Below are 115,343 nucleotides of genomic sequence, written 5' to 3' on the forward strand. Positions count from 1 at the left end.
TCCCATTAGGAAAGCCACCTGTGAAGGAATTGCCAAAAACGGGTGAATCAAGTCCTGCACCTTACTACGTAGCAGGTTTAGGTTTTGCACTTATCGGATTATTAATGAGAACCAAGTTCTCCAAAAAGAATAAATAATAAAGGTTAGATCAACATAGAGTCGCTTTCGGGAGTGTTCCGATGGCGGCTCTATTTGTATGTCATGATTGCGATAGTTTGGTGCATTCTAAGTAGATGGTATACTCTTGTTGGAAAAGAAATGAAGAGGGGATGGCGAAGGCGAATTGATATGGTTTATTATTAGCGCTGTAATCATCATAGGGATTCTAATCTATGTGGGATTTTTCTTCTATGGTATTGCTATTAAACGAGCGCCAAAGGTATTTCTAAGTAATAATCCTAATCTGAAGGCTGATCCTCCGGTTGCCGGAGCTTCTTGGGGGGAGGGGAAGGATTGGGTCTCTCGCCAGAGCTTCGAGAATATTGAGATCGTATCTGCAGATGGACTTAAACTAAGAGGTTACTTACTCCAATCTATTCGTGCTGCGGGACGCACAGCCATTCTAGCCCACGGTTATTCAGGTAAAGCAAAGGATATGGGGGCGTACGCCAAAATCTACTACGAGAACTTAGGCTTTAACATCCTAATTCCCGATGCAAGAGGGCATGGAGATAGCGCAGGGGATTACATTGGTTTTGGTTGGCCGGAACGAAAAGATTATTTGCAATGGATTGAATACATGATTAAAAAGACTGGGCCCAGTGCTCAAATTGTGCTTCACGGTGTCTCTATGGGTGGTGCTACAGTGCTAATGACCTCAGGGGAAGATCTTCCGCCGCAGGTAAAAGCTATTGTTGCGGACTGCGCTTATACCTCAGTAAAAGCACAATTATCTTACCAACTACGACGAATGTATCGCTTGCCAAGTTTCCCTTTCGTTCAAAGTGCAAGTCTAATCACCCGCTTGAAGGCGGGGTATGGCTTTGGTGAAGCCTCTGCATTAAAACAAGTGCGGAAAGCGAAGGCTCCGATTCTTTTTATTCATGGGGATGCGGATAACTTTGTACCTTTTGCTATGATGAATGAATTGTATGAGGCATGCCAGAGTCCAAAAGAGAGGCTCATAGTACCGCTAGCGGGGCATGGATTGTCTTATGATACGGATAAGGCGGGGTATATAGATGTAGTAACAGCTTTTGTAAGTCAATATGTAAAATAAGTCCTGAACGTAGACAGCGCCCGATATCCGCTAGGTAGCGGTTATCGGGCGCCTATATTTTTCCACACATGACGTAGTCCTTGAATAAGGATCGTACCGTCATGCTTTCTCGTTATATTCATCCCCCGCCGTTCGTGAGTAACGGGTGTCTTAATTCCTTGTTATTTCCAGCAGCCGTGTGGCGAGAATAATCCTTCCAATACGACAAAAGCCCTACCTCTCTTTTGCCCTTGCGGCTCCATTGACCGCGCCAGTGTGAATCGGAATGCTATATTTCGAATTTAATCTCATAAAAAGGAAGAGTACTGCAAGAAAACATAAAGCCTCTTTGTCCAAAATGCCGATGTGTATAATAGTCGGCCTGACATCTTCTTGGTGGGGATATTCAATATATCGAAAAACAAATACCATATAAATATAACACACTATTGTTTAAAAGGCAAATATAATAATGAATTCCAAGATAAGGTTTATTTGATTCTAGAGAGGAACAAACCTCGATAAGGGGCGCTTAGATTTTGAAAGTAACTTAAATTGGGTTAATTGTGAATTATTCCGGAAAAGCTAGTAAACCAGAGGAGATGGGCGATCTCGGTGCAAATGGGCTAAAATGTAAGTTGGATATTTTTGCAAACGCTACAAACTTCAACTGAAAATGCCAGAGACGAATGGGTTGTGTCTGCTGGGGTTATTTTGCGTGCCTATTTTGTGAACAGCTCTCTAAAACTGACAATAAACTCCAACATTGATTGAAGGATTGAGGGTAGACCGTTATAATTAATAAGTCTGGATTTTAATTAAAAAATAAGGGAGATTTTTATGAAACGCGCAGATGTGTGGCTGATTTCCATCGTATTGATTGCTGCGCTCGCTTTTCTCGTACCGAGATGGTTTTCGGACAATGATGACAAAGGTGGGGCCGGTAAAAATCTCATAGCCAATGTAACGGTGGACGGTGAGTTATTTAAAACGGTAAAGCTTACAAAAGAAGAACAAACCATTGAGGTCCGCACGGAACGCGGCTATAACATTTTGAAGGTGCATGATTACGGGATTGAAATGTACGATGCCGATTGCGCTGATAAAGTTTGCCTAGGTTTTGGTTTTATTACCCTGCCCAAACAGACGATTGTCTGTCTACCGCATAGAGTATTAGTCGAAATCACCAGTGCGTCGGGGGAGGATGATATAGATGCCTATGTCCAGTAGTGAATCTGCAACAGCTTTAAAAAGAACAGTGATTATTGCGATTTTCGCCGCAGTGGCAGTAGTGTTAAGTTTAATAGAGGCACAGATTCCGTTATCCGGAATGGGACTGGTGCCGGGTGCTAAGCTCGGACTGGCCAACATTATGATTTTGACTTGTATTTACTTTTTACGTGGACGGGATGCTTTGCTGCTTGTCATCCTCAAAACACTGCTTACTGCATTTCTGCTAGGTACCTTCTCAAGCTTGCTGTTTAGTTTATTTGGTTCACTTTTTAGCTTTGTTGTTATGTTTGTGCTGATGCTGATTAGTGGCAAAGGTAAGAGTATAAGCTTGATCGGAATTAGTATAGCCGGTGGGATTGCGCATAATATCGGTCAGCTGCTGGCAGCTTCTATGGTATTTGCATCACTTAGTATTTTTTATTATCTTCCCATGCTGCTGATCACTGGGGTAGTAACAGGAATTGCCGTGGGCTATGCAGTCCGTTATTTGGTGGCGTCATTGTCAAAAATATCGCTGTTTGAAGAATTTTTGGACTGATTAGTCACATCAGCGGAAGGATGACTAACATGAATGAATCATACGAAGGTCAAGACTTAGAGGGAGAGGGACAAGCAGTCATCTCTCTGGATGGGGTATCGTTTGGCTATGATCCCGAGCATCCGATTCTTCAAAATATAACGTTATCTATCTCTCAAGGACAATGGGTCAGCTTGGTTGGTCCTAATGGCTGCGGGAAGTCTACGTTGGTCAAGCTGCTCAATGCTCTGCTGCCTAAGGGGGCTGGTGAGATTGTGGTTAGTGGCATGCTGCTTAGTGAGGAAACGATCGGAAGCATTCGGCAATGTATCGGAATGGTGTTCCAAAATCCGGATAATCAGTTTATTGGAGCCACTGTAGAGGAAGATATCCTATTCGGCCTGGAAGGGCTTTGTTTGCCGTACGAAGAGATGGCTGAACGTTTGCACTCCTATACGACGAGACTAGGAATAAATCATCTGTTGTCCAAGCATCCGGGTGAGCTGTCGGGAGGTCAAAAGCAGCGTGTTGCTATCGCTTCCATTCTTGCTATGGAACCAGGCATCGTCATTTTTGACGAGGCCTCTTCTATGTTGGATGAAGGAAGCAGAAATGACCTTCTCGGTATTCTGCAGGATATGCGGGCAGAAGGGAAGTACACGATCCTCATGATTACGCATGATGCAGATGAGATTTTGGCATCGGATCGGGTGCTTGCGCTGCATGGAGGTGGTTTGGCTGCAGATGTTACACCGGCGGAGTTGTTCCGGAACGAGGAGCTTCTGGAAAAATGTCATTTGCGTGAACCTTATTCTTGGCGCCTTGCACGCGAGCTGCAGAACCAGGGCATTCATGTGGATGTTCCGACCAGTGAAAAGGAGCTTATAGATACGTTATGGCCATAGAATTACAGCAAGTAAGTTACACCTACGCTGACCGAAGCCTCTGGAAGCTGACGGCGCTCCGGGACATTAACCTCAGTGTACCCATTGGCTCGATGGTTGGTATTGCGGGGGCGACGGGCTCAGGTAAATCGACGCTGCTGCAATTGTTTAACGGGATACTGAAACCAACCGAGGGTACGGTAAAAGTGCTTGATGTAACTATTCAGGCTGGTGAGAAGTCACCTAAGCTAATGCCACTGCGCCGCCGAGTCGGATTGGTATTTCAATTTCCGGAGCAGCAGATGTTCGAAGATACGGTCGAGAAGGATCTCATTTTCGGTCCCCTTAATTTCGGCATGAGTCTCGAAGAGGCAAAGTCACGTGCACGTCAGGCCATGTCAGATATGGGGCTGGATCTCGCACTGCTAGAGCGGAATCCTTTCCAATTGAGCGGTGGACAAATGCGTAAGGCGGCTATCGCTTCCGTGCTAGCTATGGACCCTGAGGTCATCGTTCTGGATGAGCCCACGGCAACGCTTGATCCCATTAGCCGTGCAGAGCTAATCAGCTTGCTGGAGAGATTATGTCGTGAGCAGGGCAGAACGATCATTATCGTCACGCATCGGATGGATGAGTTATTGCCCTATGCGGACAGCTGGGTTGTACTTAAAGAGGGCAGCACGGCGTTTCAGGGCAGTGTAAAGGCACTTGCAGATGATCCTTCAATTCTGGAACAGTGTGGTTTGACGGTTCCGCAGTCCCTTCGTTACTGGCGTGCAGTTGCTGATCATTTAGGTCTTGTGGATGAAGCCCCCCGCTTGACGGCTGAGAGTCTGGCAGAGCTTATAGCTTCGCTGCCAGCGGAATCAATAAGCACTGGTAAGCCCGATGGAAAGAGGGATGACCATGAATGAGAAACTGATCTTAGGTCGGAGTATTGAGACCGGTTCGTGGGTGCACAAGCTGGATGCTCGTGCCAAAATCACTGGCATGCTATTATACGTAGCTGTTATCCTGCTCTCACGTTCGTGGATGGCCATGGCTGTGCTGGCTATTTTTTCGATAGCCGTTATGGCTTCAACGAAGATTCCGCTTAAATACTTCCTGAAAGCAGCTAAGCCTTTACGTTATTTAATGTTGTTTATCTTTATTGTGCAGGTGGTGTCTGTAAAGACAGGGGAGGTAGTGCTGACTCTTGGTTCCTGGTCTATCTATGAGGGAGGGCTAAGATTAGGGGCATTTTCGGTCATCCGCATGTTCTTTCTTATCACCTTTACAGCGCTTCTGACCTTCACAACAACGCCGGGGAAGCTGAATCAAGGGCTGGAGGGGATCTTGACACCCTTCAAAAAGCTTGGCTTATCCCCTGACCGTATCACGCTGATGATCAGCATTTCACTTCGTTTCATTCCTACGATTCTAGATGAATCGCAGATCATAATGAAAGCGCAGGCCTCAAGGGGAGCCGATCTAAAAGAGCTGCCTTTGAAGGAAAAGGGACGGATGTTAGTCTCCCTGCTGGTCCCGATTATCGCCAGTGCTTTTAGGCGTGCTCAGGATCTGGTGTATTCCATGGAGGCCCGCGGTTTTCGCATGGATGCTCCCCGCAGTCGGTATCACCGCCTAAGGTGGGGCAAATTCGATACTGTTTTTATTGGGATGTTTGTGGTCATGGGAATTGCAGTAGCTTTGTTATAATACTCATTCCCTATTAGTAGTATCAACTTGGGAGGGAACTTGAATGGCACGTTATTTTAACGGTAGAGAAGTCGAATTACTCGCACCCGCAGGAACGTTTGAGATTTTCAAGGAAGTGATCCAATCACGGTGTGATGCAGTTTATTTTGGTGGACCTGTATTGAATATGAGAATGATGCGTAAAGGTTATAATCTTACTCATGAAGAGATCGTAGAGGCACTTGATATCGCACACCGTCTAGACAAAAAAGTGTATATCACTGTGAATAATCTTTTTAGTGAGGAAGATGTGGAGGAAGCTAGAGAATACTTGCGTTTCCTTGATGGTGCTCGGCCAGATGCCTTGATTGTTCAGGATATGGCAGTGTTGGAGCTTATTCGGGAGATGGAGCTTAACCTTCCTATTCACTCTTCCGTAATGATGAATGTTCACAACCTGGAGATGATCTATGCGCTGCGTGATCTGGGTGTAACTCGTGTAGTTACCTCGCGGGAAATGGACCTGCAGACAGCTAAGCTGCTTGGTCAGCGGAGTGGTATGGAGCTGGAATATTTTATTCACGGGGATATGTGCTCTGTGCATGGTGCAAATTGTTACTTCAGTTCCCATGTTTTTGGCATGAGCAGCAACCGGGGAAAATGTATGAAGCCTTGCCGCTGGGATTATCGGGTTAAAAAAGACGGATATGTATATCCTGCTGAATATCCACTGGCTGTCAAAGATATGTTTATGTATGAGCATCTTCCGGAATTGATTGAATCAGGCATTACTTCCTTCAAAATAGAAGGCCGTATGCGTGATAAGGATTTTATGGTGATGCTGGCGAATAGCTACGGCGAAGCCATTGACCGATATATCGATGATCCGATTGGCTTTGATCGTACGGTTGATACTAAAGAGCTGTACAACAACCGCAAGCGTGACTTTTCGACAGCTTATGCTTTTGGTAAACCAGGGTTAGCTAATATTAACCGTCGTTATGAAGGTACGGGCAAATTCTATAGCACTGGAAAAGTATTTAGCACCCCAACCGCAGAACGTGAGCTATCAGAAAAACGTGTAGAGGAATTGCGGGAACGTTTGGCGCAAGAAAAAAAACCAAAGACAACAAAAGCTAAGTTGGCTGTACGTGTGAATAATATGGAACAGGCGCGCGTAGTATTGGAGCTGGGTGTGGATAGTTTATACTTGCCGGGGGATGTATTTGAACCGGACAGACCTTTTACAAAACGTGATATTAAGGAACTTGGTGAGCTAAAAGGCGATAGCAAAATCTATTTAGGGTTGCCACGCATGATGACCGAGCTGCATTTTGATCAATATGATCAATTGCTTGGTGGAGAACGCTTGCCGATCGACGGTCTAATCGTTACTAATTTGGGAGCGATTCGCAGATACAGTTCTACAGGTTATCCGTTAATTGGAGATGGTAGTTTAAATGTCTACAATCATCTTTCAGCCCAATTATATGCAAAATTAGGTTTAACTCAGCTTTCGGTTTCACCGGAAATGACGCTGGAGCACTTTGCTACCTTTGCCTCGCGTTGTGACACGCCTTTGGAAGTTGTTGTACATGGTACACCTGCACTAATGTATATGGAACATGATCTTTATGAGAATACTGAAGTAATGGAGCCTATTGCTGAAGAGGATAATCAATATGTGCACAATAATGTATTGGTTCTAAAAACAGACAAAGGTGAAAATCCGGTATATCGTGATCAGCACGGCCGTTGCCATCTTTTGTTCGCGAAGGAGCTCTGCTATTTGCCGTTGCTTGGTGAGATGATTGATCTAGGCATATCTAGTTTCCGTATTGAAGGAGCGACATATAGCGCTAAGCAGTTGCGTGAAATTATAATTTCTTATCAACAAGCTATGAATCGTACTGAAGTGAAAGATGATATGCTAGGTGGTCTTGAGCCCATTTATGCGGGTTATACTCTAGGTTCGCTGCAATTTAACTAATTCTATTTTTTGGGGCAAAATACCGTCTGCTAGTAAGAAGAATGCACAGTACTCTATGAATAAGTTACTATTTTCACAAGAAGAGAGGGAATCAATCATGGAACAACAAGAATTCATCGGAAGAGAAGCCGTAGCGGCAAAGCGTAAGCAATATTTCTATCCGTGTACACAGCATTTTTACCGCGATGCGCCTCAGCTTGTGCGAGGTTCGATGCAGTTTGTGTATGATGAAAATGGCAAACAATATACAGATTTCTTCGCAGGTGTATCTGTAGTTGCCTGTGGGCACTGCAATCCAGCCATAACTGAACGTACGATTGAGCAACTGCAGCAGCTGCAGCATACGTCTACGATCTATTTAACTCAGCCAAATGTGGATTTGGCTGAACGTCTGGAAGAGGTTATGCCAGGCGGTCTACGCCGAACCTTTTTCGTGAACAGCGGCTCAGAGGCTAATGAAGGCGCACTGCTGCTTGCCCGGATGTATACAGGACGCAAAGGGTTCATTGCACTGGAAAGTGGTTTACACGGCCGTACCAATCTAACTATGAGTGTGACAGGTCTGCCGATGTGGCGTACCGATAAATACTTGGATCATGACGTTGAGTTTATTCCTCGCCCATATCATCCAGAACTATCTCTGGAGGAAGCCGCTGCACTATCCCTGGAATCTCTGGAGCGAGTGCTTGAGGAGAAGGGGAATACTATCGCCGCAATGATCGTAGAGCCAATCCAAGGCAATGGTGGTATGATTATGCCAACGCCAACCTATTTCAGTGAGGTCAAAATGTTGCTGGAGAGATACGGCGTACTTCTGATCGCTGATGAAATTCAAACTGGATTTGGTCGTACAGGCAAAATATTTGCTATGGAGCATTTTGACGTAGTGCCCGATATTATTAGTATGGCCAAGGCACTGGGGAATGGAATTCCGGTGGCAGCCTTTGCGACAACAGATGAGATTGCACTTGCGCTGAACCGTCCGTCGGCTTCAACCTTTGGAGGCAATCCGGTATCTGCTGCAACGGCGCTGGCTGTGCTTGATTATATTCGCGATGAACGGCTTCCTGAACGCTCAGTGCTGCTCGGAGAACGATTGAAAGCAGGGCTAAAGACCCTTCAAGACCGTTATCCTTCGCTTATTGTGGATGTACGGGGAATTGGGCTTATGTTGGGAGCGGAGCTTGCTGGTGAGGATGCAGAAGGCTCTGCGGCGCTTACAGATCAAGTACTGGAAGCGATGAAAGACAGAGGATACCTGATCGGCAAAAATGGCATAGGACGCAACGTACTAGCCTTTCAACCGCCGATGATTATTACGGAAGAGGATATCGACGGGCTGCTTAACAACCTGAATGAAGTCTTTGCGGAGCTTAATGACTAATATAATGAATTTCAAGTAGCGAAGAAAGAGGAAAACGAATGGCTATTCTAAACATTTTTAAAACTGCAGGCCTAAAGCTTAAAATGTTCAGTGAACTGGTGATGTTCTCTCATACGCTTTTTTCGCTGCCGTTTGCCATTATCTCGATGGTGTGGGCTGCTGGGGGCTGGCCATCAGGGCATGTGATGATCTGGGGTCTGATTGCATTGATCGGTGCCCGTAATGGCGCTAATGCATTCAATCGGCTGGCAGACCGTACGTTTGATGAACAGAATCCTCGTACGGCACATCGGCATTTGCCACAACGGTTATTGGCAGAAAAAGAAGTGGTTGTCTTTGTTATTGTCAATTATGCCATCTTTATTGTGGCTTCAGGCATGCTGAACTTGCTCTGCCTGCTCTTATCGCCGGTAGCAATCGTGTTAATATCGACTTATTCTTATACAAAACGTTTTACCTTTCTAAGCCATTTATATTTAGGCTTTGTTATTGCTTCCGCACCGATTGGTGCATGGTTTGCCGTAACCGGAAATATCGCATTTACCCCGTTTGTGATCGGGACGGTAGTTATGCTCTGGATTGCCGGATTTGATATTATCTACGGCACTCAGGACATTGAATTTGACCGGCGGCATGGATTATGGTCTATTCCAAGCTTCTTTGGATTAGAGAATGCGCTGCGTATCGCCAAAGGTCTACATTTCATTATGATTATGCTGCTATTATTTCTATACGTATGGCAGGATCTCGGCTGGGTGTATCTGGTTGGGATTGGCATCGCTACATTGCTCCTGATGACCGAGCATAAGATTATAAAACCTTCGAATCGTAAGCTGATGAAGGTGGCTTCTTATAATCTAAATCAGGTAATCAGCATAGTGATATTATTGTGTACGCTGATTGATTTTTTCTATGTTAGTTAGGGAACGGGCTTTGGTGAGCCGGCTGGCTGAGCATTGGCACATTGCCCTCAAACTAACAACAAAAGACAATAGCCTACCCAAAAGGGGTAGGCAAGTGGATCGGAAAGCTGGCTACGCTAGCTTTCTTTTTTTGTGTTGACTCGGGTCCCCGCTCTGCAAGGGGGAAGCTACGAGTTGAATGCAAAGATTAGGGAAAACCTCCCTAATCTTATTGAGTTTTTTATCCTTTGACTCTGTTTTAGGGAATTTCTCCCTGAAATATAGCTGGTTACTCTTAAAAGCATGCTAAAGTGGACTTTATTAGGGAGCAATTCCCTAATATCGTGCTTTTCGAACGATTATTAGCTAATTTTAGGGAGGTTTTCCCTAATTATATCCGATGGAGTAGAATGACTGAATTAGCTCATGTGCGCTACGCTGCGTTTGCGTGTTTAGCTTGTCCTGTTGAAGCGGAAAAATAGCAGTTGAATTGCGACAAGATCAATAAAATGATGTGTCTAAATCAAAAAAAACGGATACCCCCAAGTGAATGGGAGGTATCCGTTTTTATTTGTACTAGATCGTACGCTTTAGCGATCACGGTCCGCAAAATATTGCAGCAACGTTTCCAGATCAGCATGCGCAGGGTAGGAGGAGAGCTGCTGCACAATAGCTGCAGCTTTATCCAGATAGTTCTGGCTGACCCGTTCAGCGCGAGCGAGGGCATCGCTATTGTTAATTAGGGTGAGCACATGTGCTACTTCAGCGTCGGAAGAATCCGGGCCGATTGCACGGATCACAGGCGAGAGCTTAGGGTCCTGCAAGGCGTACAGCACTGGCAGGGTGACCTGACCATGTCGCAGGTCGCTACCGGCAGGTTTGCCTAGGACATCGGCGGACTGTGTGAAATCTAGCAGGTCATCTTGTATCTGAAAGGACATCCCTAAGGCTTCTCCAAAATTATAAAGGAGATTGGCAACTTCTTCGGTGCTTTCAGTGGACAGTGCACCAACCCGTAAGCAGGTTGCCATAAGAAGAGCGGTTTTGTTTAAGGATTTCTCCAAATACTGATCCATTGTAATTTCATAATCAAAAGCATGTTCCATTTGCTGATATTCACCCAGACACAGCTGAGCGGTGGCTACAGAGGATAAGTCATGAACGTATCTGTTTTTATCTCCTGTATATTTGCTCAGCAGCTCGATGACCCGAGCGGACATGTAATTACCAACATGTACTGCTGACAATGTCCCCGTCTTAATATGTAAGGCGGGTACGCCCCGCCGTAACTCAGAACGGTCAATGATATCATCATGAATTAATGAGGCGGCATGAATAAATTCAGCAGCAGCAGCTAATTGAAGCGCTCTGCGACCGGTATCCTTACGGCCAAACCGACTGCCAACAATGACCATGAGGGGACGAAGGCGTTTACCACCGGAATTTATAAGCTCTAGAACACTTTGCGCGAGCTGAGATTTCTTAGGTACATCTTTATCACGCGTCACAAGGTTTACGATTTCGCGGTTGATTTCATTTATGTCTATATTTAAGGCCTCATGCAGCTTCATTTATGGATCCCACCTGTCAAATGGCTTTGCTTGTGCGACTACGCTGTCTGCACTCTTGAATCAAGAACTCTTCGATTCCAGTAGCTGGATCATGTTCCGCGAAGTCTCCATTTGACCGTCTAATCTGCATTTTTTTGATCGAAGGAGCTAGATAAGCAACTAAGTCGAGCTCACGGCATTTCACCGCAAACTGCAGGTAAAAGCTATACAAATAATCTCCATCCAAAATGTTGCGTGTAAGGTCGGGATGATGTGGGATACATTCCATATGGCGCTCTGCTGCCAAAGTGAGAATAGTGTAAATACCCAGCAAATTGACTTTGCGGCTGTATTCCAGATCATGGCGTTCCAGTACCGAGATTAGCTGTTCACATGCAGCCGGAGAGGGCTGAAGCTCAATTCCGGCAATAGGTGACATTTCAGTATGCAACAACCGGAGGGTATCTTCTATGAGTTGTTTGTTCACAAGATTCTCTCCTTCTTGTCGGTTTTGCCGGAAGAAACCATACCCCGATCATCCCTACAAAACCATTCATTCAAGAAAAAACCACCATTTCCTAGGATTAGGAAGGTTATTTTCTTCTTGTAAATAAGGAGAGTAATGTGTCCTAGGGACACATTACTCTGAAGTATATCCATATTTAACCCTAATAAAATACAATTTGTACATATGTTCTATATGATAAATTACACAAATTCAGGGTTTTATTATCAGTCGGTGTATAGATACCATCGTCTGACGAGCGGAATTCTCTTCCACTGTTTCTTAAGCCAAGGAAGTACATAGTAGTCTAGACCAAGTGTGCTTCCCGATCCGCCGATGCAGGCAATACCAGCAGCAACGTACCATAACATTTCTGTCGAGGCCATTTTGGTTGACCAAATCATGACCGACATGCCTACGGTCGCTATAGAAGCAAGTGCTGTGAAGAGACCAACGATGAGCATAATACCGAAGACGATTTCTGCACATACCATACCGATTTGGAACCATTTCGCGAGGAAAGTATAACTTCCGTCGTTGTTGTAGAACATCAAATCCATGAACCAGTTTGTAATGTTGTATACGAAGTTAGGTACAGGCAACGCTTCAACTGCTTCTTTTGCAGTGGATACTGCTGAAGCTGCAGATTGTGCATCTACGGTGTCTTTAACTGCATCTACTGCAACACTGGCTGCTGATGAAGCATCCGTTGCAAAAGGAGCAGCTGGAATCAAGAAAATCTTATCTGGATCTTTCCAAATCTTTTGGATCTTCTCAATACCTTCGTATAACCACATACCCCCAAGTAGAACACGAAGTGGAACGAGCCAGAAATTAGGTGAACGTTTGGAGAAGTGACCACCCAAGAAGCTCTTGCGGTTCTCAACATGGAAGAATTCATGCATCATATATGTCCATACTTTATTGAATCCGACAACCTGAGACAGGTAGAACATATTAATAAAGTGTTTGGATAGCATTGCCATGAATCCAGTAAGCATAAAGAACTTACCTGGCAGACCAACGTTAGCTACGCCGTAGCGGCTACCAATGGAGACCATTGTACCGTGGAAACCTGGTTTGTAAGCTTTTTTAGCAGTGTTCTGAATGTCGGCGGCAATGTTGCCAGCAACAATCGGAGCGGCTTGTTCAGCGTTCTCAACCATTTGTGGTACAGGACGAGTTTCACCTTCAGGAATGTAGAAAATGTTGTCCCCTACTACGTAGACGTTCTTATGATCTACACTTTCCAGGTTCTCATTCGTAACAATCCGTTTGCGGCCTTGTTGTTGAACTTCAAGTCCACCAACGATTTCGGAGCCTTCAACACCAGCAGTCCAAACAATTGTTTGGGAATCGACGACGTTTTTCTCACCAAGGGCAACACTACCATTGCCTACTTCGGTGATTTTAGCGCCAGTAACGATTTCCACGTTCAGCTTACGAAGGCGAGCTTCAGCTTTTTGAATCAGCTTATCTGGAAGGATAGGCAGAATCTTCGGAGCCATATCAGCCACAATCAGTCTTACTTCGGATGGGTCGATAAAGAACTCCTTGCATAATTCCTCGCGTTGTTCAGCCATTTCACCAACCAGCTCGACACCAGTAAAGCCGGCACCGATAATAACGAAGGTCAGCATAGCACGGCGTACAGCTGGATTTTTCTCCATAGCCGCTTTGGTATACATATCGCGGATTTGGCGTTTCAATGCTACCGCATCATCGTAAGACCAGAAGGAGAAGGTGTTTTCTTCTGCTCCTGGAATGCCGAAGAAGGTTGGTTTGCTACCTGTGCCGATTACAAGGTAATCGTAAGCGTAGGTAGCTTTATCGGACTTAAGTTTTCTGCTTTTGAAATCGATATTGCTGATCTCATCAAGAACAACATCTACTTTAAGGCCCGCAAAAATTTTCTTAAGATCGATCTTGATTGAATCCTCTGGAGCACGGTTCGCGGCAACCTCATGCAGCTCAGTCAATAGAGTGTGATATGGATTCCGGTCGATCAGTGTAATTTCAACATCTTTGTTTTTCTTAAATTTCTTTGCCAGTTTCTTAGCCGTGAGTACGCCGCCGTAGCCGCCGCCCAAAATGACTATTTTCTTCAAGAGAAATTCACCTCATTCGTCTGATTAGCTGCAGAAGGTCCTGCGAAATTATTTCGCGCCTTCGAGTGCTTTTTCTGCAAGTGTAAAATATTCACCAACATGAATACTCACGCCGGAAATTGCATCAGTTTTGCCTTCAGCATCAAGCGTTGGAGCAGTACCTTTGTTTTCAAGGAAGTATTTTTCAGCCAAAGCGATTTCTTCATGCCATTCAGCAGAAGCGCCGCCAGCTTTCATACCATATTTACCATCAACGGAGAATTGCTTCTTGTCATCGCCAGCAGCATTCAAACCACTGAATTTAACAGCTACAACATTACCGTTAGCAACAGTCAGGTCAACAGTGGATTTCCAACCGGATTCAGCGTCCATTTCGCCTTCAGCATGGTATCCTCCGTCTTTATATTGACCAGCTTCTACTGGACCAGCAGCAAGAGCAGCTTGAGCAGCTTTTACAAAGTCAGATACGTGTACGGATACACCAGAGATGGCATCAGTTTTCCCCTCAGCATCAAAAGTTATAGCTGCTGGATCTTGTTTTTCGATCAGGAATTCTTCAGCTTTAGCTGCTTGCTCGTGCCATTCAGAAGAAGCACCGCCAGCTTTCATGCCATATTTACCATCTTCGGAAACTTTTTTCTTCAGGTCGCCTGCAGTGTTAACGTTAAAGGCATCCCAGTCAGCTTTAGTGATCTTTCCACCTTCTACAGTTAAGAGTGCGAAATATTGCCAGCCAGTTTTAGCATCAACGTCAGCAGTACCGTAGTAAACTCCGTCTTTGTACTGTCCAGCTTCAGTTCCAGCGTTACCGGAATTTGTTGCAGGAGCAGTTGTTTCAGCTGGTGCGTTAGTAGGGGCTGCGGCGTTGTCTGTGTTGTTACCACAACCTGCGAGCAATCCAAGGATAAGTGCGCTCGACAAGATAACAGAAGCTTTTTTCATTTCAAATGACCTCCAAAAATATAGTTTAAAATATATATATTAAAATGTAAAACATTTTAATAGTCGAGCGAAGTGATAAAAATCACTTTATAAATGATATTTGTCACTTTAATCTCATACCTTATTACCCGTTTGTAACAGTATCATGACTTATATCGGCATACATTAGGAAAAAATTTAATGATGTTGTTTTATCTCCGATGGCATTCTAGCACATGGACTAGGAAAACATTTGTGAAATAAATCACTTAAAAAATTAAATATTTAATTTATATCTGGATTATATCAAATTTTAAAAGATTTGAATACATAAATTAAAAAATATATGTGACAGAATACGACTTAATTTGCTAATGCCATGAATGGCGGAAAGATTCATAGCGAATGGGGAAGGGTAAGTAAAGGTAACACGGGATAACGATCCTACCCTAATTAATTCAGCTAAGGAGATGAGCTTATAATGGACAACAATGTATTTAAAGGGAAATGGAAACAGCTCAAAGGCGAGGCCAAGAAGCAATGGGGCAAGCTTACAGATGATGATCTTGACGTAATTGATGGTGAAAAGGATAAATTAGTAGGTAAACTACAAGAACGTTATGGACACACGAAAGAAGACGCGGAAAAAGAGTACCAAACTTGGGGACGATCCTACCGCGATTAATTCGTTACTAATGACGTCTATAATAAAATTCCAGAAGAAGAGCGCAAATCGCATCTGATTTGCGCTCTTCTTCTGCGTCCGTGGGCGGTTAGTTATCGAATAGGGCTTTAGTATGGTAGTATTATGAGATGAAAGTTGTAATTTATTTGGCCAAGGTGGGAGTGAATCTATGGGTTATCTTAAAATATTTTTTGGAAACACCGCGATGCTAATAGCTGTAGCCTATTTGGCTAATCTTATATATAAAAGTACCATTTCAAATGCAAGTGTAAGAATAAAGAAAGTAAGCTGGGTATTACTAGCCATCTTTGCCGGGTGGATTAGTACTCTTTTTGGATATAGGCTGGATGAGCATGTGATTTTTGATTTACGTTTTGTGCCACTTATTATTTCAACGCTGGCTTATCCGCATCCTTTCATTCTTGTTTTGATTGGTATAGGAACAGGTCTTACACGGTTAACTTTTGGAGTAAATGAGGCAGCAATGGCTGGTACAATTAATTTGTCCATTCTAGGATTTGTTTGTGCTGCGCTTAGCTACTGGGTCAGACGATCTAGCTTATGCATAGTGAACAAAGGTTTGATCGTGATTCTAGTCGTAAATGTAATGAATGCAATCAACATTATGGTGTTTGGTGTGATTCCCGCCCCAGAGTACATAAGAGAGATTATGCCGATTACTTTCCCTGCAGGGTTGATTCTAAGTGTTCTATTCTCCTTAATTATTCGTGACTTTCAATTAGGACTCTTACGGAATGTGCAGATTCAGCGTGCTAATGAACAACTGTCCGCCCAGACGGAGGAGCTGCATAAGAATAAGATAGCGCTTGAAGAACGTGCCGATCAGTTAATGATGGCTTCGCAATTTAAATCCGAATTTCTGGCCAATATGTCTCATGAGCTTCGAACACCACTGAATAGCATCATTAATTTATCGCAATTAATTGAAGACAATGATAATTCTCTTACGGAAGCAGAAATGAGTGAGTATGCAGCCATTATCCGCCGTTCTGGTGAAGAATTATTGATGATAATTGGCGATATATTAGATCTCTCCAAAGTGGAAGCAGGTCGATTAGATATTATAAATGAAGATTTAAGTGTTATTGAGATCCCAGAGATCCTGGCTATGCAATTCGCTGTCACGGCTAAACAAAAGGAATTGGAATTTACTATTGCTATGGAAGAAAATATCCCGCAAATGATTCATTCCGATCCACAGCGGATTCAGCAGATCCTGCGTAATTTGCTCTCTAATGCTTTTAAATTTACAAAGTCTGGCCATGTCGCACTCCGTATTCGTCAAGAGGAACGTGGGGAAAGAGCTATTGTGAAGCATTGGATTGTATTTGAGGTAGAAGATAGTGGGATAGGTATTGCACCAGAGAAGCATGCCATGATCTTTGAAGCCTTCCAACAGGCGGATAGAACAATTAGTCGAAAATATGGCGGAACAGGATTAGGACTTTCTATTAGTAATGATTTGGCCAGACTGCTCGGAGGGTTCATTACTTTAGAAAGTGAGGAGGGTAAAGGGAGTCGTTTTTCGCTTTATTTACCCCTCGAATTCATAGAAGAGTAAGCTCCAATATTATTTGTTAATTTGGCGTATTGACAGTAGATTGATGCGGAGTAGAATGAAGCAAATGCCGCATCAAAGGAGTGTTACCCCTTTCTATGAACAACATGGAAACTAAGCACACAGTTACTAGTTCAAAGCGTGTCCGTAAAACCTCAGTACATCGCAGGAATTTGCGCATTGCTACCTGGGAAGGTGTGCCATCGACCATTTTCCAGGTCCTGCTGCAAGGGCAGTTTCTAACAGGATTCCTGCTATATTTAGGAGCCACTTCAAGTCAAATTGGATTTGTGCTAGCGCTTACCACTTTGGTTAACGTGATGCAGATCGGGGTAGCTTTTTTGATTCAGAAGCTGCCAAGCCGCAAATGGGCTATGGTTACTTTTATCGGCCTGCATAGGATACTTTGGAGTTCTACGGGGCTAATTCCGTTTATTTTTCCTAAAGAGTATTGGGTCATGGCTTTTATAGCCTTATATACTACTGCTTTTATTGCCAATACGGCGGGTGGTGTGCTGTGGAGCTCTGTGATCAGCGATCTTGTTCCGGCACGTGTGCGTGGACGCTATTTTGGGATTCGTAATACGTTCCTGAATGCACTCGGTAGTCTGGTAATGTATGGTGGGGGTATCGTTTTGGATCGTTATCCCGGGAGCCATGGCTTTTTGATTCTTTATATTGTTGTGTGGATCTTCGCGATCTCTAACGTCGTTGTATTCTTTTTTTATCCCGACGTGCCTTTCGAGAAATCGGAAGAACATAAATTTTTACCGATGTTTAAGAAACCGCTTAAAGATACTTTATTTATGAAGTCTACTTTGTTTCTGGCCGCCTGGTTGCTGCTGCAGAATTTAACTGTTCCGCTATACTCGTATGTCATGTTGCAGTTACTTCATATAAATTATGAAACGTTATCACTGCTTAATGTGTCCCAGACTCTTTTTATGATGGCTAGTTTCTACGTTTGGGGTAATCTAAATGCAAAATATAGCAATAAACGTCTGTTGTTCTTTACGTTGCCGATTATTGCCTTGTCCTCGTTGATGTGGGGACTCTTGTCTGTGTTGCCGATGCTGTTGGTGTTGTTTGCCGCTCATATTGTTTTTGGTGTAGGTGTAGGCGGTTTCAACCAGCTGGCCTTTAATTTTATTATTGGAGACACGCCGAAAAAAGAACGGCCTATGTATATGGCGACCTATGCGGCGCTTACGGGTTTATCATCCTTTTTTGGTCCGCTTATTGGGGGACAGCTGTATGAAAAAATTGCCCACTGGCCGCAATGGACCCAAGTATACGGTATGCAGTTGGTAGTGGGAACGCTTATGATCGCTCTTGCCTTCCTGCTGGGCCGTCGTATTCTAAAGGACGAATAGAAGTAAAGGGGACTATTCCATGTTAAGGATTGCGTTGGTATTAGGGGCTACTGGATTAGTAGGGAAAGCGGTTACGGAGGAATTGCTGAATCGTGAAGGATGGGGTGAGGTGAGAGTGCTTGTACGGACTCCATTAGCTTTAGAACATCCTAAGCTTAAGCAAATCGTTGTGGATTGGGAGAGCCTGGCGGAGTATAGCGATTCGTTCGAAGGCGTTCATTCCATCTTCTGTTGCCTCGGGACTACGATCAAGAAGGCAGGTTCACAAGAGCAGTTCGAACGTGTCGATCTGGATTATCCGCTTGCAGCTGCTGCTATTGCGAGAGATCACGGTGTTAAACAGTTCTTGGTTGTTTCATCCATGGGGGCAGATGCCAAATCGCGCAATTTCTACAGTCGGACTAAGGGGAGAGCAGAGGAAGCGTTAAGCAAAATCGGTTTTCAAGGGCTGCATTTGTTTCGGCCATCCTTGCTGCTGGGTCATCGTGAGGAATTCAGACTGGGAGAACGCGTCGCGGCTAGATTGATGAAAGCACTGGAGTTTGTGATGGTTGGCAAAGCGGCTAAATATCGTGCCATACCTGGTGTAACTGTGGCGAGAGCTATGGTTAACATTGCCTCTGCTGACACGCATGGTTTGCATATCTACACGAATGAAGTAATACATGTGATTGGAAAACGTTAAGTTTTTCGGGCTGCTAATAAATTTGCATTACGGTGAGAACAGGACTTACAATGGACAATAAATGATCAGCGTTTAATGGAGAGGGGTAACAAGATGAGTAAAAAACAAGTAGCTACTACAAAAGCACCAGGAGCCATTGGTCCTTATAGTCAAGCCATTACCACCGGTAGTTGGGTATACACTTCAGGACAACTGGGCCTTAATCCCGAGACAGGGAATTTGGCTGAGGGCGTTCAGGAACAAGCTCGTCAAGCACTTAGCAATGTACAAGCTATTCTTGAGGAAGCTGGTGCATCACTGGATCATGTAGTGAAGACCACCGTATTCCTAAAAGATATGAATGATTTTGCAGCAGTTAACGAGGTTTACAGCACTTTCTTTAAAGAACCTTATCCTGCCCGCAGTGCCATTGAGGTTGCTCGACTTCCCAAAGACGGACTTGTTGAGATCGAAGCGGTAGCACGTAAGAAATAAATATGATTTCGCACTTCTAGATTATTCTACAAAAAAAAGGCGGGTTAAGGAGGATCACCTTCTTAGCCTGCCTTTTTATATTATCAAGAGGACAATCAGTATCTGCTGTATCTTCTGCGGCGTGGTGTGAGCAATAGCCAAATGCTGTAGAGCAGCAGAAGACCTGCCGTTACTGTGCCCGTTACCAAGACTGCATTAGCTTCTCTATGTTCCAAGGCGATCGCGATGAAAGCCCATACGAAGACCAGAGGATAGATGCTGTCTCGGTTAGGATAGCTGACTAACACCGCAAGCAGTGTCCCCACGCAGAGCATGATCACGGCCCAGGTTATCCCGCTAAGTCCAAACCCATCCCAATGATTTTTCTCCAGAACAACGCTAACATTCACGATAGTCGCCACAGAGATCCAGCCAAGGTATATACTAAAGGGTAGCTTGATCAGCCATTTCTCACCTGAAGTAGGATTTGCGATCTGGCGCGTTCGGCGATAGATAACAATGATGGAAATTAACATTAACACCATGGCAATCAAAGAAAGCTCGATATATAAATACTGCCAGAGGAAAAGCCAGCTCATATTAAAAACACAGCTCAGGATAAACCAGAACGAAATAGCTCGTACAGAATCCCTAGAACTTGTATAGGAGCGGAATTGATAAATAACGAAACCGGCTAACAAGAGGTAGATCAGCGACCAAATGGAGAATGCGTAGCCAGCAGGAGTCATGTAAGTCTTATATTTGTCAGAGATTTCTCCTGTACTGTTTCCGCCCAAAGGCAAGGTTACCGCCAGCACATTTACGATAATTACACCCACAAAGAATACGAGGTTCCACCATTTATAAGGATTATAACGTCTCAAATAATTCACTCCCTAGCTTTTTTAATAGGGTGTTGCTTATTTAGAATATACCCCTTTTTGGCCTAATTAAGACTATAAAAAGAAAAGAAGTGACTAGTGAGTCATAACATTCTTGGATAGCAGGGCAGTAGTGCGGGGTATTTTAAATGAATCAAATTACTGGGTGTTTCTATATCCTTCAACTTTATTTCATAAAAATCTACAGAAAATATGCAGAAATGTTTTTAAATCAGCGCTTTTTCGTATAAGATGAAGAGATGAAGATTCAAGAAAATATAAGTTTTGTCCTAGTTCTTTATCCTTATATTTACCGCAGGACCGCATTCCCTCTCTAAAAGAGGAAGAAGCGACTTCTACTTGTATAGCTTCAAAATTTATTTCTCGCGGAAAAGGTTGCAGTTACCCTTCCTGATGGTATGGGGCTGGTTCTTTTTTTGCTTGCTTAAAAGACAGGAGATCACCGATGACTAAGCATCTGTATGCAATATGGTTAGGGGACGTTTTATTTTGCTTCTCTGGCGAAACTTCGGAGCCGAAGGTTGACGCTTGGACTCGCGTAGTGAAGCGGATGGAGCTACAGGGAGGAGTGCGTCCTTTTGCAACTGCTGCTCTGCGTCTGGCAGAAGTGAAATATCCGGCTCCCCCTGTAGAGGGGAAGCCAGCCCGGCGCGGATTGCCCGGACGAACGTTCGAAGGGCTCGCCTTGGTTCCTAGCGATGCATTTCAACTGCTTCTGGCATGGGATGAGACGTTATGCCGAGAACAGGGAGTGGAGCCAGGCGGCGAACTGCGTTACTGGGCAGCAGCGGCACGTTTTGCGCTGGAGCTGATGGGTACTGGCGGGATTACGCCGGGTGCCTTGCCACCACGCCCTGTGGGCTCACGTCGCCGTGGCGGCGAACAGGCGGCGACGGTCTGCTGGTCGCCAGCTTTCCGAAAGCAGGAGGACAAAGAGATCTTTCTGCAGCTGGCAGCATCCATGCCTGTTCTTGCACTAGGAACGCATATCGCAGAGGCAGGGGATTTATCCTCTCGTGATGAGGCTGGAGCATATGTGCTTTACTCCTTTATGCAGGCTGTAATGACTGCTGAGATAAAAAAAGTAATTGCGGGCATTGAAAGTGAGTTAACCCCTTATAAAGCGAATTATCGCCGGGGTTATTCCCCTTTAACTGAACTGTGGTGGAATAGCCTTCTCACGGGAAGCCGAGATATACCCGTGCAAGGAACTCCGGCAGAGGTGACAGACCTTTTGGTCACTGTGAACGAGACCGCTGGCAGCGATGTGCCACATTCAGAACCAGAGGAAGCACGGAGCGGGCAGCTGGGTCTTGGGTTACGGCTGGAGCCGCCAGAAGACAATAATGAAGTGTGGCGGTTAACCTTCTGGGCGGAGAACAAGGAAGAAGGGGAATTCTGGTTTCCCGCCAAATCGATCTGGAGCAGTAAGGAACGAGAGTTTACGTTATGGGGTAAACGCTATCGCAATATCCAGCAGCAGCTGCTTATAGCGCTGGGCCGGGCTGCGAAGATATCGCCGGATATTCAGCGCGCTCTTGCTAAGCCTGCGCCTACGGGGGCGGATTTGGAACCGGAGCGTCTTTATTTCTTTTTGAAGGAGACGGTGCAGCAGCTGCGCGATCGGGGAATAACGGTGCAGATGCCTTCGCGCTGGAGCCGTGAGGGACGCCGCCGCATTGGCATGAAGATGAAAATGCAGCCGGGCGTGAACGGGGGCGATAGTCCGGCGCCCGCAGCTCTGGGTATGGAAGAGTTGATCTCGTTCCGTATTGAGGCCTCGCTTGGAGATAGTACGATTAGTGAGGAAGAATTAAATGCATTAGTAGAGGCCGGTGTACCTTTTGTACGTTTCCGCGGGGAATGGATCGAGATAGATCCTAAAGAAATCCGCCAGGTTCTTAGATATATGAAACGCCATGAAAACGGAGAAATGACTGCCGCGGATTGGATGCGCCTAGAAGCCGAGGATGGTGAGGATCGGCTCTGGAAAGGAATGTCCGTCACTGGGATGGAGACATCCGGGCTGTTGGCATCACTTATGCGCGGAGATGTATTACGTAATCTTCCGGTGCGTCCCGTACCTGAAGGTCTGCATGGAACTTTAAGACCTTATCAGGAGCGGGGTTATCAATGGCTGGCCGAGCTCAGTGGTCTGGGTTTTGGGGTATGTCTCGCCGATGATATGGGTCTAGGTAAAACGGTGCAGGTTATCACCTGCCTGCTGGACCGGGCGTTAAGTGCTCCCCCTGAAGAGAAGCAGGAGCCGGTGCTGATTCTCTGCCCAACTTCGCTTCTTGGCAACTGGCAGCGGGAGCTGCAGCGCTTTGCTCCTTCGCTTAATGTACACATACATCATGGTGGACGCCGTGTTCGGGGAGATAGCTTCTTAGAACTGGCAACCAGTCATGATATCGTACTGACGACCTATCACTTGGCAGGGCGTGACAGCGAGGATTTAGCCAATGTCCAGTGGTCAACAGTAGTGCTGGATGAAGCTCAATATATTAAAAATCACCGGACGAAGCAGGCACAGAGTGTGATGAAATTATCGGCACCGCATCGCATAGCTATGACAGGTACTCCGGTAGAGAACAGACTTGGCGAGTTATGGTCTATTTTCCACTTTTTAAACCCGGGCTATTTAGGAACCTATCATTCCTTCCGGCAGCGTTATGTGTCTGGTGAAGGTGGGGAACGCCTGCGGGAGCTACATCGCTTGGTATCCCCCTTCCTGTTGCGGCGTCTGAAGAGTGACCCGGATATTTCTAAGGATTTACCGGAGAAGCTGGAGCTGAAGTCTTATTGCCCGCTGACCGAGACCCAAGCTGCCCTGTATCAGGGTGTCGTGGATGAAATGCTCGGTGTGATCGGGGAGAGCAGTGGTATGGCTCGCCGTGGACTGGTGTTATCCTCTCTGACGAAGCTGAAGCAGATTTGCGATCATCCTCAGCTATTCCGGAAAGAAGAAGGACGGAGTCCACGCAATGAACATTCCGGTAAAATGGAGGTTATGTTCGAGGTGCTGGACAGTGTCGCTGAAGTTGGCGAATCTGTGTTGATCTTTACGCAATACGTAGCGATGGGTGAGCTGCTGGTGAGCAAGCTTACTAAGCGTTATGGTACATCGCCGCTGTTCCTTCATGGGGGGATTCCAAAACGGGAGCGGGACGAGATGGTGCATGATTTTCAAGAGGGCAAGGGGCCAGCCTTCTTCGTGTTATCTCTTAAAGCGGGCGGAGTAGGTTTGAACCTAACCCGGGCCAATCATGTTATTCATTACGATCGCTGGTGGAATCCGGCAGTGGAGAATCAGGCGACAGACCGGGCTTTCCGAATTGGGCAGGATAAGAACGTACAAGTTCATAAGCTGATTTGCCAAGGAACGCTGGAGGAACGTATTGACGAATTAATTGAGCGGAAGAAAAGCCTTTCGGAGCAGGTTGTTGGTTCTGGTGAAACATGGTTGACCGAGATGTCTAATCATGAACTGAAGGAGCTTATTGAACTGCAGGATCAGGATTGGATGTAAAGAAAGACATGAGCAATACGGAGGGATCGAACAATGAGTGAACTGTTAGAGATGCGGCTGGAAGTTGTGCCTGGATTAGTAAAAGCAGCATGGACGGCTTCGCCCGGGAAAGTGACGGGAGGGTCGCGGGCAAAAGGTGAATGGAATGTCGGTACTTCTGCTGTTCCTCAGGGACAAAGAACGGAGCAACCTCTCTCTCTGAAGGTTCCAGTATGGCATGCTGCCCGTAGAAAAGAAATATTGCGGCGTCTGGCGCTAAGTCCGGATGAGGTATTTGCTTTGCTGCAAGGGAGATTGACGGGTGGGCTGGCGGAACTGGAGCTTCTGCCTACAGATACAGAGCTGGAGCAAGCCCTCTTTGAGGGGGAAGGGTTAGAGAACCAGGCGGAGACTCTGCAGCTTATAAAAGAACGACTTGCTGAAGAGCCGCTGCTGGCGCTTTCTCTGAGAGGATTTACTAAGGGAGAACTCCTGGATGGAATATTTGCCCTTTGGGCTGAAAGTGATATAGCTGCCGATGATTCTGAGACAGAGGCAGCCCCAGCTAGTGAGCTTGCAACAGAATTAGCACGGCTAGAGCGCAAGGGCCCCGCAATTTCTTCTGGGGAATGGCTTGCAGAAGCGGCTGCTGAAGGTTCGCTTCACCAGCCGGGACCGCAGTTCCATGAGATTACGGCTAGGCCATTTCCCTCATCGCCGGTAGTAGCAGCGGTAACGGAAGACTGGGGAGCTTTGCTGCCTCAGACACCTAAGGCTCTAGAAGGCCTAACTTTGATTATGAATCGAGTAGCAGAAGCTGCTGCCCGTCGTGCAAGTAAGGCGTAGTCAAACAGCAGTGGAGTTTAGAGAAGCCGCTTCCTATCTGAGGAGGCGGCTTCTTCTTTGTGTAAAGCTTCTGTAACCTTTTACTATTAAACTCTGTCTATGATTATAGAATAGAAGGAAATGGAAAAAGGAGGGTTTCATTTGAGACTATATGCCGTTTTTGCCCCGATAATCATTGCTGGGTTATTTCTGCAATCCTACATGGTAAATGATAATCTTGGTTTAGATTCGAGTATGGGGATAAATACCGCTGAGCTGAAGACGGATATGAATTCTTTGCAGGGGTATCCTGCTAAATTTAGCATGAATGACATAAAGCATGGGTGGGGAATAGATAAGACTGGATTATGGACTACGAACGATGGAGGAAGTAGTTGGTACCATCCGGACAGCAATATTGTTCCTATTCCACAAGAAACAGGCATCTTTGCCGCAGCAAGCTTTTTCCTGAATGCCACAAATGGCTGGATTATAAGTAGTCATGGTATAGGGCAACCTGTCCTGATCTATCATACCTCTGATCAGGGCCAGACCTGGAAGGAGACAAAACTTCCCGTCACGGAGGATTGGGAGCAAGGATACAGTGGCGGTTTTATTCATTTTATCGATGTGAATAACGGGTATGTGCTGCTGGATTCAGAACCTGGTCTCGGGATGATGGAGAAATCCTTGTATCGCACGGCTGATGGCGGGAACAGCTGGAAGCGAATCGGAAATCTAACGGAGAGTATTAAAGCCTATCCAACAGGGATAACCTTTCAGGATTCCCAGAATGGCTGGATCACCTCCAGCAACCATGGGCAAGAATACATTTTAACATTCAGAACTACGGATGGCGGGAAGAGCTGGAAGCCGGAGCAATTAAAGAAGCCAGCTGCTCTGGCAGCCTTTACTTACAGTAATAGTTATCCGCCTAAATTCTCAGGCAAAGACAATATGAAAGGCATCCTGCCGCTGGAGATCGTTGACGATGGGATTCGAAGTATGGTGTTTTACACAAGTGATAACGGAGGCAGGACATGGAAGCTTGGCCCTCAATTGCTCGGTACTGAGGCAGCGAGAACAACATGGCTGAACGCTCGTGAAGGTTGGGCTTTGCAGGAGGGCGGCAAACTGGTGGCGACTGTCAACGGGGGTGTAAGCTGGAGGTTGATTGCGACATCACAGCTATTCGCGAAGGCAGAAAACATTCAGTTCGTTACGCCGAAAAACGGTTGGTTGGCGGGTCCAGGATTTCTAAAGACCACTACAGATGGCGGCGTTACATGGAAGCCTTTGGTTAAAAGCCTTGAGGCTGAATACAGCGGAACGCCGGGTCATGATTAGCCGTTGGTTGAGGTTTAGGGACTCAGGAGGCGTTATTCACACATTTATCGCCTATCCAGTATGTTTTCGGACTCCAGTGCAGCTATCCTATATAGGAGGGCGCAGATCCGGAGTTTTTTATGCCGTTAGCGACTTTGGGGTCCGTTAGTATGCAAAATGGAGGATTATTTTGCGAATAAGATAGGCTGTGTCCGATAGCACCTTGCTTCGGCGGCAAATGGTAACGATCAAACGGCCTAATCGATTAAAAAGAAGGGGGTGTCCCAGCAGCCATTGTCATGGCTTATGAGACATCCCCTTAATTTTTGAGAAATGTAGAAATATGAAAGCTTAAACCTGCCCGCCGGCAGGGGATTCCCCTTCTGCAAGTTCCAGAATCTCGCGGCGTAGGCGCAGCATTTTTTGATCCAGTTCATCGGCGGCGCGTGCGGCATCCTTCAATTCTTCCGCAACATGCGAAGGAAGCTGCTTATCGAATTTATAATACAGAATATGTTCCATACTTGCCCAGAAGTCCATGGCTAGGGTTCGCAGCTGTATTTCGGCTTTGACCCAGCGTGTTCCTTCCAGCAGGACGAGCGGAATTGCGACGATAAGATGCAGGCTTTGATACCCATTCGGCTTGGGATGGGCTATATAATCTTTGATCTCCAATACGCGAATGTCTTCGCGTGTGCTGAGGTGATCAACCAGACGGTAAATATCTTTAACAAAAGCACATACAATCCGCATACCTGCAATATCGTGAATGTGCTGCTCCATATTTTCCAAGTTGAACTCGAAACCTTTGCGCTCCATCTTTTGAAGGATGCTCTTGGGTTCTTTAATTCGGCATTTAACATGCTCGATGGGACTGAAGCCGTCACGGACCTGCCATTCCGTTTTGATCACATCGATTTTATTCTCAAGATCGTTTAGTGCATGGCGATAGAGTGCTGGCAGAGACTTGAACTCATTGATAAGATTTGTGAAATCCTCGTTATCTTGCCAATGTTGCAGATCCTTAACGTGTACCTGCATCTGTTTTAGCGTAAGCTGTGTGCTGTCATGTTCTTCCACTGAAACTCTCCCAATTTCGTTATTTGTGATTAATTCTATTTTAACCGATGTAGAACCCCTGACGCAAAATAACGTCTGAAATCAGGGAAAATAAGAATTTATAGGAACATTCTCCGCTAAATCGCGTATTAAAGCACATTAATGAATCTGTTCGATACATTTGGTATGATAGAAACACGTATCGCTGGAGAGGGAGGAACTGTAATGAGTTTTATGAAACGAATCAAAGATAGTGCGAGCCGGGTTACCGAAAAAGCACAAAGCTCTGTTGAGATCGGCAAGCTGAACGGGCTTATTTCCGATATTGAACGTGAGATGGAAGTGGAATTCACGAAAATGGGCAGGCTTTTTTATGAAGGGTATCGCTCTAAGGATATGTCTGTAGCTGAAGGCAAAATGGTAGAACTGGCACGGACCTGTTCCAAGCTTCAGGAAAAAATTGAAGTCCAACGCGCAAGAATTGCTGAACTGAAAAATGAACGGTTATGTTCTTGTGGCAATGTTGTGGCGCTCGATGCAAATTTTTGTCCAAAGTGTGGAAGTAAGCTGGAGGAGCTAACCACATCAAGAAAGATTCCGTCACCGCCGGTATTCGTCAAAACTGTGGATGAGGACGAAGAGGATGAGGATCAATACTATGGTGCGGATGAGCTAACGGATGAAGAGAAGGAGATTGCAATGAAGCTCCATCCGCAAAGTGTGGTGTATTCTGAGATCCTGCCTTCAGAGGATGATGAGCTGCCATTGGAGGAATATGCGGCGAACGAACATGACATTGAACGGGATCGCAGACATGCTGATCAGCTGGAACGGGAAAGACAAAGACAGCTTGAGCTGGATCGTCGCATCCGCGATTGGAACGCGAATGAACATCAGGAGGAGACCGCAGTCACCCAGGACAGTGGTGTTCGTGATATGATTAAGTGTCAAATCTGTCGGAATGAATTGCCAAAGGGCTCCTTATGGTGTCCACGTTGTGGATCGGAGCAAATATAGTACAGATATCAGTCAGCTTAGGGCTTAGGGGGACAACAAGATGGAACAGCTGCTGCTGCATCTGCGCAATCTGGGCTTCACGGAGATGGAGTCCAAAATCATGGTCGAGCTTGCGACTAAAGGTCAGGCTTCTGGCTATGAGGTTGCCAAACAGCTCGGAGTTTCAAGATCAAATGTGTATGCGGCGCTTCAGCGCCTAACACAGCAGGGATATGTACGATGTGGTGAAGGAGAGCCTGCGCGGTATAGTGTTCTTAATCCGGAGGAGCTGGCGACGATGATCTCGGGAAGAGTTCAAGCTTCGCTGGCTTATATGGAAAGTGAGATGCCTCGCGGGGGACCTGTTAGTCCTTCTTTTTATAATGTAGAGGGCGACCGCAATGTAATGGGGGCGCTGATTCGCCAGCTTAACATGGCAGAGCAGGAGATTGTAGTGGATATGTGGCGCGAGGAAGCGTCGCTTCTGCGGAGCGAACTTGAACAGGCCGAACTGCGTGGCGTTAGGCTTTTATGGGCTTTTGACGGTGGCAATGCTGCTGCTGCCTCTTACCCAGTATGGCCGTCATTCGGAAAAAATTCGCAGCGGGCGGATGGACGGAAGTTCTCATTTGTGATTGACCGGAGCTGGTGTATGCTGGGGATGCGTTATGATGATGGATCCGCGCAAGCAGTGGTAACAGAGCACCCGGTGTTAGTGGAGCTGCTGTTGAATCATTTTACACAGGAAATGGTCTTGTTCGAGCTGGAGCAGGATATGGGCGCAGAATTAGTAGAGCGTTATGGAGAACGTTACAGCAAAATTCATAGCAAATATGTTATGTATGATCAAGGCGATGATGGGGAAGAACAGGCGCAGTAGTTATTATCATAGGGAGGTGAGAAGCATGGAATGTATCGTTCATTTTGAAGTGGTGCACAATGATGGTCCTAAAAAATTGCGTGGACTGTTGTTTCTGGATAAGGGAGCATCTCCTGGAGAAGCAGAATTAGTCGAAATGTTTAAGGATATGAATTTTAACGTGAGACTGGAAGACCGCGAAAAATTGATTTTTAAACCGGTAAATCCGGGGGATTTCTTGGAGATTCGAATTACGGGTTATGATAACGGTCAGGAAAAGAGCAAGGATGATCATAATTTAAAATCGATCGTTGGAAATTTATTGCCTCAGAAGCCGACAGGTCTGTAATGTGGGGAGAATGGATTCAATGATGGGAGAAGGAGGAGCACTATGGAGCTGTTGAGACAAAAAGTGTTGAAAGAAGGTATTGTACTCGGGCAAGGAGTGCTCAAGGTGGATTCTTTTCTGAATCATCAGATGGACCCCTTCCTGATGCGTGAGGTTGGCCGTGAGTTTATCCGCCGGTTCGCTGGCGAAGAAATTACGAAGGTGCTGACTATAGAATCCTCGGGGATTGCTCCGGGGATTATGACAGCATTAGAGCTGGAGGTTCCGCTGATTTTTGCCCGTAAGCAGAAATCGCTGACGCTGACAGAAGACATTTACGTGGAGAAGGTCTACTCCTTCACGAAGAAAGAAACGAATGAAATTACCGTTTCGAAGAAATTCATTGCTCCCGGAGAACGGGTGCTGATTGTTGATGATTTCTTGGCGAATGGTGAAGCCGCCTTCGGACTTGCCCGTATTGTTGAGCAGGCGGGAGGAAGTGTGGTTGGAATTGGCATTGTTATCGAAAAAGCGTTCCAGCCAGGGAATCGGCTGCTGCAGGAAGCGGGATATCGCGTAGAGTCACTTGTGCGTATTGCTTCACTGGAGGACGGAAGAGTCACTTTCGTGGAAGACGAGGAAGAGCCTCTTGTTTGAGGCTTTTGGAATGCATTCTCAGTCAAAAGCTATAGGATATACAAAACAGCAAGCGAACTGGTAGTGAACCAGTCGCTTGCTGTTTTTTGTGTGTATGGTATGCACGGGTCAGGTTACCCGTTGCTGCCGCATGCCGCTGCAGTGTCGGCGGACAGCTGTGCGCTGTCCGCCGCCAGCGGCGATAGCACCCGCAGCGCCCCCGGCTCGCAGCGAACGGCCAGCGGCCCTTTGCCGAGGCTCTCGCCGTCGCCGATCGCAGGCCGGGCCTCGGCAAAGCCTACAGCTACGCTACGTCCGCGCAGCATAGACACGAAGGGCAACGCCACATGCTTGCCCTTCAGTACCGTGGGGAACAATCGCAGCAGCTGCCCGCGGCTGCACCCATGCACGACGCAGACGTCAAGCTGGCCGTCATCGGCCTTTGCCTGCGGGCAGATCAAAAGCCCGCCGCCGTAGCTGGGCAGGTTGCAGATCGAGACCAGCCATGCCTTCTCGAAGGCGTGCTCCGTACCGTCGCAGACTACGCTTACCCGGCAGGGCTTGAATGTCATCAGCGTATGCAATATGCCGATGATATACGCGAGCTGGCCTGCTCCAATGGCATTGCACAGCCTTTTGTATCGGCTGGCATTCACATTCTCGGCCACTTGAGCATCAAAGCCATTGGCAACGGCTGTTACGGTCAGTCCGTTTGCTCCTGAAAGCAGGTCTGCTTCGATATACCGCTCGCTAAGGGCGGCCTCCAGCGCGGCTTCTATGGAAAGTGGAATGCCAAACCCCCGGGCGGTGTCGTTGCCAGAGCCGGCAGGAATCACGCCCATGGGGATATCTTTGCCGCAAAGTGCACCCAAAATGCTATGGAGCGTGCCGTCACCACCGATTACAATCACGGCTTTCCAATCCTCGCGATGCTTTAGTGTATTTAAAACAAGGGCTTCTGCACCCTCTACGCTGTGCGTAAACAAGGACATGAAGGGCAGCGAACGCTCCTTCATGAGCGCCTCTACAGTATGCCAGGTCCGGCCGCCTGCTCCCCCGCCGGAACGCGGGTTTATGATAAATAGATACATATGATTTCCTCCAGCCTGTAGAATTCCATTGATGCCCTTTCTACATTGTAAGGAGTGGATGGGCAAAAGGGAATACTTTTCAGCGATCAGAGGGGCCGCTTTTTGGGGGATTACAGATGGCGAATCTGACTTTCTGCGATATCACCTGCCCAAGGGAGTTTATACCACCTGCCACTTAAGGCATGGTAGATCATTAACAGCCACACCCCAAAGCTGCAAAGAGAGACGAGGGCACTCATCAAGGGACCGAGGAATGGGACCAATCCGGTTAGAACGTGGAGGATCATCAGCACCCCGAAGGTAATCAGTGATTGCAGCGAATGGAACAGCACAAAGCGGCTGCGTTTCTCCAATGCGAGAAAGACGACGCCGCCGAGAAAAGGGAAAAAGTAACACAACGCACCCGCTATATTATCTGGCAATCCGGTGGATGATTTAAAAGGGGACAATGGGCTCACTCTCCTTCTGCTTGGAGAAGAAGGGGCTTGATTGTTCGAATCCTTCTTCCTTACAAGCCTATGACTTGTCAGGAAAAAGTATGTTTATCTCATTGAAGGGAGAACATACTTTTCAAGCAGCCTGCGAGGGTTCTTCCAGTTGTTTGTCTTGCTCTCTGCTGTAAAGACCACTACAGCATCCAGATTGGGAAAGAGCAGAATCTGCTGCCCGCCATGCCCGTGGGCGAGCTTGTAGGGCTGCCCGCTTATCGTACCGATCCAAAACTGATATCCGTAATCACCAAACGCTGGATATCCCTTAGCTTGAGCGGTAAGTGCATCCTGCAACCAATGTTCTGGGATGATTTGCTGCTCTGCAAACACTCCATTATTCAGCAGGCAGATTCCGAATTTAGCCATATCCCGAGACGTTAGGTGCAAACCGATATGACCCATGCTATGTCCCTCGGGGCTAGGTAACCAAGCGGTATTAGCCATTCGGAGTGGAGTGAATAAATGCTGTACTGCATAGGAAAAGGCATCAAGACCTGTAGATTCACTAATCATTATCGAGATTAGATGTGAGTCGATGCTTCGATATTGGAACTGGCCGATTTGTTCTGGAATAATGTTCAAGCTAAGGCCAAAGGAACCCCAGCGGCGGCTGCGATGGAGGTTCCGAACAAGCGGTTCACCAAGCTTCTTCCCTGTGATCCAGCTAAAACCGGAAGTCATGGTAAGAAGATGACGGAGTGTGATTTTTGAGAGATGTGGGGAGTGAAGGTATGGAATATGCTTGCGAAGGACCTCGGACACAGAAATATGGAGATCAGGCATCTCTCCACGGCCGATAGCGATTCCCGTAAGGACACTGACAAAACTTTTGGTGGCAGAACGGAGATCATTTAATGCTCCAGCATGATGGTCGTTATAATAACGTTCGAAGATAAGTTTTCCATGACGCACAATAAGCATGCTATGCATCTTGGGGTATTCTTTTAGGATAGCTTGATGGGCTTGTTCAAGACCCTCCCGGCGTGTATCGGTGTCTTCTGGCGTTGCGGTAGTCATTAGGGGAATTACAGGCTGGGCCATAAAGATCTCCTTCTCATTTGTTGATAAATACAATTTCGCTTGCTGTATAGGTTATTGTATTTTAACCAGTTTGGAGACATCTGACTTACGAAGACAGCTGTGAAAAATAATATTTTCCAAATAGTACATTTTACAAGGAAAGGTGGAAGTTAATCCGGAATATGATACAATATAACGATAAGGCCCGAAAGGAGTGATTCAGTAAGTGGCTCTTCGGGTAATAAAAGTGTCAAGGAGCTATCGTTCATCAGGCGTCCTTACTCTCAGCCCAAATCACGACGAACCTGCTTCACCGGCAAGGCGGTGTTTCAAAGGCTAGATTTAGCTTTAGATTCCACGTGTTGACGGATAGTGCAAGCCACGTATGTGTAATGGATACTTCACTTGCATTCGAGGTTACGGCGTACTTTTCATCATGCATTCTCTACAACGGAGCATTCATTTTCAATGTTTTGGGAGGGAACTGATCATGGCAAGTAAAGGTCATAACGAAGTCAAGGAAAGTCTACGGGAAATGACACGCATTTTCCGGCCCAAAGATCCCAAGAAATTCGTAAAGGAGTACGTCCGAAAGTATCGGATTACAGGAGGCTATGAAGAAGAACTGACCATGGTCGTGGAACACGAGTTGGTACGGATGAATTCATCCGTCTCCTAGCTAACAGATACGTTTGTCACTTGCTTAACTTTAGACATCATTTTGAGTAATAACATCCACGAGGATTCTTATAAACCGTGCCCGAGCGACTTTTGTTGCTGGAATCGGTTTTTTTTGTATGTCCATTTACGAATAAGGAAAAGTCTTCCTCATAGAATAGTCAAATGAATTAATAGACACATTTTAAATTGAATGCGCTTTCTTTATTATTTTTTATTTGTTTGCGTTTTCATAAAATGCTATAAAATCCAGATGGGACAAGGGTTTATTGTGTCGAAAATTACAATGTGAACTAGTTGTGAACGATTGACAAAACTTTCCCTTAAACTTATATTAATAGTGATTGTTATAATTGACAGAAAAAAACAGGAATCTACGAAATCGGGAAAAGCGGGGTAGATCAATGATGAAAACGTGGCAGGCTGTAAAGCGACTCCTTCCCATGACCGCTATGTTTGGACTCTTTCTTGCCGGGTGCGGTCGTGAGGACTTGTCAGTACTCAGACCACAGGGACCTGCAGCAGACAGATCTTACGGATTAATGGAGCTGTCGATCAGCATTATGATCGTGGTGTTGCTGATTGTCTTTACGATTGCAGCTTATGTACTGATCCGCTTCCGCAGAAGACCGGGTCAGAATGAAATCCCTGAGCAGGTTGAGGGCAGTATGAAACTTGAGATTCTCTGGACAGTCATTCCGCTCATCCTTGTTGTAGTACTGGCCGTGCCAACGGTTAAAGCTGTGTTTGCCGCTGGAGATGATCATTCCAATGACAAGAATGCGATCAAGGTTAAAGTAACCGGCCACCAATACTGGTGGGAGTTTGAGTATACCGACTATAAGGTAACTACAGCGCAGGACCTGATTATTCCGGTGGGCAAAGATATCGCCTTTGAACTGGAAACTAAAGATGTGCTGCACTCCTTCTGGGTCCCTTCTCTTTCCGGTAAAATCGATACCAACCCAGCTGGAACGATTAACCGCTTTAGCTTTAGTGCGCCTAATGAAGGCGTTTACCGTGGGAAATGTGCGGAGCTATGTGGACCTTCTCATGGATTGATGGAATTTAAGGTGAAATCAGTTAGTGAACAAGAGTTTCAAAAGTGGATTGATTCGATGAAAGCACCTGTAGCTGTGCTGCCAGAGGATCCTGCTTTAGCTGAGAAGTTCAAAGCGGCATGTCTGACTTGCCACGCTGTAGGCGATCAAGGGATTAATAATGCGCCGAACTTGACCGGAATTGGTTCTCGGGAATCGATTGCTGGAATTCTGCTCAACGACGACACGAGGGAAGATGGTGCGCCGATTGAAGAGAATCTCAAAACCTGGCTGCACGACCCGCAATCCGTAAAACCAGGCAATCTGATGCCTAACCCCAAAGATCTGGGCCTGAGTGATGCTGAGATTGATGGCATTGCAGAGTATCTGGCCAACTATAAGCTGGACTAATGCCTTAGCCTAAAGGCGGGCGGAACTTTCGAAAAGGGGGGACGAACTTTGGCTCAAGCAGCGCATACCTTGAATTCATCCAAGCCTCTGGGGCACGGCCACAGTGTGAAGCGCCATACAGGACTTATGGATTGGCTAACAACCGTCGATCACAAAAAAATCGCGATTTTGTACCTATGGGCCGGAGGATTATTTTTTGGCATCGGGGGAATTGAAGCGCTTCTGATTCGTTGGCAGCTCATCAAGCCGATGAATAACTTTTTGGATGCACAAACGTTTAATGAACTCATAACCATGCATGGTACGACGATGATCTTCCTCGGCGTCATGCCAGTCATCTTCGCACTCATGAATGCCGTCATTCCGCTACAGATCGGTGCACGTGACGTAGCCTTTCCTTTTCTAAATGCACTTGGTTTCTGGACCTTCCTGTTCGGCGGGATTCTACTGAATCTTAGCTGGGTTATGGGTGGTGCTCCTGATGCCGGGTGGACCGCCTACACCCCACTATCTACGAGTACATACAGCACTACACACGGTGTAGACTTCTATACGATCGGCTTGCAAATTGCCGGATTAGGGACCCTCATCGGGGGGATTAACTTTCTAGCCACGATCATTACGATGCGTGCGCCGGGAATGACCTATATGCGGATGCCGATGTTCGCCTGGACTACATTTATTACTTCCGCCATTATTTTGTTTGCTTTTCCAGCAATAACAGTGGGTTTAGTACTACTGACATTCGACCGGATTTTAGGAGCCAATTTCTTCGAAGTCGGAGCCGGAGGAAGTCCAGTGCTATGGCAGCATATCTTCTGGATATTTGGTCACCCGGAAGTGTATATTCTCATTCTGCCTGCCTTCGGGATTATTTCCGAGGTCATCCCAACCTTTTCGCGTAAAAGACTGTTCGGATATAGCTCCATGGTGTTTGCAACCATCTTGATCGCCTTCTTAGGTTTTATGGTTTGGGCTCACCACATGTTCACAACTGGACTTGGACCTGTAGCTAACGCGTTGTTCTCCGTATCAACGATGTTAATTGCGGTTCCGACCGGGATTAAAATTTTTAACTGGTTGTTCACGATGTGGGGCGGGCAAGTACGTTTCACAACCCCTAACCTGTTCGCTGTAGGATTTATTCCTACATTTACTATGGGGGGAGTAACTGGAGTGATGCTGGCGTCCGCACCTGCTGACTTTCAGTTCCATGATACGTATTTTGTTGTAGCGCATTTCCACTATGTTATTGTAGGTGGTTTGGTGCTTGGCCTGTTCGCAGGTCTGCACTACTGGTGGCCAAAAATGTTCGGAAGGATGCTGAGTGAGACGCTGGGCAAGTGGACTTTCTGGACGTTTATCATCGGATTCCATCTGACCTTTTTTGTACAGCATTTCCTTGGGCTTATGGGGATGCAGCGCCGCGTATTTACTTATTTACCAAATCAGCAATTTGATTTGCTAAATCTAGTCAGTACCATTGGTGCAGGACTTATGGGTGTTGGTATGATTATTTTCTTGGTGAACATCTTCCTGACTTCCAGAAAACCAGCGGATGCAGGCAATGATCCGTGGGAGGATGGACGTACATTGGAATGGACCATTCCTTCACCGCCGCCAGAATATAACTTCAAGCAAACACCTCTTATTCGGGGGATTGATGCCTTCTGGAAAGAAAAAGTAGCAGGGAATAAAGGCATGACACCAGCAGAGCCGGTGGGCTCAATTCATATGCCGTCAGCAACGATTTTACCGTTTACGATGTCTATCGGAATTTTTATCGCTGGGCTTGGCTTTATGTTTAGCCGTGATGAATTCGGCAATGCTTTTATGAGCTTCCTGTTTAATAATTATATCGTTACAGCCATCGGTCTTATTATTACATTTGGATCCATGCTGATGCGTTCACTGTATGATGATCACGGATGGCATATTGAACCTGAAGAGCTGGAAGGAAGTGAGCGGACATGACAACGGCACATGCAGAAGCTTCTAAGGATACCTTTCCGCACGAGCCGGAAAAAGCTACGCTCGAAGGACGCAACAAGGTTCTTGCCTTTTGGCTGTTTCTAGGCGGCGAAGCGGTATTGTTCGGCACGTTGTTCGCTACTTTCCTCGCACTGCGTAATCAGACGAATGAGGGGCCTTCGGCGAATGAACTGTTTCACCTGCCGCTTGTAGCCGCTGCAACATTCATCCTGCTGGTAAGCAGTCTGACGAGTGTATTCGCTATTCAAGCAATGCACAGAAATCGGCCGGCACTGCTACGGAATTGGCTTTTAGTTACTGTAGGTTTAGGTTTAGGTTTCCTGGTTTTGGAGATCTATGAGTTTACTCAATATGTAAGACACGAAGAATTCGGAATGACCACAAGTGCATTCAGCTCGGCATTCTACACACTGGTAGGATTTCATGGTGCGCACGTAGCCTTCGGGATCGCTTGGATCTCCATCTTGATCGGGCAGCTCGCCCGCAAGGGATTAACGGTAGTTACTGCACCAAAAGTGTATGTGTCAGCCATGTACTGGCATTTTATCGATGTAGTATGGGTCTTCATCTTTACGGTTGTATACCTACTCGGAAAGGTGGGCTAGGCACTATGACGACGGATCAGCATATGCCAGATAGCGGCGGGTATAAGCAACGTCATCGGCATGAAGGACCACAGAAACATATTGTTGTCTTTATTTTCTCCATTGTCTTAACATTGATTGCTTTCGCTGCTGTTGCGGCTGGGGGCGTAAATGCAACCTTTGCGATTATTTTGCTGCTGGTAATGGCTGTTCTTCAGGTCATTGTGCAGATGGGCTTCTGGATGCATCTAAAAGATAAAGGGCATCTTCTGCCGATTCTCTTCATGCTGGGTGGCTTCTTTATCGCTGGGACCTGTATTGTTATGTCGCTGTATTGGGTTTGGTGGAATTAACGGACGATAATGAAAGAGGTGGGCTGCGATGCCCCCTCTTTTTGATGTTTAGATATATGAATTCCTGCGCTAGGAGGTTGGGATTATGCTGGGATTAGAATACTTTAGTTTTGCTGAACTATGGAGTCCGCTTTTTCTAGCGGTAATGCTGCTGCTGACAGCAGGTTATTTTGTGTGGATTGGTCCGATTGCTGGGCGTTATGCCGATTCATTACCGGTGCCATTTTGGCGTAGAGCGTTATTTGTCTGTGGGATGCTTGCCCTTTACCTGGCACAAGGAGGACCCATTAGCCTTTTAGGGCATATGATGTTTTCCTTCCACATGGTCAGTATGGCCTTGTCTTATCTGGTAGCGGTGCCGCTGATTATGCTTGGAATTCCAGATTTTATCTGGCGCAGGATACTAAAGGTGAATCCGCTTCGGCGGTTATCTTTTTTAGCTCATCCGGTAGTAGCTGCTCTATTGTTTAACGGGCTTTTTTCCTTGTACCATATTCCTGTTATTCATGATTATGTGATGCTGCATTTTACTGTTCATCGTATTTATTACATTGTTTTGTTCCTGACTTCTGCTTTAATGTGGTGGACACTGATTAATCCGCTGCCGGAACATCGTATGGCGAGTGGGCTTGGGAAGATTGGATTTATTTTTCTGAACATGGTATTGCTGACGCCGGCTTGCGGGCTGATTATATTTGCCGATCATCCGCTCTACGCCACTTACAGTGATCCAGAGACTTGGGCGCGTGCTATGGGCTATTGTATCTCGGGAGACCCCTCTGTTTTACTTCAGAATTTTGGAGGTCCTGCATTCTTTGAAGTGATGTCGCCGAAGGTGGATCAACAGGTGGGAGGCATTGCGATGAAGTTCATTCAGGAATTTATTTTTGCCTCTATGCTTGCTTATGTGTTCTATCATTGGTATAAAAAAGAGAACGGACAAGACGACGATGAATTGTCGACGCCATCCTCAACACTTCAGGAGAGCAACTTGAACCGTGCATAACTGGTAGACTGCCGAGGGGGAGAATCATGGATATTTTCACAGTGTTTCCGACTATTAGTACGTCATTCATCGTGATCAGCGCGGTGCTGGTGGCTATAGGTTGGTGGCTCATTATCAAGGGCAAACGCGAGGCGCATAAGAAAACGATGATTGCTGCCGCTATCGCTGCGCTGCTGTTTTTTATTGTTTACGTATCGAGAACGTTGTTTGTGGGAAATACCTCATGGGGTGGACCGGATGAACTGAAGACAATTTATCAAGTGTTTTTGATCTTCCATATCGTTCTGGCAACCGTAGCTGCGGTATTCGGACTTACTACGTTAACACTTGGTTTCAAGGCGAAGTATTCCAAGCACCGTAAGTGGGGCAGAGTGACATCCATAATCTGGTTTATCACAGCGATTACAGGCGTTATGGTGTACGTGCTGTTGTATGTTTTGTATCCAGGTGGACATACCAAGCCGGTGTGGGAAGTTATTTTGGGTGCGTAAAATAAGTGCTTGAATAGAGCACAGAGTTTAGTGCGTTGAGCGAATGAACAGCACTAGAGTAGCAGAACCGTAAATAGTTATGAAATAAGCCTATATATCTGCATGTTCCTGAGTAGGGATTGCGGGTGATGGGCTTATTTTGGTTTGTGGAGCTTCGGGATCTGTCCTGAAATTGAACGAAGTTAGCACGAAAAAGATGTAATTGGGGAAAACCTCCCTGAAAATGAACGAAAATAGCTCAAAAAGGCCATAATTAGGGAAATACTCCCTGAAATTGAATGGATTTAGCTCAATAACGGAGTAATAGCTGAATTTTTAGGGAGGATTTCCCTAAAAACTAATAATCTAAGCTCGGTTGGGCAGATTTTAGGGAGTTTTTCCCTAATGTTAATCCGTCCGGCAGTCGCCCATATCCGAACCCCCGCCCGAACTTGAACCAGTATCCGCTCCGGCACTCGCCTCCATAACGAACATCACACCAACACGTTGCATAGAAGCAAGAGTGAGCTCTTACTACTTCATTTCCAGAATGAATTATCTAATAAACTCCATTATCCCAGCTACATTCGCCCCCGTAGCAGCATTCTGCCTCAATTCCCCTTCATTGTATTTAATCTCAATTAATAAGCGTTACCTAACGTTTGAGAGTGTCTTCATAAGCTTGAAGTATGAGGTTGCCCAAACCTCCTATTTCTTTTGAATAATTTCCAGTTACAGGATTGACAATGAAAAACCAAGGTCATATACTGTGTATATAGATATATACAGTAAGCACAGGGATATGAACACCTGCTTCTGCTAGACGCTGAAGACATTGTAAAGCGAGGTTAGCATTAATGAGAACATTAAAAGATTCATGGTTTATGTTGCGCTCTGATTTTCGCGGAGACAAATTAAAAATATTAGGGACCCTCGTAATAACAGTTGTTTTTATGAGTTATCTTGGTGGACTGACTAGCCTGATAGCAAATGATGTACTAGGTGAGCAGGATCGGACGATGCTAGCGGATTTCTTATTTCTCTCCTTTATCCCCTTATTGGGATTAACATTCTCTCGCCGCTCCATGAAATATTGGAGTGAAGACTCTTACACAAAAATGTTGGTTTACTTACGAACTTTACCGATCCCAGCTGCAGTAATATTATCGCGGAGGAAACTTCAGGGTGTGGGCTCCTTTACTCTAAATGGTACGTTATTCTTCGTTATTATTTACTTGTTAGGAGAGAATTTCCGGGCAGAACTGGCGGTTCCTTCGTATATAGCTTTTGCGATTACTTGGCTCGGCTTCGGATTCATGGTCTCAGGTCTATATATTTTTATTGAATATCTTTTTAGCGGCAAAGCTTATCTATGGCTAACATTGCTTATCGTAGTTTTATCGTGGGCAACATCGTTCTTAGTTACACTGGGCGGAGGCAGTTTGTTCTTATACAGTATCTCCTATTCGAAGGAGTGGGGGCTGTTATCTCCGATCATGTGGGGGTCACTTCTGCTGGGAACAATATCTGTACAGTTATTCTCTAAATGGACTATACATCGGCTGAAAAGTCGCAATCTCATATAAAAATCGGAAATGGCAAGGACTGCGCTCTAGCACGCTAGAGTGGAAGGCGAGGTGTAAATAATGTGGATACCGGTACAAATCAACGAAAATAGTGCAGAGCCCCTCTATCATCAAATAGAGACTCAGCTTAGATCATTAATCATTAGCGGAGTCATTACAGAAGGTACGCTGCTGCCCTCGATTCGTGAGTTCGCAGGAGATCTGAAATGCAGTGTAATTACCGTGCGGCGGGTATATCAGGATCTGGAGAACGAAGGTTTGCTGCGAACGCGACAAGGAACAGGTACCTTTGTATCCCATGTAGGTGACGGAGCCATGGAAGAATATAAACGTGAAACGGTTGGCAAAGCACTTGAAAGTGCAGTGGATATCGCCCGATCGGTACATTGCAGCAAGGATGAACTTGAACAGATTTTTATGGAGATTGTAGAACGCAAGTATAGAGAAAAGGATTGAGAGGGGGCGCTTACTCATATGGTACAGATGGCTATAGAATTGCGGAATGTACTTAAACGGCGGCGAAACAAGACGATAGGGCCACTGACCCTGAATCTGCCTAAAGGATATATTACAGCTTTGGTAGGTCAGAATGGATCCGGCAAAAGCACGCTGCTGAATCTGCTGATGCAGCTGACTAATCCAGAGGAAGGCGAGATTTATTGGTTCGAGAACAGGTATGATAGCGGGTTGTCTCTGGAGCTTCGCCAGACCATTGCCTATGTTCCTGAAACGTCAATTACTGAGGAGAACCACTGGAATGCAGCGGAAGCAGCTCGATTTCGGAAGTATTGGTATCCAAATTGGGACGATCAGTATTTTCACGAGCTGATGGATCGCTTTGAGGTTCCGTATCATATGAGACTTTCGAAGATGTCTAAAGGGGAGCGCCGGAAATTCGAAATTGCTGCAGCACTTGCGGCACGGCCAAGTCTGCTGCTATTGGATGAACCTTCATCGGGTCTTGATCCTTTTGCCTGGAAGATTATGATCGAGACACTTCGTAAATATATGGATGAGCACAACGCAACGATTATCATCTCCACACACATTGTGGATGAGGTGCGGCGGCTGGCGGATTATATCGTCCTTATGCATCGGGGAGAACTGCTGGGTATGGCTGAAAAAGACAGTCTGTTCGGTGCTTGGACCGAGGTTTGGGTGAATGCTGCGGGTGAAGAGGAGCTTGCGGAGTTATCGGCTGAGTTGCCAGGAGGCTTGCACTTTACCATGGATACACCGGGTGTAGCTTCTTTTATCATAGAACAATTTTCTGAAAACGAGAAACGCATTCATGACTTGGGCGTAAAGGTTATCAAGAGCCGCAGTTTGGAACTGGACGAAATATTAAGTTTATGGACACAGGGTCATCGTCCTATTCTAATTGACCACAAGAGAGGGGACTAGAGAAATGGAAGCCTTAAAGCTGGAAAGTGTAGTTAAGCAATATGGAGAAAAAACCGCAGTAAACGGAATTAACCTAACCGTAGGTAAAGGGGAAATTTACGGATTACTGGGGGCGAACGGCGCGGGGAAAACAACCACGATGCGTATGGTGCTCGGCCTAATCTACCCTGATGAAGGCAAGATTTTGTATAACGGAAAACCTTTCAACAGTGAACTGCAGCAACTTATGGGTTATCTGCCCGAAGAACGTGGACTATATCCTAAGGTGAAGATCAGCGATCAAATCGTTTACTTGGCCCGCCTGCGTGGGATGTCAGCTAGTGATGCAGATAAGAGCTTGCGCTATTGGCTGGATCGATTCGAGGTTCCGGATTATTACAATAAAAAAATAGAAGAGCTTTCCAAAGGAAATCAGCAAAAAATGGGCTTTATCGCCGCTGTCGTTCATAAGCCGCAGATTCTGATTCTAGATGAAGCTTTCAGCGGGCTGGATCCAGTAAACGTGGAGCTGCTGAAAGATACGGTCAAAGAATTACGTGATTCGGGAACAAGTATCCTCTTCTCTACGCACCGGATGGAGCATGTGGAAGAGCTATGCCGTAACATTACGATTCTCGATCGATCCAATACGGTCGTTCAAGGGGATATCCGCACGATCAAGAATGGCTACCCGCGGGAAGAAGTATTGCTGCGTACAGCTAATGAGGTAAAAGGTTTGGAGTCCATCGCAGGTGTTACAGCAGTTAAACGGCTGGAGCGTGGGTATCTGTTATCGATCAGTGAGATCGGTGCAGCACAGCGTATTTTACAGCAGGCGATAGCACAGGGTGAAGTGGAGCATTTTGAAATCAAGGAACCTACGTTAAACCAAATCTTTATCAGAGCGGTGGGTGAATCTAATGAATAAGATGGGGACAATTATCGGCTTTACCTTTAAAAATAAAGTTAGAACGAAATCATTTATGATTACTACTTTGATTCTAGTATTATTGCTCAGCATAGGGATGAATCTTCCCTATATCATCGATCAGTTTAAGGGTGATTCGGCCAAAAGTGAAGTTACTCAAATTGCTGTGATTGCTGAAGAGGGAAATCAGGTTGCAGAATTGTTGAAGGCTTATACTGCGCCAGAGGGCATGCCACAGGCTAAGATAGTACAATATGCTTCTGCGGAGGATGCCGAGTTAAAGAAAGCATTAGATGAAGAGACCGTAGAAGGTTATGTTACTTTTGCGGAACCTACTGGTGAAGGGCTTCCACCCGTTACTTATCATAGTAATGATGGGGAACTAAACGGAGATGTGCAAGTTTATCTCCAAAATGCACTTCAGCAAGCAAACACACAATTCATCGTTGGCGACAAGCTGACCTCTGAACAGATTGCTGCAATGTCAACGCCTGTGCAGATTACTACACAACAGCTTAACGCAGGCGGTGGCAGTGAAAGCTCTCAGGAGGACACTCCAGCCATTAACTACATTATCGTATATGCCATGCTTATGTTGTTCTTTATGTCCATTATGATGACAGGCAACATGATTGCCGCAGAGATAACTTCTGAGAAAAGCTCGCGGATTATGGAGATTCTGATTACAAGTGCCTCACCTTTAGCGCAAATGTTCGGTAAAGTTATCGGTGTTTTCCTAGTAGGAATATTGCAAATTGGGATCTTTGTCGCAGCGATCGTCGTCAATTTGACGCTCCCGCATAATGCGACTGTATTGGCTGATTTTGATCTCGATTTAGGCCAGCTCAATATTAACTTGCTGCTCTATGGATTTGTCTTGTACGTATTAGGTTACTTCCTCTATGCCTTGATGTATGCGGCTGTAGGTTCGATTGTCAGCCGTACGGAGGATCTCGGTCAGGCGGTAATGCCAATCATGATGTTAGGCTTCGTAGCGTTCTATGTTCCACTGTTCAGTATCTCCAATGCAGATACTCTAGTGGTTAAGATAGCGAGTTATGTGCCTTTCACCTCACCATTGACGATGCTGCTCCGAATTGGTGTCGGCGAGGTGGCGATCTGGCAAGTCATTGTATCGCTGCTGATCCTGCTTGTGACTACCTTCATCTTCGGATGGCTGGCAGCCAAGATCTATCGTACCGGCGTACTGATGTACGGCAAACGCCCAAGTATTAAAGAAATCAGAAAAGCAATGAAAGCTTACAAGATCTAAGAAGACCTCATATAACTTTTAAGGAGTGCTAATGATGTCTACAAGCGAACAATATACCATTATGCTTTTAATGAGTTCGGTATCGCTGGCTACGGTTAGTAGAATGCTTCCGGATGGCTCCACTTTTATGGATTTCGTTCAAGGCGTATTGACTGGTGTTGCTATAGTGGGGATGTTGGCAGGATTGTGGATGTACGGTAAGGCGCGTAAGAGTAAAGTGTAATAGTAGGAACTGAATTTTCGGGGGTATCCTAACAACCATTTATGGTTGTTGGGATATCCCCGTTTTTGAGTTGGCAATCTCTTTGTATACGAGCTGATATAGCTAACGGACCCAGCAGCACTTAAATGCAACAATCATCGAGATTTAGCAAGATATCGGACACTATAGTCGCTATTGGCATGAAAAATGGTGAATTAGTAGCTCTTTTAACCAAATAGTTGCACTGGAGTCCGATACTATGCTCAAAAGGCGATAAACGTGTAAGTAACGTCATCTGGGTCCGTAAGCCTTGGTGGAAGATGATTAGGGCTTGCTTTAAGACGATCCGAGACGCTCATCGCTCGAGATTTTTACTTTCGGACTCAGAAGGCGTTATTTGGCGATTTCAAGGTCTTTTGAAGGGGGTGCGGACTCCAGTGATGCTATTGAGTGGAAGTAGGCGTATATTTGGTGCTCTATAAACAATTAGTGACTCTGGAGTCCGAACGCCGGCCATATTTGTGGAAAAGCTTCAATTAAAGGCTCCTGAGTCCGTTAGATGCTTCATGCGCTTAAAGATTGTCTGAATTCTAGTCAGTGACTAAATTATAGAAAGATTTGCGCTCGTTAGTATATCCGTTTGGGTGGTCATCTGCTCCCGTACAGCTCTAAGCTGTGTTTTCAGTGCGGGAACACTTTTTTGCAGAATAATGCTTATTTGAGAAAGAGGCAGCTTTAGACCGTACCACATGACCTTCACAAGCTGTTCCTCCCAAGGTAATGCCTTAGCCGATAGAAGGGAGCGCCGGGCAAAAGAATCAGCACACTGGTGAATACAAGTGCGGTAAGCGTGGATAGAGAATAACTGAGGATCGAAATCATCCTGACGATATATTTTATGAAGCTCTGTGAAGGTGCGGATAGTAATCTTGTCTGCCTCATTAGATTGTTCTAACAACATGGAACTAAGTACGTAGACTTCATTAGTATACTTTTGGACATACTCTGCAAATTTAGTACTGTAGGTGGACTCGGGAGGTAAGGGGTCAGGCATGGTGAACACGATCCTTTCAGAATGAGAGATTTGCTTGAATCTATAATATAGAAAAGTAAGAGATGGATTTATTGATAAGATCGGCGGTGTCTGGTTCCGGGCAACTGTGTTTCTGCTGGGAGGCAGTGGATAAAGCTTTTGAAGGCTTGTAGTAGAGCCGTTCACTTCTGGAATTGCTCCCCCCTGCTGCAACACTGTACAGACGCCCTTGCTGAATATGCCCTGCCAAGGATTTACCCTGGAGCTTGGCCTTTAAATCCTGCAAAGCACCCTGAACTAGCTCAAGCTTAACCTGCTCCCAATCTGAACCTTCGCGGCGGACCTTATCCAGCGCTTCCTCAAGACGGCAATGACAGATAGCCCGTAAAAAAGAACTCCATTTAATGAGATCGAAATTTTTGGTGTTGGCAGAAATCAGACAAGCCCCCCAACTGCAGCCTCCCTTACAGGTGAGCTTCAGAATACCATAACGGCAGCCTTCAGCCCCTTCCATTCCATAGTGAATAGGCTCGGGTTCATCCAATACAAATACTTCAATGCGGGATAGTCTGCGCTGGTCCATAGTAGGGTTCCTCCTTAGATTTCCAAAAGCTTTAAGTCAACATGATGAGTGACACTAGCCTTTTCTACACAAGCGAGCATCTCCATTTTATTCTCACAGACTGCGGTATGCTCTAGCCATAGTCGGAACTTCTCTTTTCGTATAACAGATAGATGTAAGGGAAAGGTGCTGCGGGATCTCAAGACATACCAACCGGCGCTTACATCTTTCCAAGGCTCCTTGAAGGCTGTAAACCACGGGAGCTTTTGGTGTGATGACCAATCCTGCTGCTGCTGTTGTTCTCGAATTTTTTTATATATCTCATATACAATCTTAGAGTCTAAACAGTCTTTACAAGAAGAAGGTGTGCTGAACTGGCGAAGGGCTTGGATCTGGTTCTGGCCAAATGCATAGCCTACAATGTACCTGTGATTATGTTCTTCGAACCACAAGGCCCCGAAACAAACGTAATTTAGACTTATCGGCTCAAGCAGCCCTTGATGTATCCCTAAATAATAGTGCTTCAAAACATTCACCCCATCCAGCGTGCTATCACCTAATAAGCTCAGGTAACGCAAAAACCGCAGCAAGAGGAGGACCTCTGCTGCGGTTTTGGATTACAGGCAGATATACCTGGGCCAAAGCGTGGCGGATCAAGGGTCTCTCTCTTTACGCTTACGAGGTTAGCTGTCGGATTCGGACGGTGAGAGTCGCCCTACCTATTGAGACTTATGCAGTCTCCTTTGGATTCACCCCAAGTAGGCCAGGTGGCCTGATGGTTCCCCCGTTCCCTGCGAATGCAGGAACTCAGCGTTGATTGTTTTTTATGAATTAGATTCAACCCGAATCATACTCTTTTCAAGATTTTCTGTAAAAAACGGAAAATGTTCTTTTAGAGCAATTTTAACCATATCCTGCCGACTACGACTGAAAAACGAGGTAAATAGGTATTTATGGCGTGTTATCGCGCCTCTTTCTCGCTCAGCCTCAGCTTCTTGCGTTTCTACCTATAATGGGAATTTGCAGTATTTTCGCTCTAAAAAGGTGAATAAAATCACATGGGTTATAGATAGCGATTAAACGCTCCAAACTCGAGTAAACAAGAGATATAGAGAGATTAGATATCAAGTAAGCGCTATCTAATGGGAAAATAGTTTTTAATTTGCATTATTTTGGCATCATTCAGGTTTTACAAGTCTTCGTGCATAAGAGTATGATTACTCCTGTTTCAACGACAATCGAATATTTGATCCGCTTAATTTCCGGTAAGGAAAGCGGGGGAACCAACAATCGGCAGCCGATGTGAGAGTCGGAAGCCGATTATGGGGTGAATCCTGTAGAGGGTGCGAGTGAGCTCGCATCTATACAGGTAGGGCGACTCTCACCGCCCGAATCCGACAGCTAACCTCGTAAGCGTATGGAGAGAGGATGAGTGCAATGTGACCGCTAGCGAGCCACAGAGGAGATCCTTTGTGGCTTTTTGCTGTGCTCTTAGAAGCAAAGCATTTATGGAGGCCTCCCCTAAGAGGTCGCTAAATTCATCATTAGCGGTATTTGTAAGGCAGCGTCTAATGACGTGACACAACCGAGCTTTAGGTTGTGCCCGAAAATGACGATAGGTCAACATCCTTTCGGAGATTTTCGTTGCCTCCTTGTTGTAAATGAGCAGGAGGAGAAAAAAGATGACGGATCAGAATGAATATGTGCTTGTATGTGCGCCTACAAAGGCGGGAGAACATTTCATTAAACTTCTGAAGTTCAGGGGTATTAAGATGGCGGGATTAACCAACAATGTGGCTGAGAAAGCTTTACTTGAGGAGCTCGGGATTGAGCATGTTATTCTAGTGGATACCCGCCATCAGAGCACTTGGTTTCGCCCATCGTTCCCGGTAGGCAGGGTATATCTGTTTGAGAGCAGCTTTCCGCTTTGCTGCCGCTATATTCAGATGTGCCGTACCTGGACGACACAGCCGATTTTTGTGATTACAAGTTCAATAAATCCTAGATTGGTCTATAAAAGACTTGGTGCGAGCTATGTAATCTATTCCCATAGTGGTGATGCTGATTTTCTAATCGATAGATCACCTCATCAAGGATAATGGAAGGAGTGCGGAAGATATGATGGATCTGTATATGGTGGCTTCGTTAGCTGTAATTTACGGGTTATTTTATGGCTTTATGCGCTGGTGCGCAGGTGTAGTTGAGGATACGGGGAGGGATAAGCTGTGATTCTAGTAATCGCTGTTACCCTACTGTTGTTTATATATCTGGTTTACGCGTTGATTCATCCTGAGAAATTTTAAGGAGGGGCATTCATGGGCATTTTGCAAATAGTCGTCGTAATTGTAATTCTCATCTTGCTGGTCAAGCCGATGGGAACGTATTTATATCATGTATTTTCTAACGAACCGAATCGTACGGATCGCTGGTTTGCAGGCACAGAGAAAGGTATTTATAAGCTGATCGGCCTGAAAAAACGGGACGGAATGTCCTGGAAGAAGTATGCACTCAGCTTTGTTCTAACTAATATCGTACTGGTTGCTTTCAGTTATATTTTTCTAAGATTACAGCGGGGATTGCCGCTGAACCCGAATGGAATTGCCGATATGGAACAGACGCTTTCATTCAATACGGTGATCAGCTTTATGACCAATACGAACCTGCAGCATTATAGCGGGGAGACGGGACTATCGTATTTTTCACAAATGGCAGTCATCACGATGATGATGTTCACGTCTGCAGCGAGCGGATTTTCTGTTGCGGTTGCTTTTGTCAGAGGGATTACAGGACAGAAATCAGTCGGGAACTTTTTCGAGGACTTCGTAAAAGCACATATTCGTGTATTCATTCCATTAGCTCTGTTAGTTTCATTGGTGCTGGTAGGATTGCATGTGCCACAAACGCTCAAGCCATCGCTTGAGGTCACTACACTTGAAGGGCAGACGCAACAAATCGCTATCGGTCCAGTCGCTTCTTTGGAATCAATTAAACACTTAGGTACGAATGGTGGCGGCTTCTTCGGAGCCAATTCAGCACATCCTTTTGAGAACCCTAATCCACTTACGAACGTTCTGGAGATTCTCTCTATGTGGATGCTGCCAGCCTCTTTGCCATATATGTACGGATTGTTCGCTAAGAACAAACGTCAGGGCTGGGTGATTTTCACAGCAATGATGACCTTGTTCGTACTACTGCTGGGATTGAATTATTATGCGGAAACCAAAGGCAATCCAGCTATCAATACGCTGGGGATCGAGTCTTCGCAAGGCAGCATGGAAGGTAAAGAGGTACGTTTTGGTATCCCGCAATCTTCGTTGTTCACTTCGGTAACAACGGCAGCTACGACAGGTAGTGTTAACAATATGCATGATACGCTGACACCGCTGGGTGGCATTACCCCTCTGGCCCTAATGATGCTCAACAACGTCTTCGGGGGAAAAGGTGTCGGACTAATCAATATGCTGATGTATGCCATCATGGGTGTCTTCTTATGTGGACTAATGGTTGGCAGAACACCAGAGTTTCTCGGGCGAAAGATAGAAGCCAAGGAGATGAAGCTAATTGCGATTGCTATCCTTGTGCATCCGTTCATTATCCTTGTACCAACAGCAGGTGCGTTCTTAACGGACTTGGGCAACGGTTCCATCACGAATCCCGGATTCCATGGACTTAGCCAAGTGTTATATGAATATGTCTCTTCTGCCGCGAACAATGGTTCAGGATTTGAAGGGCTTGCGGACAACACCACCTTTTGGAATGTTACAACCGGGATCGTAATGCTGCTTGGCCGTTATGTCTCTATAATCGCGATGCTGGCAGTTGCAGGCTCACTGATCCAGAAGAAGCCAGTTCCTGAGACGATTGGCACATTCCGCACAGACAATGGTCTGTTCACCGGAATTCTGATTGGTACCGTAGTAATTATCGGGGCTCTGACGTTTCTGCCAGTCATTGTGCTCGGCCCGATTGCAGAATATTTGACCTTACGGTAGGAAGAGGGAGAACAAGATGAGTACTGTAAAAAGAAAAAAGCTGCTGACGGGACCCATACTCCTAAGCGCTGTAAAGGATAGCTTTATTAAGCTTAACCCGGTGACGTTAATTAAAAATCCGGTCATGTTCGTAGTCGAAATCGGTACGATTATTGTATTGCTTATGGTACTGGCCCCCGGATATTTTAATGCAGAGAAATCGGTAGGCTTCAATATCACAGTGTTGTTCATTCTGCTATTCACAGTGCTGTTTGCCAACTTCGCTGAAGCGCTGGCTGAAGGCCGCGGGAAAGCCCAGGCGGATTCACTCAAGAAAACGAAACAGGATATCACAGCTAACAAACTCGTTGGAGGGTCTGTGAAGACCGTTTCTTCTTCCGAGCTTCGTAAAGGAGATATTGTCATCGTCAGTCAGGGAGAACTTATCCCTGGCGATGGTGAAGTAATTGAAGGGCTGGCCTCCGTAGATGAATCTGCAATTACAGGTGAATCTGCACCTGTTATTAAGGAAGCCGGCGGAGATTTTGGCTCAGTCACAGGCGGCACCCGGGTAGTCAGTGATGAGATTAAAGTCAAAATTACCAGTGATCCCGGTGAGTCATTCCTGGATCGGATGATCTCCCTCGTTGAAGGGGCGAAACGCCAAAAGACACCCAATGAAATTGCACTAAATACACTTTTGATCAGTCTGACGTTGATTTTCCTGATTGTAGTAGTGACCTTGCGGCCTATTGCGACTTATCTGGGCGTTGATCTAGATATTCCTGTTATGATCGCCTTGCTGGTCTGTCTGATCCCGACCACAATCGGGGGACTGCTCTCCGCTATCGGGATAGCAGGGATGGACCGCGTCACACAGTTTAATGTCCTTGCTATGTCAGGGAAGGCCGTTGAAGCTGCCGGCGACATTAATACAATGATTCTAGATAAGACCGGTACGATTACTTTCGGAAACCGGATGGCGAGTGATTTTGTGCCTGTTGGAGATGAAACGGAAGCTGAGCTTACGGCTTGGGCAGCTATTAGTTCGCTAAAGGATGAGACTCCGGAAGGACGTTCGGTTATTGAGCTGGCTAAGAAGCTGGAGCGCAGCTATGACAGCAAACTTGCTGAAGGCGGAGAGTTCGTAGAGTTTAAGGCTGAGACCCGGATGAGTGGTATAGATCTACTTGATGGACGATCTGTTCGTAAAGGGGCAGTCGATTCCGTGAAGAAATGGGTACAGTCGAAAGGCGGAGTCATTCCCGCGAACCTCGACAGTAATTCCGATGCTATCGCTCGGATGGGGGGGACCCCGCTTGCTGTTGCGGTAGACAACCGGATTTATGGACTTATTTACTTAAAGGATACAGTTAAGCCAGGCATGAAAGAGCGGTTTGATGAGCTGCGAAAAATGGGAATCAAGACTATCATGTGTACAGGGGACAATCCGCTGACCGCAGCTACTATTGCCCGTGAAGCAGGGGTAGATGATTTTATTGCAGAGAGTACACCTGAGGATAAAATAGCGGTTATCCGCCGTGAGCAGAACGAAGGCAAGCTGGTGGCAATGACTGGTGATGGTACGAATGACGCACCTGCCCTTGCCCAAGCTGATGTGGGCTTAGCGATGAACAGTGGGACTACAGCCGCTAAGGAAGCAGCAAACATGGTTGATCTGGACTCCGATCCCTCGAAGATCATTGAGGTTGTAGCTATTGGTAAACAGCTACTGATGACGCGGGGCGCGTTGACAACGTTCAGTATTGCGAATGATATCGCTAAATACTTCGCAATTATTCCGGCAATGTTCATGCTCGCTATTCCTGAAATGGAAGCCCTGAATGTCATGGGATTGGGTTCACCTAGCTCGGCAATTATATCTGCATTAATATTTAATGCGATTATTATTCCGCTGCTGATCCCATTGGCTATGAAAGGTGTCTCGTATAAAGCGATGAGTTCTACGAAGCTGCTGGGACGTAATATTTTTATCTATGGTTTAGGTGGAGTAGTCGTTCCTTTTGCGGGCATCAAGCTTATTGATTTGCTCGTAAGTGTATGGATATAACAACGGATTGACTAATCATTGAAAGGGTGAGAGCATCGTGAATAACAGAAAATCGAATGCGGACGCTGAAGAACAGTTGTCATCATCGAAGGGTGCTAATTTCTTTATTATATTACGGCTATGTCTAGTGTTTATTGTTCTTTGCGGAGTGATTTATCCTCTGACTACTACAGCGATTGCTCAAGTTCTGATGCCATCGCAAGCGAACGGCAGTCAGCTGAAGAATGACGCTGGAGTAGTTGTGGGCTCAGAACTCATCGGGCAAAGCTTTACGGACCCGGCATTATTCCATGGCCGTGTATCCAGCATTGATTATAAAGCGGAAGCCTCAGGTTCCAATAACTACGGCCCATCCAACCCGGATATGCTGCAGCGGACGAAGGATTCCATCACACAGTGGCAGCTTGATAATCCGGATGTGCCTGCAAACAAGCTGCCGGTTGATTTAGTAACCAACTCGGGTTCAGGTCTTGATCCGCATATCACTCCTGCGTCGGCAATTGTGCAGATTCCCCGGATCAGTAATTTGACTGGGATTCCAGCCGCGCAGCTGGAAGAGCTAGTGAATAAGCAGACCGAAGGTCGCGATCTAGGGCTGTTTGGTGAAAAGCGGGTAAATGTTCTGAAGCTGAACATGGAGCTGCAGAAATTAACGAACAAATAAATATAGCTAATATCCCTGCCCGATTGTTCAAACTGGGTCAGGGATATCTTGCTTTCTGGCATAGAAGAGTGAATGGGTGAACGGGTTATTAAGGAGTGGTCTTGATGGGAACATATCGGAGGAAGACGCCGGAGGAACTGCTGCTCTCTATTTATGAGCTGCATCGTGGACGTCTGAAGATCTATATAGGTCCGGTCAGTGGATCAGGCAAGACCTATCAGATGCTGCGTGAGGGTCAGGCGCTGAAAGCACAGGGCATCGATGTTGTAATCTGTGCGGTTTCAACCAACCAAAGTCCAGAAACAAGGGATCAGCTGGGTGACTTGGAACGGATTCCAAGTATTCATTGGTTTCAGAAGGAGATCGAGAAGAAGGATCTGGACGTGGAGGCCATTGTGGCGCGTAATCCAGAGGTTGTACTGACCGATGGATTGGCTCATCATAATCGCGAGGGTGCGGAGAGATCGACTAGGCTGGAGGATATCAAATATTTATTGGGCTGTGGAATTAGTGTCATCACAACTGTAAACGTATACGAGCTGGAGGGCGCAGCAGATCTAGCGCGGAAGTGGACGGGGATTGAGGTGGAATATTCCTTGCCTGCGGAAGTGCTCACCCTTGCAGATGATATCGTTCTAATTGATGTGACTCCGGAAAAGATACTTCAACGTTTGTCCGAAGGACATTTGGGCAAGAAGCAGCGGACTTCGCTTTTTAACAAGGGGAATCTAAGCAAGCTGCGGGAGCTGGCTCTGAGAATGGTTGCGGAGGATGTTAATGGTTCGCTGGAGAAGCATCGGGAGGAGCAAGGATTGCTGGGGGCTTCGGGGATTGCCGAAAAAGTGTTGGTGTCCGCACAGTATTATTGGAATGGCTCGATTCATATCCGCCGTGGGCAGCAAATCGCTAAACGGTTAAACGGAGATCTGGCGGTGGTATCCTTCTGGAAGCAGGGCCTGACGCCCTCTAAGGAAGCAGCAACCTTCAAGCGATCCCTATGGAAGCTGACTGAGAAGATTGGGGCCTCGATGGAGGAGATTTCTTTTCGCTCGAAGAGGGAGATTCCGGGACTTCTAGTGAAATACGCCATCCAGCATAATATTACCCGTATCGTTATGGGTCACTCTAAGCAAACGGCGTGGCAGGAGCTGTGGAAGGGTTCGATTGCTAACTCATTGTTAAAGCAAATCCGTGGAGTAGATGTGTTTTTCGTGGCTGATCGTGCTGAGCGTGAGGGAGAACGTGTTCTTCCTACCCGGCAGAGCCGAAATGAGCGGAAAGCTGATGCCTATCACAGATTAAGTACTCAGGAAGTAAAGGATAAAATCGATGCGATTCGTGGGGGCACATTTAAAGTGTACATTGGTGCTGCTCCCGGGGTGGGCAAGACTTATAAGATGCTGCGAGAAGGAAATGATCTCTTAAAGAGAGGGATCGATGTTGTTATTGGACTACTAGAAACGCATGGACGTAAAGAAACCCTTGAACAGATCGGTGATCTGGAGATCCTTCCGCGACTGAGCATTGACTATCGGGGGGCTGTCCTTGAGGAAATGGATACGGCAGCTATTATTAAGCGTAATCCGGAGGTCGTACTGGTAGATGAACTGGCACATACCAATATGCCGGGCAGCAAGCATAAGAAGCGGTATATGGATGTTATGGAGTTATTGGATGCGGGGATCTCTGTAATCTCCACTGTGAATGTTCAGCATTTAGAAAGCTTGAATGATGCAGTAGAACAAATTACCGGAGTTAGAGTTAGAGAGACTTTCCCGGACAGCATTCTGCAACGGGCCGACGAAGTTGAACTTATCGATGTATCCCCCAAAACACTGCAAGAGCGGATGAAGGATGGAAAAATATATGCGATGACCAAAGTGGATCAGGCGCTGGGTGCTTTTTTCAAAATCGGCAATCTAATCGCCCTCCGTGAACTGGCGCTGCGGGAAATTGCTGATGATGTGGATGAACGTCTGGAGGCCTGGGAACGTGTCGGGTCGCTGCGGGGACCTTGGCGGCGGCAGGAAGTGATCTATGTGTGCATCACCTTAGGAGATCATGCGGAACGTCTGATTCGGCGCGGTTTTAGGATTGCCTATCGTCTAAAAGCTTGCTGGTATGTTACGTACGTACAGGAATATAAGCAGAGCGGGCCTTCTTACGATAAACGAATTAATGATTTGAAAGAATTGACGGAACGACTGGGTGGAACGTTTAAGATGATTCCTAACGTGCTCCCGGCACGAGTGTCTTCCTTGCTGCTTGAAAGGTCTCAAGCCTTACAGAGCACACAGATTATTATCGGCCAGTCCCAACGCTCATGGGTGCGCAAATGGCTACGCGGGGATGTCACTAAACAGATTTTGCGTTCGGCCAGAAATGTAGATGTACTGGTCGTGGCAAATCTTATGCGTGAGGAACCCTAAGCTTTAGAACAATGAAAAAAAGGGATTCCTTGCCGAGTGGCTGCTGGAATCCCCTTTTTTGTAAGCATATATCAAGTGCTAAATAATTAAACGAATGAATTACTGAGCAGCTTCGAGAAGTGCTTTCAGCTCGGGAAGATTGAATCCTTTGGTGGCGTGATCCCCTGCTACAGTAACAGGAACACCCATGAAACCAAGCTTTTCGACTTCCTCTTGATAGACGGTGCTAGTCATAACATCTCTTACTTCAAAAGGGATACCTTGCTCCGTAAGATATTGTTTGACCAGATTACAGTCGCTGCAGCCTGCTGTTGAATAAACAATCACTTGCTGGCTCATTGGTTCACAGCCTCTTTGATAGCATCTCTTGTGATCTTCCAGTGGGAAGTGTTCCAGCGGACCTCAGTATCCTCAAGCAGGAAGAGCTGTGGAGATTCATGCTTAATCCCGAAATCCTCGGCAATTTGATTGGAAACTGGACGATCCTCGATGACTAGAACTACTGCTGCTGCAGTATCCGCATCCTTTAGATAAGCCTGGAATTCTTCATTAGCTTTGGCGCTAATCGGGCAGGTAGTGCTGTGTTTGAACAGCAGCTTCTTGCCAGGTTTAGCCACATACTGCTCAAGATCTTCCAATGTATGAAGTTGTTGAATAGACATAGATATCACCCTCCTGGGATCGTTATTTTACTAACCATTGTGTTGTTAACAACCTGTAATCATGATTGTAACATATATTAAATTTAAAACAAAAAGGATTCTGGAGCAGCTAATCCAAGGATGACTAAACCCTCATTTTAGTGCGTTGAAAAAAAGAGGACGGCATGCTAAGGTGAAAGGAAGACAGCTTGCTTCAATAATCCTTACTAGGTAGGAGTGTTGATAAGAATGAACAGAGTTGCATGTGTGACTGGAGCTGATCGGGGTCTCGGATTGTCTCTTGTGCACTCTCTTTTAGAGAAACAGTTCTCAGTATTTGCTGGACAATGAGAGATACAGATGAATTGAAAGCGCTTAAAGAGGAGTATCCGGAACAGCTGGAACTTATTCCACTCGATATTGGTAGTAAGGACAGTGTAAAGCAGGCAGCAAGGGCTATCGCCAGCAGAACTGGGCATGTTGATATTCTTATTAATAATGCCGGAATTATTCATTCCGCAGATGATGCTACGATGCTGGTGGATATGGATGATGAGGGCATGGCGGAGATTTATAATGTGAATACGCTAGGCGCGTTGAGAGTCAGCAATGCACTTATGGGACTTTTATTGCAAAGTAAGGATAAATTGATTGTTAATATTTCTTCGGAAGCGGGCAGCATTGGCAGAAATAAACGTATTAATATGTACGGCTACTGCATGTCTAAGGCGGCTCTCAATATGCAATCCTCCCTGATGCACAATCATCTAAAGACGCTTGGGGGTCAAGTGATGGTGTTTCACCCCGGCTGGATGAAGACTTATATGCATGGCGAAAAAAATGAGCAAGCGGATATTTCATCCGATGTGTCTGCAGACCAGATTATAAGTCAGGTTATGGAGTATAAAAAGCATCTAGGGGATGAGCCGGCCTATCTTGATGTGGATGGAAATACATGGCCTTGGTAGATGGTCTTCCCGTAATCAAAAAAGTACACGAAGAAAGGCGATGATAGGATGTCTACACTAAAAGCACTGGCACTCGGAAGTTATTCGGAGGTTAAATATCACCCATTTGCGGGAGTAGACCGGGAGATTGAGCAGATCCTTGCCAATGACCTGCAGGTATTCTCCTCGGAGGATTATGGGCTGCTTAATAAAGAAACATTATCTGATTACAAGCTGGTAATCTCCTATACCGAATTCTCCGATGATAAAATACCGGCGGAACAAAGCAGCGCATTGCTCTCCTATGTGGCTAACGGTGGTGGATTACTAGTGGTACATAACGGAATCTCCTTACAGCGTAATCAGGAGCTAGGCGCTATGCTGGGAGCGCATTTCACTCATCATCCAGAATTCACTTCGCTCCAGATGTCCATACCGGCACGGGAGCATCCCATTATGCAGGGGATCGAAGAATTTGTGATCGATGATGAGCCTTATTATTTTGAGCAGCATCCCTATTTCGAAACAACTGTGCTTATGGAATATCCTCATGATGGGGCAATGAGGCAGGCGGCTTGGTGCCATGAATTTGGTCTAGGCCGGGTTGTTTATTTAATGCCTGGTCATCATTTGCCGTCATTTTCCGTAGAGCCCTTTCGCCAGATGATTCTTAGAGGTGGACTTTGGGCGGCAGGATTATTGTAGGATATAAGCGGATATACCTGTTGTAACATAAAACACGAGTCCAACTGCGGGTTAGCTGCGGTTGGATTTTTTTTGTTGACTCTAACATTGGTGTCAGGGTTTATACTGGTGTAGAACAATTCTCATGAACCCCGGGGAGAATGCTATGAAAATAGGTGAGCTTGCTAAACTGACGGGCGTAAGCGTCCGTTCACTTCGTTACTATGAGAGTCAAGGATTAATCTCGCCGATCCGTCAGGCCAACGGATATCGGGAGTATTCTTCACTTGCTGTAGAGACGGTAGAAACGATTAAACTATATTTGAACCTGGGTCTGTCGACAGAGCAGATCGCGGGCTTTCTACATTGTGTCTTGAAGAACAAAGAAGCTTTCTGCGCAGAAGTGATGCCACTATACCGCAGTAAATTGGAAGATATTGAACGTCAGCTTGTAGAGCTGAATCAGATCAAGAGGAATTTGGAAGAACGAATGGCATCTATTCTGCAGGAGCAGGATGAGAGCAAGTTGGGAACGTGTCCACTGGAGAACTTGGAATAGTACTGCTGGTGTTGAAAAATATGAGGAGGAATGGCAAATGTCTATTATAAATGCCGATAGTGAGGATTGGGTGCGGTCAGAAATACGTGGTGGAGGAACGGTACTGGTGGATTATGGTGCGCCATGGTGCCCCCCTTGTAAGGTGCTGCTGCCTGTTCTGGAAGATCTTCACCAGGAATATGGAGACGATGTTTCTATTGTTAAGGTGAATTGTGATGAACTGCCGGATTTGGCTGGAGAAGCGGGTGTTATGGGGATGCCTACAGTCATTGTATATAAAGAGGGGCAGCCCGTGGAAAAGCTGGTCGGTCTGCGTCCGAAAGCAGCCTACCAAGGCATACTGAACAAGGTTCTTCAAGCATAAGGCGATAATTTTAAAGATGAAATTAGGGAGACTCCATATTGTGGGGTCTTTTTTGCGTGCATGATTTACCCATCTTCGGTAAAAAATACGAACACAGTTATAAAGGAGGTGATGAGGGTGTGGAATATTATTCTAGAGATAATTCCTAAATGGAGTGTGATTTTCCAAGCTATTATGATCTTTTTCGTTCCGTTTATTCTAATCCGGATGATGAGTTGGGCTAATGTAAAGGAAGATACGATAAGTACTAGAGCAAAAAAAGCTGCCGGCAGCATAGGTGGTGGGGTTCCTTACGGAGAAGCATCTCTAGGTTCTAGCAATACGAAAAAGGTTACTAAGGCGGACGATTCCGTTGGAATCAGTGAAGAATCTCCTACAGGAGCAAGCTATAGCGGTCAATTTCGGGAGGATTTGCAAAGATTTAAAGAGATGAGCACAGATATGCATGATGTGAGTTTTCGGGAGTTGCGTATCGGAGGTATAAAGCTGCAAGCGGCCCTTATATTTGTAGATGGACTGACAGATAAAGATAAAATGGATCGGAATATTCTGAAGCCTTTAATGGATGCCTATAAGGTTTTTAAGGATCCCCATACGATACCGGAAGCAAAGGATCTAAAAGATATTCTCATTCATGAGATCGTGCTTATTTCGGAAGTTGAGTTTACGGATAATGTGAAGCTCTCCCTTCAAAAGGTATTGTTCGGCTCTGTAGTGCTGTTAGTAGAAGGGATACCGGAGGCTATTGTGCTCAGCACCCCGAAGGGGAACACAAGAGGGATAGAGGAGCCTGAATCAGAAGCTGTCTTGCGGGGATCTCGAAGCGGATTTAATGAGACGTTAAGTGATAACACGGCATTACTGCGCCGACATGGGCAGAGCACAGAGCTAGCCATGATTTCTTTTACTGTAGGAAAGAGGATGAAGAAGGATCTGGTTCTAACTTATATCAAAGATATCGCGAATGATGAACTTGTCGAAGAAGTCAAACGAAGAATTAGGACGATTGATATAGATGATGTGCAAGAATCTGGTTATGTGGAGCAATTAATCGAAGATAATAGCTTCACGCCATTCCAGCAGATTCAGAATACGGAAAGACCTGACCGCGTAATGGCAGCGTTATTGGAAGGGAGAGTAGCTATCCTGCTGGATGGCACACCCTTTGCCTTGATCATGCCCGTGTCCTTCGGGATGCTGTTGCAATCCCCAGAGGATTATTACGATCGGTGGATGGTGGGGTCGTTGGTGCGCTTACTGCGTTTTCTCGCCGCATTGATATCAATGTTTGCACCGGCACTATATATTTCCTTCCTCTCCTTTCAGCCGGGATTGATTCCGACAAAGTTGGCCATTTCAATCATCAGCTCCCGCCAAGGTGTACCTTTTTCGGTATTAATCGAAGCTTTGATCATGGAGACCTCAATCGAAATATTACGGGAGGCTGGACTCCGGCTGCCTAAACCTATCGGTCCCGCGATGGGGATTGTTGGCGGTCTAATCATCGGCCAAGCCGCGGTAGAAGCGGGAATTGTGAGTCCAATTCTAGTCATCGTTGTTTCAGTTACAGCAATCTCCTCCTTCACCATCCCTATGTATAGTGCGGGAATGACGCTGCGTATGCTCCGTTTTATAGCGATGTTTTCTGCAGCAGTCTTTGGATTATATGGAGTTGTGTTATTTTTCCTTTTCCTGAGTGCCCATTTAATCAAGCTAAAAAGCTTCGGCATGCCTTATCTTGGCATGTTTATACCGTATAAGATTAAGGATTGGAAAGATTTTATATTCCGTATGCCACTGCAATTTCTAACAGGCCGCCCTACGCTGTTGAAGCCGAAGGACCCCCGACGCAAAGGGTGAGAGATCGAAGTAAAGGAGGAAGCGAATATGAGTACCGAGGTGAAGGACCGAATTACTGCTGTTCAAGCGACGATCATACTAGCCAATTATACTATAGCGGCAGGGATACTTACACTTCCTCGGACGATTGTAGAGGCTAGTGAAACTCCAGACGTGTGGATCTCCGTTTTTTTAGGGGGAGTAATTACCTTTTTAACAGGTTTAATTATAGTGAAACTTAGCCAACGGTTTCCAGGTCAAACTATTTTTCAATTTAGCGGGAAAATCATTGGCAAGCCACTTGGAGTGATGCTCTCTATATTAGTGATTGTTTATTTTCTGTGTATAGCCAGTTTTGAAGCACGTTCCGTACAGGAAGTGACCTCTTTTTTTCTGTTGGAGGGAACCCCTCCTTGGGCTATTGTTGCTGTGTTTATTTGGATAGCCTTCTATTTATGCAGAGGAGGACTTAATGCTATCACTAGCATGTGTAGGTTGATTGTTCCGATTACTTGGACAGTTTTTGTTGGAGTATGCTTGCTTAGTATTGAAGTTTTCGATATCGATAATTTGCGGCCTTTCCTTGGAGATGGTTTAGGACCGGTATGGAAGGGCATCAGGCCAACCATTCTGACTTTTACTGCTGGTGAAGCGATGCTGTTCGTTGTTGCTTTTATGGATAAGCCACAAAAAGCAGTAAAGGTAATTATTGCTGGATCATGTATATCAACGTTCTTTTATCTTTTAGCTGTTGTAATGACTATTGGTGCGTTTTCTATAGATGGAGTGGTCACAAGAACTTGGCCATTTCTTGATCTAGTGAGAAGCTTTGAGGTGAATTATCTTATTTTTGAGAGGTTTGAATCGCTGCTACTGGTAATTTGGATTATGCAAATTTTCTGCACCTTCTGCATCACTATTTATGCTGCTGCTTTGGGAGTTTCTCAAATATTTCATAAACGATTTAATAGCTGCTTATTGGCTATACTTCCAGTAGCCTATGTAGTTTCCAGAATGCCACCAAATGTGAATGCTCTATTTGCATTAGGAACAGTCGTAGGTAATTGGATGATCGTTTTATTTGGATTAATTCCATTGCCGCTGTTGATCATCGCACATTTCCGGAGGGCGGCTTCATGAAAAAATGGAGAGTGTCGATTATATTTCTTATAGTATGTATTCTGTTGACCGGTTGCTGGAGCAGTACACCAGTTGAGGAGTTAAGTATGGAGATTGGCGTTGCCCTAGACAGTGCGGAGGAGACAGGGGATGAGGAGGCAACACAGCAAGGAGGCGGGGGAAATCCCATGCCTGCCCAAATAATGAGTACCTATCAGTTTACGATTCCTCAAGGCTCAGGAGGGTCAGGTATGAAGTCTGGGGCTTCCCCATCCTCAACCAGAAATTACTATAACATGAGTGAAGTAAGTGATTCTATGTTTGAAGCATTACGGGCACTTTCACTGCGTACTAGACGTACTCCAATCGGACATCACCTTAAGGTCATTGTGATCGGTGAGAAGCTTGCACGCTCTACCAAGTTTTCTGAGTTAATTGATTTCTTTAGCAGGGATAACGATATCCGTCCCAGTGTTCTACTATATGTCAGCAAGGGAAAAGCCAGAGATGTATTGGAAAATGCGCTGCCGGGCCAAACCCCGTCATTTGTATTAGAGGGGATTTTTGTGAATAGAAGTCGGAGCACGAGGATATGGGAGCCGGTTTCAATAGCTAAAGTGGCGGGTCCTTTGCATGGTAAAAGAAGTTTCATGTTGCAGAATGTAATTTCTTTAGAAAAAGAGAAGGAGACAAAGCTGGATGGAGCAGGCGTAATTAAAGGGAAAACGGGAAAGCTCGTTGGTTTTTTAGATGCATCGGAGCTGGAAGGTATGGTTTGGCTGACTGGAAAGGGAGAGGGGGGTGCTCTCAAAGCATACGACCCGTCTAACAATAAGCTCATTACCTATGAAATCAAATCTCTGGGTAGTAAGTATAAAGCTAATGTGAAGGATGGGAAGATCTCTTTTCATGTGAAAATAGAATCTACGGGGAGATATGGTGAGGCTTTTGCCAAGAGTGCAAAGAAGTTACATGACGGCATTGTAAAGGAGGATAAAGCAGTGCTAGAGAAGCATGTCTTAGACATGCTTCAGGTCACTGTGAAAAAAATGCAGAAGGAGCTGCATACAGAGGTTGCAGGTTTCGGCAACGCTTTACGTATTCAACATCCAGCCGTATGGCGGAGCGTAGAGGATAACTGGGATGAAACCTTTAGTGAGATTCCGATTACCTATGAAGTGAAACTAAATATTGAAGAGTATGGTGCATCAGATACATCGGCTGAATAGAAAGGACCATTTGCAATTTACTTCGTTTGTGTCTGGATAGGAATGACATCATTATGATGCAGTGCATCGAGCACTTCATCCTTTAATTGCGACGTGAAGGCATTCCATGCTTTTTTACCGATGTCCAGCTCTTCACGTCCAATAGCATTCAGTGTTTCCAGCCATAGACGTTTGTCGTTAATCAGCCCAAGTTGATCTTGAATCTCCTTATAGATCTCCTCATGCGCATGAAATTTCTGATTTAACGCAAAATCGGCCGCACTCGCGGTATAACGAAGTTCCTTAGCAGCGATTCTTAGCTGGTGCAAAGCGTCGAAGGCTTCTTTAGATTCGGCATTGTCTTCATGGAAAATAGCTTTACAGGTTTTTTTCTTCTGCTCATAAGCGATCTCAAGCTCACGCATAACAACGTTAACATTCTTTTTGGCGGCTAGGGCTTCAAGCTGCTCGCTTAGGAAGGTCTTCCACTTTTCCTCGAGGTCTTCATTGATTAGTTCAGGCAGCTCCTTAGCGAGCTTCTTGCGGTAAGTTTTGCGCTTGTCCTTTTGGTAAGCAATCACTGCCTTTAACAGGTCTGCAGTTTTGGAATCTCCGTTCTCCTTCGCTTGCTTGCGCTTGTTCTTGAAAGATTCTATTAGAACATCTGCATCTCTCACTTTACCTAATCTCTTTTGCGCTTTTTTGAAAATAGGGTACAGGCCTGAAGTGTGCCGCGGATCAAGAATGGATAATAGACTTAGCAGCTTACGGCAGTTCACTCTTGCCTGGTGGATATCTTCATCCGCGAATTTATTTAATGCGTCATGGCTGTAATCCCAAAAGTTGATATAAAGGTGGTTAAGGGCTTGTTCCCATTGCTTTGTTTTGGTTAGCTGTCGTTCTTTGGTCAGCTTGTCTCCTGTCATGCAGCATCACTCCTTAACGTTTGGGATAGCATGAATTTAGGTCTTCCCCTATTATGCTCTGGGGCAAGTCCATTTACTATAAGAATAGCGTTATCATAACCTCATTTCAATTCTCTACTCACAGCATGGAGACAGATCGGTTACAATATTACTATCAGTATTTATACGGATAGGCTTGGATCTTTAGCTGGTAGAGAATAGCAGGTCTCGTGGCTCATATTCGGGAAAGAGGGGCTTTGGTGGATACTCGTGAGTATGATTCAATATTTAGTAAACTTCCTTCAGAAATGGGGCTCTTTCAACATCTGAGTGCAAGGGATGAGAGCAAAGGTACAGAAGCAGGGAGCTTAGAGGATATGCTGGTCCCATTCGCTTTTGAGGAAACCTTATGCCGGGATGTTGGAGCGGGACTTATACCTCCTAGCTTACATCTGTGGAGTCATTCTGGTGGTGTGGCACTTGGACTTCGGGACAGTAAGCTACCGTGTGCAGCTCAGGCGATGCTTACGCTTGAGGCGCAAGGGATTAGAACAGCGGTTAGGCATTCCGGCGGGGCTGCGGTGCCTCTGGATGCAGGGATCATTAATGTTTCTCTAGTTCTGCCCAAAGGACGTGGAAAGCTGGACTTTCATGATGACTTTAAGCTCTTGGCTGCTTTGATCACGGAAGCGGTTGCTATAAGTCATCCACAGGCTGCGGCGCAAATTGAGGCTGGTGAGATTGTTGGTTCTTACTGCCCTGGTGATTTCGATCTGGCCATTGGTGGCCGGAAGTTTTGTGGTATTGCTCAGCGTAGGCAGAACAATGCCTATTTTGTACATGCATTTGTTGTAGTTTCTGGCTCGGGACAAGAACGCGGTGAACAAATTCGTAATTTCTATGCGCAAGCCTCCGGAGGAGACTCCTCACTATCATATCCACAGGTTCGTCCAGAGACGATTGCTGGACTGGGTGAACTCGGTGGACCTGAAGTGGCGAAAGTGTTTGGGGAGGGGATTATTCAGGCTTTAATTCGTCGTGGAGTCTCTCTTAGAGCATCCCGCATTTTGCAGCAAGAGACAGGATACAGCTTGGACTATGATGATCCACGTGTGCTCGATGCAACGCGGGTGCTGCGCGAGCGGTATTCCTAAGGGCTGAGCATGGGTTGGAGTCTGTTAAAAAAGGACGTAACGGAAAGCTGGATAATGCCAGCCTACGTAACGTCTTTTTTAATATTCAACAATGACGCTCTTTTAATTATACAACTCAGGACGTCTGTCCGAAAAAATCGGAATTTGTTTCCTAATCTCACGCACCTGATGTAAATCGATCTCTCCGGTTAGAATTTCTTCCTCTTCAGAAGCCTCACACACAATATCTCCCCAAGGATCAATAATCATTGAATGCCCAGCAAAGATATTGGCAGGATCGCTGCCTGCACGGTTGCAGGCTACAACAAAACATTGGTTCTGGATGGCCCGGCTGATCAACAGCGCCCGCCAGTGGGACAATCTGGGCAGTGGCCATTCAGCGCAGACGAACAGGATTTCCGCCCCTTGTGCGGTATGGGCGCGAACCCATTCCGGAAACCGGATATCATAACAGATTAGCCCTGCACATAACGTATCGTCTAATGTAAATAGTCCTTTGGCTTCTCCCGGCTGCAGATACAAATGTTCATCCATCAGCTGGAACAAATGCAGCTTGCTGTATTGTCCGACGAGCTCACCTGATCGATTAAATACATACATACGATTAGTTACACCAGTATCATTTCGGCTAGCGACAGAACCAGCGATGATATTGATGCTGTATTGTTTAGCCAAGCTGGAGATAAATGCCTTGGTAATTTCTCCTTCCGGATCGCCAATATCTTCTAAGCGAGTTAGATCATAACCAGTGGTCCATAGCTCAGGGAGAATCAGACAATCGGGGGCAGCGACAGCGGCTTCTTTTATTTTCTGGACAACAGCAGCATAATTCATAGCGGGATTGCCAAATGCTATATCCAGCTGAATCAGGGATATTCTCATAGGTATCCTCCTCTTTTGTTCAAGCGTATAGCACCGGATGAGGATAAGCAATGTTGATTTTTTAAAAATGATTTGATATATTAGTTGACGGGTCAATGATTATGCGTTAGTATAATTTCATACAAAACAATTGCATACAATTAAATATAGAAAGGAGGTATATTTTGACGGAGTACTGTCCTGAGGAAGAACATATATTTGAACTGCTGCAGGCCTTAAACAAAGGAATCTCTCCAAAATTCGAACGTTGTGCAGGGATCAGTCCCACACGGCTTCGCCTCCTGCATGAACTGTTTCGGGTAGATGAAGTCAGCCAAATCAGTCTGCAAAAGGAAATGGATATTGATGCGGCAGCCGTCACACGTCATCTGAAGGGATTGGAAGAGAGTGGCATGATCGCTCGCCGCAATAACCCAGCCGATAACAGGGTCACATTGGTCTCATTAACCGATCAAGGTCGGGAAAGAATGGTTAAATATAGCGAAGAGAAAAGGCGGTTTATCGCTACTCTGCTAACAGGTTTTAACGATCAGGAGCGAGCAGTGCTCATTGATATGCTCAATCGTCTGCAATCTAATATCATTCTGTTGTAACTTACAAAACACACTCAAAGGAGAATTAATCATATGAACGCTACACAAACAAATGATTTTCAAGAAATTATTACAGGACGCCGCTCTATCCGCAAATATGATCCATCCGTTAAAATCAGCAAAGAAGAAATGACACAGATCCTTGCCGAAGCTACACTTGCTCCATCTTCAGTGAACATGCAGCCTTGGCGTTTTCTGGTCATTGAAAGTGACGAAGCTAAAGCTACTTTAGCGCCTCTCGCTCGTTTTAATAACGTACAAGTAGAGACTTCTGCGGCTATGATTGCCATCTTTGGTGATCTGAACAACTTCGATTACGCTGAAGAAATTTACGGTACGGCTGTTGAACGTGGACTTATGCCTGCTGAAGTAAAAGAAAATCAATTAACCAGATTATCCGCTCATTTCGCTAACCTGCCACGGGAAATTAACAGAGATACCGTGCTTATCGATGGCGCACTTGTTGCTATGCAGCTGATGCTGGTTGCTCGTGCACATGGTTACGATACAAACCCAATTGGTGGATTTGAAAAAGACCAAATCGCTGAAGCGTTTGGTATGGAAAAAGATCGTTATGTTCCTGTAATGCTACTCTCCATTGGTAAAGCTGTTGATGCAGGTTACCCCTCTGTTCGTCTGCCTATCGATAAAGTTGCTGAGTGGAAATAATTATAAAGTTAGTAAGCCAACGCGCTACCATAAACACTAATCTTAGGAGGAATATACAATGATCATTATTCATGCTGTACTTAAAGTTAATCCAGAGCGTCGCGAACAGTTTTTGACGGAGTCTAAAGCATTACTGGCTGCTACTCATGCTGAAGAGGGTAACCTTTCTTATGAGCTATATGAGAATGCTGGAGAAGCCAACTCATTTATTATGATTGAGCAATGGCGTGATGCTGATGCAGTATCCAGCCACAATACGAGCGCTCATTTCACTGCTTTCTCAGCTAAAGCTGGCGAATTCTTGGCTGCTCCTCTAGATGTTAAAGTATTTAGCGCAGAACAGGTAAAATAAGCTGTCTCCATTCTTAGCGAATTTTATTTAATCCTAAACAGGGATGATCCATAGCCATAAAGGCTGTGGGGCATCCCTATTTTGCATTTCACCCCGTTTATAAAAAGGAGATCTAGGGTATCTATCCTTACCTTGATTCAAAGGCATGCAATATAAACGATGGGGGACTTTACATATGAAGACACAGAGAAATATGATTGATTTCTTGAATTATTATCTATCCGGCGGATCGCTTGCCCGTATTATGGGTGTAGCAGGAGAAGAGGTGGAGCGTAAGCTTGAGGGGATAGACCTAGAGGCTGCCAGAGCCTATCGTCAGACGCTTGGCGGAGTCATTACGACAAGTCAGCAGCTATTCCAGCTTCCTGGATTTAGTCCAAGCTTACTGGAACAACTTACTGAAGTATTGGGCAGACTAGACTCAGGCAAGCTAAAGGTTCTGGCTCCGCAGACTACGTGGAATAATCAAGTAACACCTTACGTGAATGGTCCAGAGTGTCTAGGAATGATATTAGAGGAGATCAGAAAAGCGCAGCATTATATCCACCTGTCTGTCATGCTTTTTTTTAATGATCGTTCGGGGAATCTGGTTGCAGATGAACTGTTTTATGCTCTTAAGCGTGGCGTTAAGGTAAGGGTTATGGTCAATTACACATTGACGGCTTTGGGGTACGGAAATAATCTGGAGTACGGCCAGTTCTCCAAGATTGCTGATCAGCTTGAGAATGCAGGCGCCAAGCTGCTGAATACCTTCAATTCGTATTATTCAGCTATGGAATGGCGGGTGAAACGAAAGGCGCTGGAGCAAGAAGGAGTGCCGGAAAGTATCCTGTTTCTGCAGGATAAAGTGCAAGAGGATGTTGAGGTTACAGGAATGAATGTCATCGATCATCGGAAGTTTATGGTCATAGATGGGGTAACCTCGATTATAGGCAGTGTAAATATTGGTGACCAATATACGTATGAGACCCCAGTGCAGGCATCCTCTGCAATGAGTATAGATGGACATCCACAGGGGATTCCTAGTAAAGAGGCTGAGTGGCATGATGGTTGCTTCCGGATTCGCGGCGCTGCAGCGCAGCCTTTGAATGCGATGTTCTATTCTCGCTGGCTGCTTCTAGGCGGAGATCATTTTGATGTGAATGATGTCTTTTATTATCCGGATGTGGATTATCATTTTGGTGAGGAAGAATGTACGCTGTTAGCAAGCTTTCCAGGTAACCCGGTTAACCTGATTCAACAATATTATCTGGATTTAATTACTTACGCGGCTGAAGAGACTATCATCGTGAATCCTTATTTGATTGATCAGGATTTTTGGGATCGGCTCGGGCTGCTTGGCCCGGAATGCTCGTGTAATTTGAACATTTGTAACCCGCTGGAGGTTAATGATCATCCTACAAATCGCGCGGCGGTAAGAGGCAATATGTATATGCCGTTTATTAACGGTGTTTCCTTCTATGACTACAGTGCCACCGGTCGATTTTCCCATTGGAAAATTACCTATGATCATAGATCACAAGCCGTTTTTCATGGTTCATATAATATCAACGAAAGAAGTGCCTGCCACGATTTTGAGCTGGGAATGCTGGTAAAAGGGGAGGCCTTTGCAGAGCAGATAAAGTCTATGATCGATTATGACCTGAGTGTCTCGCGGAAGATTACCAGTAAAAGTGAGTTCTTTAAGCATCCTTGGTTACACCCTAGTACTTATCTGAATAAGGCAACCCAGAATTATACTTGATAAATTGGGCTAATTCTCATGATATAATGATCGTTATAAATCATTAGGATGGAGTATTGGCTATGCAAATCAAAATTACAAAAAGTGGTTTGAAAAAGGACGAGGTATTTTTTCTCACAGAATTTGGGGAGGGCCGGGGAATCTGGTGTGGTGCTCCTGTGAATCCAGGGGCAGAAATGGATGTGGAATTGGAGCTTTCGGAGCTGCTTATGAGGTGGGTGGATATCCATCCTGTGCCTGCAGGTGAGTTCAACATCAGGCTCGAACAGGATAGGGTTATTTTTACGGGCGTGTTGGAGAATATTGAAGAAGATGGCACAGGATTTTTACGAATAGGTGAAGGGTTAGTGATGTTCGAGTGTCTCGGTGAACCTATGGCACTGGGTGTGTTCGTAGAATTGCAGGTCCGTGATGTGCGAATCTATCCCTTCAGTATTTGACGCTTCTTAGGGACTAAGATAACATACAAAGATAACATTAGATTCAGAAAGTTAAGCATGAGGAGTAGAAAGCTATGAACACCGAAATTCAGCAATTTAAGACCGAATTCTTCAAGGCGCTGGCTCATCCGATGCGTATTCGTATTCTGGAGTTGCTTAGCGAAGGTGAGAAGAATGTGAATGAACTGCAGGCTATTCTCGGCTCGGAAGGTTCTGCTGTATCCCAGCAGCTAGCTGTTTTACGCGCCAAAAATGTAGTAACCAGTGTGAAAGAAGGCACCACAGTCATTTATGCCTTGCGTGATCCTCTGATCAAGGACCTTCTGGTCGTGGCCAAACAAATATTTGATAACCATCTCGTGAATACCATTTCATTGCTGGAAGGCATGCGCGGCGAGTGAAAATGGAATAGATTAACGTTATTTTGGCGTTGACAACAGTCGCGTCCTAGAGTAATGTTCTTCTTATATTCAAATAATCAGATATTTAAAGAAAAGAAGGTTTGAACATGACAGGGCGGGGTCGTTATAAAGGCTACAACATGAACGCTTTTCGCAAGGATTTGATATCAGGGACAATCGTCGGGGTTATTGCCATTCCTTTAGGGATGGCATTTGCTATTGCTTCTGGTGTAAAGCCGGAATATGGCATTTATACGACAATCGTTGCCGGCATATGTATTTCATTGTTCGGGGGATCGAAATTTCAGATTGGTGGACCGACAGGTGCATTTATTCCTATCTTGTTTGCCATTGGGATGCAGTATGGTTATGAGAACCTGCTGTTAGCGGGGATGATGGCGGGGGTTATTTTAGTCCTCATGGGATTGTTAAGGCTGGGTGTACTGATTAAATTTATTCCGAAGCCGGTCACGATTGGTTTCACAGCCGGAATAGCGGTTATTATCTTCACCGGACAGATTGCTAACTTCCTTGGGTTAAGGGATATTGAACGGCACGAGAGCTTTGTAGATAACATGAAAGAAATTGGACTTCATCTATCGACGATCAATGGATATAGTATCCTGACCGCCGCGATTTGTCTGGCCGTTGTTATCCTAGCGATTCGCTTCGCTCCGAAGGTGCCGGGTTCATTGGTCGGTCTTCTTTGTGCGACTGTCATAGCAGCGTTATTTTTTAGCGGTAAGGTGACTACGATTGGTTTGGCCTATGGGAATATCCCTAATACACTGCCAAGCTTCCGTTTTCCGACCATTACCTGGGAGCGGATTACACTGCTGATTCGTCCTGCCTTTATCATCGCGATGTTGGGTGCTATTGAATCCTTATTGTCAGCTGTCGTAGCTGATGGGATGACGGGCAGCCGCCATAACAGCAACCGTGAACTGATTGGTCAGGGAATCGCCAATATTGCAGCTCCATTGTTTGGAGGAATTCCAGCCACAGGTGCCATTGCCAGAACCGCCACAAATATCAAAAGCGGCGCAGTTTCTCCGATCTCAGGGATCGTTCATGGGGTAGTGGTATTCCTAATTCTTCTGTTGTTTGCACCCTATGCTTCTAGTATTCCGTTGGCAGCGATGGCTCCTATCTTGATGGTAGTGGCTTGGAATATGAGTGAGCGTAAACAATTTCTTCATTTGCTTAAAATCAAAACAGGTGATTCTTTGGTATTATTCATCACCTTCTTGTTGACGATATTTGCAGATTTAACGCTGGCCGTAGAGGTGGGATTGATTCTTGCGGTGATTTTGTTTGTGAAACGGATGGGAGAGGTTCATCTGGTATCCAAAGTATTGCCTGATCCTAATTCCGTCAAAGTAGGAGCACATATGGTAACGGAGAGTCATGATTGTCCGCAGATTGGGATTTATACCGTGGAAGGGCCGCTGTTTTTTGGCGCTGCGTATAGATTTGATGACACCATGCCGGGTTATGGCTCCGATCAGCCGAAAATTATATTAATGCGGATGGGAAAAGTGCCATTCATGGATACTACGGGTGAATCCAATCTGGCGGAGCTGGTGCGGCATCTCCATGCTGTTGGAGGGAAACTGATGATCTCCGGTGTTCAGCCGCAGCCGCTTGAGCTTCTTAAGAGAACCGGGCTATATGACAAAATAGGAGAGGCACAGTTCTATCATCATACCGGTGAAGCGATCAATGAAGCTCTTAGCAGTATTAATCACAATAAATGTATCGGATGCAGTCATGCGGCGTTTAGGGAGTGTACGGCATTATCCTGTCAGGAGGATGCAGGTGGACTACGAGGTCTGACAGGACGCAAGAAGCCAGCATTGCCTCTGAACTAATCAGCGGTACTTGAGCTTAATAAATAAAGTCGGCCTGGGCGCTATTCTTGCGTCTGGGCTTTTGTATTAAAATTGGACTTCGGAATTCTGAATTTGTACAATTGGGTATAAGTTTAATGTAATCAATATCGATAAGGAGAATATAAGCTCATGAAGGAATTGAATTATCCGAAGGTGTTTATGCTCTTGGCGGGATTGTCTGTCGCAACATTGGCGGTATATCGTGTAGTGTCACTTCAGATGGATTCGTTTTACGGTTTTTTAATTTGGAATTTGTTCTTAGCTTGGATTCCGTTTTTATTCTCCATGGCTGCTTATGAGCTAGACAAAAGGAAGATAGGCGGTTTATTACTTCTTCCTTTGGGGGTCGCGTGGCTGCTGTTCTTTCCCAACGCGCCTTATCTCATGACTGACCTGGTGCATTTAACGGTAAGAAAAAGTAGATATATCGTGGAGGGAGCCATTCAGAATCGCTACTGGTATGACTTGGTCACTCTTTTATTGTTCACCTGGAGTGGATGGTTGACCGGTTTTTTCTCATTATATCAGTTCCAGACGGTCATTTATCGTAAAAGCAACCTGCTGTGGTCATGGGTATTCGTGCTTGCGGCATGTATGCTCGGGGGATATGGTGTACTGCTTGGCCGAGTCTACAGACTCAATAGCTGGGACGTCCTGACGGACAGGCATCAGTTGTATCAACTTGTTCTGGATAGCCTGAATCTCCAGTCCGTATTTTTCAGCTTGTTCATTGCCTTTGTCCTGCTGGTCATTTACGCGACGATGTATTGTCTACTCAATGCTCTTGGCACCGGAGAAAGACGAAGAGTTACCAGAGGGTACTAATCGGCACACTCCGGCTCAAACTGGAATTGTTTCAGATCTACCACACCTTTTTCATTAAAACTAACTCCCTCTCCCTGTAGATAGAGCCTCTGGAGGGAGTTAGACTCATCCTCAGTTAGTGCGATCATTCCCTTAGCATTAATGACCCGATGCCAGGGCAGCTTATATTTTTTGCTCATGGAGTGAAGGATGCGAACGACCTGCCTCGCTCCTCTTGGGCTGCCTGCCGCGCGGGCAACTCCTCCGTAAGTCATCACTTTACCTTCTGGTATAGACTGTATGATATGAATAACTCTCTCAGTAAATGGTGTCATAGCAAGCTCAAGCTCCTATATCTTATTTTTATCCAATGCTCAACAGATAAATCAATTCTAAACGAAACGGGGGACGAACAGGAGGATTTTTTGAGAATAGCAAAAAAGGGGTTGCAAAGCAATAAATACGCGTGGTATATTTTAACTGTAAAAATAATCTAAACGTTTAACAACGTGATTGAAAGAGTTCCATAATAAGATAGGAGAAGGTGTAATGAGGAAAACCAGCATTAAAGACATAGCCGCAAAGGCTAATGTTTCGATTGCTACAGTCTCCTATGTGCTTAATGGTACCCGCAATGTACGTTCCGATACAAGGGAACGAGTTGTTGCAGCCATTGAGGAGTTGAATTATAAGCCGAATGCTATTGCGAAGAGTCTCAAACTCAACCGTACGAATACAATAGGTGTTATTGCAGAAGATGTGACGGTATTTAACACCCCCGATATTATCGATGGAATTAATGATTTTGGAGATCGTAATGATTTGCATATTTTACTGGTGAATCTTCGTTTGGACAAGCGTATCGGCCGTAACTTCTCGAATACGGAAGACTATCGAAAGTATGCCGCTAATGCGGTTGCCGAACTGCTCAGTAATCAAGTGGATGGGATTATTTATATCGGTGTTCATCCCCGTGATTTAACGGGTTTAATCGATACGGAAGGTAAGCCTATTGTGTATACCTACTCTTACACACAGGACGATATCTCTATCCAGTATAATGATGAGCAAGCTGCTTACCAAGCCATGTCCTACTTGGTTAACCAAGGACATAGCAGAATTGCTGTAATCAGTGGTTTGATGGATTCAATCCCTTCCAGATTAAGACTGAACGGTTATTACAAGGCCGTTACTGAATATCAATTACCGTTCGATCCACTGTTAATTAAGATGGGAGACTGGGAGAGGGAATCAGGGTATCGTCTTACCTCCGAGTTGCTCGCTTTGCCGGAGCCTCCAACCGCGATTCTTTCCATGAATGATGTAATGGTTGTAGGTATTTTGCAGGCGGCAGAGGAAAAAGGGTTTAAAATACCGGATGATCTGTCGGTTGTCGGTTTTGATAATCGTGAATTCAGTGATTACTTACGCCCGCGTATAACAACAATGGGACTTCCGCTACATGAGATGGGCTATCAAGCTATTGAGGTGTTGTTCAATTTAATCAAGGGGACGAAGATGGATTCACTGACCATGCCGGAGTGCCGGTTGATCGAACGTGATTCTGTGGCTACGTTAAAAAATGCTGTGAGACAAAAATAAGTTTCACAGCTCCTTTTTCCTCATAAATCTAAACGTTTAACTTAAAATATTGAAGAGGTGCTAGGCAATGACGATTCTAGGCAACGAAAATTTCAGGATGGAGTTAAGCGACCGCGGAGCACTTCAGTCTCTGATATTACAGGGCGACCCTAGTGAAATGAACTGGGTAGTTGATCCGTCTTATTTGGAAGAGGCAGGTTATGCGGATACAGATAAGCTATTCGGAGAATGGACAATAGAGCTAGACGGGAATATCATAAAAAGCACTGATCTGTTGCCCAATATCACGCTAGAAGGAAAACACCGTGTAATTGTGGATTTTGAAGGCGCGCCGATTGCAATCAGACTTACATATTCTTTGGAAGATGAGCGACTAAGATGGACTATTGAAGCTATGAACCGCTCAACACAGTCTGTAAGAATTAATGGACTTCATGTGTGGTTTTCGCTCGCTTATGTCATGTACAGAGATGAAAATGTGCAGCGCAATATGAGTCAGTCCTGTGCAGTATTCCCCCATCTTGGTGGAGATTTCGCTAAAATTGCTGCCATTCGACGGAGCAACGAAGCACCACATCTGGGTGTTTATGGTGTTCAGGGCAGAACAGTAACCGTAGGTACTTATTGTAGTTATAAGAATCGTTTTCTTGAGCAGGTTTCCCCTTCTTTGGATGGTCTGCTGTATCATCGGTTATCGTTGGTGGAGGACGGATCATCTATGACCGAATCTGCAGCTGCCGACTGGATATATGGTGGCGCTTACAGTCCGCTGGATCTTGACGCTGGAGAGACCTCCAGCTGGGAATACATATTCCATCCCTGTCAGAATCGAGATGATTTCTATAGACAGGGTATGGCCTATGGACATCCGCGCTGGAGCTATACGCCTGTATTAACCCGGGGAGGAAGGTTCGAAGCTGTTGTTGATCTGCCGCAGGGCCAGGCTCTACGTGAGCTGCGTTTGTATAGCACTTCAACGGCAACGGAGCTGATCCGCCAGGAGAATATTACGAACGAAGCTGTACGGTTGGAGTCAGGCAGCAGCTACACTATATCTTTACAGCGTTTGGAGCCGGGAGAACATAAGCTGGAGCTGGGGCTAGAAGATGGACGGACCGATATCCTGGTCTGGAATGTACTGGAGTCGATTGACCTGATTCTGGAAAAGAGAGCCGAGTGGTTGGTAAATAACAACTTTGGAGGGACAGGTGAGGCTGAGAGGCCATATGCCTTCCGTCCGCTATCGAATCAGGGAGAATCGCTGGGTAAGGTTGCTTTTCTTCTGATGAAGAATAGCATGGCCAAGGCTGTCCCCGAACAAGTAACTAAGGCCGAGATTGCCGCAGTATTGGATGTGAAGGAGCATTGGTTTGAAGGCGGAGATTTCAATCATCCGCGTCCCTTGTATGGAGAATTCTACCGCATTTATGATCTGGATTATATTGGGCATGTCTTTTATCTATTGTCACGAATGGATGGTTCATTACTTAAAATTCATTCTCCTAGAGAATATCTACAATGGGCTGCCGAAATCATGTGCCTTCGCCTAGACCCTGATCGGCATAGTGGGCAGCGTGAACAGGATGAGAGCCGTCTAAATGGTATATTTGTGCTCTATATTCTTGATTTATTAGAGGCACTGAAGCAGAGCGGTCTTTCAGAAGAGTATAAACGTCTACTTACCTTATGGGAGCAATTTGGCAGAAATCTGGAGACAGGGATACAGCAGTATGAGGGAGCTATAACGGAGCATTTTTACGATAATGCAGGATTTGGTCCTACCTGTGAAACATTGTGTCACCTTGGAAATAAAGAGGAGGCTCAGCGTTATGGGCAACTAATTCTGGCAAATATCGGATTCAGTAATGATTACAGAGTGCAGAATCCGGATCGCTGGTGGGAAGCTTTGTCGTATATGATTCATTCCCTTTGGGGTGGATTGGTAGCAGGTGCATCCCGGGTTGCCTATGAATTCCTTGGAGACCCTGAATATTTGGAAGCCGCTTACCGTTCTACGATGGCAGTATTCAATTGTTACGATTGGAATGTACGCTCTACTCCACGCCGTTTGTTGCCTGGAGAGGCAGCCTCTACATATAGTGTGGCAGCTCCTAACCTGAACATGCCAGAATTGTCGCGAAACCGTTTTGGGCAATCCGTATTTGTGGGGGCAAGTGATTCCTTGTTTGCTTCGCTGTTCTCGGGTGTGACAGGAGATGATTGGGATATGGGGGAGGAGCTAGTGGCCTATCTAATGGGCTTCGGGACAACCACATATTTGTACAGGGATCCACGCGGAAAGATGCGCTGTATTAACGGTTATATTGAAGAAGACTCGGAGGGCTGGATCGTAACAAGTTACGCTGCATATCCGTCAAGATATGTGCTGCTTGAGGATAAGCTCGAATATCGCACAACTGAGGGGATACTAGAGCCTCGCGTAAGACTGGCAGGCGGAGGAATATTCAGCCCTTGTCTGTAATCGCTAAGAATGACAAACCATGATGATTTTAGGCTAAAGCTTTAAATGCTTGGCTTGAAATAAATAGATATGAAAAAAAGGGAGGCAACAAACATGAAGTTTGGAAAACGTACTCTAGTTCTATCTTTAGCATCAATGATGGTTTTTTCCGCACTGGCAGGCTGTTCGGGCAATTCCAACAACGCGGCTCCAAAGGCATCTGAAGGGTCTGGAGCAGCCAACAAGGAAACTACGCCTGATAAAGATGTAACCTTGGAATTATTGTATTGGGGTGATGATGTACAGAAAAAGCTGGTAGAAGCGGCAGCAGAAAAATATACAGCCGACACCGGAGTGAAAATCAATGCACAAGTACTTCCAGCAGATGGCTCCTTTGATACATTTATTCAGACCCGGCTCGAATCCGGTGAACTTCCAGATATCAGTTATATGGGTGAAGGCGATATCCAAAAGTACAATGAAATGGGAATTATCGAAGATATCAGCGATTTATTAGCGGACGGAAGCATTCCTGAAAAACTATCAGCGATTACAATCCATTCACCTGAGCAAAAAGTGATTGGAGTCGGCCTATCCAACCAGTTGGAGCTGCTTTACTATAGCAAGTCCAAATTTGATGCAGCAGGTCTTGAATATCCACCCTCCAAAGTTGAAAATGCGTGGGATTGGGATACATTCGTGACAAACGCGAAAAAGCTAACGACAGATACTAAAGGAAAAACAGCGGCAGATGAAGGCTTTGATGCTGCTCTGACCGAGAACTACGGGCTTGGTATGACAGCGGGACGGGAGTTCCACCACTTCTGGGCAGCTTATGCCAACGGTGGCGGGATTGTTTCCCCGGATGGAAAGGAGTTTCAATGGGATTCTCCCAAAACGGTTGATGCCATCCAGAAGCTAGCTGATCTCGTTAACAAAGACAAGGTTGCATCCGCTTTCAATTACACTTGGAATTCTGGAATTGGTTCTGCGGTAGACGCTTTGAGTGGTGGTTATGCCATGGCAATCAGCGGATCTTGGGATCTAGCTAATATCAAAGGTAATGAAGATATCGGCGTTGGCGTTCTGCCTAAGATGGAAAAGGCAGTAACGATGAACTGTGGTGCTCCGCTTGTTGTGTACAATACATCGAAGCACATTGAGGAAGCCAAGAAATTCTATGCTTACATGGTCAACCCTGAGAACAGTCTGGAGCTGCTGAAGAGTGGTGCGTGGTTGCCGAACCAGGCAGATTGGTATACCGATCCTACCTTGGTTGAAAAGTGGACCTCCGATCTTCCTGAAAGCGCAAAAGAAACTATCCTTAGTTATTCCACAACGAAAGACGCTATCGCACAATGGCCTGCATATTACGTTCCTGCCTACCTCAAGATGAATACTGAATATGAGAAATCTATTGATCAGGCGTTGGCAGGTAAGAAAAGTGTTAAAGAAGTCTATGACGCGATCATGCCAGCGATCAAGCAGTTGTTCGAGAGCGGCAAGGTTTCCTAATTAGAGCTTATATTTGAAAAGAGGGCTATTGCTTATGAACCCAGAGAGCAAAACCGAAACGGCTGCGGTCTATGTTAAAAAGCATGCCAGAGGTGTCACCAAAGAGGCGGTGGCTGGATATTTGTTTGCAGCACCGGCCATTATTGGATTTTTGGTATTGACGCTTTATCCGATGTTGGCCAGTTTGTTTTACAGCTTTCATAAAATAACGATTATGAGCGGAAGCCAAGTTATGGAGTGGATTGGACTGGATAATTTCCGGTACATATTCACCAATACCAGCTCCGAATTCAAGAAATCCATAACGGTAACCTTGATTTATGCCTTCATTAACGTGGCGCTTGTAATCACCTTTTGTCTGATTGTTGCACTCTTATTGAACCGTAAATTTATCGGCAGAAACTTGATGCGGGCTATATTCTTTCTGCCGTCTGTAGTTCCGATGCTGGCGACAACAATTGTGTGGCAGATGCTTCTACAGAACCAAGCCAAGGGTGGATTGCTTAACTGGATTTTATTGCAGATAGGAATAGCCCCTGTTGATTTCCTGACAGATCCCATCCGTATTTTTGAGACATTGTTTATCATGAGCTTGTGGACCTGTGGTGGGACGATTGTTGTGTTCATCGCTACGCTGCAGGATGTTCCGGGAGAATTGCTGGAAGCTATCGAGATGGACGGGGGAAATGCTTGGCACAAGTTCCTCAAAGTAACCTATCCGACGATCAAGCCTGTCCTCTTTTTCCAATTGATTATGTGCATGATGACCTCTATCCAGATTTATACGCAAAGTGTGGTGTTGTCCAGAAATGGTGCACCCGATCGGATGACTTATTTTATCAACGTTATGATCTATGACCATTCATTTGTTCAGGTAGGGATGCGCGGTTTGGCGTCTGCTGAGGCATGGGTCGTCTTCCTAATCACTATGGCCATTACTGGTGTGCTGTTCTACTTCCAGGGCGCATTTAAAAGGGACGATTCGATGGGCAAAAGAAAGAAGGCGAGATAATGGCGGCTACCGCAATTATGAATTATACAAGTATCCAGAAAAAAAAGAAAAGAGCTAAAGCCATCAATACCGGGCTGATTCTGCTCTCCTGTCTGCTCGCAGTGGTGTTTGCTTTTCCGCTTTATTGGCTGCTGCGAGGTGCCTTCGTGAGCCATACAGAAATACTGGCGCGGCCGCCTGTGTTTTTCCCTGAGTCACTAAATGTCGATAATTTTCGGCTTGGGTTGGAACGTATTCAGTTCCTGCGGCAGCTCTGGAATTCAGTTTCGATTGTAGTTCCTTATGTGATCGGGACGGTGCTGACGACAAGCTTTGCTGGGTATGCCTTTGCTAAGCTGAACTTTCCGCTGCGCGGGATGTGGTTCGTGCTGGTCATCAGTACGATGATGCTGCCTAGTGCCGTAACCCTGCTGCCACAATATTCTCTGTACACTTCTTTGGGACTAGCTGGCAAACCTGCTCTTATTATTCCGGCCTTTTTCTGTGCAGGCGGCAACGCGTATTTTGTCTTTTTGCTCCGGCAATTTTTTATGACGATTCCGCTAGAACTCAGTGAAGCTGCCAAGATTGACGGTGCGGGTTACTTCCGTATCTACTCCCGCATCATGCTGCCGCTTATACGTCCCGCAATGATTGTTGTGGCGTTGTTCAGCTTTATCAACTGTTGGAATGAATTTTTCTACACCATGATTTATTTAAAGACTGAAGCAGATTATACGCTGCCTATGGGCTTGTATATTGTGAACGGGATGCGCATTCCGAACTATGAACAGGTCATGGCACTGGCGCTCGTCGTTACAGCTCCTTGTCTAGTATTTTTCTTGATCGGCAACAAATATTTTGTTGAGGGCATTACATTAACAGGAATCAAGGGATAAAAAGGAGGAATTCATCCAAATGACAAGTCATAAATGGCCCAGAAGAGCTTCTGTAGCGGCATTATGCGCGGCTGTGGTATTAAATGCAGGGATTGTTCCCGTATCGGCTAACTACACGACTGATTTCTATCATGAAGGTGTAGGCACCGATTACGGGCAGGCGAAGTGGAAGGATAATTCTATTGTTAAGGAAGGCGTTAATTTCAGCGATGTCACCGTCGGAGAAATGATGCAAGCGATTGAAGCTTTTGATTTTGAGGCTTTTGCAAAAGATAATTCCGATTTGCCTTGGCTTGACGCCTTGCTAGTTAACGAAGGTGTCATTCCGGATGATGTCAACGACGAAGTTAGCGCCAATACTCTGTTCAGCCGGGGAAGCGCTTTGTACATGAAGACTCAGGATAATACCAAGCTGGGTTTTGTGGGAACGGTGCATTATGCGGATACTTTGAACAAGGACACGATGTATAACATCACCCTTTCTACAGGAGACTTGGCAGAACAGAAAAATGTGCGGAAGAACTACCCGAGTCATGAGAATCAGACCTACACAAGCGGAGGCCTGGAGATTAACCAGCGGAAATTTATTTCCAGCTATAACAGTGCTGTAACGCTGCTTCAGTTGAAGAATCCTACGGCCAGCGATATAACGTTGACGATGAAGGTTAAATCACCTTTCGTCTCAGCGGCTGAGGGGGATGAGCTGGTGGGTTACAGAGTGGCTGCTCCGCTAATGATAGGCAAAGCCGGGCAAAAGGTAGTTGAAGCAATGTCCTACGTGGATGTTCACCTGAGCGGAAACGGCATGAGTCCTTCCGGAAATGAACTGGTTAGAGAGATTACAGTGCCCGCCGGTGGCTCCGTTGACCAAAAGGTAGTCATGGGTTGGCTCGCGGATGAAATACCAGGCTCAAAGCTGCATTATGAGAGCTTTAAGGCTGCTGACAGCAATGATACAGCCTTCTCCGCACAGGTGCGGGAGTACAACGAGTGGTGGGCAGAGAACATTCCATATATCGATGTTCCCGATGAGAATGTGAAGAAGGTACTTTATTATCGTTGGTGGTGTAACCGCTTTAATTTGCTGGATGCCAACATTCCGGGCAATGACTGGCAGTTCCCGATGAATATGGAGGGCGTTCTCGGCTACAACAACGGGATTACGGTCAGTGTACCTTGGGCGATGCAGGATCTGAAATGGCTGCGTGATCCTTCCTACTTGTATGGAACCTGGCTGGCTCAAGGGGAATATTCCGAGAATAAGAACTATAAAAATAATCCCGGACGTCCTAACATCTGGACTTGGGATATGATGCAGAACACGTCGCAAGTAGGCTGGGATGCTTACAAGATTTACGGTGGTGGTCAGGAAATACTGAAGAAGTTCGCTGATTTTTCCGCCACTGATGTTACCGGCACACTTGAACATTTTAAAGGCACTAATCCAAATCTTGTTTATTATAACCATGGTCCGATTACAGGTAATGACGGAGATACCGTATCCATGCACTGGAATGGCAGTGGTAACTATGCCCGGCTGGATGGTTCTTCTACTACTTACGCCAATGCAGTGGCAACAGCGAAGATGTACGAGCAGCTTGGGGATACTGCGGGTGCAGCTAAAATGAACACTGTGGCGCAGAATATTAAGAATTCAATTCTGAATGAGATGTGGTACGACAAGGCTGACTTTGATGGTGACGGTGTGGCGGATACGAATGGTACAGGCAGCTTTTTGCACAAAAAAGTTGTGGGTGGTACCGATGTATTCAACCCTTGGCGGGATAATAACATGTTTGTCTTTAACTTTGGTGTAGTACCAACTGAAGGTGAAGAAGGATATGAGGCGAAATATTTATCCCAGTTGTCTGATTACGCAGATCCGAATTATTATCCGATCTTTCCCTTCTTTACAGCGGATCAGAACAGCATTATGAAGCGGGTGGAAGATTTCAAGAACGGCAAGACGGATGCCTTCGGTACAGACCAGTTCGCATGGTGTAACTTCGGCAACTATATTAATACCGTTCGTGCCTCTCTGCGCTATTATCCTATAGATAACATCAATAGTGACGTTTACAAAACACTGTTTGATTGGGGCGCTTGGTTGCATACAGTGGAGCCGGGCAATACGGACCACCTGGACTCTAATGAATTTTTCTGGCTGGAGGATTACTTCTTCGGTACGCCATGGACAAAAGACAATCCTCCTAACCCTAGTGGAGATATGGTACGGGCATGGATTCACCACGATACGCTTGGCATGATGAATTACACTGTGGTTGAAGATATGGCGGGTATTCAGCCACGGACAGATGACAAAATCGAGCTATGGCCGATTAATGTTGATTATGACTATTTTGCTGTAGATAACGTGCGTTATCATGATGCTAACTTATCTATCGTATGGCAGGATCCTGCTAAATACAGTGACAATCCTCATTATCAAGGTATTCCAGCAGGTTATTCGCTCTTCATTAATGATGAACTCGTAATGACAACTAACGAAATGTCCCATCTGATTTATGATACAGCTACTGGTAAGGTGGAAAAACCTTCAGGTGATGTAACCGGGGCTGTTGGCGACAACTCGAAGACACAGGTATTATATGAAAAAGGCAGTGCTACGACGCTTGCTGCGGCAGATCAAACATCCTTAGCCAGCAATGAGAAGACTGTCGATATGTTTAATAAAGCAGGTGTAGATATTGTTAATGACGGTACGAATCTGGCAGTTGCTACAGGTACTACCGTTGAGTCGACTTATATCAAGAGCGGTTCGAATATCCGCAACCTGGCGGACAATTCGACAATCGCATCGATTAATCATACCTCAAACACAGCTTTATTCGGAGGTTCGCCGAATTCCGTCGATACGGTTACGTTCAAATTTGATGGAGTCCAGGCTGTGGACAATGTAAAAGTCTATTTCTATAATGACCGGCTTCTGAACGGTTATGGTACACCACAGACATTCGGTGTCGAATATCAGGATGCTGATGGAAGCTGGAAACCAGTGGAGGGGCAATTCCGCTATCCGGAGTATATTGCTTCCAACTATAACAATGTAGAGTTCCAAAAGGTTAACACTGCAGCGATTCGCATTCATGTGACGCATTCGCTGGAACTTGCGACCGCCATAAAGGAGATTCAGATCTACAACAATAATCTGGAGGTTAAGGCGGCTGCCAATCAGGCACCAAAGGTTTATCTAGAAGCACCATTGAAGGTTGAGCAAAATGTGCCTCTGACGATTATGCCGCAAATCGTTGATGATGGATTGCCAAGTGGCAAGCTGACTTATACCTGGGAGAAGATTTCAGGTGAAGGAGAAGTAGAGGAGACAGGGCTTGATAAGGCCATGCTGCAAGCAACCTTTAAGGCGACTGGTGAATACGAATACCGCCTGACTGTCAGCGATGGGGAACTTGAAACTGTCGTGAAGGTTCCAGTCACCGTATTTGTAGCTACTGCAGAACTGACAGAGATGATCGCTAAGTTTGCGGATCGGGATTCCGGCAGACTTGTCCGGAACAAGGATGATTTTACTGCGGCAACATGGCAAGAGCTGCAAGCTGCGCTGACTGCTGCCAAGGCATTGCTGGCTCAGGGAGAATATACGCTGGAAGAGATCAAAGTGGCAACGGATCAAATGCGGATGGCGGTGGAGAACCTTAGATACAGAAATGCTGCCCTTTTGGCTAACCCTAGTGCCTCTTACACTTCGGCATGGGAGTCTGTATATGGCATTAATGATGGTTATATCCCTTATACTTCAGCAAGTATTTACAATAGCGAAGCAGAAACTCAGTATGGGAACTGGGGCGGTCCCGGTGAAAGCCACTGGCTACAACTGACCTGGAAAGAGCCCGTGACTTTGTCAGGCAGCTCCGTGTACTTCTATGATGATGAAGGCGGTGTACAGGTACCGGGAGATTACAGCTTCGAATATTGGGATAAGGATGCCGGAAAATACTTACCGGTAACGGGCCTGAGCGAGAAAGGCAAAGCAAGAAATGCATTTAACGAGGTAACCTTTGACGAGGTGAAGACGGATAAACTCCGTTTGATTCTTAATAAGCAGTCCACTAGTATTTGGACAGGCGTTAAGGAATGGCGGGCAATTTCGTCTAAGCCAGAAGGAGAAGTTCCTGCTCCCGGCGACCATGGTGCGATTGTAAGCATTGAACAGATTGCGGTGAGTACGACAGTTAACGTCGTACCTAATCTTCCAGCTAAGGTTACGGTAACTTACGCCGATAAAACGACAGGCTTGGCAAGTGTGGTATGGGAGGAAATTCCCCTTAACAAACTCACCATTGCTACAGACTTCACTATATTTGGTAAAGTGGCGGGCACCGATATTGCTGCCAGTTGCCGCATCAGTGTGAGGTACGATAAATCTAAACTTAAAGCAGCCATTGATACAGCGGAAGATCCTTCGGTAAATGAAGAGAATTATACCGGAACGCCTGAGCAATGGGAGGCACTACGCATTGCACTAGAGGCTGCTAAAGCCACTTATGCAAATGACGGTGCTACCGATGGTGATATTAATGTGGCATATTCCAATTTGAAAAATGCCTTTGAAGCCTTACAGCCTGTCGAAGCTCATGATGCAACGATCAGCGGAATCACAATTCCGGGCGGATCTATTGATCAGGTAGCCAAAGAAATTATTTTACCGGATACGACTACACTTGATGAGCTGAAGGAAGGACTTACTGTGCCGGTAGGGGTTACCTTCGCTGTGTATGAACCCGATAGCATTACTATTGCGGGAGAAATTCAAACGGGTTACAAGGTCATTGTGACGGCACTGGATAAAACAACGACCAGAACGTATACCTTAACATTAGTTTCTGTAAATCCACCTCTCATAACGGCAGCCTTGGAGGAGAAGCTTAGAGCAATAGAGGCTCTGGATAAGAGCCTTTATGTAGAGGAGAGCTGGAATACTCTTGAGAAAGAGGTAGCACGTGCAGTGATGTTGCTGGAGAGTGGAACTGCTACTCAGGCAGACATTGATGAGGCATTAAGTCAGCTTACTGCGGCGGTTGCGGGCCTGAAGTTGCTTTCAGAAGCTACGCCAACACCTACGCCAACATCAACACCTGCACCGACAACGACACCAACGCCAACGGCAACGCCGAAACCAACAGATGCACCGGGTACTTATGTGCCGGTAGCCACGGCAAAACCGTCGCCTAGCGCGTCTGCGACAGCTGCCCCTGCTGTAAGCAATGGTAAAATCGTTGTCCAGACGATCATCGGAGCAGATGGAAATGCATTGGCTGAACTGGCTGCCGCAGATGTTGAAAAGGCAGCAAAGGATGCAAAGGATGGTATTCTGTCCATTGTCGTGAATCCTACCGGAAACGCGAAACAAATTGTAGTTGAGCTGCCACTGCAGTCACTGGCAGCAGCGGGGAATGTTAAATCCCTCAAGATTGATACAGGAACAGCAAGCATAATGCTGCCGGAAAATTTCCTGAAGACTTACAGAGATGCTAAGAACAGCAAACTTAAGCTTATTGTGGGCACTGGAGATATATCCGGATTGCCACTTTCGGTAAGCAGTCAGTTGAATGCAGGTACAATTAAAGACATCAGTCTTAGCGTAGATGGTGTGGTTATTCCAGGCGATGTACTGAAGACATCGGGGATCAAGCTGGCACTTCCTTATACGCTGAAGTCTGGTGAGAAAGCACATAAAGTAGTGGTTTATTACTTGAACAGTAATCAGCAACTAGAGATCGTTAAGAACGGAAGATTTAATACAGGGACACAGATGCTTGAGTTAAATTTGCAACAGCTTGGCAGTTATGTAGTGGTTCACTCGAATGTTTCATTCAAAGATACCGCTACAGCTAATTGGGCGGTAAACAGTATTGAAGCACTCGCAGCACGAGGCGCAATCCAAGGGATGGATGCTGAACACTTTAATCCAAGTGGAAATGTGACCCGTGCAGAATTCATCAAAATATTGATGAACGCTTTTGATTTACTAGATGAGACGGCTGTAAGCGCATTTACAGACGTTAAGGATGGGGCATGGTATGCCAGTCCGATTGCGAGCGCTCAAAAGCTCGGTATTGTTAAAGGCAAAGCGGATGGCAACTTTGGTGCAAGCGAGGAGATTACTCGTCAGGAAATGGCGGTCATGATTTATCGTTTGGCTCAGACGATTAATATCCCATTGACTGACGGAACAAATGCTTCTGGTGAAGCATTCTCTGATGTGAACCAGTTGTCTGCGGATGCAGCCAAAGCTGTAGAAGTGATGCGTATTAGTGGAATTATTAACGGTATGACATCCAACCAATTTGGACCAAACGGCAAGGCTACAAGAGCGCAAGCAGCGACCGTGATCTTCCGCCTGTTTGAGCAGCTTCAATAATCGTGCAGCAATACAAGATATAAAAAAGACGCAGGTGTCCCGTAGTCATGATCATGACTGCTGGGCACCTGTGTTTTTTTGCTGCCAACCCCAAACACCTAATCTCATGCTCGTATCCACCACGCTCTTAAAACAAACTTTGCTTCATGGTATGTAATTTGCACGCAAGAGATCGCTAACGGACCCAGGAGCCCCTAAACGTTGCATTTATCGACTTTTGGTGTGCTATCGGACCCCATAGTCGCTATTGGCATGAAAATCGCCCGATTAGAGCCACTTTTGATGAGATAGCTGCACTGGAGTCCGAAAATGTGCCCAAAAGGCGGTAATTGAGCCAATAACGCCTCCTGAGTCCGTAAGCGTCTGAGGATGCACTCGGTGTTATCGTATCTGAGTCCGTAAGCCTCAGGGGATGTGTCCGGTGTTATTGCGCTAGGTCAGTAAGCCCAAAGGATGAGTGTGATTCGGCGGTAACGGACCCAGTAGCCCCTAAACGTTGCATTTATCGACTTTTGGTGTGCTATCGGACCCCATAGTCGCTATTGGTATAAAAAACGGCCGATTTGAGCCACTTTTGATGAGATAGCTGCACTGGAGTCCGAAACTGTGCCCAAAAGGCGGTAATTGAGCCAATAACGCCTCCTGAGTCCGTAAGCGTCTGAGGATGCACTCGGTGTTATCGTATCTGAGTCCGTAAGCGCCTGAGGATGTACTCGGTGTTATCGTGTCTGAGTCCGTAAGCGTCTGAGGATGCGTTGGGTGTTATCGTGGCCGAGTCCGTAAGCGCCTGAGGATGCACTGGGTGTTATCGTGTCTGAGTCTGTAGGCCTCAGGGGATGTGTCCGGTGTTATTGCGCTAGGTCAGTAAGCCCAAAGGATGAGTGTGACTCGGCGGCAACGGACCCAGTAGCCCCTAAACGTTGCATTTATCGACTTTTGGTGTGCTATCGGACCCCATAGTCGCTATTGGCATGAAAACCGCCCGATTAGAGCCACTTTTGATGAGATAGCTGCACTGGAGTCCGAAACTGTGCCCAAAAGGCGATAATTGAGCCAATAACGCCTTCTGAGTCCATAAGTGTCTGAGGATGTATGCGGTGTTGCGTGCCTGAGCCGAAAGCGTCTGAGGATGTATGCGGTGTTGCGTGCCTGAGTCCGTAAGCGTCTGAGGATGTATGCGGTGTTGCGTGCCTGAGCCGAAAGTGTCTGAGGATGTATGCAGTGAGTCGCTATTGGCATGACCCCAAGGGCTGATTTAGTGACTTACCTGCGGAACCCAGCCTATGGAGCAGTCTCATTTTCTTTCTTGTTGATCCCTTTTCAGTATAATTTTGGCGGATAGGATTTGGAGAGACGGGGGATAATTTCTAGGAAACCTAATTCTGACAGGAGTGACTACTGTGGAGGAACGGCCAGCAGGTGGGAACAGCAATACGTCTCAAAAAAACACAAAATCTGAGCAGACTCTGAGTACGTCACTGGATGAAATGATGACTGTGTTTAGAGACATATTCAAGAACGATGGAACGCTTAGAATCAGAGTGTTTAGCAACATGTTTAGTGATAGTCTTCGCTTTGGATTAGTCTATGTTGACGGAATGGTTGACAAACATATGATCCAAGAGGGGATTATCAAGCCCGTCATGGCATTTGATTTTACCGAAAAGGATTGTGGCAATAAAGCCGAGCTGATGGAGAACATCCGGACGCAGGTCATTAGTATTAGCGATGTGGTTGCCTCTGAGAATTTTGATGAAATGATCTATGCGATTATAGCTGGCAAGACCTTACTGTTGATGGACGGTTATGCCGGTGTTCTGAACATTGGTGCACAGGGTTGGGAGACGAAAGCTCTTGCGGAACCGGTTACCGAAAAAAGTGTGAAAGGTCCAAGGGAGGGATTTACGGAATCACTGTTAGTAAATCTCACTCTTATTCGGCGCAGGGTACAAGATTCCGAGTTAAAATTTGTTTTTAGTTCACTGGGAACACGGTCCAAAACACCGATATGTATCTGTTACATGGAGGGGTTAGCATCACCGGCTATTCTCAAAGAATTACAGAATCGAATGGAACAGATTGACATAGATCTTATTCTAGATACGGCATCTCTGGCGGAATTAATTAGAGACGAGCCCTATTCGCCCTTTGAAATGACAGGAAGTACAGAGCGCCCGGATGCCGTAGTCAGTAACATGATGGAGGGCAGAGTTCCGTGCTCATTGAAGGCAGCCCGTTTGCAATGACTGTCCCCTATGTATTTGTAGAGAATTTTCAAGCCAGCTCGGACTATTACATTAACTTTTATTTTGGTTCCTTCAATCGAATGTTGAGAGTTTTTGGAGCTTTTTTGTCGATCAGTATACCTGCTCTTTACGTAGCTTTAGTTACCTATAGCCAGGAAATGATCCCAACCATGTTGTTGCTCAGTATTTCTACAGCAAGAGTAGCAGTCCCTTTTCCTACAATAGTAGAAGCGTTATTCATGTTAACTATATTTGAAATATTAAGAGAGGCGGGTGAGCGGATACCTACCTATATAGGACAGGCTATCAGTATCGTAGGCGCTCTCGTGTTAGGACAAGCAGCAGTGGAGGCTAGAATAGTTAGTGCTCCAATGATTATTGTAGTCGGTTTAACAGGAATCATGACGCTACTTAACCCTAGGTTGACCGGTCCTTTAATTATCGTAAGAACATTGCTGCTGGGTGCGAGTTTTTTTCTAGGGATATATGGTTATTTTCTTGGAATGCTTGGTTTAGTAGTTCATTTGATGAGTCTGCGTAGTTTTGGGGTTCCATACATGCTTGGAGTAGGCTCAATCCGTCCTCAGGACATTAAAGATACAGCGATCAGGGCGCCGTGGTGGCATATGTATCTGCGTCCGGCGTTAATTGGGGCACGAAATATGAGGAGAAAAGGTTCCAATAAAATAAGGAGAAGACCATGAGCAAGCTGAAAAGGATACTTCTGATTGTTACATCCATGATGCTTCTGATCTGCAATACAGGCTGCTGGAACTACTTTGAAATTGACGATATGTCGATTGTTGCCGGGGTCGCGATTGATAAGGGGAAAAAAGACGGTCAGTTATTGGTGACAACAGAGATTGTAGATACGAAGGAAGGAATGAAATCAAGTCAGGCTGGCTTCAAAATGATCACGCTCGCGGGTGAGACCATGTTTGATATTGTGAGGGGAATGATCTCGATTACTGGAAAAAAGTTATTTTGGAGCCATTCTAAGGCGATTATCCTTAGTGAGGAGATTGCAAGGGAGGGAGTCACCAAAGTAATAGATTGGTACAACAGGGATACGGAAACCCGATCGGATGTGTATATTTTTGTCGCTAAAGAGAAGTCGGCTCAAGAAATCATAAGTCTCAGCAGTTCGACTGAGAGTATTATGTCCTATGCACTTGCACAGCAGATGAGGACTGAGAAAAATGTAAGTACAGCGCCGGTTGTGGAAATTTGGGACTTCATAGATAAGCTCGAGGCTTCTGGTGAATATGCCATCGCTCCATTAATTTATGTTCATGAACAAAATAAGACGAAGAATGCACGAGTTAGCGGAACAGCTATTTTCAGGATGGATAAAATGATCGGTATGATCAGTGGCGAAGAAACGAAATACATGTTGTTTGCCAACAATCAAATCCAGGGAGGTGTGTTAATCGTAAAGGATGAAAGTGGAGAACCTGCCTTTTCCCTCGAAATTTTATCCAATCGTACAAAAATAAAACCTGTATGGATAAACGGTAAGCTCCAAATAAAGCTTAATACACTGACACACGCAGGACTGGACGAGGTCAAATCTTCGGGGGAATTCAATAATCTGGACAGCAAGAAGACTATAGAAAGGTGGGCTGAAAAAGAACTGGAGGAGCAGATTCTCTCCGTTATTCATAAGGTTCAGAAGGATTACCAAGCAGATATTTTTGGATTTGGAGAGCTTCTTCATGAGAAAATGCCACGGACCTGGGAGAAAATCGAGAAAAACTGGGGGAAGGAATTTTCCAACGTAGAGATAGTAGTGAATTCCAAGGTGATTATCGAGAGCAGTGCACAAACGTCAAGGTCTATCAAGATTCATCAAAAATAGGTGATAAAATTGGTTGTTGTGGTCATATTTATCTATGCGGTAATTGTTTTGAGTGATCCTTATGGTCTATGGAAACAGGGGATGAAGCGGGATTTTTATGTTTCTTCCGCACTATGTCTGGTATCATTCTGTATTGCTTTTGCATTGGCAATGAGATGGTCACTCCCTAGTCCTTCACCATACCTAGAACACTGGATTAAGATGCTATTTTAGGGGACAAGCCTAAGGGAGAATAGAGTATGAACAAAGAGATCGTATCAACAGGGCATGCTATTAGTATTGCTGTCTTGTTTATTATGGGGACTTCAATATTTATGGGTGTGCCGGGAGAATCCGGTAACAGTAACTGGATCGCCGTATTATTAGCCATGGTACTGGTGGTCCCACTGCTGCTGATATATGCCAGACTACACATCCTATTACCAGGCAAGGATCTATTTGATATGTTGATTACCGTGTTTGGAGGCGTCTTGGGTCGAATCATTTCTTGTCTCTATATTTGGTATACCTTTCATCTAGGGACACTAATTCTTAGGGTTTTTGGAGAATTCAGTAGATCCGTTACTTTAACCGAAACACCAATGATAGCACCTATGGCATGTCTTGGACTGTTGTGTATATGGATAGTTAAGGCTGGGATTGAAGTGCTGGGGAGAAGTTCTAAGCTTCTATTACTGTTCGCAATATTTGTTAATCTAGTCATTGTCACCTTAGCTTTTTCCAAAATGGAATATCATCACTTACTTCCGCTGTTGGATAAAGGCTGGAAGCCATTATTTAACGATACGCTGGGCACATTTTCTTTTCCATTTGCAGAGGTTGTAGTCTTTCTGGGGGTATTCGGTAATTTATCGAAGAAGAGCTCAGCGAAGAAGGTATTATTTGGTGGCGTAGCGATTGCTGGGGCAATTATTATTATGGCTACACTACGGAACCTATTGATGCTGGGTCCTGAGGTCTTGTCTAGTTTATATTTTCCGGCTTATGTGTCTGCAGGGCGTATTAATGTAGGAGATTTTTTGACCCGAATTGAAGCGTCATCGGCAGTGGCTTTTGTAATCACAACATTTATAAAAGGAAGTTTATGCCTTTACGTATCTTGCATTGGAGTAGCTAAAGTATTCAAGCTCAAGAGTTACCGCTCCGTTGTGCTTCAGATGGGACTACTCATGATCTATTTTGCGGATTTTGTGTACAAGGATATTATGGAAATGTACTATTTCTCTTACCATATTTATAAAATATACGCCTTTCCTTTCCAGGTGATTATTCCGTTGATATTATGGATTTGCGCTGAAATTGTTGTGAGCCGAGGTAAAAATAAACAGATAGCGCCGCAGTCGTAGCAATAGCTCTAAATAGGAGGATACAGGTGTCTCGTGAGCCATAAAAGGTGGCTGTTGGGATGCTTGTGTCCTTTTTTGTTATGAGTAATTAGGTGAAATCCCACATTCGGAATCTTAGCGGAGCGCATAGTTGTTATTGATTAGCGTCCTCTGAGTCCGTAAGTTTCAGGAGAGGGTGATGATGCTATAATGATAGATACATAGAATAGAGGTTACTTTTTTTGAGAACAGGGGAGCTGATCCATCATTGAATACATATATTCTTATATATGATAGCTTTGTGCAGTTTGAGGTTACATTGGCAGCTTATTTTATGAAAACAAAGGGTGAGGTTTATACCTTAGGTTTGGAAGATAAGGCGTTAATCTCCTGCGAGGGTTTTTCTGTGAATCCATCCGTATTGGTTGAAAATGTGGACGTTAGCACCATAGATTTATTGATTATCCCTGGTGGGGAAACAGATAATTTAATAGGGCAGGAGGCTCTATTAGATTTAATCAGAAGCCTGAATCGAGCAGGCAAAGTCATCGCGGGCATTTGCGGTGGGGTATCCATTCTTAAGGCTGCCGGAGTACTGGATGGTAAGGTTTATGTGGACAATGAATCCGGCGTATCTAACGTCGTTGTCGATGGAACAATCATTACCGCTAAGCCGAATGGATATGTAGATTTTGCGCTTGAAATTGGGCGAGTAATGAGTATCTATAAAGATGAGGCAGATTTGCAAGAAACGATAGATTTCTTTAAACATTTTAAATCCGTTTAAGGAGCAGAAGAGGGGAAACATGTATGAACGTTAGCAATATCATTATGTCCTCTTATTGGGGTAGAGAGGTTAAACATAAATATATCACCCAAGGTTCCAAAGCGCTGGCTGTTATTTTTCCGGGTAAAAATTATTCAGCTGATCGCTCTCTGCTGGATTATGCGGCTAAAGCTGCCCGGGAGCATAATTGTGATGTTCTGCTTTTAGAATATGGTTACCAGAGTGCTAGGGTGGATTTCAAGCGTGAAGAAATGAGTATTATCATTGAGGAATGTAAAGCCGTGATTGCTTCTCTGCCGGATTATAAGAGGTTTCTTTTTATAAGTAAAAGCATGGGAGCTGTTATTGCAGGTAGAATAGCTGATGAGCTAGAAATACAGAAGAAGACGTCTCATCTATATATCACCCCGTTGCCTGAGGCGGTGCCGCTGATTCAGCGGAGTCGGGGGACTGTAATTTATGGTGGCAGTGACCCCTTATTTGGTGAAGAGCATTCGGGTGAAATTAGTGGGCTGAATCATTTGAAGGTGTATAGAATCGATGATGCTAATCATTCGCTGGAGGTAGGCAGTGTCAACGAGTCACTAGCAATACTGCTGGTCATCATTAATTTCTATCATGAATTTTTCCGGGATGCTTTAAATTAATAACTTTAGGAGATGATGAGTGTGATTTTGGAAGCTGCGATGCTGCAAGTGAAGCCTGGTTTGACTACTGAATTTGAGCAAAGCTTCAAGGAGGCATCAAGCTTAATCTCCTCGATAGAAGGTTATATGGGCCATGAATTACAACATTGCTTGGAGGATGATCATAAGTATCTGTTGCTGGTGAAGTGGAGAACGCTTGAAGACCACACTGTTGGATTTAGAGAATCCAGCCAATATCAGGAATGGAAAGCACTCCTTCACCATTACTACGACCCATTTCCGGTAGTTGAGCATTTTACCCGCATTAATCTGGACTAAATGGAGGATACCGAATGAAGGCCAAGCTTGTTGGGGAAGGCAGAACAGCGGAGATCTGGCAGCATGACGATCAGAGGATTCTTAAATTGTACCGGGAGGATATAGCAGAGCAACACGTCAGCCGGGAATATAAAATCAGCCAGTTTGTACATGCGCGGGGTGTTCGGACCCCCCAGCCTTTTGAGCTTATTTCTGAACAGAATCGACAAGGTATCGTTTTTCAACAAATTCAGGGTCCCTCTTTACTAAAGGTGATGGGTGAGAAGCCTTGGAAAGTTACCCAATATGCCAGGCTGATGGCGGGGCTTCATTGTGATTTACATAAGCTTGAAACTACAGAGGAAATCGGCCAGCAAAAGGATATGCTGAAAAGTCAGATCATGGTTGCCCCTATGCTGAGCGAAGAGGAAAAATCCGTCATTTTGAAGTATCTGGAGAAGCTGCCGGAAGGCACTCGTTTATGTCATGGGGATTTTCATCCCGACAATGTGCTTATGGATGAACAGCTCTGGGTGATCGACTGGATGACGGGTGTAGTGGGAGAACCTGCTGGAGATGCTGCGCGTTCCGTAGTGATGTTCAGTTTGGGAGCTATGCCTCCGGGAGCTTCGGCCTTCTCCAAATTAATGTTAGGTTTTATAAGAAAAAGATTAACTAAGGGGTACATTCAAGAGTATCTCAGATTATCAGGACACACTTATGAGGACGTAGACCGCTGGATTTTGCCGATCGCTGCCGCACGTCTGGTGGAGGGGCTTTCGCCTCCAGAGAAGGAGCTGCTGGTAAAAGAAGTTCGTAAACGTCTACACACCTTAGCCGCAGAGGTAAGCTGATCATGGCACAAAAACGGAGGCGTATTCTATGACTACCTATATAGCGCTGCTGCGTGGAATTAACGTGGGCGGGAACAAAATTATTAAAATGTTGGACCTGAAGGCGATGTTTCAAGCGCTTGGATTTGCAAATGTACGAACGTATATTCAGAGCGGAAATGTCGTGTTTGAGAGTGATGAAGGTTCGGTGAGCCTGCTTAGCGGAGTCATTGAACGTCAGATTCATGAGGTTTTTGGATTCGAGGTCTCTGTTATTATCCGTACTTTAGCAGAAATGGAGAATGTGATCGCTAACGATCCCTTTCAGCTGTCCGAGCCAGAGGAATTCAAAAGATGGTATGTTACTTTTTTACCAGCCGAGCCTTCAGCGGAAGCATTGGATAAACTGCGCACTTATGAGAATGGACCGGATAAAGTGCATTTTGTCGGCAGAGAGATGTATATATTATATGAGGTCAGTGTGAGCCAATCGCCGCTTTTTAAAGTCCCTTTTGACAAAATACTCGGGATGCCCATTACCGCACGCAACTGGAACACGGTGAATAAGCTTGTTGCCATAGGCAAGATGGAATAACATAGTTTGGATTGAACAGGGTACCGAAAGGCTCCACATTGTGGGGTCTTTTTTGCGTGCCGGCAGCCTCATTTATTCAGCAAACATTCAGCTTGCACTCATTGAGAGTTAAGGTATGGATGAAATAATACACCTACGGAAAGCTTGGGCCGGAGTTACAGAACTGCCGGCATATAGAATGATCAAGGGATAGGAGTGAAATGGAGATGAGTTTTGCTAGAAAAATAAGCTCGGATCTTATACTGTGGCTCATTTTAATACTCGCTGCTTTTTTGTACGGTTATGGAGTTTGGAATGACCACTATGTGAATACATACTACACCACTGCCGTGGGAAGTATGCTGCAAAACTTTCATAATTTCTTCTTCGCTTCACTCGACTCTGCAGGTTCAGTCACGGTGGATAAACCACCAGTCACCTTTTGGATTCAGACTCTTAGCGCACTCATTTTCGGGCTGCATGGCTGGAGTGTGATTTTACCTCAGGCGCTTGGGGGCGTGGGCTCCGTGTTGCTCGTATACCTTCTGGTAAAACCTACCTTTGGTAAAGCAGCTGCACGTTTAGCAGCGCTGGCCATGGCAACAACTCCAGTAGCGGCGGCTGTTAGCCGGACGAATAACATTGATGCTCTGTTAGTATTCACGTTACTGTTGGCGGTTTGGTTTTTATTTAAAGGAACGAAGAGTAATAAGCTGGGCAGTCTCCTTGCCGCATTTGCTTTAATCGGTGTTGGGTTTAATGAGAAGATGCTGCAGGCTTATATGGTTTTGCCGGCATTTTATCTCTTTTATGTCTTGGCTGCGAAAGTGAACTGGAAGCGGAAAACCGGAGTATTAGCGGCTTCGACAGCTATATTACTCGTGGTCTCGTTATCCTGGGCAGTGATAGTGGATTCAATTCCCGCTAGTAAACGACCTTATATCGGCAGCAGCGGTACTAACTCCGTGCTCAATCTTGCCTTTGGTTATAATGGTGTCGCCCGATTGACGGGTGATCGGGGGACAGGTGGTGGCGGAGGTGGAATGCCTTCAATGAATGGTGGTGAGATGCCGAACATGAATGGCGAGATGCCAGCTATGAACGGTGAAAGACCCGCTATGAACGGGGCAGATGCTGAAAATGGTACGGATAGCGGACGTGGAGCATTTTCGGGTCGGCAAGGCATAAATTCAACCTCAGACAGTCAAAATGGCACCGATGATGGAGGTTCTCCAGGGCAACCACCCGGCGGTGGAACAGATAATCAAAACCGGCAATTTGGTGGTGAAGGTGGGGGCCAAGGACAACGCGGCGGCATGAATGGCGGCGGTGGCGGAATGTTCAATACTGGAACCGCAGGTCCACTGCGCCTGTTCCAATCAGAGCTGTCAGGTCAGGCAAGCTGGCTGCTGCCTTTTGTATTGTTTGGTTGTATTGGATTATTCGCTAATCTGCGGAGAAGGAACTTTACGCAAGGGCATAAAGAAGCTCTATTCTGGTTAGCATGGCTGGTGCCGGTGATGGGATTCTTCAGTATTGCGGGATTCTTCCATCAATATTATCTGGTGATGATGGCTCCGCCGATAGCCGCGCTGGTCGGTGCAGGCTGGTCAAAGCTCTGGAGTCTGTATCGCGAGCACTCTGGTTGGCTGTCATGGCTATTGCCAGTTGCAACGCTGGTTACAGCAGCTTTTCAGTGGTACATTATTCATCCTTATGACGATACGATTGGCAGGGGCTGGTCGATTGGTATTCTGGCTGCCGGTATAGTTATTTCTCTGGTGCTGGTCGTTCTTAAAGGCAAACAGAAGCCATTTGTTTTCTCGGCAAGTATTGTTGCTGTACTAGTATTGTTAATTGGCCCGCTCTACTGGGCAGCTACCCCAATTACTTATGGCCTGAACAGTCAAACCCCTGAAGCAGGACCAGGCAGCAGTGAGGGCAGAGGAGGAATGGGCGGCAATTCTAGCAACTTTGGACGTAATAGCGCCACAAGTGCGAATGAGAGTCTGTTGTCCTATCTGGAGGAAAATAATACTGGGGAGCCTTATCTGTTTGCCGTATTGGATTATGGCACAGCAGCTCCTTATATCGTCGATAAGGGGGCATCGGTTGTTATTCTGAACGGGTTTTCCAATTCGGACACAGTATATACCACAGATACCCTAGAGGCGTTAGTAGAGAGTGGAAGGGTGAAATACTTCCTGCTGAGCAGCGGCGGTATGGGGGGGGGACGTGGAGGGAACTCTACGCTATCTACCTGGATTACCGACAATGGTACAGAGGTTCCAGCAGCGGATTGGGCAGGAAACGATGCTGGTAACAGCGGAACGTTATACAAAGTTACAGTTAACTAGTTCAGTGTTTTAGGATACGAAGCGTGCTAATACATTTACAGGCACGCTTCAGCATTCAAATTAAAGGAGGAGCTGCTCATGAGTATCAACGTGCGCTATTCCATTATTATACCGATGTTTAATGAAGAGGCAGTCATTCAGGAAACGTATCGTCGTATTAAAAAAGTGATGGCAATGACGGAGGAAGTGTATGAGCTGATCTTCGTGAATGACGGCAGCACCGACAACTGTGCCCAGATGATCGAGGAATATAGCTACTGGGATGAGAGTGTGAAGCTGATCGATTTGTCACGTAACTTTGGACATCAGATCGCTATTACTGCCGGAATGGACTATGCCCTTGGGGATGCAGTTGTCATTATTGATGCTGATTTGCAAGACCCGCCTGAGCTGATCTTGGACATGATTGCGGAATGGAAGAAGGGGTATGAAGTTGTATATGCTAAGCGGGTGAAGCGAAACGGTGAATCCCTATTCAAAAAGTGGACGGCCAGCCTCTTTTATAGAATTCTGCGTTATTCAACCGATATTTCTATCCCTGTGGATACGGGTGATTTTCGGCTTATAGATCGTAGGGTCTGCGAAGAGCTCAAACGTCTACCGGAGAAAAACCGTTTCGTGCGCGGACTGGTCAGCTGGGTTGGTTTCCGTCAGAAGGCGATTGAATATGAACGGGATGAACGTCTGGCGGGGGAAACTAAATATCCACTAAAACGTATGATCAAGCTCTCTTTGGACGGAATCACCTCCTTTTCCTATAAGCCGCTGAAGCTGGCAGGATATTTGGGCGCACTGCTGTCGGCTTCTGGTTTTCTGTACCTTATGTATGTTTTGTACCTGGTGATTTTTACAGACTCAGTTGTTAAGGGCTGGGCTTCGATGATTGGAATTACGCTGACCTTCAACGGATTTGTACTCATTATGCTAGGAATACTAGGTGAATATGTCGGCCGGATTTATGACGAAACTAAGGGACGTCCGCTTTATATTGTCCAAGAGTTCTATGAAGGTAAGGGGCAGCAAAAGAACATTCGTGAGCACCCTGTGACCCATCTCCGTAAATAAACTGCAAGGGAGGGATTCATGATGAAGATTAGAAAAGCTGTCATTCCCGCCGCGGGCTTAGGCACTCGTTTCCTGCCTGCCACTAAGGCTCAGCCAAAAGAAATGCTGCCCATTGTGGATAAACCAGCGATTCAATATATCGTAGAAGAAGCCGTCCGCTCTGGTATTGAAAGTATTATCATCGTGACCGGCCGCAATAAGAAGTCGATTGAAGATCATTTTGATAAATCGGTGGAGCTGGAGCAGACGCTTTTGGAAAAAGGGAAAGAGGATCTACTTCGTGAAGTCCAGCTAATCAGTGAGCTAGCGAGCATCCATTACATTAGGCAAAAAGAGCCGCTGGGACTAGGCCATGCCATCCTTTGTGCGGAACAATTTATCGGTGATGAACCTTTTGCTGTTTTGCTTGGTGACGATATTATGGTTTCGGAGGACCCGGCGCTGCTGCAGATGATGAGATTGTATGAGCAAGAGGAGCAGACTATCGTCGGTGTGCAGCAGGTGCCACGGCAGGAGGTTAACAAATATGGGATTATAGCTTCCAGCGGCTCACTAAATGGAGTTCATGAAGTAAAAGGATTGGTAGAGAAGCCCTCGCCTGAAACAGCACCTTCAGAATACGCCATTATGGGGCGATACATTTTGGAGCCTTCGATATTCTCAGTGCTGGCTAACCTCAAACGTGGAGCGGGCGGTGAATATCAACTGACGGATGCTTTGCACGAGGTATGCCGGCAAGAAGGATTGCTGGCGCTGGATTTAATCGGCAAACGTTATGATATTGGTGATAAATTTGGTTACATTAAAGCCACACTGGAGGTAGGTTTGATGCGGGAGGATTTGCGCCCATTATTGGTTCCGTATTTGCAGGAGCTGGCTGCTAGTCTTAAGGGAAGAGAAGAAGAAGTGGATTCCTTGCATTGGAGTATACACAGTTGAGGGAGAGAAACTGTTTCAAACGATCATAACATCGGCTTTGGCGGTGGGATGAGGTTTTGAAGCAGTTTTTTGCGTGCGGTGTTCAAAGGACGGTGAGGGACGAGCAAATAAGTGTACTTTATACAATTAAAAGTATGGGGGACAGCTGCAAATCGATTTAGTTGCACTTGATACATCTATATCTTTACATTTTAGCTAGAATGCTCAGTTAGCCTGTTTTTAGTTGCATAAAATACACTTAAAACAGCCGTGTGGGTGTTATTGTATGAAATAGCTGCATCAAGTGCAGTTATTTTTAAATTTCGTAACTTGCTTCTCCTGGGTGACGAAAAAATCCGAAAGACCGATTCCTAAGAATCATCCTCCGGATTTATGTTTTGAGTATAGATTAAGCTTTCAGCACATCATGATCAACGTAACGCGCACCATTTAACTCGCTAATTACATTAATAGCTACCTTCGCACCATCGCCTGCGGTAATAATGGCATGTACACTTACTCCAGCAACAGTACCAGCTGCCCAAATGCCTGCGATATTCGTTTTGCCTTCAGCATCAACGGCTACTACAGTTTTGATTCTTGGCTCTGTACCATCCTTAGTCTCTACGCCAGCTTTGGCAGCTAGATCTGTAAGGGCGCCTGTGGCGAGAATGACATGTTTTGCTTCATAGATAATTCCATCTTCAGTTTCAATGACAAAACCATTGCCGCTGGAGGTGAGGTTGATAGCCTGTTCGGAAACCAGCTCAGCGCCAAATTTAACGGCTTGCTTGTGGCCGGTTTCGACCAGCTCAGGACCACCTACTTCGGAAATTCCATAAAAGTTCTCAAACCAACCTCTGCGGGTCATGCCCTTATCGTTGTCGATCAGCAGCGTTTTTTTGCCCGCCTTGGCGGCGAACAGGGCTGCGCTTGCACCGGCAGGACCGGCGCCAATTACGGCGATTTCGTACATGTATTTACCTCCTAAAAGTTTTGTGGAGCGATGCTCCTTAGAATGGACTACATAGCAAAACTGGCAACGAAAGCATACGCTTAAGTTTTGTGGAGCGACGCTCCAGTTCCTCTTAATTATAACGGTTGTTACTCTTCCTTGGCTAATCCTTCCTCGCAAGGCAGACTAACCGTAAACGTTGTGCCCTCGCCAACGGTGCTATTTACACTAATCTTGCCGTGATGTGCCTCGACAATAGATTTTGTAATGGAGAGACCCAACCCTGATCCGCCGTATTTACGTGTACGAGAGGAGTCACTGCGGTAGAATCGATCAAAGATATGTGGGATGTGCTCTCCGGGAATTCCGTAGCCATTATCCCGCACGCTTAATAGAGCTTGATTTCCTTCCGCTTGCAAAGAGAGATGAATGCTCCCTGTCGTGGCATTGGTATGCTGAACTGCATTGTGGAACAGATTCAGAATCACCTGCTTGAGCTTATAGGGATCATATTTACCACGGATGCCATAGGAGATATCAAATGTAACTTTACGTTGATCCGCGAGCAAAAGCAGATGCGGCTTCATTTCGTGAATTACCTCGCTGAGAATCAGATCAGTCATCTGCAGCTGTGGAGCTCCATCCATTCGAGCGAGCAGTAGCAGATCCTCGACCAGCTTGTTGATCCGTTTCGATTCACCATGCATGCTTCGCAACGAGTTATATAACTGTTCTTTATTATCGGCGGCGCCCCGCAGCAAGACCTCAAGAAAACCGTGTATTGAGGTAAGCGGAGTTCTAAGCTCGTGGGAAGCATCGGCAGCGAACCTGCGCATCTGCTCCTTGGCCTCCCGTTCATTATGAAAGGATATTTCGAGACGTTCGAGCATACCATTGAATGAATGAGCAAGCTTGTCGATCTCGGCTTGTCCTTGGTCAACTGGAAACCGAATGTCCAAATTACCGGCATTAATGATCTCAGCCGATTCTCCCATATTAGATAGAGGAACTAACGTCTTTCGCAGGGCCGGTAAGTATAGGAATAATCCAGTCAATAAAGCAATCACTGACAAACCTGCGTAGATCAGCAGCTGCTGCATTATCACATCCGTCAATGGCCCCGTGCTCACACTCATTTGCAGCAGTAATCTAGTATTTCCAGGCCTATAAAGATTCATGAATATGGCTAGATGTTCAGTGCCGTCTTCAGCTTGGATGAGCTTGTAATTTCCTGTTGCCCTATCCGTGGTGTGAATCAGCAGCGCATCGTATTGCTCATTGGTCAGCCTGGGTGCTGCTATATCTGAGAGGGTTAATTGCTGTAAATCCCTGAAGGTGCCATCCGAGCTGTACATGGCGAGAGTTGTATGGGCATCAAGCAGAAGCGGGCGCCGGTTCTCGCCAGTTCGCAGCCCACTTGGCATTTTATTCATGTCTTCTCTTTCCAACGGGAAATTGCTGTTAAACTCGTTGTTCGTGTCATTTATACCTGTGCTGTCCTCGTCATAGGAATTAAAAAAGTTAAAAAACATCTCACGGGGGACAGAACGTATTTGCGCTTCCATAGACTCGGCTCTATTGCTGTATATAAAATCTCGCATAAGGATATATTGTAAGACTCCAATTAGCAGCAGCAATCCTGATAGAATAAGCAGCGATGTGGCAAGCAGCTGTTTACGCAAGGAACGTGGTGCAGGCAGTCTGCGAAGCCATCTGAAGATGGGAGTGCTCATAGATCCACCCGGTAGCCTGCGCCCCGCAGGGTACGGATAATACGGTGCTCCTTATCTCCGAGCTTCTCACGAAGCGAACGGATATAGACCTCAACAATATTTTCCTCACCGCCAAAATCATAGCCCCACACTTTATCAAGAATCATAGGCTTGCTGAGTACAAGGCCGTGATTGATAACGAGATACTGTAATAACTCGTATTCCGTAGGGGAGAGTTCAAGTACTTCCTCCCTGAAGCGAATTTCCTTTCGCCGACTGTCAATTCGGAAAGGACCGCAGCGGACCTCACCTAGCAGCCCCGGAAACTGATTCCGCAGCCGCGCTTGGATCCGCGCTAGTAATTCATCAAAGCTGAAGGGCTTGACCATATAGTCGTCAGCACCAATAGATAGTCCTTTTACGCGATCATCCACTTCGTCTTTTGCAGTAAGCATGATGACAGCTACCTCTGTCTCTTCTGAGCGCAGATAGTGACATACCTCGAATCCATCCATACCCGGCATCATAACATCCAGGATAGCTACATGGGGCTTGAATTCAGCTGCAATCGAAATGGCGCTTAGCCCGTCCGACGCGGTTCGTACTTCAAAACCTTCGTTAAGGAGACCCAGCTCCAGGAACTGTAATATATGAGGCTCATCATCTACGAGCAGAAGTCGAACTCCTTGTACTGCTTTCATCATAGGTTCCTCCAAATCGGTGATAGATAGCTTCATTATGCCATATCCGGTTGAATGTTTGCTGAAGACCGAATGATTCTTTTTCTAGAATAAATGAGTGAATTTCTTTCACATGGCTTTAAATTGGTTAATCTAGTTATAAGGAATATTAACGTGTTTAATGACAAACAGGGTTAAAAATTCCGGATTTTCGGAATTGCGATAAAGGGTTTTGACGAAGAATATAGAACACTTTACAATAAGGATAATCTCCTGATTCAGGCTCCTGTTTTTGGAGAATGCTCTCCCTATTTTAGGTTAGATCATCCGAACGTGTAAAATTTCCTTCCTCGTTTTTTCAACTTTGTCATCTTCCTATCAAGGCTCATTTCTTTCTGGTGTATTTCTTTTCTAATTCACTTCTTTTTGGAATTCTGTTCATTCATCCTAGGTTTGCTGAACTTTATATTACCCATAAGTCAAGGGAGGCTTTTCCATGAAGAAAAAAGAAATGGTAGCCATGCTATTGGCTGGAGGCCAAGGCAAAAGATTGAAAGGTTTAACCAAATCGCTTGCCAAGCCCGCTGTCTATTTTGGGGGCACTTATCGGATCATCGACTTTCCTTTAAGTAACTGCTCCAACTCGGGTATTGATACTGTTGGTGTATTGACACAGTATGAGCCACTTATACTACATTCTTACATCGGAGTAGGCAGTGATTGGGATTTGAACCGTAAGAATGGTGGAGTATTCGTATTGCCACCGCATGAACGTGAGAATGGAAGCAGCTGGTATCGGGGAACAGCCGATGCGATTTATCGAAATCTTAAATTTGTAGATCAGTTCGACCCCGAGCATGTTCTTATTCTATCCGGTGATCACATTTATAAAATGGATTATCATGCTATGCTGCAATACCACAAGGAGAGAAACGCAGATTGCACGATTTCTGTGATTGACGTTCCGCTGGAGGAAGCAAGTCGATTTGGAATCTTAAATACGGAGGACGATCTGAAAATTTACGAATTTGAAGAGAAGCCTGCACAGCCAAAAAGCACGCTAGCTTCTATGGGTGTGTACATCTTTAAATGGGAAATTCTCCGCAAGCATTTGCTGGAGGACGGAGAGAATATAGGGTCATCTCACGATTTTGGTAAGGATATCATCCCTTTGATGCTGGAAGACGGGAACTCTTTATTTGCGTACCCTTTTGAAGGGTATTGGAGAGACGTTGGTACGGTAGCAAGCCTGTGGGAAGCGAATATGGATTTACTGAGCGATAATCCACCGCTTAATCTAAATGATCCCAGCTGGCGCATATTTACACGCAATCCGAATCAACCTGCTCAATATGTTGCACCTGGGGCGAAAGTGTCAGGATGCATTATTAATGAAGGCTGCATTGTGCATGGTGAAGTGAAGCACTCGGTTCTTTTTTATGGCGTAGAAGTAGGTGAAGGCAGTGTGATTACGGACTCCGTAATTATGCCTAAGGTTAAGATTGGTAAGAACGTACGCATTCATAAAGCGATTATTAGTGAAAATACGGTAATCGACGATTATATGGAAATAGGCATCGAGCGGGAGAACGAGAACGAAATTCTGCTGATCGACAATAAAAGCAAAAAACGTAAATCAGCTGTGGCCAAAACCATATAATCAAGCTAAAACGCCTTCGGCGTCCTTCTAGGGACGGTAAGCGTTTATGCGAGATTTATAAGGATAAAGTATATAGTGAAACTTATACTTTCTTATAAATTATAAGAGGACGGTGGATTCCGATGAAGCAACTCATGGGTGTAATTAATCTGGATCATGAACTCGATAAACTAAATGAACTCACTTATTTCCGCTGTGGTGCAGCCGTACCTTTTGCCAGTCGTTATCGGTTGATAGATTTCGTGCTTTCCAATATGATGCGTGCGGATCTGGAGAGCGTGGGCCTGTTTGTTCGCCGTAAATACCGTTCTTTAATGGACCATTTGGGTGACGGGAAATCTTGGGATATGAATCGCAAGCATGGGGGACTATTTATTTTGCCTCCGGACTGGAATGATCCCACCGATACTTCTCTTGGCGACCTTCAGCATTATCATAATAATCTGGATCTTTTTAAACGGGGATCTGCAAAATATATTGTGTTTTCCGGCAGCCAGCATATTAATACTATCGATCTCCAGGACTTGTACAGCTACCATTTGGAGAAGGGTGCCGATGTTACAGTAGTATACAAAAAAATAGAGCAATTGCAGCCAGAGCATGAGTTATGCCAGCGTATTGAAGTGGACGAAGAGAATAATGTGACCAATATCCATCATGAGAAGGATCATCCCAATTTATATCTCGATATCTTCATTATGGAGAAAAAACTGTTCCTGGAGCAGGTGGAACATTGCATTGCACATGGGGAGAGTTACTTTTTCCGTGATGTGATCCAGAAAAACCGCCATAAATTCAAAATCGCTGCTTATGAGTATCATGGCTATCATGCCGTAATTAATTCATTGGAAAGCTATTATAAGAATAGTCTGGAGCTGCTTCAGCAGGAGAATTACTTTAGTCTGTTCAAAGAAAGTCCAGTACAGACGAAGATTAAATATGAGGCTCCTACCCGATATTTAGAGAGCGCAAATGTCAGCAATTCACTGGTGGCTAACGGCTGCATTATAGCGGGAACGGTGGAGAACAGCGTGATCTTTCGTGGGGTTCAGGTACGTAAAGGAGCGAAGATCATCAACTCTGTAATTATGCAGAAGTGCATTATAGAGGAAGATGCTGTTATTGAGAATGTGATCATGGATAAGGACGTACATTTAAGTAAGAATCGAATTCTCGTCGGGGATAGTAAACGTCCATTTGTGATCGCCAAGAGCAGCAAAATATAAACCAACTGGATTAGATGAAACGAAACAGTATAACCTATCTGATCTACAGGCATAGTCTAATGCATCCCTAAAAAAAGCTTTTGTCAGGAGGAACCTGCTGTTGTTTAACGATAAAGAAACTTTCAAACAGGTGTTTCGCGAGACGCTCATCAGTAAATTGGGCAAACCTTTGGAGGAAGCCTCGAATGCTGATGTCTATAAAATATTAGGCAACATGATTCGCGAGAATGCCGGGAAAAATTGGGCGGATACCAATCAAAAGTACAAGACGGATAAGGATAAGCAGGTATACTATTTTTCTATGGAGTTTCTGATCGGAAGACTTCTGGGGAACAATCTGCTGAATATGGGCGTGCTGGAGGTCGTGCGTGAGGGATTGGCCGATCTTGGTTTCTCGCTGCAGGATATTGAGGAGGTAGAAGCCGACGCTGGGCTTGGCAATGGAGGACTTGGACGTCTAGCTGCTTGTTTCTTGGATTCACTGGCCTCCCTGCAATATGCGGGGCATGGTTGCGGCATACGTTATAAATACGGCCTGTTCGAGCAGAAAATCGTTGACGGGTATCAGGTGGAACTGCCCGATTACTGGCTGCAAAATGATAATGTATGGGAAGTGCGTCGTGAAGACAAGCAGGTAGAAGTAAGGTTCTGGGGCGTGATTGAGACTCGGGAGGAGAACGGGCGGCTTATCTTTGAGCATAGTCAATATGAGGCCGTTCGTGCAGTTCCGTATGATGTGCCTATCATTGGTGCAGATCGGCGGCATGTGAATACACTGCGCAACTGGAGCGCGGAGTCCATCACTCAGCCTACCAGAACCTTTGGCTCTTTTGCCGGATCAGACTATCATAAATTCCTGGAATATAAGCGTTCCGTAGAATCCATCTCGGAGTTCCTGTATCCGGATGACTCTCAATACGAAGGCAAGCTGTTGCGGTTGAAGCAGCAATACTTCCTCTGCAGCGCTGGCCTGCAAAGTATTCTGCGAACCTTTGGAAAGCTTGGACTCCCTATACAATCGCTGCCCGACAAGGTTGCGCTTCATATCAATGATACACATCCGACGCTTGTAATTCCTGAATTGCTGCGGATTCTGATGGATGTACATGGATTAGGATGGGATGAAGCGTGGAGTATTACAACTCGTATGGTGTCCTATACAAATCATACGATCTTGAGCGAAGCCCTGGAGAAATGGCCTATTCAAATGGTCAGGGACTTGCTTCCACGTATTTTTCTTATTATTGAAGAGATCAATGCCCGCTTCTGCGGCGAGCTGATGAGTCGTTATCCCGGTGATCAGGACCGGATTTCACAGATGGCAATTATTCATGACGATCAGGTTCGCATGGCCCATCTGGCGATTGTGGCGAGCCATAGTGTCAATGGGGTAGCGGCGCTGCATACAGAAATATTGATGAAACGCGAAATGCGGCTCTTTAATGAAATGTACCCGCACCGCTTCAATAATAAGACGAATGGGATTACTCACCGGCGCTGGCTGATGCATGCCAATCCGGATCTGGCTAACCTTATCAATCAATCGATAGGAACCCGCTGGATGAGCCATCCGCAAGAGATGATTGGCTTGATTAAATATTGTGAGGATGCATCTTTCCAGGAACAAGTGGCCAGCATAAAACGGCGGAATAAGCTCAAGTTGGCTGAATACATCTACAGCAAGCATTCGGTACATGTAGACCCCGACTCTATTTTTGATGTTCAGGTGAAGCGCCTGCATGCTTATAAGCGGCAGCTGCTAAATATTTTGCATATTCTGCATATGTACAACCAAATCAAAGATAATCCTTCGATGGATATGGTACCGCGCACATTTATATTCGGAGCAAAGGCGGCACCAAGCTATCATTTGGCGAAGCGAATTATCAAGCTGATCAATACTGTGGCGGAGGCTGTCAACAAGGATCCGGATGTTAAAGGCAAGATCCGTATCTTTTTCCTTGAGAATTATTCGGTATCCTTGGCCGAGAAGATCATTCCTGCTGCGGATATTAGTGAACAGATTTCTACAGCGAGTAAAGAGGCTTCCGGTACGGGGAATATGAAGTTTATGATGAACGGTGCATTAACCGTAGGTACGATGGACGGTGCTAACGTGGAAATGCATGAGATGGTAGGGGACAACAATATGTTCCTGTTCGGTCTTCGTGCTGAGCAGGTAATGGATTATTATCAGCATGGCGGCTATCACGCACGTGATATCTACAATGGGGATAGCCGTGTGAAGGAAGTATTGGATCAGTTGGTTAATCCGGGACCTATATGCTGTCATGGTGCGGAGTTTGAGACTATTTTCCATTCTCTTTTGGATAATAACGATGAATTCTTTGTGCTTAAGGATTTCGCAAGTTATGTCGAGACTCATGTCGAGATTGACCGGGCATACCGCAACCGTCAGGAGTGGCTGAAAAAGTCTATTATAAATATTGGTCATTCCGGTAAATTCTCAAGTGATAACACGATTAGCCGCTACGCGGCGGAGATTTGGAATATCAGTCCGGTACGGCTATAGGCTCAACAAGAATAGGCTGTCTTATAAGTAGGAGATTCCTACAAATGAGACAGCCTATTTCTTATGCTCTATAGAGCTGCTTTAGATAACTTCCGATACCAGGGCTGCGAACCGCTCCAGGAACCGGCGTTCCTCATCATCAAAACGATCTTTCAGCGGACTGTCGATGTCGAGTACGCCAAGCAAACGATCATCCTTGATCAGCGGGACGACAATTTCGCTGTTTGAAGCGGCGTCACAGGCGATATGTCCCGGGAATGCATGCACATCTCCTACTACTAACGTGCGTCGTTCCGCAGCAGCCGTTCCGCAGACTCCACGAGATAACGGGATGCGGATGCAGGCAGGAAGACCTTGGAAAGGCCCGAGCACAAGCTCCTTGCCATCAAATAAATAAAAACCGGCCCAATTCGTATCCGGCATAGCGTGTTTAAGCAGTGCCGAAGCATTGGCCAGGTTGGCCGTTGCACTTGGTTCGTCCTTTACTAATGCTTCTAGTTGGATTAGAACCGCTTCAAACTGCTCGTTGCGTGTTCCATCGTAAGGCATAGCTTGAAACATGAAGCATCACCTTCCTGTACTTTAAATTCAAATATGAACTCCTAACTGTAATTATCAACATAGTACAGCTAGACATAATACGTCAAGCGACAATACCAATCTGTAACAATATGGAATGTTCCTTGAAGTCCATGAAATGCGGAACAGCCACAATAATGTTTCCGGGGATCGGTCAGAGGGTAATGCTAGTATAAATACCGAAGGCTATATAGCCGGAAGAGGTGGAATATGCGCGCTGATGTACAGAACTTGTTCATAGGAATTCATATGCTTTATTGTGCACGGGATAAAGATGTGACGATCTCAGAGATGCTGCTCGGACTTGAAGATCTGGGGTATCGTGTAGGAGAACGCGAAGTGAAACAGGAATTGGAAAAGCTGACACTGGACAACTTTCTGACTGCCCATACCGAAGGGTATAGTATTACGGGGACTGGAATTGAAGAGTTCAAGGATATTCGAGCCAAACTTCAGGTGTTATGCAGTGAAGTTATTCATGAAGCGGAATGAAATCATTGTAGTTAAGTTTAATAAAAAGACGTCTGCATTTAGGGAGTGTTTGCTCCCTGCTGCAGACGTCTTTTTACGTTAACGCGTAGAATTTGTTCTTTTCAATGTTAAAGAATTTAGAACTTTTATCTTAAGGATATACTCTTGAATGATGTATAATTGATAAGTTGAAGGGGGGCAGAGACTTGTATATCTGCAATGGAGTGATACCCACACTGGTCGGCAGTAGAGTGAAGCTGTGTGCTATGACTACTGAACATGCTTCAGCATTGTATCAGATCTGGTCTCATCCAGAGGTCACCCGCTGGCTGGGGGCTCCAGCATTATCCTCTATCGAAGAGACTAAGCAACTGATTGCATTTTTATCACAGATGGCTCAGGAAGAGGACAGCTTACGCTGGAGTATTGTAGGACCCGGAGGTGAAGTTATAGGGAGCTGCGGGTATAACTATTGGCAGTTACAGGGAGCTTACCGCGGGGAAATTGGCTGCGATCTGGCGCCTGCCTTTTGGGGGCTTGGATATATGAAAGAAGCGCTTGGTTTAGTGCTCGACTTCGGCTTTAATAGGATGGGGCTGAATCGGATAGAAGCGCTGTGTCATCCTGATAATAATCGTGCGCAGAGGCTGGTTCAAACGCTCGGCTTTCAGAAGGAAGGTATATTACGTCAATATCGTCAGACACCTTCCGGCTTTCAGGATGTGACTCTACATGCGCTTCTGCGTGGGGAATGGCAATGATTTTATTACATAAAGAGAGGGTTTGGAACATTGAAGTCAACAGGGGATTTAGAACGTAAATTAATACTGATAGGGGTGCTGCTAGCTACCTTTTTGGCTGCGATTGAAGGAACGGTAACAGGACCAGCGGGTCCAGCTATCGTAGGTGAATTTCAGGGAATGCAGTGGCTTAGCTGGATATTCACTTCTTATTTGCTGGCAATGGCTATTACTACTCCTATTTTCGGCAAAATCAGTGACCTCTTTGGACGCAAGCCGGTGTTCATGTGGGGGGCAGCTGTTTTTTTATTAGGCTCATTATTATGCGGTATTTCGCAAAGTATGGAGCAGCTGATCCTGTTCCGGGCAATACAGGGGATTGGCGCGGGTGCGCTCATTCCAATGACCTTTACCATTATCGGGGATATTTACAGTATTGAAGAGAGAGCGAAGACACAAGGATTACTTAGCTCTGTATGGGGGATTTCCTCTTTGGTAGGCCCTCTTCTTGGAGGATATGTTGTAGATTACCTAAGCTGGCGCTGGGTATTTGTCTTTAATCTGCCATTTGGTTTACTAGCAATGGTATTTATTGCCCGTTATTTGAAGGAAGAAAAGGTACGCCGGAAAGCACAAATTGATGTGGCAGGGGTGCTGCTGTTCGCTGCTGGTATGGGCGCATTACTCTTCGGTCTCTCCACAGGAGGACAGAATCTGGAGTGGACATCCCCACTGCTAATTGCAACTCTAAGTGTGGCTGTTATCCTGCTAGTCTTATTTTTCTTTGTGGAGCGTCGTGCTCCTGAACCTATGTTGCCGCTGGGTCTATTCTCGAACCGCAATATCGCAGTATCTACAGGCGCTAACCTGCTGGTAAGCACATTAATTATTGGGCTTTCTACGTATGTGCCATTATGGGTGCAGGGTGTATCCGGAAAAAGCGCCGCCATCTCAGGTTTGCTACTGGCGCCGATGTCGGTAGGCTGGATGTTTGGTTCGATCGCCGGAGGGCGGATGATTCTAAAAGCGGGTTCGCGTCGAACCGCAATGCTTGGATTGATTATGATCGCTACCGGGGCTATTGGTCTGGCTTTCTTAACAGGGGAGTCTTCACAGCTGCTGCTCTTATGCTTGATGCTGGTCTGTGGAGTTGGCTTTGGGTATTCTTCTACAGTCTTTACGATTATCGCGCAGTCCTCTGTTGCGTATGAGCAACGGGGAGCATCTACAGCGCTTAATGCGTTCACGCGTTCTTTAGGACAGACTGTTGGGGTGGCTATTTTTGGTTCCTGGCTGAACTTGAATATTGATAAGCTGTTAAGAAAACAACCGGATTCGAACATCTCAGGAGATGATATTAATAAGCTGCTTGGATCACATGCAGGAACCAACCTGTCTGGGGAAGTATCAAACAGTCTGCGTGATGCCCTTGAAGGTGGTCTTCATTCATTATTTATCGTAATGGCAGTTTTCGCTGTTTTGTCGCTGATAATTTCCTGGGGTTTGCGCAAGGGTGTGCCTTCAGTAGAGGATGCTTCATCGTCCTTGAAAAAGGCATAACTTAAAGGATAGCGTGTTAAAGTGGTTGAACCATACGAATTAACTCCCTGGAGTGGCGTACGGAGTGACGCATGGAATGACCGACGGTGTGGCATATGGAATGACGCATGGAGTGACGCATGGAATCACGCACGGAATGACGCATGGACTAACGGAGAGTATCACATGAAATGACGCATGGACTAACGGACGGAGTAGCACATGGAATGACGTATGGAGTGACACATGGAATAACGGACGGAGTGGCGTACGGAATGACACACGAGATTGACTTGAACTTTAGAGTAGAGCGTCGATGGAAGCAGTCGTTAGACATATTTAGTTGTATTTAGTACAACTATAATCCTGCCGTTAACTCTTCAATGGATATAGCTGTATTTAGTACATCTATTTTCTTGATTTACTCGCCTAGGGGTACTTTTTCTGGTTTTTAATTGTACAGAATACACTTAAAGTTAGAATAATCCGATTTGCATACGAAATAGCTGTATAGAATGCAGTTATTCCTTTAGCTACTGTTCAGGTTCCCATCAAGATTGGGCGCTGAAAATATAGCGGGTTATATCAAAAGTGAATTTTACTGAGGGTGGTAGTTACGGTTAGCTAGAAGGGACGTCCAATCGGAAGTGTGCTCGCCAAGTCCAATCGGAAGCGTGCACGCCAAGTCCAGTCGGAAGTGTGCTCGCTAGTCCTGCCGAATAAGGATGACTATGATCCGAGGTTTGCCAAAAGCGGACCTCAAGGTCCGTCTTCGGCATCGACTTACTGCCCTAACTGATCAGTTCCCAACTAATGTTCGGCTAACGGAGGCTGTAAAAAGGCACTCAAATTTTGCTCAGAGGGGTCATAAGGACTTATATCATCTGCTCAAGTAAACTGCCGCAGAACAAAGAAAACCAATAGGCGATTCTCAAATAAATCGGAGAATCGCCTATTGGTTTTCTTTTTACCATTAACAGAAATCAATAACAGCTTGTCTAAAACACATAAATAAGCGACTCTTACTTACGAGGAAGAGGGGATAGCTTCTCAGCTTGTAGACCCATCTTTTTGAGCAGAACAATCATTTGTTCCTTCTCATCATCATTTAGACCGCTGAAAGCAAGATGCAGGCGTTCTGAATATTTCGGATACATCTCATTCATGAGACGTTCACCTTCCGTAGTCAGCTCCGCAAAAATCACACGGCGGTCGCTCGGACAAGGCTTACGCTGCAAATAGCCGCGTTCCTCAAGCTTATCGATTACGTAAGTAACGTTGCCGCTTTGCAGCAGCAGCTTGGCGCCAATTTGTTGAATGGGTTGTGGTCCCTTATAATACAACACTTCCATAACGGCAAAGGCAGTCGGATTAAAACCTTCAATTTTGCTGCCGGTAACAGCATGTTCATTAATGCTCTTAAAAGACTTGGCAAATACCCGGTACAAATGTAGTGTTAATTGCGTATCACGTTCGTAAGATTGTATCATGCTTCTCCACCCTCTATCGTTAATCATGTGTGAACTCATCGCACAGTTTGCAATCAATAGTCATTAGTGCACGGGTTACCTGTGCAACGAACCTTGAGATAACCTTAGAATACGTGAAAGAGCGAATGAAGAACATGTGATTTGTCACAATGAGCACACTTTTAATTATTAAAAATCAAACAATTTTTTGAATGCGATAAAAACGAAGGTTTTTTTGATTTCAGTCTTTGAAAGGATAAGAATTTCAGTCTTAGGTTCAAGCGCTATTTACGCCTCCAGACGGATGATTGATGTTCTCCAATATTTTACTATTACTTCATCGAGAAATAGTAACGGGGAGTGAAGTAAGATGGAGGAACAACTGGCTCATGATTCAAAAGAAGGAAAGCTAACGGCGAATAAGCCCTTTATGCTGCTTATTGCCGCACAGCTTGTATCGAATGTGGGAGACTGGTTGCATATCCTAGCGCTACTGACAATGGTAGGTTTTAAATGGAATGCGACACCGTGGGAAATTACGGCTATATCTTTATGTATGGCTGTGCCGTTGCTCTTAGGAGGACCGTTCGCTGGTTATTTAAGTGATCGTTTTAACCGCAAGGCGCTGATGATTGGTTCGGATCTAGCTCGTGCCGGAATCGTTGTTTGTTTGGTATTTGCAGGTTCTCTCTGGCAGGTATATGTCCTGCTAGTAGCTAAAGGGATCATGGAGGTACTCTTTTCACCAGCCAAAAGCGGAAAGCTCAAGGAGCTTGTCCCTGCGGCCCAGATGGATAAAGCCATGGCGCTTAGCTCATCTATCGAACAAATAACCAAAATTGTAGGTCCTGCTCTAGGTGGACTGCTGGTTGCCGCATTTGGTATTGCCGCTTGTTATGTGATTGACTCGGCTACCTTCATTTTATCGGCGGTCATCTTAATAGGACTGCCGCGTGCGTCTGCACTGAAGAAAGATGCAGCAGAGGATAACACAGGGGAGAATGGTGCTCGGAAGTCTTTTCGCCAAGAAATGTCGGCGGGTCTGCAGGTGATCGTGGGAATGCCAGTAGTACTTTGCGGGATTGCTATGCTGGTACTAGTGCTGCTAATGCTGCAAATTGGTGATTCGCAGATTGTAACGTTATTCCGGGAAATTCCGGGTGTGAACGGTGATCTGCTGGGTTGGTGTGTGGCAGCCAGTGGTCTTGGCACCTTACTGTCAGCCTTGCTTGTAAGCCGTATAGGCAGTGGTAAACATACGCTCGTCTTCATGGGATTGGGAGCTGTAATTATGGGGGTTGTTTTCTCAAGTGCAGGAATTGTAACTGCCCACGGTCAGGCTGGATTATGGATGAACATCGCTTTATTTGGTTCTTTTATGTTTGCTGGTGTGGGAGCAGGCCTTGCGTTCATTCCCTTCAATTCTATGCTGCAACAGCGGACCCCTGCGGAATACACGGGCCGTGTATTTGGAACTATAGGCAGTCTAACAAGTGCGGCTGTTATCTTGGGACCTGTGGCCGGTGGGGCTTTAGTTACAGCGTCAGGACCTGTCCCGGCTTTCATTCTCTCTGGTTTGCTTACAGCCCTGCTCGGAGTGTTACTGTTAATGCTGCGTGGTAAAGTCGAGCGTAGAGATGAAGCGGCAATTAAACGTGAAGAAGAAATTTCAGCAACAAATAACCTAGAGCTTCTCGGACAGACCTCTCTTTAATGGGAGGTTTCTTTTTTAAATAGGAGAGTAGTTCTCTGAGCTGTGAAAAAATCAGTTTGCTTCCTTGGAGAAAGTATATATAGTACGATTAGAGAAGCTATCTTTCTGGATTGGAATTTCGATAATAATATTCATTAGAAATATTTAGGAGTTGGCGAATATGGAGAATGTAGAAATAACAGGGGATACCGAGAGCGACGAAGAGATTGTACTCGATGTTGAGATCGATGAAGCAGGCTATGAAGCAGGTGCCCCGTGCATATTCGATATTTCATTTCAGGTGCGGCGTGGACAGCTGCTCGGACTGATCGGACCAAACGGTGCGGGAAAAAGTACTACAATCAAAACACTGCTCGGTTTGCTTAAGAATACCAAAGCTAAGGTCTCCTTTAATGGAGTTAATAAATCTTATGCTTATGTACCGGAGCAACCGGTGTTTTATGAGGACCTGACCTTATGGGAGCACTTAGATTTGGCTGCTGCTGCTTATGGACTAAAATATGAGCAGTTTCAAGAAACGGCGGAGAGGTTACTGAAGCAGTTCGGCATGAACCATGTCCGTGATGATCTTCCAGCTGGCTTCTCTAAGGGTATGAAACAGAAAATGATGCTGATGCTTGGCTTTTTGGTACAGCCGGATGTTTATATTGTGGACGAGCCTTTTATCGGCTTGGATCCTCGGGCCACTAAAGATTTCCTGCGACTGCTGGAAGCGGAGCGGCAGCGCGGAGCTGGTGTATTAATGTCTACGCATGTATTGGATACTGCT

At 45.6% G+C, this 115,343-nt stretch carries 103 protein-coding genes, 1 pseudogene and 2 riboswitches (2 of these 106 running past the window's edge); of the genes and pseudogenes, 82 read left to right on the forward strand and 22 right to left on the reverse strand.

Annotated features, from left to right (window positions below; genetic code table 11):
• The 10 genes from NSQ91_RS02515 to NSQ91_RS02560 form a co-directional block, all read left to right on the forward strand.
• Positions 1-137, forward strand: partial view of a choice-of-anchor A family protein gene (locus tag NSQ91_RS02515; protein ID WP_340916306.1) — the 3' end only. 1,873 nt of this gene lie to the left of the window's left edge; 137 of the gene's 2,010 nt are visible here — the last part of the coding sequence; its start codon lies beyond the left edge, outside the window; it ends in the stop codon at positions 135-137.
• Between the two features lie 146 nt (positions 138-283).
• Complete coding sequence (locus NSQ91_RS02520; RefSeq protein WP_340916307.1) at positions 284-1,219, forward strand: alpha/beta hydrolase; 936 nt, start codon at positions 284-286, stop codon at positions 1,217-1,219.
• A gap of 819 nt (positions 1,220-2,038) precedes the next feature.
• Positions 2,039-2,428: a NusG domain II-containing protein gene (locus tag NSQ91_RS02525; protein ID WP_036681022.1), complete on the forward strand. Its 390-nt coding sequence runs from the start codon at positions 2,039-2,041 to the stop codon at positions 2,426-2,428.
• Positions 2,412-2,969 carry a Gx transporter family protein gene (locus NSQ91_RS02530; protein WP_076124520.1) on the forward strand — a complete coding sequence of 186 codons (558 nt, stop codon included), beginning with the start codon at positions 2,412-2,414 and terminating at the stop codon, positions 2,967-2,969. The genes NSQ91_RS02525 and NSQ91_RS02530 overlap by 17 nt, the downstream gene beginning before the upstream one ends.
• A 29-nt stretch (positions 2,970-2,998) precedes the next feature.
• A complete protein-coding gene (locus tag NSQ91_RS02535; RefSeq protein ID WP_248549089.1) occupies positions 2,999-3,853 on the forward strand; it encodes an ATP-binding cassette domain-containing protein in 855 nt (284 codons plus the stop codon).
• A complete protein-coding gene (locus NSQ91_RS02540; protein ID WP_076124517.1) occupies positions 3,844-4,746 on the forward strand; it encodes an energy-coupling factor transporter ATPase in 903 nt (300 codons plus the stop codon). Before NSQ91_RS02535 ends, NSQ91_RS02540 begins: the two co-directional genes overlap by 10 nt.
• Positions 4,739-5,530, forward strand: coding sequence for an energy-coupling factor transporter transmembrane component T family protein (locus NSQ91_RS02545; protein ID WP_076304342.1), 792 nt, complete (start codon positions 4,739-4,741; stop codon positions 5,528-5,530). The genes NSQ91_RS02540 and NSQ91_RS02545 overlap by 8 nt, the downstream gene beginning before the upstream one ends.
• 43 nt (positions 5,531-5,573) lie before the next feature.
• Positions 5,574-7,499: a peptidase U32 family protein gene (locus tag NSQ91_RS02550; RefSeq protein WP_076304343.1), complete on the forward strand. Its 1,926-nt coding sequence runs from the start codon at positions 5,574-5,576 to the stop codon at positions 7,497-7,499.
• Between the two features lie 97 nt (positions 7,500-7,596).
• On the forward strand, positions 7,597-8,883 hold the full coding sequence (locus NSQ91_RS02555) for an aspartate aminotransferase family protein (protein ID WP_076185193.1): 1,287 nt from the start codon (positions 7,597-7,599) through the stop codon (positions 8,881-8,883).
• A gap of 38 nt (positions 8,884-8,921) precedes the next feature.
• Positions 8,922-9,806, forward strand: coding sequence for a UbiA-like polyprenyltransferase (locus NSQ91_RS02560; protein ID WP_076179740.1), 885 nt, complete (start codon positions 8,922-8,924; stop codon positions 9,804-9,806).
• Between the two features lie 569 nt (positions 9,807-10,375).
• Here the strand turns inward: NSQ91_RS02560 and NSQ91_RS02565 are convergent.
• The 4 genes from NSQ91_RS02565 to NSQ91_RS02580 all read right to left on the reverse strand — a co-directional run bounded on the left by NSQ91_RS02565 (position 10,376) and on the right by NSQ91_RS02580 (position 14,890).
• Positions 10,376-11,356, reverse strand: a complete 981-nt coding sequence (locus tag NSQ91_RS02565; protein WP_076124510.1) for a polyprenyl synthetase family protein — start codon at positions 11,354-11,356, stop codon at positions 10,376-10,378.
• A 16-nt stretch (positions 11,357-11,372) separates the two neighbouring features.
• The gene (locus NSQ91_RS02570) at positions 11,373-11,822 is read right to left on the reverse strand and encodes a hypothetical protein (protein ID WP_076124508.1); all 450 of its coding nucleotides are present in this window, start codon (positions 11,820-11,822) and stop codon (positions 11,373-11,375) included.
• Between the two features lie 245 nt (positions 11,823-12,067).
• Positions 12,068-13,948 carry an FAD-dependent oxidoreductase gene (locus NSQ91_RS02575; RefSeq protein WP_076124507.1) on the reverse strand — a complete coding sequence of 627 codons (1,881 nt, stop codon included), beginning with the start codon at positions 13,946-13,948 and terminating at the stop codon, positions 12,068-12,070.
• 48 nt (positions 13,949-13,996) lie between these two features.
• On the reverse strand, positions 13,997-14,890 hold the full coding sequence (locus NSQ91_RS02580) for an FMN-binding protein (RefSeq protein WP_076124505.1): 894 nt from the start codon (positions 14,888-14,890) through the stop codon (positions 13,997-13,999).
• Positions 14,891-15,350: 460 nt separating this feature from the next.
• Here NSQ91_RS02580 and NSQ91_RS02585 point away from each other — a divergent pair, with 460 nt between their 5' ends.
• The 5 genes from NSQ91_RS02585 to NSQ91_RS02605 all read left to right on the forward strand — a co-directional run bounded on the left by NSQ91_RS02585 (position 15,351) and on the right by NSQ91_RS02605 (position 19,665).
• Positions 15,351-15,554 carry a CsbD family protein gene (locus tag NSQ91_RS02585; RefSeq protein WP_036682530.1) on the forward strand — a complete coding sequence of 68 codons (204 nt, stop codon included), beginning with the start codon at positions 15,351-15,353 and terminating at the stop codon, positions 15,552-15,554.
• Between the two features lie 169 nt (positions 15,555-15,723).
• The gene (locus NSQ91_RS02590) at positions 15,724-17,136 is read left to right on the forward strand and encodes an ATP-binding protein (RefSeq protein ID WP_076179738.1); all 1,413 of its coding nucleotides are present in this window, start codon (positions 15,724-15,726) and stop codon (positions 17,134-17,136) included.
• 95 nt (positions 17,137-17,231) lie between these two features.
• Positions 17,232-18,506 carry an MFS transporter gene (locus tag NSQ91_RS02595; protein ID WP_051491245.1) on the forward strand — a complete coding sequence of 425 codons (1,275 nt, stop codon included), beginning with the start codon at positions 17,232-17,234 and terminating at the stop codon, positions 18,504-18,506.
• Between the two features lie 19 nt (positions 18,507-18,525).
• On the forward strand, positions 18,526-19,191 hold the full coding sequence (locus tag NSQ91_RS02600; RefSeq protein WP_076124502.1) for an oxidoreductase: 666 nt from the start codon (positions 18,526-18,528) through the stop codon (positions 19,189-19,191).
• A gap of 93 nt (positions 19,192-19,284) precedes the next feature.
• Positions 19,285-19,665 carry a RidA family protein gene (locus NSQ91_RS02605; protein WP_036682524.1) on the forward strand — a complete coding sequence of 127 codons (381 nt, stop codon included), beginning with the start codon at positions 19,285-19,287 and terminating at the stop codon, positions 19,663-19,665.
• 95 nt (positions 19,666-19,760) lie between these two features.
• Here NSQ91_RS02605 and NSQ91_RS02610 read toward each other — a convergent pair whose 3' ends face one another.
• Positions 19,761-20,528 carry a TspO/MBR family protein gene (locus tag NSQ91_RS02610; protein WP_340916314.1) on the reverse strand — a complete coding sequence of 256 codons (768 nt, stop codon included), beginning with the start codon at positions 20,526-20,528 and terminating at the stop codon, positions 19,761-19,763.
• Positions 20,529-20,991: 463 nt separating this feature from the next.
• On the opposite strand from NSQ91_RS02610, the gene NSQ91_RS02615 reads away from it, so the two are divergent.
• The 3 genes from NSQ91_RS02615 to NSQ91_RS02625 all read left to right on the forward strand — a co-directional run bounded on the left by NSQ91_RS02615 (position 20,992) and on the right by NSQ91_RS02625 (position 26,229).
• Complete coding sequence (locus NSQ91_RS02615) at positions 20,992-24,078, forward strand: DEAD/DEAH box helicase (RefSeq protein ID WP_340916316.1); 3,087 nt, start codon at positions 20,992-20,994, stop codon at positions 24,076-24,078.
• A gap of 33 nt (positions 24,079-24,111) precedes the next feature.
• Positions 24,112-24,903: a hypothetical protein gene (locus tag NSQ91_RS02620; protein WP_076193698.1), complete on the forward strand. Its 792-nt coding sequence runs from the start codon at positions 24,112-24,114 to the stop codon at positions 24,901-24,903.
• 141 nt (positions 24,904-25,044) lie between these two features.
• Positions 25,045-26,229, forward strand: coding sequence for a WD40/YVTN/BNR-like repeat-containing protein (locus NSQ91_RS02625; protein WP_076304345.1), 1,185 nt, complete (start codon positions 25,045-25,047; stop codon positions 26,227-26,229).
• Between the two features lie 330 nt (positions 26,230-26,559).
• On the opposite strand, the gene NSQ91_RS02630 is transcribed toward NSQ91_RS02625, so the two are convergent.
• Complete coding sequence (locus NSQ91_RS02630) at positions 26,560-27,249, reverse strand: GTP pyrophosphokinase (protein ID WP_051491247.1); 690 nt, start codon at positions 27,247-27,249, stop codon at positions 26,560-26,562.
• A 243-nt stretch (positions 27,250-27,492) separates the two neighbouring features.
• Between NSQ91_RS02630 and NSQ91_RS02635 the strand changes: the two genes are divergently transcribed.
• The 4 genes from NSQ91_RS02635 to NSQ91_RS02650 are packed head-to-tail and all read left to right on the forward strand — an operon-like array spanning position 27,493 to position 30,107.
• Complete coding sequence (locus NSQ91_RS02635; RefSeq protein WP_076124493.1) at positions 27,493-28,284, forward strand: zinc ribbon domain-containing protein; 792 nt, start codon at positions 27,493-27,495, stop codon at positions 28,282-28,284.
• 40 nt (positions 28,285-28,324) lie between these two features.
• Entirely contained in the window at positions 28,325-29,143 is an 819-nt protein-coding gene (locus tag NSQ91_RS02640; protein ID WP_076124492.1) for a TrmB family transcriptional regulator, read from the forward strand.
• A gap of 25 nt (positions 29,144-29,168) precedes the next feature.
• Positions 29,169-29,471, forward strand: coding sequence for a hypothetical protein (locus NSQ91_RS02645; RefSeq protein WP_038568522.1), 303 nt, complete (start codon positions 29,169-29,171; stop codon positions 29,469-29,471).
• Positions 29,472-29,513: 42 nt separating this feature from the next.
• Positions 29,514-30,107 (forward strand): xanthine phosphoribosyltransferase, encoded by a 594-nt coding sequence (locus tag NSQ91_RS02650; RefSeq protein WP_076101352.1) that lies wholly within the window; start codon positions 29,514-29,516, stop codon positions 30,105-30,107.
• Positions 30,108-30,220: 113 nt separating this feature from the next.
• On the opposite strand, the gene NSQ91_RS02655 is transcribed toward NSQ91_RS02650, so the two are convergent.
• From NSQ91_RS02655 to NSQ91_RS02665, 3 genes are all read right to left on the reverse strand, one after another.
• A complete protein-coding gene (locus NSQ91_RS02655; protein WP_076304346.1) occupies positions 30,221-31,177 on the reverse strand; it encodes a diacylglycerol/lipid kinase family protein in 957 nt (318 codons plus the stop codon).
• Positions 31,178-31,287: 110 nt separating this feature from the next.
• Positions 31,288-31,626 carry a DUF4870 domain-containing protein gene (locus NSQ91_RS02660; RefSeq protein WP_036682511.1) on the reverse strand — a complete coding sequence of 113 codons (339 nt, stop codon included), beginning with the start codon at positions 31,624-31,626 and terminating at the stop codon, positions 31,288-31,290.
• A gap of 93 nt (positions 31,627-31,719) precedes the next feature.
• On the reverse strand, positions 31,720-32,709 hold the full coding sequence (locus tag NSQ91_RS02665) for a serine hydrolase domain-containing protein (protein WP_076304347.1): 990 nt from the start codon (positions 32,707-32,709) through the stop codon (positions 31,720-31,722).
• 469 nt (positions 32,710-33,178) lie between these two features.
• On the opposite strand from NSQ91_RS02665, the gene NSQ91_RS02670 reads away from it, so the two are divergent.
• The 13 genes from NSQ91_RS02670 to NSQ91_RS02730 all read left to right on the forward strand — a co-directional run bounded on the left by NSQ91_RS02670 (position 33,179) and on the right by NSQ91_RS02730 (position 44,615).
• Entirely contained in the window at positions 33,179-33,367 is a 189-nt protein-coding gene (locus tag NSQ91_RS02670; RefSeq protein WP_019913840.1) for a hypothetical protein, read from the forward strand.
• A 403-nt stretch (positions 33,368-33,770) separates the two neighbouring features.
• On the forward strand, positions 33,771-34,817 hold the full coding sequence (gene coxB, locus NSQ91_RS02675) for a cytochrome c oxidase subunit II (RefSeq protein ID WP_076124488.1): 1,047 nt from the start codon (positions 33,771-33,773) through the stop codon (positions 34,815-34,817).
• A gap of 126 nt (positions 34,818-34,943) precedes the next feature.
• Entirely contained in the window at positions 34,944-36,791 is a 1,848-nt protein-coding gene (ctaD, locus tag NSQ91_RS02680; protein ID WP_076124740.1) for a cytochrome c oxidase subunit I, read from the forward strand.
• On the forward strand, positions 36,788-37,414 hold the full coding sequence (locus tag NSQ91_RS02685; RefSeq protein WP_038568531.1) for a cytochrome (ubi)quinol oxidase subunit III: 627 nt from the start codon (positions 36,788-36,790) through the stop codon (positions 37,412-37,414). Before ctaD ends, NSQ91_RS02685 begins: the two co-directional genes overlap by 4 nt.
• Before the next feature lie 5 nt (positions 37,415-37,419).
• Positions 37,420-37,746, forward strand: coding sequence for a cytochrome C oxidase subunit IV family protein (locus tag NSQ91_RS02690; RefSeq protein ID WP_036682505.1), 327 nt, complete (start codon positions 37,420-37,422; stop codon positions 37,744-37,746).
• 85 nt (positions 37,747-37,831) lie between these two features.
• Positions 37,832-38,752 (forward strand): cytochrome c oxidase assembly factor CtaG, encoded by a 921-nt coding sequence (gene ctaG / locus NSQ91_RS02695; RefSeq protein WP_076124487.1) that lies wholly within the window; start codon positions 37,832-37,834, stop codon positions 38,750-38,752.
• Between the two features lie 26 nt (positions 38,753-38,778).
• The gene (locus tag NSQ91_RS02700; RefSeq protein ID WP_076124485.1) at positions 38,779-39,243 is read left to right on the forward strand and encodes a DUF420 domain-containing protein; all 465 of its coding nucleotides are present in this window, start codon (positions 38,779-38,781) and stop codon (positions 39,241-39,243) included.
• Positions 39,244-40,079: 836 nt separating this feature from the next.
• Complete coding sequence (locus tag NSQ91_RS02705; protein ID WP_076124484.1) at positions 40,080-40,808, forward strand: hypothetical protein; 729 nt, start codon at positions 40,080-40,082, stop codon at positions 40,806-40,808.
• A 60-nt stretch (positions 40,809-40,868) separates the two neighbouring features.
• Positions 40,869-41,264 (forward strand): GntR family transcriptional regulator, encoded by a 396-nt coding sequence (locus NSQ91_RS02710; RefSeq protein WP_076124482.1) that lies wholly within the window; start codon positions 40,869-40,871, stop codon positions 41,262-41,264.
• Positions 41,265-41,282: 18 nt separating this feature from the next.
• The gene (locus NSQ91_RS02715) at positions 41,283-42,212 is read left to right on the forward strand and encodes an ATP-binding cassette domain-containing protein (RefSeq protein WP_076304348.1); all 930 of its coding nucleotides are present in this window, start codon (positions 41,283-41,285) and stop codon (positions 42,210-42,212) included.
• 4 nt (positions 42,213-42,216) lie between these two features.
• Entirely contained in the window at positions 42,217-43,119 is a 903-nt protein-coding gene (locus tag NSQ91_RS02720; protein ID WP_036676693.1) for an ABC transporter ATP-binding protein, read from the forward strand.
• Positions 43,112-44,392, forward strand: a complete 1,281-nt coding sequence (locus tag NSQ91_RS02725; protein ID WP_076124479.1) for an ABC transporter permease — start codon at positions 43,112-43,114, stop codon at positions 44,390-44,392. Before NSQ91_RS02720 ends, NSQ91_RS02725 begins: the two co-directional genes overlap by 8 nt.
• Before the next feature lie 31 nt (positions 44,393-44,423).
• Entirely contained in the window at positions 44,424-44,615 is a 192-nt protein-coding gene (locus NSQ91_RS02730; protein WP_143762355.1) for a hypothetical protein, read from the forward strand.
• Between the two features lie 580 nt (positions 44,616-45,195).
• On the opposite strand, the gene NSQ91_RS02735 is transcribed toward NSQ91_RS02730, so the two are convergent.
• Genes NSQ91_RS02735 through NSQ91_RS02745 form a run of 3 tightly spaced genes read right to left on the reverse strand, consistent with a single transcriptional unit; the run spans position 45,196 to position 46,779 of the window.
• A complete protein-coding gene (locus NSQ91_RS02735; RefSeq protein WP_076304349.1) occupies positions 45,196-45,648 on the reverse strand; it encodes a hypothetical protein in 453 nt (150 codons plus the stop codon).
• Between the two features lie 40 nt (positions 45,649-45,688).
• A complete protein-coding gene (locus tag NSQ91_RS02740) occupies positions 45,689-46,210 on the reverse strand; it encodes a hypothetical protein (RefSeq protein ID WP_051490930.1) in 522 nt (173 codons plus the stop codon).
• Between the two features lie 14 nt (positions 46,211-46,224).
• Positions 46,225-46,779, reverse strand: coding sequence for a hypothetical protein (locus NSQ91_RS02745; RefSeq protein WP_076124474.1), 555 nt, complete (start codon positions 46,777-46,779; stop codon positions 46,225-46,227).
• 68 nt (positions 46,780-46,847) lie between these two features.
• Positions 46,848-47,012: riboswitch (cyclic di-AMP (ydaO/yuaA leader) on the reverse strand.
• A 419-nt stretch (positions 47,013-47,431) separates the two neighbouring features.
• A riboswitch (cyclic di-AMP (ydaO/yuaA leader) is annotated at positions 47,432-47,621 on the forward strand.
• A gap of 250 nt (positions 47,622-47,871) precedes the next feature.
• Between NSQ91_RS02745 and NSQ91_RS02750 the strand changes: the two genes are divergently transcribed.
• From NSQ91_RS02750 to NSQ91_RS02770, 6 genes are all read left to right on the forward strand, one after another.
• Positions 47,872-48,288 (forward strand): hypothetical protein, encoded by a 417-nt coding sequence (locus NSQ91_RS02750; RefSeq protein ID WP_076304350.1) that lies wholly within the window; start codon positions 47,872-47,874, stop codon positions 48,286-48,288.
• A gap of 126 nt (positions 48,289-48,414) precedes the next feature.
• Complete coding sequence (kdpF, locus tag NSQ91_RS31960; protein WP_076101420.1) at positions 48,415-48,492, forward strand: K(+)-transporting ATPase subunit F; 78 nt, start codon at positions 48,415-48,417, stop codon at positions 48,490-48,492.
• Between the two features lie 12 nt (positions 48,493-48,504).
• Positions 48,505-50,181 (forward strand): potassium-transporting ATPase subunit KdpA, encoded by a 1,677-nt coding sequence (kdpA, locus tag NSQ91_RS02755; RefSeq protein ID WP_076304351.1) that lies wholly within the window; start codon positions 48,505-48,507, stop codon positions 50,179-50,181.
• Between the two features lie 16 nt (positions 50,182-50,197).
• Positions 50,198-52,231 carry a potassium-transporting ATPase subunit KdpB gene (gene kdpB / locus NSQ91_RS02760; protein ID WP_076124469.1) on the forward strand — a complete coding sequence of 678 codons (2,034 nt, stop codon included), beginning with the start codon at positions 50,198-50,200 and terminating at the stop codon, positions 52,229-52,231.
• 37 nt (positions 52,232-52,268) lie between these two features.
• A complete protein-coding gene (gene kdpC / locus NSQ91_RS02765; protein ID WP_081391851.1) occupies positions 52,269-52,895 on the forward strand; it encodes a potassium-transporting ATPase subunit KdpC in 627 nt (208 codons plus the stop codon).
• A gap of 104 nt (positions 52,896-52,999) precedes the next feature.
• Positions 53,000-55,324, forward strand: coding sequence for a histidine kinase (locus tag NSQ91_RS02770; RefSeq protein ID WP_076304352.1), 2,325 nt, complete (start codon positions 53,000-53,002; stop codon positions 55,322-55,324).
• Between the two features lie 99 nt (positions 55,325-55,423).
• Here the strand turns inward: NSQ91_RS02770 and NSQ91_RS02775 are convergent, their stop codons facing one another.
• Positions 55,424-55,663, reverse strand: coding sequence for a glutaredoxin family protein (locus NSQ91_RS02775; RefSeq protein WP_076124465.1), 240 nt, complete (start codon positions 55,661-55,663; stop codon positions 55,424-55,426).
• Positions 55,660-55,986: a bacillithiol system redox-active protein YtxJ gene (ytxJ, locus tag NSQ91_RS02780; protein ID WP_076302354.1), complete on the reverse strand. Its 327-nt coding sequence runs from the start codon at positions 55,984-55,986 to the stop codon at positions 55,660-55,662. Before ytxJ ends, NSQ91_RS02775 begins: the two co-directional genes overlap by 4 nt.
• A gap of 326 nt (positions 55,987-56,312) precedes the next feature.
• Between ytxJ and NSQ91_RS02785 the strand changes: the two genes are divergently transcribed.
• The 7 genes from NSQ91_RS02785 (at position 56,313) to NSQ91_RS02815 (ending at position 62,706) form a co-directional block, all read left to right on the forward strand.
• Entirely contained in the window at positions 56,313-56,933 is a 621-nt protein-coding gene (locus NSQ91_RS02785) for an SDR family NAD(P)-dependent oxidoreductase (RefSeq protein ID WP_256716508.1), read from the forward strand.
• 48 nt (positions 56,934-56,981) lie between these two features.
• Entirely contained in the window at positions 56,982-57,617 is a 636-nt protein-coding gene (locus NSQ91_RS02790; protein WP_076185171.1) for a ThuA domain-containing protein, read from the forward strand.
• Between the two features lie 145 nt (positions 57,618-57,762).
• A complete protein-coding gene (locus NSQ91_RS02795; RefSeq protein WP_076185170.1) occupies positions 57,763-58,155 on the forward strand; it encodes a MerR family transcriptional regulator in 393 nt (130 codons plus the stop codon).
• A gap of 37 nt (positions 58,156-58,192) precedes the next feature.
• A complete protein-coding gene (locus NSQ91_RS02800) occupies positions 58,193-58,519 on the forward strand; it encodes a thioredoxin family protein (protein WP_340916327.1) in 327 nt (108 codons plus the stop codon).
• A gap of 111 nt (positions 58,520-58,630) precedes the next feature.
• Entirely contained in the window at positions 58,631-60,379 is a 1,749-nt protein-coding gene (locus NSQ91_RS02805; RefSeq protein ID WP_143763881.1) for a spore germination protein, read from the forward strand.
• A gap of 27 nt (positions 60,380-60,406) precedes the next feature.
• On the forward strand, positions 60,407-61,498 hold the full coding sequence (locus NSQ91_RS02810) for a GerAB/ArcD/ProY family transporter (RefSeq protein ID WP_076179795.1): 1,092 nt from the start codon (positions 60,407-60,409) through the stop codon (positions 61,496-61,498).
• On the forward strand, positions 61,495-62,706 hold the full coding sequence (locus tag NSQ91_RS02815) for a Ger(x)C family spore germination protein (RefSeq protein WP_076304353.1): 1,212 nt from the start codon (positions 61,495-61,497) through the stop codon (positions 62,704-62,706). Before NSQ91_RS02810 ends, NSQ91_RS02815 begins: the two co-directional genes overlap by 4 nt.
• 17 nt (positions 62,707-62,723) lie before the next feature.
• On the opposite strand, the gene NSQ91_RS02820 is transcribed toward NSQ91_RS02815, so the two are convergent.
• Positions 62,724-63,611: a CHAD domain-containing protein gene (locus NSQ91_RS02820; protein ID WP_076124450.1), complete on the reverse strand. Its 888-nt coding sequence runs from the start codon at positions 63,609-63,611 to the stop codon at positions 62,724-62,726.
• Between the two features lie 239 nt (positions 63,612-63,850).
• Here NSQ91_RS02820 and NSQ91_RS02825 point away from each other — a divergent pair, with 239 nt between their 5' ends.
• Positions 63,851-64,744: a lipoate--protein ligase family protein gene (locus tag NSQ91_RS02825; protein ID WP_081391852.1), complete on the forward strand. Its 894-nt coding sequence runs from the start codon at positions 63,851-63,853 to the stop codon at positions 64,742-64,744.
• A gap of 102 nt (positions 64,745-64,846) precedes the next feature.
• Here NSQ91_RS02825 and NSQ91_RS02830 read toward each other — a convergent pair whose 3' ends face one another.
• Positions 64,847-65,632: a carbon-nitrogen family hydrolase gene (locus tag NSQ91_RS02830; protein WP_340921384.1), complete on the reverse strand. Its 786-nt coding sequence runs from the start codon at positions 65,630-65,632 to the stop codon at positions 64,847-64,849.
• A gap of 158 nt (positions 65,633-65,790) precedes the next feature.
• Here NSQ91_RS02830 and NSQ91_RS02835 point away from each other — a divergent pair, with 158 nt between their 5' ends.
• The 8 genes from NSQ91_RS02835 (at position 65,791) to NSQ91_RS02870 (ending at position 72,542) form a co-directional block, all read left to right on the forward strand.
• Positions 65,791-66,219, forward strand: a complete 429-nt coding sequence (locus NSQ91_RS02835) for a MarR family winged helix-turn-helix transcriptional regulator (RefSeq protein ID WP_076304354.1) — start codon at positions 65,791-65,793, stop codon at positions 66,217-66,219.
• A gap of 33 nt (positions 66,220-66,252) precedes the next feature.
• Entirely contained in the window at positions 66,253-66,888 is a 636-nt protein-coding gene (locus NSQ91_RS02840; protein WP_076223389.1) for a nitroreductase family protein, read from the forward strand.
• Between the two features lie 58 nt (positions 66,889-66,946).
• Entirely contained in the window at positions 66,947-67,240 is a 294-nt protein-coding gene (locus NSQ91_RS02845) for a putative quinol monooxygenase (protein WP_076124444.1), read from the forward strand.
• 175 nt (positions 67,241-67,415) lie between these two features.
• Entirely contained in the window at positions 67,416-68,984 is a 1,569-nt protein-coding gene (locus NSQ91_RS02850; protein ID WP_340916332.1) for a phospholipase D-like domain-containing protein, read from the forward strand.
• Positions 68,985-69,046: 62 nt separating this feature from the next.
• Entirely contained in the window at positions 69,047-69,424 is a 378-nt protein-coding gene (locus NSQ91_RS02855; protein WP_076279647.1) for a hypothetical protein, read from the forward strand.
• Between the two features lie 74 nt (positions 69,425-69,498).
• Positions 69,499-69,825, forward strand: coding sequence for an ArsR/SmtB family transcription factor (locus NSQ91_RS02860; RefSeq protein ID WP_036676741.1), 327 nt, complete (start codon positions 69,499-69,501; stop codon positions 69,823-69,825).
• Between the two features lie 107 nt (positions 69,826-69,932).
• Positions 69,933-71,696 (forward strand): SulP family inorganic anion transporter, encoded by a 1,764-nt coding sequence (locus tag NSQ91_RS02865; RefSeq protein WP_076185164.1) that lies wholly within the window; start codon positions 69,933-69,935, stop codon positions 71,694-71,696.
• Positions 71,697-71,846: 150 nt separating this feature from the next.
• The gene (locus NSQ91_RS02870; protein ID WP_340916335.1) at positions 71,847-72,542 is read left to right on the forward strand and encodes a DUF1361 domain-containing protein; all 696 of its coding nucleotides are present in this window, start codon (positions 71,847-71,849) and stop codon (positions 72,540-72,542) included.
• Here the strand turns inward: NSQ91_RS02870 and NSQ91_RS02875 are convergent.
• Positions 72,539-72,856, reverse strand: coding sequence for an MGMT family protein (locus tag NSQ91_RS02875; protein ID WP_076124439.1), 318 nt, complete (start codon positions 72,854-72,856; stop codon positions 72,539-72,541). The genes NSQ91_RS02870 and NSQ91_RS02875 overlap by 4 nt on opposite strands.
• A gap of 214 nt (positions 72,857-73,070) precedes the next feature.
• Between NSQ91_RS02875 and NSQ91_RS02880 the strand changes: the two genes are divergently transcribed.
• The 17 genes and pseudogenes from NSQ91_RS02880 (at position 73,071) to galU (ending at position 99,317) form a co-directional block, all read left to right on the forward strand.
• Positions 73,071-74,123, forward strand: coding sequence for a LacI family DNA-binding transcriptional regulator (locus tag NSQ91_RS02880; RefSeq protein WP_076193723.1), 1,053 nt, complete (start codon positions 73,071-73,073; stop codon positions 74,121-74,123).
• A 67-nt stretch (positions 74,124-74,190) separates the two neighbouring features.
• Positions 74,191-76,605 carry a hypothetical protein gene (locus tag NSQ91_RS02885; RefSeq protein WP_076124436.1) on the forward strand — a complete coding sequence of 805 codons (2,415 nt, stop codon included), beginning with the start codon at positions 74,191-74,193 and terminating at the stop codon, positions 76,603-76,605.
• Between the two features lie 93 nt (positions 76,606-76,698).
• Entirely contained in the window at positions 76,699-78,099 is a 1,401-nt protein-coding gene (locus tag NSQ91_RS02890) for an extracellular solute-binding protein (RefSeq protein WP_076304356.1), read from the forward strand.
• Between the two features lie 34 nt (positions 78,100-78,133).
• Positions 78,134-79,111: a carbohydrate ABC transporter permease gene (locus NSQ91_RS02895; RefSeq protein WP_081383334.1), complete on the forward strand. Its 978-nt coding sequence runs from the start codon at positions 78,134-78,136 to the stop codon at positions 79,109-79,111.
• The gene (locus tag NSQ91_RS02900) at positions 79,111-79,989 is read left to right on the forward strand and encodes a carbohydrate ABC transporter permease (RefSeq protein ID WP_081383335.1); all 879 of its coding nucleotides are present in this window, start codon (positions 79,111-79,113) and stop codon (positions 79,987-79,989) included. Before NSQ91_RS02895 ends, NSQ91_RS02900 begins: the two co-directional genes overlap by 1 nt.
• Before the next feature lie 19 nt (positions 79,990-80,008).
• On the forward strand, positions 80,009-86,389 hold the full coding sequence (locus NSQ91_RS02905; RefSeq protein ID WP_340916339.1) for an S-layer homology domain-containing protein: 6,381 nt from the start codon (positions 80,009-80,011) through the stop codon (positions 86,387-86,389).
• Positions 86,390-87,942: 1,553 nt separating this feature from the next.
• Positions 87,943-89,339 (forward strand): annotated as a pseudogene (locus tag NSQ91_RS02910) (spore germination protein).
• Positions 89,336-90,493 (forward strand): Ger(x)C family spore germination protein, encoded by a 1,158-nt coding sequence (locus NSQ91_RS02915; RefSeq protein WP_076278130.1) that lies wholly within the window; start codon positions 89,336-89,338, stop codon positions 90,491-90,493. Before NSQ91_RS02910 ends, NSQ91_RS02915 begins: the two are co-directional and overlap by 4 nt.
• 239 nt (positions 90,494-90,732) lie before the next feature.
• Positions 90,733-91,839 (forward strand): GerAB/ArcD/ProY family transporter, encoded by a 1,107-nt coding sequence (locus tag NSQ91_RS02920; protein ID WP_076279652.1) that lies wholly within the window; start codon positions 90,733-90,735, stop codon positions 91,837-91,839.
• Positions 91,840-92,086: 247 nt separating this feature from the next.
• Positions 92,087-92,605 carry a DJ-1/PfpI family protein gene (locus NSQ91_RS02925; RefSeq protein ID WP_076124426.1) on the forward strand — a complete coding sequence of 173 codons (519 nt, stop codon included), beginning with the start codon at positions 92,087-92,089 and terminating at the stop codon, positions 92,603-92,605.
• A gap of 23 nt (positions 92,606-92,628) precedes the next feature.
• Positions 92,629-93,252, forward strand: coding sequence for a hypothetical protein (locus NSQ91_RS02930; RefSeq protein WP_076305613.1), 624 nt, complete (start codon positions 92,629-92,631; stop codon positions 93,250-93,252).
• Between the two features lie 21 nt (positions 93,253-93,273).
• Positions 93,274-93,570: an antibiotic biosynthesis monooxygenase family protein gene (locus NSQ91_RS02935; RefSeq protein ID WP_036676767.1), complete on the forward strand. Its 297-nt coding sequence runs from the start codon at positions 93,274-93,276 to the stop codon at positions 93,568-93,570.
• Positions 93,571-93,584: 14 nt separating this feature from the next.
• On the forward strand, positions 93,585-94,403 hold the full coding sequence (locus NSQ91_RS02940) for a phosphotransferase family protein (protein WP_076186267.1): 819 nt from the start codon (positions 93,585-93,587) through the stop codon (positions 94,401-94,403).
• 28 nt (positions 94,404-94,431) lie between these two features.
• The gene (locus NSQ91_RS02945; protein WP_340916344.1) at positions 94,432-94,977 is read left to right on the forward strand and encodes a DUF1697 domain-containing protein; all 546 of its coding nucleotides are present in this window, start codon (positions 94,432-94,434) and stop codon (positions 94,975-94,977) included.
• Positions 94,978-95,183: 206 nt separating this feature from the next.
• On the forward strand, positions 95,184-97,313 hold the full coding sequence (locus NSQ91_RS02950) for a glycosyltransferase family 39 protein (RefSeq protein ID WP_340916345.1): 2,130 nt from the start codon (positions 95,184-95,186) through the stop codon (positions 97,311-97,313).
• A 78-nt stretch (positions 97,314-97,391) separates the two neighbouring features.
• On the forward strand, positions 97,392-98,378 hold the full coding sequence (locus tag NSQ91_RS02955) for a glycosyltransferase family 2 protein (RefSeq protein ID WP_076138397.1): 987 nt from the start codon (positions 97,392-97,394) through the stop codon (positions 98,376-98,378).
• Positions 98,379-98,396: 18 nt separating this feature from the next.
• Positions 98,397-99,317 (forward strand): UTP--glucose-1-phosphate uridylyltransferase GalU, encoded by a 921-nt coding sequence (gene galU, locus NSQ91_RS02960; RefSeq protein WP_175617382.1) that lies wholly within the window; start codon positions 98,397-98,399, stop codon positions 99,315-99,317.
• 388 nt (positions 99,318-99,705) lie between these two features.
• Here the strand turns inward: galU and NSQ91_RS02965 are convergent, their stop codons facing one another.
• The 3 genes from NSQ91_RS02965 to NSQ91_RS02975 form a co-directional block, all read right to left on the reverse strand.
• Positions 99,706-100,272 (reverse strand): FAD-dependent oxidoreductase, encoded by a 567-nt coding sequence (locus NSQ91_RS02965; protein ID WP_036676776.1) that lies wholly within the window; start codon positions 100,270-100,272, stop codon positions 99,706-99,708.
• Positions 100,273-100,400: 128 nt separating this feature from the next.
• The gene (locus tag NSQ91_RS02970; protein ID WP_076186276.1) at positions 100,401-101,984 is read right to left on the reverse strand and encodes a sensor histidine kinase; all 1,584 of its coding nucleotides are present in this window, start codon (positions 101,982-101,984) and stop codon (positions 100,401-100,403) included.
• Entirely contained in the window at positions 101,981-102,664 is a 684-nt protein-coding gene (locus NSQ91_RS02975; RefSeq protein WP_038568592.1) for a response regulator transcription factor, read from the reverse strand. Before NSQ91_RS02975 ends, NSQ91_RS02970 begins: the two co-directional genes overlap by 4 nt.
• Positions 102,665-103,139: 475 nt before the next feature.
• Here NSQ91_RS02975 and NSQ91_RS02980 point away from each other — a divergent pair, with 475 nt between their 5' ends.
• The 3 genes from NSQ91_RS02980 (at position 103,140) to NSQ91_RS02990 (ending at position 108,062) form a co-directional block, all read left to right on the forward strand.
• Complete coding sequence (locus tag NSQ91_RS02980; RefSeq protein ID WP_038568594.1) at positions 103,140-104,303, forward strand: glucose-1-phosphate adenylyltransferase; 1,164 nt, start codon at positions 103,140-103,142, stop codon at positions 104,301-104,303.
• A gap of 122 nt (positions 104,304-104,425) precedes the next feature.
• A complete protein-coding gene (gene glgD, locus NSQ91_RS02985) occupies positions 104,426-105,529 on the forward strand; it encodes a glucose-1-phosphate adenylyltransferase subunit GlgD (protein ID WP_036676786.1) in 1,104 nt (367 codons plus the stop codon).
• Positions 105,530-105,629: 100 nt separating this feature from the next.
• On the forward strand, positions 105,630-108,062 hold the full coding sequence (locus tag NSQ91_RS02990) for a glycogen/starch/alpha-glucan phosphorylase (protein ID WP_036676789.1): 2,433 nt from the start codon (positions 105,630-105,632) through the stop codon (positions 108,060-108,062).
• 81 nt (positions 108,063-108,143) lie between these two features.
• Here NSQ91_RS02990 and NSQ91_RS02995 read toward each other — a convergent pair whose 3' ends face one another.
• Positions 108,144-108,623, reverse strand: coding sequence for a GAF domain-containing protein (locus tag NSQ91_RS02995; protein ID WP_036676791.1), 480 nt, complete (start codon positions 108,621-108,623; stop codon positions 108,144-108,146).
• 228 nt (positions 108,624-108,851) lie between these two features.
• Here NSQ91_RS02995 and NSQ91_RS03000 point away from each other — a divergent pair, with 228 nt between their 5' ends.
• The 3 genes from NSQ91_RS03000 to NSQ91_RS03010 all read left to right on the forward strand — a co-directional run bounded on the left by NSQ91_RS03000 (position 108,852) and on the right by NSQ91_RS03010 (position 111,412).
• Positions 108,852-109,133, forward strand: coding sequence for a hypothetical protein (locus NSQ91_RS03000; RefSeq protein ID WP_036676794.1), 282 nt, complete (start codon positions 108,852-108,854; stop codon positions 109,131-109,133).
• A gap of 185 nt (positions 109,134-109,318) precedes the next feature.
• Entirely contained in the window at positions 109,319-109,873 is a 555-nt protein-coding gene (locus NSQ91_RS03005; protein ID WP_076305617.1) for a GNAT family N-acetyltransferase, read from the forward strand.
• Positions 109,874-109,903: 30 nt separating this feature from the next.
• Positions 109,904-111,412, forward strand: coding sequence for an MDR family MFS transporter (locus NSQ91_RS03010; protein ID WP_076305618.1), 1,509 nt, complete (start codon positions 109,904-109,906; stop codon positions 111,410-111,412).
• A gap of 1,001 nt (positions 111,413-112,413) precedes the next feature.
• Here the strand turns inward: NSQ91_RS03010 and NSQ91_RS03015 are convergent.
• Complete coding sequence (locus tag NSQ91_RS03015; RefSeq protein ID WP_036676802.1) at positions 112,414-112,881, reverse strand: MarR family winged helix-turn-helix transcriptional regulator; 468 nt, start codon at positions 112,879-112,881, stop codon at positions 112,414-112,416.
• A gap of 349 nt (positions 112,882-113,230) precedes the next feature.
• On the opposite strand from NSQ91_RS03015, the gene NSQ91_RS03020 reads away from it, so the two are divergent.
• Positions 113,231-114,574 (forward strand): MFS transporter, encoded by a 1,344-nt coding sequence (locus NSQ91_RS03020; RefSeq protein WP_076305619.1) that lies wholly within the window; start codon positions 113,231-113,233, stop codon positions 114,572-114,574.
• A 160-nt stretch (positions 114,575-114,734) separates the two neighbouring features.
• Positions 114,735-115,343 carry the 5' portion of an ABC transporter ATP-binding protein gene (locus NSQ91_RS03025; protein ID WP_036676805.1) on the forward strand. Its footprint extends 132 nt past the window's final position, so 609 of the gene's 741 nt are visible here — the first part of the coding sequence; the start codon lies at positions 114,735-114,737; the stop codon falls past the right edge of the window.

This window comes from Paenibacillus sp. FSL R7-0048 (assembly GCF_038004505.1).
GTDB lineage: Bacteria > Bacillota > Bacilli > Paenibacillales > Paenibacillaceae > Paenibacillus_AQ > Paenibacillus_AQ odorifer.

Excerpts from the sequence above, each read along its gene's own strand:
- NSQ91_RS02525 (WP_036681022.1), top strand. The coding sequence starts at position 2,039 with ATGAAACGCGCAGATGTGTGGCTGATTTCCATCGTATTGATTGCTGCG.
- NSQ91_RS02530 (WP_076124520.1), top strand. The coding sequence starts at position 2,412 with ATGCCTATGTCCAGTAGTGAATCTGCAACAGCTTTAAAAAGAACAGTG.
- NSQ91_RS02535 (WP_248549089.1), top strand. The coding sequence starts at position 2,999 with ATGAATGAATCATACGAAGGTCAAGACTTAGAGGGAGAGGGACAAGCA.
- NSQ91_RS02540 (WP_076124517.1), top strand. The coding sequence starts at position 3,844 with ATGGCCATAGAATTACAGCAAGTAAGTTACACCTACGCTGACCGAAGC.
- NSQ91_RS02545 (WP_076304342.1), top strand. The coding sequence starts at position 4,739 with ATGAATGAGAAACTGATCTTAGGTCGGAGTATTGAGACCGGTTCGTGG.
- NSQ91_RS02550 (WP_076304343.1), top strand. The coding sequence starts at position 5,574 with ATGGCACGTTATTTTAACGGTAGAGAAGTCGAATTACTCGCACCCGCA.
- NSQ91_RS02555 (WP_076185193.1), top strand. The coding sequence starts at position 7,597 with ATGGAACAACAAGAATTCATCGGAAGAGAAGCCGTAGCGGCAAAGCGT.
- NSQ91_RS02560 (WP_076179740.1), top strand. The coding sequence starts at position 8,922 with ATGGCTATTCTAAACATTTTTAAAACTGCAGGCCTAAAGCTTAAAATG.
- NSQ91_RS02565 (WP_076124510.1), bottom strand. The coding sequence starts at position 11,356 with ATGAAGCTGCATGAGGCCTTAAATATAGACATAAATGAAATCAACCGC.
- NSQ91_RS02580 (WP_076124505.1), bottom strand. The coding sequence starts at position 14,890 with ATGAAAAAAGCTTCTGTTATCTTGTCGAGCGCACTTATCCTTGGATTG.
- NSQ91_RS02585 (WP_036682530.1), top strand. The coding sequence starts at position 15,351 with ATGGACAACAATGTATTTAAAGGGAAATGGAAACAGCTCAAAGGCGAG.
- NSQ91_RS02590 (WP_076179738.1), top strand. The coding sequence starts at position 15,724 with ATGGGTTATCTTAAAATATTTTTTGGAAACACCGCGATGCTAATAGCT.
- NSQ91_RS02595 (WP_051491245.1), top strand. The coding sequence starts at position 17,232 with ATGAACAACATGGAAACTAAGCACACAGTTACTAGTTCAAAGCGTGTC.
- NSQ91_RS02600 (WP_076124502.1), top strand. The coding sequence starts at position 18,526 with ATGTTAAGGATTGCGTTGGTATTAGGGGCTACTGGATTAGTAGGGAAA.
- NSQ91_RS02605 (WP_036682524.1), top strand. The coding sequence starts at position 19,285 with ATGAGTAAAAAACAAGTAGCTACTACAAAAGCACCAGGAGCCATTGGT.
- NSQ91_RS02615 (WP_340916316.1), top strand. The coding sequence starts at position 20,992 with ATGACTAAGCATCTGTATGCAATATGGTTAGGGGACGTTTTATTTTGC.
- NSQ91_RS02620 (WP_076193698.1), top strand. The coding sequence starts at position 24,112 with ATGAGTGAACTGTTAGAGATGCGGCTGGAAGTTGTGCCTGGATTAGTA.
- NSQ91_RS02630 (WP_051491247.1), bottom strand. The coding sequence starts at position 27,249 with ATGCAGGTACACGTTAAGGATCTGCAACATTGGCAAGATAACGAGGAT.
- NSQ91_RS02635 (WP_076124493.1), top strand. The coding sequence starts at position 27,493 with ATGAGTTTTATGAAACGAATCAAAGATAGTGCGAGCCGGGTTACCGAA.
- NSQ91_RS02640 (WP_076124492.1), top strand. The coding sequence starts at position 28,325 with ATGGAACAGCTGCTGCTGCATCTGCGCAATCTGGGCTTCACGGAGATG.
- NSQ91_RS02645 (WP_038568522.1), top strand. The coding sequence starts at position 29,169 with ATGGAATGTATCGTTCATTTTGAAGTGGTGCACAATGATGGTCCTAAA.
- NSQ91_RS02650 (WP_076101352.1), top strand. The coding sequence starts at position 29,514 with ATGGAGCTGTTGAGACAAAAAGTGTTGAAAGAAGGTATTGTACTCGGG.
- NSQ91_RS02655 (WP_076304346.1), bottom strand. The coding sequence starts at position 31,177 with ATGTATCTATTTATCATAAACCCGCGTTCCGGCGGGGGAGCAGGCGGC.
- NSQ91_RS02665 (WP_076304347.1), bottom strand. The coding sequence starts at position 32,709 with ATGGCCCAGCCTGTAATTCCCCTAATGACTACCGCAACGCCAGAAGAC.
- NSQ91_RS02670 (WP_019913840.1), top strand. The coding sequence starts at position 33,179 with ATGGCAAGTAAAGGTCATAACGAAGTCAAGGAAAGTCTACGGGAAATG.
- coxB (WP_076124488.1), top strand. The coding sequence starts at position 33,771 with ATGATGAAAACGTGGCAGGCTGTAAAGCGACTCCTTCCCATGACCGCT.
- ctaD (WP_076124740.1), top strand. The coding sequence starts at position 34,944 with ATGGATTGGCTAACAACCGTCGATCACAAAAAAATCGCGATTTTGTAC.
- NSQ91_RS02685 (WP_038568531.1), top strand. The coding sequence starts at position 36,788 with ATGACAACGGCACATGCAGAAGCTTCTAAGGATACCTTTCCGCACGAG.
- NSQ91_RS02690 (WP_036682505.1), top strand. The coding sequence starts at position 37,420 with ATGACGACGGATCAGCATATGCCAGATAGCGGCGGGTATAAGCAACGT.
- ctaG (WP_076124487.1), top strand. The coding sequence starts at position 37,832 with ATGCTGGGATTAGAATACTTTAGTTTTGCTGAACTATGGAGTCCGCTT.
- NSQ91_RS02700 (WP_076124485.1), top strand. The coding sequence starts at position 38,779 with ATGGATATTTTCACAGTGTTTCCGACTATTAGTACGTCATTCATCGTG.
- NSQ91_RS02705 (WP_076124484.1), top strand. The coding sequence starts at position 40,080 with ATGAGAACATTAAAAGATTCATGGTTTATGTTGCGCTCTGATTTTCGC.
- NSQ91_RS02710 (WP_076124482.1), top strand. The coding sequence starts at position 40,869 with ATGTGGATACCGGTACAAATCAACGAAAATAGTGCAGAGCCCCTCTAT.
- NSQ91_RS02715 (WP_076304348.1), top strand. The coding sequence starts at position 41,283 with ATGGTACAGATGGCTATAGAATTGCGGAATGTACTTAAACGGCGGCGA.
- NSQ91_RS02720 (WP_036676693.1), top strand. The coding sequence starts at position 42,217 with ATGGAAGCCTTAAAGCTGGAAAGTGTAGTTAAGCAATATGGAGAAAAA.
- NSQ91_RS02725 (WP_076124479.1), top strand. The coding sequence starts at position 43,112 with ATGAATAAGATGGGGACAATTATCGGCTTTACCTTTAAAAATAAAGTT.
- NSQ91_RS02730 (WP_143762355.1), top strand. The coding sequence starts at position 44,424 with ATGATGTCTACAAGCGAACAATATACCATTATGCTTTTAATGAGTTCG.
- NSQ91_RS02735 (WP_076304349.1), bottom strand. The coding sequence starts at position 45,648 with ATGCCTGACCCCTTACCTCCCGAGTCCACCTACAGTACTAAATTTGCA.
- NSQ91_RS02740 (WP_051490930.1), bottom strand. The coding sequence starts at position 46,210 with ATGGACCAGCGCAGACTATCCCGCATTGAAGTATTTGTATTGGATGAA.
- NSQ91_RS02750 (WP_076304350.1), top strand. The coding sequence starts at position 47,872 with ATGACGGATCAGAATGAATATGTGCTTGTATGTGCGCCTACAAAGGCG.
- kdpA (WP_076304351.1), top strand. The coding sequence starts at position 48,505 with ATGGGCATTTTGCAAATAGTCGTCGTAATTGTAATTCTCATCTTGCTG.
- kdpB (WP_076124469.1), top strand. The coding sequence starts at position 50,198 with ATGAGTACTGTAAAAAGAAAAAAGCTGCTGACGGGACCCATACTCCTA.
- NSQ91_RS02770 (WP_076304352.1), top strand. The coding sequence starts at position 53,000 with ATGGGAACATATCGGAGGAAGACGCCGGAGGAACTGCTGCTCTCTATT.
- NSQ91_RS02775 (WP_076124465.1), bottom strand. The coding sequence starts at position 55,663 with ATGAGCCAGCAAGTGATTGTTTATTCAACAGCAGGCTGCAGCGACTGT.
- ytxJ (WP_076302354.1), bottom strand. The coding sequence starts at position 55,986 with ATGTCTATTCAACAACTTCATACATTGGAAGATCTTGAGCAGTATGTG.
- NSQ91_RS02785 (WP_256716508.1), top strand. The coding sequence starts at position 56,313 with ATGAGAGATACAGATGAATTGAAAGCGCTTAAAGAGGAGTATCCGGAA.
- NSQ91_RS02790 (WP_076185171.1), top strand. The coding sequence starts at position 56,982 with ATGTCTACACTAAAAGCACTGGCACTCGGAAGTTATTCGGAGGTTAAA.
- NSQ91_RS02795 (WP_076185170.1), top strand. The coding sequence starts at position 57,763 with ATGAAAATAGGTGAGCTTGCTAAACTGACGGGCGTAAGCGTCCGTTCA.
- NSQ91_RS02800 (WP_340916327.1), top strand. The coding sequence starts at position 58,193 with ATGTCTATTATAAATGCCGATAGTGAGGATTGGGTGCGGTCAGAAATA.
- NSQ91_RS02805 (WP_143763881.1), top strand. The coding sequence starts at position 58,631 with ATGAGGGTGTGGAATATTATTCTAGAGATAATTCCTAAATGGAGTGTG.
- NSQ91_RS02810 (WP_076179795.1), top strand. The coding sequence starts at position 60,407 with ATGAGTACCGAGGTGAAGGACCGAATTACTGCTGTTCAAGCGACGATC.
- NSQ91_RS02815 (WP_076304353.1), top strand. The coding sequence starts at position 61,495 with ATGAAAAAATGGAGAGTGTCGATTATATTTCTTATAGTATGTATTCTG.
- NSQ91_RS02820 (WP_076124450.1), bottom strand. The coding sequence starts at position 63,611 with ATGACAGGAGACAAGCTGACCAAAGAACGACAGCTAACCAAAACAAAG.
- NSQ91_RS02840 (WP_076223389.1), top strand. The coding sequence starts at position 66,253 with ATGAACGCTACACAAACAAATGATTTTCAAGAAATTATTACAGGACGC.
- NSQ91_RS02845 (WP_076124444.1), top strand. The coding sequence starts at position 66,947 with ATGATCATTATTCATGCTGTACTTAAAGTTAATCCAGAGCGTCGCGAA.
- NSQ91_RS02850 (WP_340916332.1), top strand. The coding sequence starts at position 67,416 with ATGAAGACACAGAGAAATATGATTGATTTCTTGAATTATTATCTATCC.
- NSQ91_RS02855 (WP_076279647.1), top strand. The coding sequence starts at position 69,047 with ATGCAAATCAAAATTACAAAAAGTGGTTTGAAAAAGGACGAGGTATTT.
- NSQ91_RS02860 (WP_036676741.1), top strand. The coding sequence starts at position 69,499 with ATGAACACCGAAATTCAGCAATTTAAGACCGAATTCTTCAAGGCGCTG.
- NSQ91_RS02865 (WP_076185164.1), top strand. The coding sequence starts at position 69,933 with ATGACAGGGCGGGGTCGTTATAAAGGCTACAACATGAACGCTTTTCGC.
- NSQ91_RS02870 (WP_340916335.1), top strand. The coding sequence starts at position 71,847 with ATGAAGGAATTGAATTATCCGAAGGTGTTTATGCTCTTGGCGGGATTG.
- NSQ91_RS02875 (WP_076124439.1), bottom strand. The coding sequence starts at position 72,856 with ATGACACCATTTACTGAGAGAGTTATTCATATCATACAGTCTATACCA.
- NSQ91_RS02880 (WP_076193723.1), top strand. The coding sequence starts at position 73,071 with ATGAGGAAAACCAGCATTAAAGACATAGCCGCAAAGGCTAATGTTTCG.
- NSQ91_RS02885 (WP_076124436.1), top strand. The coding sequence starts at position 74,191 with ATGACGATTCTAGGCAACGAAAATTTCAGGATGGAGTTAAGCGACCGC.
- NSQ91_RS02890 (WP_076304356.1), top strand. The coding sequence starts at position 76,699 with ATGAAGTTTGGAAAACGTACTCTAGTTCTATCTTTAGCATCAATGATG.
- NSQ91_RS02895 (WP_081383334.1), top strand. The coding sequence starts at position 78,134 with ATGAACCCAGAGAGCAAAACCGAAACGGCTGCGGTCTATGTTAAAAAG.
- NSQ91_RS02900 (WP_081383335.1), top strand. The coding sequence starts at position 79,111 with ATGGCGGCTACCGCAATTATGAATTATACAAGTATCCAGAAAAAAAAG.
- NSQ91_RS02905 (WP_340916339.1), top strand. The coding sequence starts at position 80,009 with ATGACAAGTCATAAATGGCCCAGAAGAGCTTCTGTAGCGGCATTATGC.
- NSQ91_RS02915 (WP_076278130.1), top strand. The coding sequence starts at position 89,336 with ATGAGCAAGCTGAAAAGGATACTTCTGATTGTTACATCCATGATGCTT.
- NSQ91_RS02920 (WP_076279652.1), top strand. The coding sequence starts at position 90,733 with ATGAACAAAGAGATCGTATCAACAGGGCATGCTATTAGTATTGCTGTC.
- NSQ91_RS02930 (WP_076305613.1), top strand. The coding sequence starts at position 92,629 with ATGAACGTTAGCAATATCATTATGTCCTCTTATTGGGGTAGAGAGGTT.
- NSQ91_RS02940 (WP_076186267.1), top strand. The coding sequence starts at position 93,585 with ATGAAGGCCAAGCTTGTTGGGGAAGGCAGAACAGCGGAGATCTGGCAG.
- NSQ91_RS02945 (WP_340916344.1), top strand. The coding sequence starts at position 94,432 with ATGACTACCTATATAGCGCTGCTGCGTGGAATTAACGTGGGCGGGAAC.
- NSQ91_RS02950 (WP_340916345.1), top strand. The coding sequence starts at position 95,184 with ATGAGTTTTGCTAGAAAAATAAGCTCGGATCTTATACTGTGGCTCATT.
- NSQ91_RS02955 (WP_076138397.1), top strand. The coding sequence starts at position 97,392 with ATGAGTATCAACGTGCGCTATTCCATTATTATACCGATGTTTAATGAA.
- galU (WP_175617382.1), top strand. The coding sequence starts at position 98,397 with ATGATGAAGATTAGAAAAGCTGTCATTCCCGCCGCGGGCTTAGGCACT.
- NSQ91_RS02965 (WP_036676776.1), bottom strand. The coding sequence starts at position 100,272 with ATGTACGAAATCGCCGTAATTGGCGCCGGTCCTGCCGGTGCAAGCGCA.
- NSQ91_RS02970 (WP_076186276.1), bottom strand. The coding sequence starts at position 101,984 with ATGAGCACTCCCATCTTCAGATGGCTTCGCAGACTGCCTGCACCACGT.
- NSQ91_RS02975 (WP_038568592.1), bottom strand. The coding sequence starts at position 102,664 with ATGAAAGCAGTACAAGGAGTTCGACTTCTGCTCGTAGATGATGAGCCT.
- NSQ91_RS02980 (WP_038568594.1), top strand. The coding sequence starts at position 103,140 with ATGAAGAAAAAAGAAATGGTAGCCATGCTATTGGCTGGAGGCCAAGGC.
- glgD (WP_036676786.1), top strand. The coding sequence starts at position 104,426 with ATGAAGCAACTCATGGGTGTAATTAATCTGGATCATGAACTCGATAAA.
- NSQ91_RS02995 (WP_036676791.1), bottom strand. The coding sequence starts at position 108,623 with ATGTTTCAAGCTATGCCTTACGATGGAACACGCAACGAGCAGTTTGAA.
- NSQ91_RS03000 (WP_036676794.1), top strand. The coding sequence starts at position 108,852 with ATGCGCGCTGATGTACAGAACTTGTTCATAGGAATTCATATGCTTTAT.
- NSQ91_RS03015 (WP_036676802.1), bottom strand. The coding sequence starts at position 112,881 with ATGATACAATCTTACGAACGTGATACGCAATTAACACTACATTTGTAC.
- NSQ91_RS03020 (WP_076305619.1), top strand. The coding sequence starts at position 113,231 with ATGGAGGAACAACTGGCTCATGATTCAAAAGAAGGAAAGCTAACGGCG.